Genomic DNA, 115,343 nt, shown 5'->3' with positions numbered 1-115,343 from the left:
TAATATTTACTACGGCAAAAACATTGGTGAACTCAGTCTAGCTCAAGTAGCCATGATTGCAGGCTTACCTAAAGCGCCTTCTGCTTACAACCCAATCACCAATCCTAGCCGGGCGATTGAGCGACGCAACTGGATTCTTAAGCGCATGCACAGCCTGAGCTTCATTAATGATGAAGACTACAATAACGCCAAGAATGAGCCGGTAACGGCAGAGTATCACGGCACACAGATTGAACTGTATGCCCCCTTTGTTGCAGAAATGGTTCGCAATGAGTTATATCAATACTTTGATGAGAGTTTATACACCAACGGATTTCGAGTTTACACCACACTCAATAGCACGATGCAGGCAGCGGCCAATCAAGCTGTCGAAGATGGTTTATTAGCCTATACAGAAAGACATGGTTATTTTGGCGCCGAAAAGACAGCGGCAGCCGATCCATTAACCGATGAAAACATTATCGCAATACTGAATAAAGAACGCACTTTTGGTTCATTACAGCCAGCCATCGTACTGAGCACCGACCAACAACAGGCTGAAGTATTCATCAAAGACCATGGCCACGCCACTCTGACCTGGGATGGCATGCAATGGGCACGGGAATACAAAGGAGCCAACCGTTTAGGACGCAAACCTAAACTCGCCGCAGACATTCTCACCGCAGGCGACCTGATAAGAGTTCGGGCAGCAGCTGAAAACAGCTGGCGCTTATCGCAAATACCCCGAGTAGAAGGTGCGTTTACCGCCCTTTCCCCAAAAGATGGGGCGTTGCGAGCCTTGGTCGGCGGCTTTAATTTCAACCATAATAAATTTAACCGCGCGACTCAGGCGAAGCGCCAGCCAGGCTCTAACATTAAACCGTTCATCTATGCATCAGCATTAGAGCAGGGTTACACCCCCGCTACTTTAATTAATGACGCTCCGGTTGTACTCCATGATGGCGATCTAGAATCAAACTGGAGACCGCAAAACTACAGCAAAAAGTTTTACGGCCCCACCCGCCTAAGGGAAGCGCTATATAAATCAAGAAACCTCGTCTCTATTCGCATACTTAGATCCATTGGCATCGATACCGCCATTGAGTTTTTAACTCGCTTCGGCTTCGATAAAGACCGTTTGCCCAACAATCTTTCACTATCGTTAGGCACCGCCGATGTCACTCCACTGGAACTGGTCACCGGTTACGCGGGCTTGGCTAATCAGGGTTACAAAGTTACCCCCTATTTTATTGATCGAATTGAAGACACCGAAGGTAATATTCTTTATCAGGCACAACCGACAACCGTCTGCGCTGACTGCACCTACATCGCGGATAACTCTGCCGTGCCTGCCGACTTCAGCCTAATTCCTCAAGCGCCAACCACCATCATCAAAAGCACGGAACCTCAAAGCAATATCACCTCCCCTGCAATCGAGCCAGAAGAGACTCAAGAGAGTGAGCAAACCGTCCTAGCATCAACACTCACGGGACAACAGATTACCAACCGGCCCGTTGCCCCACGGGTCATGAAGCCACAAACCGCCTATATGATTTATAACATCATGCAGGACGTGATTACCCGCGGTACCGGACGACGCGCAAGAGTATTACAACGCTCAGACTTAGCCGGTAAAACAGGCACAACCAATGACCAGAAAGACGCTTGGTTCTCAGGCTTCAATAAAGACGTTGTCGCCTCCGCTTGGGTTGGCTTCGACCAACCAACCACACTGGGTCGTAGCGAATTTGGTGGCACTGCCGCATTGCCAATCTGGATCAACTTTATGGAAACAGCATTAGAGGGCGTTCCAGACTTACCTATCCCTAAGCCAAACGGACTAGTGAGCATTAGAATCGACCCCAAAACCAGCCTACGCGCTTACCCGGGACAAGAAAACGCTATTTTCGAGATATTCCCCGTCGCCAGCGTACCCACTGAAACAGCGAGAAACCCGTTACAGCCTAGCGCCGAAGGGACGACTCGGACAGAAGATATATTCTGATACCTTTTCGACACCATATTGCAGACACAAAAAAACCGGCCTCAGCCGGTTTTTTTTTAACCACTACCGCTTAACGATTCAGCAAAGCAGCGACTGTTGTCAGCGGATAATGAGCTGGCAATGGCAGACGCGCAACACCGGAATCAATCGCCGCTTGAGCTACTGCTTCAGATACAACGCCTAACAAACGAGAATCCGTTGGCTTAGGAATAATATACTGAGGGCCAAATTCCAAAGAATCCAGTTCGTAAGCATCGAGAACATCTTGTGGTACAGGTTCTTTAGTCAAACCCGCCAGCGCAAGTACCGCTGCAGCCTTCATCTCTTCATTGATTTCAGAAGCACGAACATCCAGCGCACCACGGAAGATGAATGGGAAACCCAGTACGTTGTTAACTTGGTTAGGATAATCAGAACGACCTGTCGCCATGATCACATCATCACGGACAGAGTGAGCCAGTTCAGGGGTGATTTCTGGATCAGGGTTAGCACAGGCAAAGACAACTGGTGTCGGCGCCATTTTAGCTAACTGCTCACCACTCAACAGATTAGGACCGGACAGGCCGACAAATACATCAGCACCTTCAATGGCGTCATCCAGCGTACGCTTATCTGTTTCAGAGGCAAAAGCCGCTTTTTGTGGTGTCAGGTTTTCACGACCTGAGTGAATCACACCGGTACGGTCGATCATGTAGATGTTTTCGACCTTAGCGCCCATATTCACTAACAACGTCATGCAAGCATTCGCGGCAGCACCGGCACCCAGACAAACAATTTGCGCTTCTTCCAGCGTTTTACCCGCAATTTCGAGGGCATTGATCATACCAGCCGCGGTAACGATAGCCGTACCGTGCTGGTCATCATGGAAAACAGGAATGCTGCAACGTTCAATCAAAGCACGTTCAATTTCGAAACATTCTGGCGCTTTAATATCTTCTAAATTGATACCACCAAAGGTATCAGCAATACGGGCAACAGTATCGATCAGCGCTTGTGGGCTTTCAGAGTCGACTTCAATATCAACAGAATCGATACCCGCAAAGCGTTTAAATAGCAGAGACTTCCCTTCCATAACAGGTTTAGAAGCTAAAGGTCCGAGATCACCAAGACCCAAAATGGCAGTACCGTTGGTAATAACGGCAACAAGATTTCCCTTGGCCGTGTAGCGGTATGCGTTATCAGGGTTTTCTGCAATAGCGCGCACGGGTTCAGCAACACCGGGGCTGTAAGCGAGGGCCAGATCGCGGGCAGACTCAGCAGGAGTAGTCAGTTCTACACTGATCTTACCCGGACGAGGGAACTCGTGATAATCGAGTGCAGCTTGTTTCATATCTTCAGACATGGTCGCGGTTCCAACTTAGTTATAGAAATTAGGACTTGGGATCATATAGAAAAGATCTCAGTCTCTCAACTGACAAAATAGCTCATATCTCTGAAAATTTATCGATATTCAGTGCATTTACTACTACTTTAGCGTGAACAAACAGAAATTACAGAGGCTCTATATAGCCAAATCAGGGGATACAACCAGTTATTCTTTAGATTCGTAAAAATCAGCCTAAATTGATCAGAAACAAAAAAGGCATCCCGAAGGATGCCTTTTTTAATTACAAAGTAGGTCTTACTTCTTAAGACCACGTCCGCCGAAACGCTTGTTAAAGCGATCAACACGACCACCGGTAGTCGCATCTTTCTGCTTACCAGTATAGAAAGGGTGGCACTGGCTGCAAACATCGATGTTAATGTCTTTACCAACCGTTGAACGTGTTTTAACAACGTTACCACAAGAACAGGTAGCGTTAATCTCTACGTATTCTGGATGAATATCTTTTTTCATTGGAACCTCAGTTGTTTTGTATGCCGCCACCTGATCTATTGCCAGGCACCGCATGCAGGCTTCGACTTCAATACGAAGCTAAGCCTTATAGGATTAAGGGCGAGCATTATACATACAGCTTTCTAGCCCAGCAAGCATTTAGATTCAGATAACAAAAGCACCGGTTAACAGCGAAAACAAAAAGACATACACTGTGCCATCCTCCCCTGATACGAGCCGTCCGTGTTATGCCCTATCTGCGATTAGCCATACCTTCACCGCTGCGTCGGCTATTTGACTACTTACCCCCACAAGGCTGTGATCTGGCGACACTGCAGCCCGGTGTTCGAGTCAAGGTTCCGTTTGGCCGCAGAGAAATCACCGGCGTATTGATTGAACTCGCTGAAACAACAGAGGTGCCACTCAACAAACTCAAGCCAGCCATCGCCGTGCTCGATGATGCGCCACCCATGCCTGACACCATATTTAAACTGGCACGCTGGGCCGGCAATTATTATCAACACCCGCTGGGCGATGCCTTGAGTCAGGCACTGCCGGTACTGCTTCGCAAAGGTGAGCCCTGCGAATATACCCATCAACACCTCTGGCGAGCTACCGCCGACGCCGACATTTCACAACTTGGCAAAACCGCCGCACGGCAGCGTGAGTTACTGCTCCTATTAATGGAGCACCCAAATGGCATCAGCGAAGGCGCCATTCGCGCCGAAGGAGGCCAGACCCCCTTATTAAAAAAACTAGTGGATAAAATGCTGGCAGAATCATTTATCCACAAGCCGAACCACACCGAACACAATGATCAGCCGCTGCATGAAGCGCCCTTAACGCTGAACGATGAGCAGCACCACGCGGTCAGCAAGATCACCGCAACCGAAGGTTTTAAAACCTATTTACTGCAGGGTGTGACCGGCTCCGGCAAAACAGAAGTTTACCTCCAAGCAATAGAGCACTACATACGCCAAGGTAAGCAAGCGCTCATTCTCGTCCCGGAGATTGGACTGACACCGCAAACCGTCGCCCGCTTTAAAGCACGCTTTAACCTACCCGTGGTGGTGTTACATTCAAATCTGACCGACAACCAACGGCTGGATGCTTGGCTGCAGGCAAGGGAAGGCGTTGCACGTATTATTATCGGCACCCGCTCGGCTATTTTCACCCCGCTGCGCAACCCTGGGGTCATCTTTATTGACGAAGAACATGACACCTCGTTCAAACAGCAAGAGGGGTTTCGTTACAACGCCCGTGACCTAGCAGTGATGCGCGGCCATCTCGAACAGATACCCGTGGTACTCGGCACCGCAACGCCCGCGATCGAAAGTCTCTACAATGCAAAACAGGGGCGTTATCAGTGGTTAAAACTGAATAAGCGCGCAGGCGATGCCCTACCGCCTAAATTCGAACTGCTGGATATTCGCCAACTCCCCTTACAGGATGGCTTATCCCAGCCACTTATCCAACAGATTAAAGGCCATCTACAACAGGGCACTCAGGTGCTGATCTTCCTGAATCGTCGCGGCTTTGCCCCGACGATGATGTGCCATGACTGCGGCTGGATAGCCGGTTGTCATCGCTGTGATGCGCATATGACGCTACATCGCAAACCCTATCACCTGCACTGCCATCACTGCGACAGTCAACGCCCCGTGCCTAATGTGTGTGATAACTGCGGTAGTCACGACCTCAAACCCGTTGGTGCGGGCACCGAGCGCACCGAAGAGTTACTGCAAGCGCTCTTCCCCGAGTTCCCCGTTATTCGAGTCGACCGAGATACCACTCAGCGCAAAAATGCGATGCAACACATCATGGACCGAGTGCACCAAGGTTTCCCCTGCATTCTGATTGGCACCCAGATGCTGGCCAAAGGCCATCACTTTCCCAAAGTCACCCTCGTCGCCATTCTGAATGCCGATAGTGGGCTCTTTAGTGCCGACTTTAGAGGTATGGAGCGTACCGCACAGCTGATTCTACAGGTGGCAGGCCGCGCCGGACGCGCCGATCACCCCGGCAAAGTGGTGATGCAAACCCACCATGCAGATCATCCAACCATCACCAGTTTAGTCACCGAGGGCTATGAAGCCTTTGCCGAGCAGGAACTTAGCCAACGTATTGGGGCGCACCTTCCCCCTTCTATCTATTGCGCCATGTTCAGGGCGGAAGCTAACCACCCAGGGCAGGCGGAACGTTTTCTCAACAATCTACGCAATCTACTCGCCGAGGATATCCTCCAGCCCCAAGGTATTCAGTGGCTTGGGCCACTCCCCTCGCCAATGGAGAAACGTGCTGGGCAGTTCCGCGCCCAACTGGTCCTACAAAGCCATGATCGCAAGGCACTGCACCAACAACTGCACAATATTATTTGCCAAGTCGATAGTGATCCAGAGGCACGAAAGGTCCGCTGGTCAGTCGATGTCGATCCGGTGGATATGTTTTAGCCACAAATAAACCCGCCGGGGGTTAACAAAAGGCAGCTGAAAAGGGATAATACGCGGTCTTTTTTACAGACAACTGCGCAGTTCGGGCGTAATAAGCCCCGAGTCGGTTTTTAATGCGACCTGTTCACCTGCGCCTTTGCATCTGACTCCAGAATATAACCCGGTATCTTTTGAGCATGAAACAACACATTGCGGACCTGATTAATACTGCCCTGACCTCGCTGATTGAAGACGGCACACTGCCGGCCGACACTCAGCCTCAAATCATGGTGGAAAACACCCGCGACAAGTCTCACGGAGATTTCGCCTCAAATATTGCGCTAACACTGGCCAAAGCGGCCCGCAGTAATCCCCGCGAACTTTCACAAAAGATATGCGCTGCACTGCCTGCTTCTGAGAATGTTGAAAAAACAGAAATTGCCGGCCCAGGCTTTATTAACTTCTTTGTCAGCGACGCCTCCACCGGCAACCTGATCAAAACTATTCTGCAAGAAAATAGCAATTACGGCCGCAACAACGATGGCGCGGGCAAAAAAGTGCAGATCGAATTTGTCTCCGCTAACCCAACCGGCCCACTGCATATCGGTCATGGACGTGGCGCGGCGGTCGGCGACTGCCTGAGCCGTCTGATGGAAGCGACCGGCTGGGATGTTACCCGTGAATTTTATTACAACGATGCCGGTCAGCAGATCAACAATCTGGCACTGTCTGTACAAGCACGCTGCAAAGGCCTGACACCGGAAGACCCGAGCTGGCCTGAAAATGGCTACCGTGGCGACTATATTACCGACTTAGCCAACAGCTTTATGCGTGGTGACACTGTTCAATCAGCCGACCAAAGCTTCACCGGCACGAAAGATGCCGATGATCTCGAAGGCATTCGCCACTTTGCTGTTGCCTACCTACGTCACGAACAGGATCTCGACCTAAAAGCCTTTGGCGTCGATTTCGATGTCTACTTCTTGGAGTCCTCGCTGTATAACGAAGGCAAAGTCGAAGAAACCGTACAAACGCTGATCAAAAACGGCTTTACCTATGAAGAAGGCGGTGCACTTTGGTTGCGCACCACCGACTTTGGCGATGATAAAGATCGTGTGATGCGCAAAACCGATGGTGGTTACACCTACTTTGTACCCGATGTCGCTTACCATATGAACAAATGGCAGCGGGGCTTCGACACCGTGATCAATGAACAGGGTGCCGACCATCACAGCACCATCACCCGCGTCCGCGCCGGATTACAAGCGCTTAATGCGGGCATCCCTAAAGGCTGGCCCGATTATGTCTTGCATCAGATGGCGACCGTTATGCGTGGGGGCGAAGAGGTTAAAATCTCCAAGCGAGCCGGTAGTTATCTGACCTTGCGTGACCTGATCGAAGAGGTCGGCCGCGATGCCACCCGCTTCTTCCTCGCGGCACGTAAATCTGACAGCCATCTGAATTTCGATATCGATCTGGCCCGCTCAGAGTCCGCCGACAATCCGGTTTACTATATTCAGTATGCCCACGCTCGGGTCTGCTCAATCTTCCGTAAACTGGCTGAGAACAAACAGCAGTGGGATGAAGCGACCGGCCTGCAAGCACTGGATCGACTAGAACTGGAATCAGAAAAACGTCTGGCGATTAAGCTCGGCCGTTATCCTGAAGTGGTTAAGCGCGCCGCCGACATCCGCGAACCGCACTTGATCGCCACCTACCTGTATGAACTGGCCAGCGATTTTCATACCTACTACAACTCAGAGAAAACCCTGGTTGAGGATACCGATCTGCGTAACGCACGTTTGACCCTCACCGTGGCGATACGCCATGTGTTGGCCAACGGCCTAGACCTACTCGGCGTTAATGCACCCGATCTGATGTAAGAAGGCAAACCCATGGCGCGCAAAGACTTCGCAAAAAAACGCAACAGTGGTTCGGCAGCTAGCCGAACCACTCGCAGTAGCGCTAAGAGTAAAAGCGCGCCGATCAAAAAGCCGTTCCCCTGGGTGCGGTCGTTTATCAGCCTACTATTCTTAGTCGGGTTTGGTTATACCCTGTGGCAGTTAACTTCGGTCAAACCCGACAGCAGCGCCACGACTACCTCAGCTAAACCCTCAACTCAATCACCGGCACCGTCGACAAAACCGGTCGCTAAAGCCGTAAAACCCAAACCCACTCAGAAAGCTCCCACCAACAGTTCAAGCAGTAGTCAAAACCCTGCGTTACCCGTTGAAGAGCAGTCTGAACGGTTCGGCTTCTATGAGATTCTGCCCGATAGCGAAGTGGATACGGCGAATGTTAAACCGTATAAATCGACACCTAAGAGCGCTAAGTCCAAGCATACCTATGTACTGCAAGCCGGCTCGTTCCAAAGCAGTAAAGATGCCGACCAACTCCGTGCCCGCTTGATTCTTGAAGGCCTACCGAGCGTCCGAACAAAGCGCGTCACCAACAGCAATGGCAGTATTTGGTATCAGGTACTCGCCGGGCCATTCGAGAACCGCTCTATGTTAAGCAAGGCAGAAGACCGGTTGGTGAGAATGAATATTCAGCCGCTCGTCCGACAAATCGACTAAATCCTTTCGTCATCGGTTATTGATAACCTTGAAATAACCGCCTGCGCTCCCATATCTATACTCATTGCAAATTGAGTACACCTATTCGGGAAAACGCACCCATGACCACAATTGTTTCTGTACGTCGCGACGACCAGGTCGTTGTTGGCGGTGACGGCCAAGTATCCCTCGGCAACACCGTAATGAAAGGCACCGCCCGCAAAGTCCGCCGACTAGCAAAGCACGATGTTATCACCGGCTTTGCCGGCAGCACCGCCGACGCCATCACCCTGCTGGACCTCTTTGAACAGCAACTCGAGAAACATCAGGGCAATATTTTCAATGCTGTGGTCAGCCTAGCCCGCGAATGGCGTGGCGATCGGGTATTGCGCAAACTCGAAGCACTGATGTTAGTGGCCAACAAAGATAAAACCTACCTTATCTCAGGCAGTGGCGACATTATCGAACCCGAAGATGGCGTAATCGCGATCGGTTCCGGTGGCAACTACGCCTTAGCGGCCGCCCGCGCTCTCGTCGCTAATACCGAGCTGAACGCTAGAGACATTGTCGAAAAAAGCCTCCAGATCGCTTCAGAGATCTGCGTATTCACCAACGCCAATCTAACGATTGAGCAGCTGCAATCCACCGCAGCCCAAGCCTGAACAGAGAGAACTGACAGATGTCCAATATGACTCCCCGTGAAATTGTTTCCGAACTGGATCGACACATTGTCGGTCAAGCCGATGCTAAACGCTCTGTTGCCATCGCGCTGCGTAACCGCTGGCGCCGAATGCAGCTAGAGCCCGAGCTGCGTGCCGAAGTCTCACCGAAAAACATTCTGATGATCGGCCCTACCGGAGTGGGTAAAACCGAAATCGCTCGGCGTCTGGCCAAGCTCGCCAACGCCCCTTTTATTAAGGTTGAAGCCACTAAGTTTACCGAAGTGGGCTATGTTGGCCGTGATGTCGAAACCATCATCCGCGATCTGATCGACATGGCGATCAAGATGCTGCGTGAGCAGGAGATGGACAAGGTTAAATTCCGCGCCGAAGATTCCGCCGAAGAGCGTATTCTTGACGCCTTGCTGCCACCCGCACGGCCAACCGGTTTCGATGACAAACCGGAACAAAAACCCGATAGTGCCACCCGCCAACTGCTGCGAAAACAGCTACGGGAAGGCAAGCTAGACGACAAAGAGATCGATATAGACCTAAGCCAAGCGCCGGTAGGTGTAGAGATCATGGCCCCTCCAGGCATGGAGGAGATGACCAGCCAGCTGCAAAGCATGTTCTCCAACATGGGCAACAACAAAACCAAGAGCAAACGCATTAAGGTTAAAGACGCTCTGAAGCAGGTAATCGACGAAGAAGCCGCCAAGATGGTTAACGATGACGACCTAAAACAGATGGCGATCGATGCGGTTGAACAGAACGGTATCGTCTTCCTCGACGAGATTGATAAGGTCTGTAAACGGGAAGGTACCGGCGCTGACGTTTCTCGCGAAGGGGTGCAGCGCGACCTGCTACCACTCATCGAGGGCAGCAATGTGACGACTAAATATGGCACCATCAAAACCGACCATATTCTGTTTATCGCCTCCGGTGCTTTCCACCTGTCGAAGCCTTCCGATCTTATACCTGAGCTACAGGGTCGATTGCCCATCCGTGTTGAACTTAAAGCCCTAACACCGGATGATTTCCGCCGCATCCTGACAGAACCTAACGCCTCGCTGACCGAGCAGTATCGCGCACTGCTAGCCACCGAAGGCGTCACCGTCGAATATACACAGGACGGTATCGACCGGATCGCTGAGCTGGCCTATCAGGTGAATGAAAAGACCGAGAATATCGGTGCCCGTCGCCTGCACACCATGATGGAACGGCTCCTGGAGGAGATCTCCTTTACCGCCTCCGATAACGCCGGTACAACCATCAACGTCAACCGTGAGTTTGTCGATCAGTACCTAGCCGAATTGAGTCAGGATGAAGATCTGAGTCACTATATTCTGTAATCCCACCCCAAGGTGACGGAGCCCAGCGCTCCGCCACCGGAGTCTGCTCATGAGTGCACCACTGCCTAAAGACATCAAGTTACACGCAAAATCGAAAACCCTTGAATTGATCTACAGTGATCAAGAACAATTTGAACTAAGCGCCGAATACCTGCGAGTTCACTCTCCCTCTGCCGAAGTGCGTGGCCACGGCATTGGTCAGGAAACCTTGCAAACCGGTAAACAGCTGGTCGGTATAAAGGGGCTGGAAGCCGTCGGCAACTATGCGTTAAAGATCATCTTTGATGATGGTCATGATAGCGGCCTATTCACCTGGGAATACCTCTATGACCTGTGCCAAAATTACGAGACCTATTGGGATCGTTACCTCAAAGCACTCTCCGACGCGGGACAAACGCGGCACGGTAATATGATCGCCAGAGGTTAGACCCTATCATCGTGCCAGAATCAGCTAACGAGCAGGGGCAACGCCCCATTTCGACTAAGCTAAGTCAGTAGATGATGTAAGAGTAAAGACAATTGCCTGCTGCAAAGGTAGAATGCGGCAACGCGAATTATGCAGATTACAGGTTTCCCATGACTGACCAGAAAGATTCTCAGGACAAAACCCACTTCGGCTTCGAACAGGTTAAGGTCGACGAAAAACAGGACAAGGTTGCTGACGTTTTTCACTCTGTCGCCAGCAAATACGACATCATGAACGATCTGATGTCAGGCGGGGTTCACCGAATCTGGAAACGTCTGACAATCGAGCAAAGTGGTGTACGTCGCGGCCATAAAGTATTGGATATTGCCGGCGGCACAGGCGATCTCACGATGCGCTTCTCCCGCTTAGTGGGTGCCGAAGGACAGGTTGTCCTCGCCGACATCAACGATTCCATGTTAAAAGTGGGTCGTGACCGCCTGATGGATCGAGGCATCACCGGTAATGTGGAATTTGTGCAAGCCAACGCGGAAGCACTGCCCTTTCCCGACAACACCTTCGATTGCATCACCATCGCCTTTGGTCTTCGCAATGTGACGTTCAAAGAAAAGGCCTTGGCCTCCATGGCACGGGTGCTGAAGCCCGGCGGTAAAGTGATGGTGTTGGAGTTTTCCAAAACCAATAACCCTCTGCTCACCAAAGCCTATGACCTCTACTCCTTTAGCCTGCTACCCAAAATTGGCAAGCTGATCGCGGGCGACGAAGAAAGTTACCGCTACCTTGCGGAATCTATCCGTATGCACCCCGACCAAGAAACCCTTAAAGGGATGATGGAAGAAGCCGGCTTGAGCCAGTGTAAATACCAAAATATGACCGGTGGCATTGTCGCCCTTCATACCGGCATCAAGCCATAACCGTTATGACTATCGAAACGATCAACGCGACACTGCTCACCGTCGCAGAAGCAGCCATCAACCGGCTGCTACTGCTCAACCCCGAGACCGTTGATCAACTCGGCGAATTGAGTGGTCGCGTGATTGCTATTCGGCTCACCACCCCAGCCATAGCGCTGTCACTGCAGCCGAGTTCCGACGGTATTCAGATCGATATGATTGAACGGGATGAAGCCGATGTAACCCTCAGCGGCAGTGTCTCAGATTTCTTACGCTTGCTGAATGCTGCTGAAAGCAGTGACGCGATGTTTGGAAAAAGCATTCACCTCAGCGGCGATAATGCACTAGCTAACCGCTTCAGCCAAATTCTGATCGATGCTGCATTAGATTGGGAAGGTATATTAGCGCAAATACTGGGTGACCTACCGGCCCACGAATTGACGCGTTATCTGAAATGGAAAGCGGGATTTTATCTCAACACCGGCAGTAGCCTGATGCGTAATGTTGAGGAATATCTAAAAGAAGAGCTACGGTTATTACCCAGCCGCGCCGAAATTAATCATTTTACCGCTGAGACCGACCGTCTGCGCCAGGAAACCGAACGGGCTAACGCACGAATTGAACGACTACGCCACAGACTCAACCGCTAAACCCAAGGATTTAACCGCCAACACCTCGTCAAAACAGCAAAAAAAACCGCCGCCGCAATAGCAGAGACGGGCTTGATCATCATATCGAAAGCGAACTCAGAACGGTTTAACCACCACGAAGATCAAAATGGGTATAAAGATCAGCAGTGGCATCTCATTAAACCATCGGAAATAACGACCGCTATTATCCAGTGTCCCCGCCCGCACCTTTTTCAGGTAAGCAAAACACCAGAAATGGTAGCCAAGTAACAAACCGACAAACAGCAACTTCGCATGTAACCAACCACCCGAAATGCCATAGCCAAGCCAAAGCCACAGGCCGAATCCCAACGTAAACAGCGCCATGATCGACATAAAGCCGAACAACTTACCGGCCATAATGGCTAACCGAGCCACATCCTGCCCCGCTGCACGTCCCTCGACATAGTGCACAAAAATACGCGGCAGATAAAAAATACCCGCCATCCAACTGGTCATTGCCAGTATATGGAACACTTTAACCCACAGCATCAGTATGACTCCTCATATACTCGGCCTTATTTCCGACGTACTTAAGTGATTAATTCAGATCGCCTGAGTTTCAACCCGCAACCGCTCGCCCAACTCAACCACTAACTTATCCCCAGGATTCACTTCGCCAACACCTGCAGGTGTGCCTGTCAGCACCACGTCACCGGGTAACAGAGTAAAGTAATGGCTCATATAGGCGATCAGTGGATATACCTTATTCAGCATATGGCTACTATTACCATCCTGTCGTATTTCGCCATTAACGGTTAAACGAATCTGTTGATCCTGAAGATCCCCCACCGCCGACAACTCAATAAAAGCAGATAGCGGGCATGAACCATCAAACCCTTTAGACTTTTCCCACGGATGCCGCTGTTCTTTCAACTTACTTTGCACATCCCGCAATGTCAGATCGAGCCCCAGCCCCACTCCAGCAACCGCCGCTTCAATCTCATCGTGGGTCGCATTTTTCAACGGCTGACCGATCAGTATGGCCATCTCTGTTTCAAAATGTACCGAACCAAAATCCACTGGCACCGTGAAAGGCTCGGCCATGGACACCACCGCGGTAGAGGGCTTGATAAAGAGCATGGGGGTCGTTGGAATCGGATTATTCAGCTCGGCCGCATGATCGGCGTAGTTCCGCCCAACACAGACCACCTTGCCCACTGGAAGATCGGCATCGGTGCCATCTACATACTGATGTTTATACTGCATAATCACTGCTCCATCCCCTTAGGAAGTCTTTTAATAAATTCGGCACCGCCGTCAAATGAAACCTGATCGAAGCACCGAGAACTCAGTGATTCAATGGGCTTTGATCATACCTCTGGCACTCAATGAGCTCAATGCTAAGGTTAACGAGAAGGTCACCGATAAAACAATTATCGAACCGAGCACCACACCTTCCCAGCCGAGCCACTGCCAGAAGGGATCGAGGTAGAATCCGCCGCTACTGGCTCCGAGATAGTAGAACACCAGATAGAGGGATGAGGCACTGGCGCGGGCGTAGGTTGCTTGGCCGCTGACCCAGCTACTGGCACTCGAATGAGCAAAAAAGAAACCAAAACTGTTGATGAAAAAACCGAGAATAATCAACGGCAAATGACTACTGAGAGTCAATAAGCTTCCCCCCATTAGAATCACAATCCCCACTTTAATACAGTTTAGCTGACCCACCCGCAACGCTACCCGTCCAGACAAGGTTGATCCAACGGTACCGGTCAGGTAGGTCAAAAAGAGCAAGCCGATCCAGATCGGACTCAGATGGTAGGGCGCATCAGATAGCACAAAGGTGATATAGCTATACTGATTAATAAAGATAAAAAAGTTCAGCCCGCCAATGAGATACACCAATAGCAACAGCGGGTTCGTCAGGTGCCCCTTCAGTTGCGAGAGCATGGTTGGCAGATGTAAAGGTTGCGGCGAAAACTGCTTAGAGGCCGGTAGCAGCCACCAAAACAGCAACCAACAGACAACACTCACCACGCCCATGACCAAAAACAGGTCGGCCCAGCCGAGCCACTCTCCGACAAAACCACCGATCAACCGTCCGGAAATGCCGCCGATGGAGTTACCGCTGATATATAAACCGACCGCCAGCAATAAGGCTTTACGTGAATACTCATCCCCCATATAGGCGATGGCAATCGCCGGCAATCCACCAAGGAAAAGGCCTTGTAAGCCCCGCAAGACGACTAACGAGGTAAAACTCTCAGCTTGCGACAACATCAGAGTACAAAGGCAGGCGCCCGCCATACTCAGCAACATCAGTGACCGTCGTCCTAACGCATCCGACAGTGGGCCATAAAACAGCAGCGATAATCCCAAGGTCAACGTCGTGATGGTAAATGACCAGCCAACTTCCAAGGTAGTGAGTGAAAACTCCTGCTGTAACTCAGGCAGAATCGGCTGCGTCACATAGACATTGGCAAAAATCATAAACGAGCCAATACACAAAGCGACCGTGGCCCGCCAAAACTGTTTACTACCCGCTTCAATCATGTGAGTGCTCTCTATTAAAGATGCCTCAGACTAGCAGCAGATTCACAATCACAGAAATATATAAAAATGATAATATTGATAAATTATTGTGATACTTTAACTTTTAATCATAACCGTTGAGGTAACCCTGTGGATATTCGCGCTCTACGTTGCTTCCAAATGGTGGCGCGGGAAGCTAACTTCACCCGTGCAGCCGAAAAACTACTCCTTGCCCAACCCGCCGTAAGCATGTCGATCAAACGACTGGAAGAACAGCTAAGCCTGCAGCTTTTTCACCGCACGGAACGCCGCATTACCCTCACTGACGAAGGCGAACGGCTGTTATTGCATGCCGACAAAATACTCCAAGCGGTGACTGACGCAGAACTCGAAATGCAGGAACTCACGGGGCTATCTAGAGGACAGGTGCGGATAGGTATTCCCAGTATGCTCGGCTCTTATTATCTGCCGGAACTGCTGATGGGTTTTCGCCACAGCTACCCGGATATTCAGCTATCGGTGGTTGAGGGCGGCACCACCCATATCCGCAAACTCATCGAACAGGGGGAGCTAGATATTGGCATCGTAGTCGATGATGGTAAACCGGATGAGCTAGAGAAAACCCACTTACTGCAAGAAGAGATTCTCGTATGCGTCAGCCCCGATCATCCACTCGCCCAACAATCCAGCGTTAGCTATACCCAGTTTCTCAATGAAGAATTGGTGTTGTTCAAAGAGGGGTTTTTCCATCGACAGGTGACTGAACAGTTGGCAAAGCAGTACCGCATCCCCCCAAAAATAGCCTTTGAGACCAACCTGATACCCTTAATCCAGTCGGTCGTTCGCCATGGTTTTGCCATCTCCGCCCTACTCCGTCCCGCCATCGATGATGCCCGCGACTTAGTCGGTCTTCCCTTTGAGCAGCCCATCCTCTTTGACCTAAGCATCGCGTGGCGTCAACAGAGTTATCTATCCAGAGCTAACCAAGCCTTTGTTGATTACCTCCTTAAACATCCAACCACCTCAAATAGATGACAATGTCACTAAAGAAATCTACTATAGCGCTCCCATTTATAGGAGTAATACAATGCTGACCGTGAACGAATACTTTGATGGTGCGGTAAAATCTATCGGCTTTGAAAATACGGAAGGCAAAGTCACTTCCGGTGTGATGGCAGCGGGCGAATATGAATTCGGCACCTCTGAAAACGAACTGATGAAAGTAATCAGTGGTGAACTGCTCGTGAAACTACCTAACAGTGATGAGTGGCAGTCTTTCCCTAGCGGTACAGAGTTCCGCGTCGCTGCGAATCAAACGTTTCAACTGCAGGTAACACAACCGACCGCTTACCTCTGCGTTTATAGCTGAATTTAGCCCGCAATCGGCGAGAAAACATGAGCCCGAGTCACTCTATTTTTCATTAAGTGATTTCGGTTCATGTTTGTTTGCATAAAAATTCACCATACACCCGCCCTCAGCCTCGCCCTTTTGCGATAACACTGTGTTAACATAGCGCCCCTTTCTTTTATCGGCTAATCCGAGGATACCTGCCACACACAGGATCATCCCACTTAAAAAGAGATCCATATCATGAGTCCAAAAACCTCTCTGGAAAAAAGCAAGATCAAGATTCTGCTGCTGGAGGGCGTGCACCAGTCAGCATTGGATACCCTGAATGCGCACGGCTACACCAATATCGAATACCTCACTGGCTCCCTGCCAGAAGAAGAACTGATTGAGCGCGTTAAAGATGTTCACTTTATCGGTATCCGCTCCCGCACCCAGCTGACCGACAAAGTATTTGATGCGGCCAAAAAACTGGTCGCCGTCGGTTGTTTCTGTATCGGTACCAATCAAGTCAACCTCACTGCGGCAACCATGCGCGGCGTGGCGGTGTTTAACGCACCCTTCTCTAATACCCGCTCAGTTGCTGAGCTAGTAATCGCTGAAGCGATCCTGCTGCTGCGCGGTGTTGCTGAGAAGAACGCTAAAGCACACCGAGGCGAATGGCAGAAGTCGGCCAAAAACTCTTATGAGATTCGCGGTAAAAAACTGGGGATCGTTGGTTACGGTAGTATCGGCTCTCAATTGAGCGTGATCGCTGAAGCCATGGGGATGCATGTTTACTTCTACGACATCATCACCAAACTGCCACTGGGTAATGCGACTCAGTTGGGTACGATGAAAGAGCTGTTAGCGACCTGTGATATCGTCACCCTACACGTGCCAGAAACCCCATCAACGAAAGACATGATGGGCGCTGCGCAATTTGCCGAGATGAAGCAGGATTCAATCTTCATCAATGCGGCGCGCGGCACCGTTGTTGTGATCGATGAGCTTTGCAAAGCACTGGCTGAAAAACGCCTGCTTGGTGCCGCTATCGATGTATTCCCCGTTGAGCCACGCTCAAACGATGATGAGTTTATCTCTCCACTGCGCGAATTCGACAATGTGATCCTAACTCCTCACGTGGGCGGATCAACCTTGGAAGCTCAGGAAAACATCGGTTATGAAGTCTCCGAAAAACTGATCAAATACAGTGATAACGGTTCTTCTATTACCTCTGTTAACTTCCCTGAAGTGGCATTGCCAGAGTATCCAAACGTGCACCGTTTACTGCACGTTCATGAAAATATTCCCGGCGTGATGAGCGCGATTAACAACGTATTTTCTGAAAACGATATCAACATTAGCGGCCAGTACCTGCAAACCAACGAAAAAGTGGGTTACGTAGTTATCGATGTTAATGCTGAAACCTCTAAGATTGCTCTCAGCAAACTAAAACAGGTTAAAGGCACTATTCGTTGCCGTCGCCTATTTTGATTGCATAGCTCTCAGAGATATTCATCTAAAAGGCAGCTTCGGCTGCCTTTTTACTGCCCGTCTTCTGGGTTTAACCGCTCCTTAATCAGATTAAACACCTGCAGCCGGATCGGCGGCGTTTCATTGACAAGATGATGCCGCGCCTTCTCTATCAACTTAATCTCCAATCCCGGATAAAGCCGCCCAATCACCCCGAGATTGTGCCGCCACTCGACGGTTTCATCCTCAACCCCCTGAATACACAGCGGCTGAGTGGTCAAGCTGTCGGCCTGTTCTACCTCGTTAATCCACTGCAACATCGCCCCGACCCAGCGAACAGGGACACGCCGATGCTGCAACGGGTCTCCTTGACGCACAAACGCTAGAAACGCCTGATCTCCAGAGCTTAAACCGTAACCACGTGGAACTGTCCGTTTGAAAAGGCGTAACCAACGATACTGTCTAACAATACTTTGCCAACCGCAGGGCCGCACCAGGGGTGCTAACAAAACCTGTGCTTGAATCGGCCAGTCACCGTAACCAAACTTCAACTGCTGTTCCATCACAATAGACGCCCCCGTACTCTGCCCCAACAAGACCCAAGGTCCAGCCAAACGCTCTCGACGACTATTGAGTAACGCCGTCAACTGCTGGGCATAGGTGGTAAAGCTATCGATAAACAGCGGTCGCCCTTGGGACAAGCCATGACCGGGCAGATCATAGATCAGCACATCCCAGCCGATCTCCAACAGGTAGGCGATCAGATGACGATACAAACCGGCATGATCAAAATAACCATGCAGCACCACGACCGTACCGCGACTCTTATCTCGGCAGCAGTAGTGCTGCACAAACAAAGTACAGCCTTCCACCGTTTGCTGGGTAGCAAATAACTTATGACCCGCATGAATAATCGAATTTAATCGGTAGCAGTTGAGATACTCTTCGAGTAACTCGTCACTGTTAACCTCTTCTTGGTTATAGATGGGTAATTTGCTAAGTAAGCATTTGGCATCTAACATCGGCATAATACGTTTCCTTAAACTGAGCCAACGACTCAGCGCATAAAAAGCGCGGCTAACCTATAATCTAGGCCATATTGACAACTTATTCCTTGTGCCAAGACAATTGCCCTATATAGTTAGCTTCATCACCTGAAGGCATGACCTATGCGACTGTTCATTCTGTTTGTTCTACTATTCAGCCTTAAAGGGTTCGCGGAAACGCCGGACTTTAGCACCGAGTTAAACCGTCTTCAGACCCAGTTTCAACAGTATGACAGCGACCCAGACAATCCGCTAAAAAGCGCCTACCAACAGGCGATTCAAGCGCTACAGGATGTTATTGCCCTAGAACAACAAACACAGAACCTGCGCGCCGAAATTGAGGCTCAACCACAACAACTCGAACAGGCTCGCCAACCAACATCCTCCGCTTTAACCCTCCCTGATACGGTGCCCGAGGGTGACCTGCAACTCTTATTAGTCAAAACCAAGGCCCGCCTGATCGACTTGGAAAAAGATCAAGACAGCCTACAGCAGCTCATTCGCGATAGTGACCGCTTACTACTGAGTAAGCGAACCCTGCAGTTAACCTTGCAACAACAGTTGAACAACAGCGTTAAAACCACTGAAACGCCGACCAGTGACCTCCAGCAATTACGGGCACAGATACGCGGCTATCAGCAGAAGGCACTTGAACTCACCCTCGAAGTCACTGAACTAGAGATCCTTGTTTTACCCGGCCGGACAGAACTGGCCCGTCTCAACCTAGCAAAGTTACAAACACAGATTCAACAGTACAATAACTGGATCAACGACGCAGAAAAACGCTTGCAGCAGGAAGACCGCGCTACCGCTGAAAAAAACCTGAGCCAAGTGACCATATCCGATACCGACAACAACCCCATATTGCAGCAAGCGCTCACCCGTAACAATGACACCGCCGACATCATCCGCCAAGGGCTGGAGGAAGCAGAGCAAACCAGCCAACGACGTAAACAGCTAGAACAGCAGCTACAGATAGTCCGCCAAACCTATCAAGCGATCCAATCACAGCTTGAACTCGGCATGGGCTATACCGGTTCAGAGATCCGTAAACATATCCAACAACTGCCCAAACCGCTCAACCCTGAAAACACGAAAACCCGCCTCAAAGAGTTGCAGTTCAGCCAGCTAACCCTCAGTCAGCCGGTACTTCCGCCAGCCGAACTAGAGACGTTATCGCCGACCCAACAAAAAAAACTCCAGCAACTCAACAAAAACCTCGTCGAGCTAGTATCCCAGCAACGCTCACTACAACAGAAACTCATCAGCGAGTTATCACAATTACTGTTGATTCAGGATCAATTCAACGCCCAACTCATCAGTAACCGAGCGCTATTTAATAAGCACCTTCTGTGGTTGCCCAGCACCGACCCTATCTCCCTTGAATGGCCTAGACAAATCATTCAAGGCTTTGCAGCATTGACCGATGAACTGCCCTTCTTACTGCGCCCTCATTTTAGCCAGTTAAGCAGTAAAATAGGTTGGCCCTTAGGCTCGCTGATGATCACGTTACCGCTCGCCCTCTTCTGTCGTCGCTACCTAAACCAGCGCCAGGCTTTGTGGTGTAAGCAGATTGGCAATGTCACTGAAGATCATATTCGCCACACCCTCCGTCCGTTGCTGTATGGCCCCTTGGTGGCACTGCCCATTCCGCTCTTCCTCTACATCCTAGGCCGTCAATTTGGCGAGACAAGTTCGATCAGTAACCCACTCTATATCACTGCCTTTATCAGCTGGCTCTACTTGATCTTCATGCGCTGGATGCAACAACCCTATGGCTTACTACAAGGGCAGTTTGGCCTACCCGAGCACACCACTAGCTCCCTAAGGAAGCGGCTGCGAGTACTGTTCTGGATCAACACGCCACTGATTGCGCTGTTGTTGATACTCGACACCAGCACTCAGGAGGTAATTATTGCGGGCCCTACACGGCTAATCCTACTCGGCGTCGCCCTAAGCTTCGCCCTCTTCTGGATCAGCTTGTGGCGCGCGATCCCCAAAAACAACCCAAACCAATCACAGCTTTGGAGTAACGCCGGCCTTTGGATGGGCTTTATCATCAGCTTTAATATTGCCATGGCCGGCCTCATTTTATGGGGCTATATACTCTCAGCCAGCATTCTGACGGGGCTGGTCTTTCTACTGGTATGTATCGCGATTCTCTCCTATCTGATCTTTAATCTAGGTCGCCGCTGGCTCTTGATAGAAGAACGAAAGCTCTCCTTTAGCCATGCATTAGCTCGCCGAGCCGAGAGTCTCGCTGCTCGAGAAGAACCCACCGATTCACCACCGGTGCAAGAGAACTTCATCGACATTCAAACCATCTCTGATCAGGGTCATATGCTGCTTAAAACAGTGACCGCACTGATCTTTATCACCTTGGCATGGCTTACCCTTGGCTGGACACTTCCCGCGCTCGACATACTGGATTCCGTCACCCTTTGGTCAACCGGCAGCGGTGAGAGTGACGTACTTAGCTTTATTACCCTTAAGCAGATTATTTTTGCCCTTGCTGCGCTCTACATCACCTTCGTTGCAGCCCGTAACCTGCCGGGGCTCTTTGAGTTATTGGTACTGAACTATCTGCCACTGGCGCCCGGTACCGGTTTTGCCATCTCCACTTTGCTGAAATACTCACTGTATATTGTCGGTCTCGTCAGCTTCCTTAACTTTCTCGGCCTCGAGTGGGGCAAGCTGCAGTGGCTCATCGCAGCCATGGGGGTCGGCCTTGGATTTGGCCTACAGGAGATCGTCGCCAACTTTGTTTCCGGTCTGATTATTCTATTTGAAAAACCGATCCGTATTGGCGACACCATCACCATCGGCGGTGTCACCGGTAATGTCAGCCGGATTCATATCCGCGCCACCACCATTACCGATTGGGACCGCAAAGAGGTGATCATCCCCAATAAAACCTTTATCACCGACCAGCTTATCAACTGGTCACTCACCGATCCTATCACCCGTATTATTGTGCCGGTAGGCGTCGCTTATGGCTCCGATACTGGGCTGGTCACCGAATTATTACTGCAAGCCGCCGCCGTCAACAAAAACGTGCTCTCAGAACCCGCCCCACTGGCTTACTTTTTGTCCTTCGGCAATAGCACCCTCGATTTCGAACTGCGGGCTTATATCAGCTCGATGGATAAACGCAATCAAGCAACCCATGATCTGCACCGCACCATTGATCAATTGTTTAAAGAACACGATATTGAGATTGCCTTTCCGCAACTGGATCTTCACCTAAGAAGTAATGACACCGAGCAGGGTAACGATAAAAATAGCGGCAATGTTGCGCCAAAATAAGTTAATATTGATGCTATAACAATGAAAACAAAGAGATCTTTACCATGAGTGACAACCAGAATCGCCGACAACTACATCAATGTCAGATAGCCGTGCGCTGGGGTGACATGGATGCTTACGGCCATGTTAACAACGCACTCTATATGCGTTATTTAGAAGAAGCTCGGGTACAGTTGCTCGCGGCACTGGGAGCCTCCGTCGATGGCAACGGCATCGATCCGGTGGTTATAAATGTGGGCTGCACCTTTCTTCGGCCCATCATCTATCCAGCCACCGTTAACATAAATATTTTTGTCGGTGAGATCGGCCGCAGTAGTTTTATGACCTGGTACGAACTCAGCACCACCGACGAACCCGATCTAATCTGCAGCGAAGGTTATTCCAAAGTCGTGTGGATGGATCACAAAACCGGCCGTTCCGTGCCGCTGCCGGACAGTATCCGAGAAAAAATTTCTTAATCTTTAATCACACAGGTAACCAAATGAATCAAGTTAGCAATCCATCGACCGAAAAAGGCAGTAACGCAAAGATTATCTATATTCTCTATTTAGCCAGCCTCATATTCGGTATCACCGGCTTGGTTGGATTGGTGATGGCCTATGTTTACAAAAACGATGCCCCTGAATGGCTAAAAAGTCATTACCAATGGCAGATCCGTACCTTTTGGATAGGACTACTCTTTGCAATCATCGGCATCATCACGACCTCAATTCTGATTGGTTTCCTGATTCTTATCTTAAATGTAATCTGGTTTATTGTTCGTTGTATCAAAGGCCTGAGCGCACTGGAAAAACAGCAACCGCTGCCGAAACCTAGCAGCTGGCTGTTCTGATAGACCGCCACCGATTTACCCTTTAAAAAAGCTGCCGATGGCGGCTTTTTGCTTATCTAGGGTTACCCTTTTAAGTTCACCCAGCCGCTTTCCCACGATGTGAAATGAATACCCTGCATAAGCTTCATACTTTAGCCGTGCTTTAGGGGACAGGCATGGCAAAGTGCGATATTGTTGCGACGCACAAGCCAAAACACCGAGAGCGCTGAGACCAGCCACCGGATTGCGGCATACAAAAAATCACCTGATCCGGTTGCCTCGCACCGGATGTTGGACGATTACAAATGGGGCAGTACATTATGAGTCAACGGATACAAACAGGCGGCCTGCAGGTTGCTGAAGTTCTCTACAATTTTGTTAACCAGCAGGTTATTCCTGGCACTGGCGTCAACGAAGAGCAGTTCTGGGCAGGACTGGACAGCATTGTCCACGACCTAGCACCTAAAAACCGTGAGCTGCTGGCAAAACGGGATGCCATTCAAGAACAGATTGATAGCTGGCACCGTGAAAACCGCGCTAACGGCTTCGATCTCGAGGCCTATAAAACCTTTCTAAAAGAGATCGACTACCTGCTACCTGAAGGCGACGATTTCTCAGCCACCACCAGCAATGTCGATCCAGAGATGGCTACCATGGCCGGACCACAGCTGGTTGTGCCCGTGATGAACGCCCGTTTCGCCCTGAATGCGGCGAACGCTCGCTGGGGTAGTTTGTACGATGCCCTCTACGGCACCGATGCTATCGCCGACGATGATGGCGCAGAGATCACCGCTAGCTATAACCCCGTTCGCGGCGCAAAGGTTATCGAATTCGCCCGTAACGTGCTGAATGAAGTAGCCCCACTCGTTAATGGCTGCCATAAAGACGCGGTCCGCTATAGCATTGAACATGGCAAACTGGTCGTTACCCTGACAAATGGCACGGAAACCAGCTTGCAAGATGAAGCACAGCTGATCGGTTATAACGGCGAAGCCTCTACACCGAACGCCATCCTGCTAAAACACAACGGCCTGCATCTGGATATTCAAATCGATCGCAGCAGCCAGACCGGCGCCACCGATGCCGCTGGGGTAAGTGATATTATCGTCGAAGCCGCTCTCACCGCGATCATGGACTGTGAAGACTCCGTGGCCGCCGTTGATGCTGAAGATAAAGTCGTCGCTTACAAAAACTGGCTCGGCCTGATGAAAGGCGACCTTACCGAAGCTGTCACCAAGGGCGGAAAAACCTTCACCCGTAGCATGAACCCTGATCGCCAATATACTGGCGTTGATGGCTCTGACGTGCGTCTGAAAGGCCGCAGTCTGATGTTTGTCCGTAATGTTGGCCATCTAATGACGAACAATGCGATTCTCGACAAAGACGGCAACGAGATCCCTGAAGGCATCCTCGACGGCATGCTGACTAGCCTGATCTCAATTCACGATGTTAAGGGCACCGGTCAGTTTAGCAACACCACCACCGGCTCCATCTATATTGTAAAACCGAAGATGCACGGCCCAGAAGAGGTGGCGTTTGCCGATACTCTGTTCGGTCGTATTGAAACCGTTTTAGGCTTGCCCCGCTTCACCATCAAGATGGGCATCATGGACGAAGAACGCCGCACCACGGTTAACTTGAAAGAGTGTATCCGCGCGGCCAAAGACCGTGTGGTCTTTATTAACACCGGCTTCCTCGACCGCACCGGTGACGAGATCCATACCTCAATGGAAGCGGGCCCGATGATCCGCAAAGGCGAAATGAAAGCCGCTGCATGGATCGGCGCTTATGAAGACTGGAACGTCGATAATGGCCTCGCTTGTGGCCTGCAAGGACGTGCGCAGATCGGTAAAGGTATGTGGGCTATCCCTGATCAGATGGCTAACATGCTGACCGCTAAGATCGCGCATCCGCTATCCGGTGCCAATACCGCTTGGGTACCATCACCAACGGCGGCTGCCCTGCACGCATTGCACTACCACAAGGTAGATGTCTTCGCCCGTCAGGAAGAGCTAAAAAGCCGTCCTCGCGCCAGCCTTGATGATATTCTGACCATCCCCGTCGCTAGCGATACTAACTGGTCGACTGAAGAGATTCAGAACGAGTTAGACAACAATGCTCAGGGTATCCTAGGCTATGTAGTGCGCTGGATCGATCAGGGCGTTGGCTGCTCTAAAGTACCGGATATCAACGATGTCGGCCTGATGGAAGACCGTGCAACACTGCGGATCTCCAGCCAGCATATCGCTAACTGGTTACATCACAATATCTGTACCGAAGCGCAGGTCATGGAAACCATGCAGCGCATGGCGGCTGTGGTTGATCGCCAGAACGAAGCCGATCCGCTGTACCAGCCGATGGCACCGAACTTCGATGATAGCATTGCCTTCCAGGCGGCATTAGAACTCGTCATCCAAGGCCGGATTCAGCCAAATGGTTATACCGAGCCCGTTCTGCACCGTCGTCGCCTAGAAGCGAAGGCCAAGCAGAGCGCGTAGGCTCTAGCGCTTCACTGATGAAAAAACCGCGCCCGACGCGGTTTTTTTTCGCGCTCGCAAAGCAGCCCACAGTATCCACCGCTAAAGAGAAAGCTGAGTAATTACCAAGCTTTTCATTGGTCTCAATGGATCTAGCGACTACACTAGACCCATGACATCACAGCCAAACGCACAACCATTAACCGATTTTATCCACCAGCATCCACGCCTGTTTATCTTGACCGGTGCCGGTTGCAGTACCCAATCGGGCATTCCCGACTACCGCGATAGCAATGGTCAGTGGAAACGCCAACCGCCGGTGCAGCATCGGGACTTTCTCACCAGCCACGCGACCCGCCAGCGTTTCTGGGCCCGCAGCCTGATAGGCTGGCCGTTAATGGCCAATGCTCGGCCCAATAGTGTACATAACAGCCTGCAGCAACTGGAACAGAAAGGCTACTGTCCGCAACTGGTCACCCAGAACGTAGACCGGTTACATCAACTGGCTGGCCAGCAACAGGTGATTGACCTTCATGGCCGCTCCGATCAGGTAATCTGTATGGACTGCCAACAACTGCATGATCGCAACCAGATACACCAGCAGATGGCGGCTGAAAATCCAGCGTTTGCTCACTATACCGCCAGTGCCGCACCAGATGGCGATGCCGACTTAGAAGGGGTCGACTTTGGCCGTTTTAAAGTCACCGGCTGCGCTGCCTGTGGCGGCATGCTCAAACCCAATGTGGTATTTTTTGGCGATAATGTCCCTAAAGAACGGGTATTTAGCGCCCTCGATAGCTTAGAAAAAGCTGATGCGTTACTCGTTATCGGCTCTTCCCTGATGGTGTATTCCGGCTTTCGCTTCTGTAAACAAGCCGCGCAACGAAACATCCCTATTGCCGCCATCACCCACGGAAAAACCCGCGCCGATGAACTCCTTAGCTTAAAACTCGATGGTGATATTAGCGCCTTTCTGACGCCAAGCGTGAGCGCGTTAGATCAGCGCCTTTAGCCTCAACTTTACTGCTCATTAAGTGAACAACAGGCTTAACAAAGCAGCGATAGCCGTGCGTATCAGGTATACTGGCGGCCAATTGAATCCTGATTCCGAGTACAACTGTGTCTGATACCGCTTTTTCCTCCCTGAACCTACCTCCTACCATGCTTAGCAACCTTGCTGACCTTGGCTATAACGAGATGACCCCCATTCAGGCCCGCAGCCTGCCGCATGTGCTAGACGGCAAAGATCTAATTGCCAAAGCAAAAACCGGTAGTGGTAAAACCGCCGCCTTCGCCATCGGCTTGCTATTAAATATCAATCAGCGGGATTTCGGCACTCAGGCGCTCGTTATCTGCCCTACGCGGGAACTCAGCACCCAGGTGGCACAGGAGATTCGTCGGCTAGCACGCTTTAAAGACAACCTGAAACTGGTGATTCTCTGTGGTGGCCAATCCGTCGGCCCACAAATAGGCTCACTGGAACATGGCGCACATATTATCGTTGGCACACCCGGCCGAATTCAGGATCTGATCCGCAAAGGTAAGCTCGACCTATCCCGTTGTGGCACCGTGGTGCTCGATGAAGCTGACCGTATGCTCGACATGGGTTTTTATGAGCAGATTGAAGGGGTGATCAACCACACACCTAAGCAGCGTCAAACCCTGCTGTTTTCGGCCACCTATCCCGATGGGATTAAGAAACTCAGCGCCGACCTGCAGCGTGATCCAGTGGAGGTCACCGTCGAAGCGGTGCACAGCACCAGCCAGATCGAGCAATCTTTCTACGCCCTCGAGCAAACTAAGAAACCTGAAGCATTGGCGCGCATTCTCAGCCACTTTAATCCAGAATCGACCGTGATCTTCTGTAACACCAAAGATCAGTGCCGTGAAGTCTCCGAACACCTGCGCGGGCTCGGCTACTTTGCCGCCGCGTTACACGGCGATCTCGACCAACGCGACCGCGATCAGGTATTAGTGCAGTTTTCCAACCGCAGTAACACTATTCTGATCGCCACCGATGTCGCCGCCCGTGGACTGGATATCAGTGATCTATCACTGGTGATCAACTACGACCTCCCCCGTGATCCAGAGATCTACGTTCACCGTATCGGTCGTACTGGCCGCGCCGGCAAAGAGGGTATGGCTATCAGCCTGTTCCGAGATTCTGAACAGTACAAGATGGATATCATCAGCGAATACCTGTCGCAGACGCTCGAGACTAAATCCCTCAGCAGCCTGAAAAAAACCAGCTCTGAAGAGCCCGTTAAACCGGTGATGCGCACACTCTGCATCGCCGGTGGTCGAAAGGATAAGATACGTCCCGGAGACATCCTAGGCGCACTCACCGGTGAAGCCGGTATAGATGGCAGCGCGGTGGGTAAAATCAATATCTACGATTACGCTGCCTATGTCGCCGTCAAGCGTGAAGAAGCCCGTAAAGCCCATAGTCGACTACTCGATGGCAAGATCAAGGGTCGCCGCTTTAAAGTAAGAATGCTGTAAAAACATTTACTCGGATAACAAAGGTATTTTAATATGGCGGTAGCATCGGCGCGGCATATTCTAGTGAAAACCAAAGCCGAAGCTGACAAGCTGAAGCAACAACTGGAAAAAGGGGAGGATTTTGCCCGCTTGGCAAAAAAACACTCTCTGTGTAACTCCGCCAAACGGGGTGGTGATCTGGGTGAATTTCGGCCCGGCACCATGGTAAAAGCGTTCGACAATGTGGTTTTCCGCAAGAAAGTACTGGAAATCCACGGACCGGTGAAAACAAAGTTTGGTTTTCATCTTATACAGACACTCTATCGCAGCTAACCGTTAGCCCGATACAGTCGCCAACTTAAGGAGGTAGTTCCTATGAAACCGGCCAAGAAGCAGAAACAACACCCCAAGTTTGTTGAAGCGATGCAGAAACTCTCTGCCATGAACGAAGAAGAGCGCCTCTCCGAGGAAAACAAAGAACTCTTTGATCAAGCCATCGCCTACGCACCACTGGAAGCCCAGCCGGCGCTGGTGGCGATACAGCGCAAATATGCGGAAGTGCATTAAGAGCTGAAACGTCGCTGCTCGAAAAAGCATAAGATCAAAAAAACAAAAGAGAGCTGCGGGCTCTCTTTTTTTGCTTTGCATATACCGCAGGGTAACGAATTTATTAACTAACAGCGTTACCTATCCGTGATAACAGCCCGTTACGTGGTTTTCCCCTCACGATATTGCAGCAATCGACCTATTCAGATGTTCAACATTAACAGGCGAACGGAGTAAGTGGACGGTTTCCATTAAGCTATTGCAGTAATCTAAAGACATAACCACAGTATCTTCAGAATCTCTGACGGGTAATCACCGTCGTGTCCGCATCATTGGCGAACCTTTACCCCTTTTTACTCTTACGTACATCCCGCACCAGAAAAGATCGCCCCTGCCCCCGCTTCAACTCAAATAGATCGACGGCTTTGAACAGGCTACTCAGGTTTTTGAAGCCATAGTTACGGCAATCGAACGAGGTGCGGTTGGAGATATTCGAACCCACGGGGCCCAAAGGTGCCCACCCATCTTCATCTTCGTTGGCTTCAATCGCCTGACGCAGCAGATTAATGAGCTTGGTGTCCGATTTGATATTTTTCGGTTTGGTACTATTGGCGTTTTCGACGGTTTCTGGCTCGTCAAGAAAGAGGAATTTAGAGCAGGCATTCACAAACGGGGACGGCGCTTTACGTTCGCCAAACCCTAACACCATTTTGCCTTCCGCTAACGCGCGGGTCACCATCGGGGTGAAGTCACAATCAGAGGAGATAAAACACATCACATCGATATCTTTGGTGTACATAACATCCATCGCATCAATGACTAACGCAATATCGGAAGCATTCTTCCCTTTGATTAAGTCATACTGCTGCACCGGCTGAATCGCATATTCATGTAACAGGTCCTCCCAAGATTTCAGGGTGGGCGATTTCCAGTTACCGTAAGCCTTACGGATGGTGACCACACCATACTTAGCCACTTCACTCAGTACATTTTCAAACTTACTCGCGGGGGCATTATCGGCATCTATAAACAGGGCTATCTTTTGCTTTATCTCGGTCATCCTAAATCCACCTGTCACGCAATCAACTTAATATCGCTTTATTATAACGAAACGCAGCACAAGCCTGCAGTAAAGAAAAAGTTATCCCCAGACCCAGATCAAACTCATGACCGCAATAACGACACAAGCCCACCAAAGCGGCGTTAAGCGCTTAAGTCCGTTTTTGGAATGACTCCACACAAGACCACCAAGCCCCAATAGCATCAGGGGTAACGCCACCACGGCCAGTATCATCCAAGCAGTACTCTCCAACGCAATCGAGGAGTAATAGCCGAAGCACATCACCAACGGCAACAGCGCCACAATCACCAGTTTTATTAGCCATTCAGGCAGTTTATTCATCAGAGTTTACTTGATTAAGCACCACCTTCACCCGCTGCTGTAGTGCTGGCACCAACTCTACTTCAAACCAGGGATTCTTACGCAACCAGATATTGTTACGGGGACTCGGGTGAGGCATAGGAAAGATAGCCGTACCCTCGCGCTCGCTATATTCCCGCCAGCGGGAGACCATCTCGGTTACCGATCCTTTTTCTTGCAGATGCCAAGCCTGAGCATATTGGCCGATCACGAGAATCAGCTGCAGATTCGGTAAACGATCGAGCAGTAACTGGCGCCACTGCGGAGCGCACTCTTTACGAGGGGGCAGATCACCGGACTTACCGGTACCCGGATAGCAGAATCCCATTGGGAGAATCGCGATTTGTTGAGCGTCATAGAAGGTATCTCGATCGATGCCCAACCAATCCCGTAGGCGGTCACCACTGGGGTCATTAAAAGGGATGCCGGTTTCATGCACCCGCCGTCCAGGTGCTTGCGCCGCGATCAGTATCCGCGCGGCTCGATCAAACTGAATCACCGGCCTCACACCATCGGGTAGATAGGGGGCACAGATATCACAGGCCTTCACTCGGGCAATCAGCTGCTGATCAGTTTCCACTCTTTTCTCCTATGAATAGGCTCAGGCCTCAATGGCTCATTAAACGACTTAGCCTAATGAGCGCCTTTTTGTTGTACCCGTTTGCGATAATGGCTGGGCGATTCCCCCAGTGCTTTTTGAAACAGCCGCCTTAGCGAGCTAGGGCTGGCATAACCGACCCGCTCAACGACCTGCTCTAGGCTCAAACTGGTCGTTTCTAATAAGAGCTTGGTCTGCTCAAAACGCAGCTGCTGTTGATAATCAGCCACACTGATACCGTTCGCCGCTTTGAAGCGACGCGAAAGGGTACGCACACTGACCCCATGACCACTCGCTAAGGTCTGTAAACAAAGCTTATGGGATACGTCCCGTTGTAGCTGACTCTCAATAGCCAATACCAAGCTATCTTGATGATCGCTGCTTTCCTGCATAAAAATATAGGGGGATGCCGTGCTTTGAGCCGCATCGATCAACATATTTCGGGCGGCGCTCTGCGCTAAATGGCGCCCGACCTGCTGCTCCACCAAAGCCAGCATGGCGCCTAAGTTAGCGGTCATAGAGCCGGACGTATAAGCCCCCTGATCATTCACTAACATGGTATCAGGACAGTGCTCGACCGCCGGATAGCGGCTGCTAAAAGCCTTGCCCAACCACCATGCCGTGGTTGCCCGCTTACCAACCAACCCGCCCGCGTCACCCAACAGAAAAACACCACTGCAGTTTGCCGCTATCGGTATTCCCCGTTGAATATATTGGCTTAACCACTGGGTCTCTTCATCGAGCTGGGCTAGCCGCTTGAGCAATGAACGCACATCGAGATGGTGGATACCGGGGATAACAATCAGATCCGCCTCGGGCATCTGCGCGAATGAAACATCGGCCATGATCCGCATACCATTGGAGCAGCTCACCCAACCGCCATCACGTGAAGCCAACTGACACTCATATAGTGTGTCATCCTCGCCCCGCGTCTGCTTCCAGATAGAGTTAACGACGTTAAACACATCGAAAGGTGAGGTCAGTCCTGTGGCTTGACAGCCATCGAAGGCTAATCCAATAACTTTGTACATAATGACCTGATTTGCTCGTTAATTGGCGAACGAATGTCTTAATTTGATCGATTTTTCAGCGTAACCTAGATCTATCATTGACACCAGACAGAGAGATATAAAAATAATGACTCAACCCATCAGTCGCTACCCGATTACAGCACTACCCGATCTGCCCGCCGATATCCGCGACAGAATTTTGGCCGTACAAGAAAAAGCGGGCTTTATCCCGAATGTCTTTCTGACGCTCACCTACCGGCCCGATGAGTTTCGCGCCTTCTTCGCCTACCATGATGCTGTAATGGCTCGGGAAGGCAGCACCCTTAGTGCGGCAGAGAAAGAGATGATTATCGTCGCCACCAGCGCCCTAAACGGCTGTCAGTATTGTGTAATCGCCCACGGCGCTCTGTTGCGCGTCTATTCAAAAGAACCGTTGTTAGCCGATCAGATCGCGATTAATTACCGCCATGCTCCACTCACCGATAAACAAAAAGCGATGCTCACCTTTGCCATCAAAGTTTCACGGGCACCGGAAACCATAGCAGAAGACGACTATGCCGAATTAAAAACCTACGGTTTTGATGATGACGATATTCTCGACATCACGGGTATTACCGCCTTCTTTGGCCTTTCAAACCGAATCGCCATTGTCACTAACATGCAGGCCAACAACGAATTTTACACCCTTGCCCGCGTCCCCCGCACATAAGCTAGCAAGCTAACCGCTGGCCCTGAGCCTTATCAGGGCCAACCGATCACTCCCTATCAAGCCTTGTCTACCCGTTGTCACCATCTGTTCATCTGTTTTAAAGCTCAGTGTCACCTTTAACCGCCATACTGCCCCCAAACTGATTGCTGGACAGTAAGATGCAGAATATCCACACCATGTTTATCTCCGATGTGCATTTAGGCACCCCCGATTGTCAGGCGAAGTTACTTAGTGAAGCGCTGACGCAACTCGCTCCGAAAAAACTTTATCTGGTCGGCGATATTATCGATCTCGCGGCGATGCGTAAAAAAGCCGTTCTACCTCAGGATCAACAACTGCTTATCGGGCAGCTCTGGCAGATGGCCAGAGAGGGGTGTGACATTATTTATATCCCCGGTAATCACGACGCCCCACTGCGTAAAGTCTGCGGCTTAAGGTTAGGCAAGTTACAGATTCGCCGTAAAGCGATCCACAAAACCCGTGATGGCCGTCGCTTTCTGGTATCCCACGGTGATGAGTTTGACAGTCATGTCCGTATCCATCCACTCATGTTGCTGCTAGGTGATCATAGCCACCAACTGTTGCTCTGGTTAAACCGCAGCTACAACCGCGTACGTCAATGGCTGAAGCTACCTTACCGCTCACTCGCCGCGATGATAAAACAACGTTTTAGTACCGCCCAACGCTATATTCAACACTTTCAGGATGCCGCTTGTACCGAGGCTAAACGGCAATCACTGGATGGCTATATCGGCGGGCATATCCATCAAGCAGGCTTTAACCACCGCAAGGGAGCGCTGTACTGCAACGATGGCGACTGGGTTGAGCACTGTACCGCACTGGTTGAAACCGACAGCGGCAAACTGCAACTGCTGGAATGGCCGACCATGAAGGTAGTGAGCGAGCCCTCTGCGCCACTGTCATATTCCAGCGAACCGGTGATCTGTGCCTGCAAACGTATCCGCCGACGCGCCTTTGTTGAAATCGTTCAGCGAGAGCAGCTCACCACCATCGAGGCCGTTCGAGAGCACACCTCGGTTAATATTAATTGCGGTTGCTGCTATGAAACCGTGCAAGCGGTACTCGATGAACTTAATCAGCCCCATTAGCTTGATTTGAGTCAAGCCATTAGAGCCCCAGCAAAAATACTTCCCGCCTCAAAGAGCAATTCTGATATTATTGCAAATACGATTCACTATCATTTGCATCTATTATGAAATGCTTTATCTATCTCCTGAGCCTCTCCACACTGCTAAGCACCGGCACAATCGCCGCTGACACTGAGCAACCGCTGTTAAATAAAGTTCAGCTGGGCCAGCAACTCTTTTTTGATACCCGTTTATCGGCAAACCGCAGCCAAAGCTGTGCGACCTGCCACGCCCCCCAAGCGGGCTTTGCTGATCCCCGACAGAATGACGCCAATGGTGCGGTATCCTTAGGTGATGATGGACATTCTCTGGGTAACCGAAACGCACCGACCGCAAGCTACGCCATGTTCAGCCCCGATTTTCAGCTTACCGAGGAAGGGGTTTATAAGGGTGGTCAGTTTCATGATGGCCGTGCTAAAAATCTTCAAGCGCAAGCCGGTGGCCCACCCACCAATCCGATTGAGATGGGCATGCCATCAACCGCAGCACTGATGGCCCGATTACAGAAGATCCCCCTCTATCGCAAAAATTTCACGGCACTCTATGGCGCTGATATCTTCGCCCAGCCCGATGCAGCCTACAACGCCATGACCGACAGCATTGCGGCATTTGAACGCACCGAGGAGTTTGCCCCCTTTGATTCGAAATACGATCGTTTTTTACGCGGCGAATATAAACTCACCCCGCAAGAAGACCTTGGCCGCACTCTGTTTTTCTCCCAACAGTTCACTAACTGCAATCAGTGTCACCAGCTAAAAGCGAGTCCTAGGGCCGAAGGCGAAACCTTCAGTAACTATGAATATCACAATATCGGTGTCCCGATTAATCAACAGGCCCGCGCGATCAATGGCGTCAGTCCCGACTTTATCGATCAAGGGTTATTAGACAACCCGGCGGTGTCCGACCCCGCTCAGGCCGGTAAATTTAAAGTGCCGACACTACGCAATGTCGCCGTCACCGGCCCCTATATGCATAACGGTGTGTTTAAAGACCTGCGTACCGTGGTGCTGTTTTACAACAAATACAATAGCCGTAGCCCTGTTCGACAGATCAATCCCGAAACAGAGCAACCTTGGGCCGCCCCTGAAGTTCAGCAAAATATCTCTCTTAAAGAGTTAGAATCCGGCCCAGCACTGGCCGATCAGCGTATCGATGCACTGGTGGCCTTTATGAAAACACTCACCGATAAGAGATATGAAGCCCTACTCGATTGATCTCTACCCCTCATGTTTCAGGCTCAGACCTCTCTGATGACAGGGCATATCCATGCCCTGTCGCTACATAAAGCAGTGCTAACGTTTTGATGGTGTTATCGACCCAACGTTATCTGTTATGGTGTAGCCCAATGATAAGAATAAGAGGGTGCTATGACCGATTACAAACCGATTCAATGCGAGCTGCATGATGGTTTTGAACTAGCCTGTATGCGCAGACTGGTCGATCAGGTGATCTGGCAGGATGAAAACGGTCAGCTACAACGGGATAAGCTGCGCTTTATTAATATCGATATCCGCGACGGTGAAGAGTGTCTGATTGCCGCCGATCATAATGGTAAACAGTTACGCATCCGGCTCGACCGGATTCAATCGAAACCGCCGGGTTGCTAACCTAGGCGGCTACACACCCACAGCGGCTCAAACACTCAATCGTCGGGCTGTTTGCTCCACCAGTGGGATAATACGGTCAGTACCTAACGCTTTATGTGGCCGCGCCGCCGATTGCAATACCACCGCCACCGTTGCCAGTTCCGGTAAGCCTAATTCTGCCGGCAGGCGATACAGATCGGCGGGCACACAACAAGATGCTAAAGTGGTCATCGCTTCGCCCCGCCTAACCAGCTCGATTAACAACGCACAACTACCGCTAATACAGATCACGTCAAAATGACGCCCCTGCTTGCTCAAACCATCCACGGCGGTGCTGTGAAATTTACAATCCGCGTCCACCAACGCTAGCCTAAGCGACTGATCCGGTTTAATAAAATCCGCCGTGGGTGCGACCCAAACGCCCTTATCTTGCAGCAACAGATAACCTTCCTCGGTTTCAGGGCGACGGGTAAGCACCGTCAAATCCAACTCTCCCTTATCAATCAACGCTCTTAGTTGTGCCGATGTACCGGTACGCACCTGTACCTGCAAACCGGGAATCTGTAACTGGATCTCAGACAGCAACTGTGGCAATACACCGGTGACATAATCATCCGGACAACCTAACATCAAAGGACGAGATCCCGTCTCGGATGACATAACCCCTAGCGCTTCATCATGCAGCTTCATAATCCGCCGGGCATAACTCAGCAGCTTTAAGCCATCATCGCTCAGTTGTAGTTCACGGCCATCCTTTAGGAACAGCTTTTTATCCAGTTGCTCCTCCAGGCGTTTCATCTGCATACTCACTGCTGACTGCGTACGAAAAAGCTGGGCTGCAGCCCGAGTGAAGCTGCCACTATCGACCACCGCGATAAAGCTGCGAAGCAGTTCATTGTCTAACATCAAGGGTATTGATACCTGTTATCAGATTTATTCGTTTGAGGGCGCTCACATTAAACGCCAGACTAGCCTCTAAACTAATCGACTTCACAGAGAAAAGGAATCTAGCGATGCAACTGATTATCGGGAATCATAACTATTCAAGCTGGTCACTACGCGCCTGGCTGTTACTCCGTCAATTTGACCTAGGGTTTGATACCCTTCGCATTGCTCTTTTCACACCGGGTTCTGCTAAACAGATTAAAAGCTTCAATCCAGCAGGCAAGGTGCCAATCTTGCTCGATAACGATCTAACAATCTGGGATTCGTTGGCGATCGGTGAATATATCAACGAACAGCACCTGTTCGGCAAAGGCTGGCCCGCCGATGCCCGCCTCAGAGCCCATGCCCGAAGTAGCTGCGCCGAAATGCATAGCGGTTTTATGGCGCTACGCAAGGCCATGCCTATGAACTGCCGCCGCCATGTGGATAACTTTGCCATCTCGGTTGAGGTTCAGCAGGATATCGATCGTATCAATACCTTATGGAGTGAAGCCCTAAGCAGGAGTGGTTCAGAACAGTTTTTATACGGGAATTTTTCCATCGCAGACGCCTGCTATGCACCGGTCGTTTTCCGCCTGACCGGCTATGGCGTTAAGCAGCCCGCGCAACTGCAAGCTTATTGCGACCGCATACTCGCCCTACCCGCCTGCCAAGAGTGGCTGGCGTTGGCACAACAGGAAAGCGAGGTCATTGAGGAAGAAGAGGTTTAGCAACGGCTGTTATAAAAAAACGCTCCGCAGCAACAGCTGGGGAGCGTTTTTCTCGCTAAATACCGTTATTACAAACCGTATTTATCCGCCATATCTTCCAATGAAACCGCCACGATCTTATCCGCATGACCGGCTGTGCCGAATGCTTCATAACGGGCGACACAGATATCGCTCATCGCATCCATGGTCACTTTAAGGAATTTACGGGGATCAAACTCAGATGGGTTCTCAGCCAGGAAGCGACGTACCGCACCGGTAGATGCCAGACGCAGATCGGTATCGATGTTAACCTTACGCACACCGTGCTTAATGCCCTCAACGATCTGTTCAACCGGCACACCGTAAGTTTCTGGGATCTCTCCGCCGAACTCATTGATAATCGCCAGCCACTCCTGCGGTACAGAAGAGGAACCGTGCATCACCAAGTGAGTGCCAGGGATACGATCATGGATCGCTTTAATACGATCGATCGCTAAAATATCACCGGTTGGTGGACGGGTGAACTTGTAAGCCCCGTGGGATGTACCGCAGGCAATCGCCAGTGCATCAACACCTGTTTTCGCAACGAAATCAGCAGCTTCATCAGGATCGGTCAGCATTTGATCGTGGGACAGCGTACCTGTTGCGCCAACACCATCTTCTTCACCGGCCTGACCTGTCTCTAACGACCCGAGGCAACCCAGCTCACCTTCAACAGACACACCACACGCATGCGCCATCTCAACGGTACGACGGGTAACATCGACATTATAGTCGTAGTCCGATGGTGTTTTACCATCCGCCATCAATGAACCGTCCATCATCACTGAGGAGAAACCCATCGCGATAGAACGCTGACAGATCGCTGGTGAGGTACCGTGATCCTGATGCATACAGACCGGGATATGAGGAAACTCAGCAATCGCCGCCAGAATCATATGACGCAGAAAGTTAGAACCCGCGTATTTACGCGCACCAGCAGAGGCCTGAACAATCACCGGCGAGTTGGTCTTGTCAGCGGCTTCCATAATAGCGCGCATCTGTTCAAGATTATTCACGTTAAACGCCGGGATACCGTAACCATGCTCAGCGGCATGATCCAGCAGCTGACGCATACTGATAAGAGCCATATGTTCACCTTTTTAATTAAGCCTGTGCGGCTATTAATTCTATCTTAAGCGGCTCAACAGAGCAGCCACTCGTTTATATATTGCAAATCTTCGCATCCTAGACGCAACGTTTAAAGCGCCATGAATGCGGTGAGTGCGCGACCAACACTGACGCGACCTCGGTTTAATTAGCCCGGGATTCCAGCATCGCCACGGCAGGTAAAACCTTACCTTCAACAAACTCAAGGAAAGCACCACCGCCGGTCGAAATGTAGGACACCTGATCAGCAATCTGATACTTATCCACAGCGGCCAGCGTGTCACCACCACCGGCAATAGAGAAGCCTTTGTTCTCGGCGATCGCCAACGCGAGGGTTTTGGTGCCTTCACCAAACTGATCAAACTCAAACACACCCACAGGGCCATTCCAGATAATGGTACCGGCCTCTTTCAACATGTCAGCCAGATTAGCCGCTGATTGTGGACCGATATCCAAAATCATATCATCTTCACCAACCTCATCGACGAGCTTAATCGTTGCCGTCGCGGTTTCAGCAAACTCAGTAGCCACAACCACATCGACCGGCAGCGGAATATTCACTTTCTCCATCAACGCTTTTGCGGTTGGAATCAGGTCATGTTCACACAAAGACTTACCGACAGGTTTACCGGCTGCTGCGAGGAAGGTATTTGCGATACCGCCACCGACAATCAACTGATCGACTTTATCGGACAGTGACTCGAGTACGGTCAGTTTAGTCGATACTTTAGAGCCACCAACAATCGCCGCCATCGGCCGTGCTGGGTTGCCTAATGCTTTTGCCAGCGCATCGAGTTCGCCAGCTAACAGTGGACCCGCGCAGGCAACCGCAGCAAACTTAGCGACACCGTGGGTTGATGCCTGTGCCCGGTGGGCTGTACCGAACGCATCCATAACATAGATATCGCACAGTGCCGCCATTTTTTTGGACAAGGCTTCATCATCTTTCTTTTCGCCGACATTAAAGCGGACATTTTCCAGCAACACGACATCGCCATCGGCCACATCGAAATCGCCTTCGAGCCACTCTTTGATCAGTGGTACGTCACGCCCTAGCAAGCTGCCTAAATGACGCGCCACCGGCGCCAACGAACTCGCTTCATCGTAAACGCCTTCGGTCGGACGGCCTAGGTGAGACATCAGCATCACCTTAGCACCAGCTTCGAGCGCAAGTTTAATGGTGGGCAACGAAGCACGAATACGGGCATCACTGGTCACCTGACCATCCTTGACTGGCACATTGAGGTCTTCACGGATCAGGACACGCTTGCCCTTGAGATCCACTTCGGTCATTTTCAATACGCTCATATTTATTCCTGCTTCTTAATACTCAAAATTACAACAACAGTCTGTGACAGACTATCGCTTTCAATTACTTAATGTTTAACCAGCCCTGTGCGACATCCAGCATCCGGTTGGCAAAGCCCCACTCGTTATCAAACCAGCACATCAGTTTAATCATCTTGCCACCACTGACGCGGGTCTGGGTGCCATCGACAATGCCGGAACGGGCATCCCGATTGAAATCGATCGATGCATGGGCTTCTTCGGTATATCCCAGCAAGCCGCGCAAGGGACCTTCCGCCGCTATTCGCAGTATCTCATTGACCTGTGCCGCCGAGGTTGACTCACTCACGTTTAAAGAGATATCCAACAACGACACGTTAATCGTCGGCACCCGCACATGTAGCGACTCGAAGCGTCCCGCCAACTCGGGCAATAGGCGATCGATACCGCGATTCAAACCGGTATTCACCGGAATAATCGACTGCATGGCACTACGGGTTAAACGTAGATCGGTTTGGTTGTAGCTATCGATTACCGGCTGATCGTTCATCGCCGAATGAATCGTGGTGGTCACACCGCTGATAATGCCTAACTCTCGGTGCAATAGATTCAGTATCGGCACAATACAGTTAGTCGAACAGGAACCCGCCGCTACGATGGTTTGATCCGCCGCTAACAGCTGCTGATTAAAGCCATAGATAATAGTGGCATCAACATCGGCTTCGGCCGGCTGAGAAAACAGCAACCGTCGCGCGCCACTATCCAGATGTTTCTGGGCGGTTAAACGGTCGCTAAAGGAGCCCGAACATTCGAGCACCAGATCAACGTCCATCTCCTGCCAGGGCATCGATCCGGCTTCCGCCTGATTCAACACCCGAATCGCATCACCGTCGATCAATAGATCACGACCATTATGCGCCACCGGCAGCGGGAAGCGTCCATGTGTCGTGTCATAGCGCGTCAGATAAGTTACCGTCTCAATATCCGATAACTCATTGATCGCCACCACTTGCAGCTGATCACGATAGCCGCACTCATAGATCGCCCGCAGGACGCTCTGCCCAATCCGGCCATAGCCGTTTATTGCAACCCGGAAAGCCATATCACCTCGTTAAACAAAAAAAGCCAACTGAATCAGTTGGCCTTTCGAACCGTCTGCTTTAGAGAACAGACTTCACTTTTTCAACAACATTCTCAACGGTAAAGCCAAACAGTTTAAACAGATCGCTGGCTGGTGCCGACTCACCAAAGGTGGTCATGCCCACAATCGCACCATCGAGGCCGACATATTTATACCAATAATCCGCTTGTGCTGCTTCCACTGCGACCCGTGCTTTCACGGCAGCAGGCAGAACAGATTCACGGTAGGCTGCATCTTGTTTATCAAACAGGTCAGTACATGGCATGGACACCACACGCACCTGCTTACCTTCCGCTTCAAGAGCAGCGGCTGAATCCATCGCCAGACCCACTTCAGAACCGGTCGCGATCAGAATCGCATCGGGCGTGCCTACGGTATCTTTCAAGATGTATCCACCGCGAGCAACATTCGCCAGCTGTTCAGCGTCACGCGCCTGATGTGGCAAGTTTTGGCGGGAGAAGATCATCGCTGTCGGGCCATCGGCACGTTCCAGCGCGGATTTCCAAGCGATAGCAGACTCAACCGCATCCGCGGGACGCCAAGTGCTCATATTCGGTGTATGACGCAGGTTAGCGATCTGTTCAATCGGCTGATGGGTTGGGCCATCTTCACCTAGACCGATAGAGTCATGAGTATACACATGAATAGCGCGGATCTTCATCAACGCAGCCATCCGCAGTGCATTACGGGCATATTCCATAAACACTAAGAAAGTTGCACCGTAAGGGATAAAGCCACCGTGTAGCGCGATACCATTCATGATCGCCGACATACCAAACTCACGCACGCCGTAGAACATGTAGTTGCCAGAAGCATCATCTTTCGTGATCCCCTTGCAACCAGACCACAGTGTCAGGTTAGAGCCCGCCAGATCGGCAGAACCGCCGAGCAGTTCAGGCAACAGAGGGCCATAAGCATTCAATGCATTCTGAGACGCCTTACGTGAAGCGATGGTTTCGCCTTTCGCTTGCAGCTCTTCGATATAGGTATCGGCTTTTTCAGAGAAGTCAGCGGGCAATTCACCGGTATAACGGCGGATCAGCTCGCGCGCTTCAGCAGGGTAGTCTTTGCTGTACTCAGCAAAACGCTCTTCCCAGTCATTTTCCAACACAGCACCGCTTTCGAGACCGTTCCACTGTTCAGCGATATCTTCAGGAATAACAAAAGGCTCATATTCCCAACCGAGCTGTTTACGGGCCAAGGCGATCTCATCATCACCCAGCGGCGCACCGTGGCAATCTTCTTTACCCTGTTTATTCGGCGAACCAAAACCAATGATGGTTTTGCAGCAGATCAGGGTAGGCTGATCTTCGTTGTCCTGTGCCGCTTCAATCGCCGCTTTAATCTGTTCCGCATCGTGACCATCTACATTCGGGATCACATGCCAGCCGTAAGCTTCAAAACGCTTCGGCGTATCATCGGTAAACCAACCTTCGACTTCACCATCGATAGAGATGCCGTTGTCATCGTAGAAGGCAATCAACTTACCTAAGCCTAAAGTACCGGCCAGTGAGCAAGACTCGTGGGAGATACCTTCCATCAAACAACCATCGCCAAGGAAGGCGTAGGTGTGGTGATCGATAATCTCATGACCTTCACGGTTAAACTGCGCCGCCAATGATTTCTCAGCAATCGCAAAACCGACCGCATTGGTAATACCCTGACCCAGTGGGCCAGTGGTGGTTTCAACACCTGGGGCATAACCGTATTCTGGGTGACCGGCGGTTTTTGAATGCAGTTGACGGAAGTTTTTCAGATCATCAATGGACAGATCATAACCGGTCAGGTGCAGTAGGCTATAAATCAACATAGAGCCGTGACCATTCGACAAAACAAAACGGTCGCGGTCTAACCAATGCGGGTTCGCCGGATTGTGTTTTAGGAAATCATTCCATAAGACTTCAGCGATATCCGCCATTCCCATCGGCGCACCAGGGTGACCAGATTTAGCCTTTTGGACAGCATCCATACTGAGGGCACGAATTGCATTGGCAAGTTCTCTACGCGAGGACATTCATTCACTCCAGGGCCGAAGAAGCCCAAGTTGAGATTAAAAAGTGTGTTGATGCTGCATCATCATCTTTAACTGCCAAGTTGATGGGTTGAGCACCGATATAAAAATAGGACGCTATTTTCTCGTAACCGTCCGTCAGCTTCAAACCTATTTCAGAGAAATTTAATGAAAATGAGCCGTTTTCATCTAAAAAAGTAAAAAAATCATCTAAAACAGGAACGCCGGCCATGCAATCATGACCTAACACGATTAAAATAGCGCTCATTCTTGTACTCGGGCTGTCGGTCCGATGCCATACATCATTCTCATAAGCTAGGATTGAAGACGCGTAATGAGCGAATACAGCCTGTTTACCTCGGAATCCGTTTCCGAAGGTCATCCTGACAAGATCGCCGATCAGATCTCTGATGCGGTTCTTGATGCAATTATTGCTGAAGACAAGTACGCCCGTGTGGCCTGTGAAACCATGGTTAAAACCGGTGTCGCGATTGTCTCTGGTGAAATCACGACCTCCGCATGGGTCGATCTAGAAGCGCTCGTCCGTGGCGTTATCTGTGATATCGGTTACACCTCATCCGACGTTGGCTATGACGGCGCGACCTGCGGTGTCCTCAACATCATCGGCAAACAGTCACCTGATATCAATCAGGGTGTCGACCGCGCCAACCTTGAAGATCAAGGAGCCGGTGACCAAGGTTTGATGTTTGGTTATGCCAGCAACGAAACCGATGTGCTGATGCCAGCGCCAATTTGCTACGCTCACCGTCTAGTTGAACGTCAGGCCGAAGCGCGTAAATCAGGCCTATTGCCATGGTTGCGCCCCGATGCCAAGAGCCAGGTAACCTTCCGTTATGAGAACGGCCAACCGGTCGGTATCGATGCGGTTGTGCTGTCCACACAACACAACCCGGAAGTCTCCATGGCGGATCTTCAGGAAGCGGTGATGGAGCTGATCATCAAGCACACCCTGCCCGCTGAATGGATCGACAAGAGCACTAAGTTCCATATCAACCCAACCGGCAACTTCGTTATCGGTGGGCCGGTTGGCGACTGTGGTCTGACAGGTCGTAAGATTATCGTAGACACCTACGGCGGCATGGCCCGCCACGGTGGCGGCGCATTCTCCGGCAAAGACCCATCAAAAGTTGACCGTTCAGCAGCCTACGCGGGCCGTTATGTAGCGAAAAATATCGTTGCCGCAGGTTTGGCTGACAAGTGTGAGATTCAAGTGTCTTACGCCATCGGCGTAGCAGAGCCTACTTCAGTATCGATCAACACCTTCGGTACCGGTAAGATTTCTGACGCGAAAATCATCGAACTGGTGAATAACCACTTCGATCTGCGGCCACATGCGATCACTCGCATGTTGGATCTACTGCACCCGATGTACCGTCCAACGGCTGCTTACGGTCACTTTGGCCATAATCCTTATGAGATGACTTCCGGTAACGAAACCTTTACCGCTTACTCTTGGGAAAAAACCGATAAAGCCGACGAACTGCGTGCCGCTGCAGGCATCTAAGTCTCATTGGCATTGCGTTAGCGAGTCTTAAGTCAGCCTCAGCTAACCACAAATTAGGGCAGAGCATTCACTCTGCCCTTTTTTATACCCTCACAGTATCGCTCCACCCTCCCTGTCTCAAAACCACAAGCACCAAGATCCCGCTAACTGATCTCTTTTTACCGTGGCATAATAGCGCCTCAACCCGCAGATCTGATTGATAGACACCATGAGAATTCCACGTTTTTATGAGCCTCAAGCCATTATCGAAGGCCAACCACTCAGCCTTAGCGACAGCGTTGTGCAGCATGTCAGTCGCGCGCTACGTATGCGGCCCGGTGATACCCTCATACTGTTTAACGGTGATGGCTGCGAATATACCGCCGAGCTTACCGAGGTGGCTAAACGCAGCGCTTCGGTACAGATTACTCAGACGGTGAAACCTCAGCGTGTTTCCCCCTTAACAATCACCCTCGGGCAATCGATCTCCCGCGGCGAGCGCATGGACTATGCGGTACAAAAAGCCACCGAACTCGGCATGAACCGGATGGTGCCGCTGTTCACCGAGCGCTGCGAAGTGCGCTTAAATAACGACCGTCAAGATAAACGCCGCCAACACTGGCAACAGGTGGCGGTTAGCGCTTGCGAACAGAGTCTCCGTTGCGACCTACCCGAGATCGGCGAGCCACAATCCCTCAACGACTGGCTGGATAACGTCGAAGCCGACCTTAAACTGGTGCTCCATCACCATACCGAACAACCGCTGGGCGACTTCGCCAAACCCGACTCCATCGCCCTATTGATCGGCCCGGAAGGCGGCTTAAGCGAAGCAGAAGTGGAACTCGCACTGGCAAAAGGGTTCAAACCGGTAGCCTTTGGCCCCCGGGTGTTCCGCACTGAAACCGCGCCTGTTGCGGCGTTATCCGTACTGCAATATCTCTGGGGCGACCTAGGATAAACACAGATAACAGTAATACTGGTGATGACTGAATCAGGCGGGTAGAATCCCTCTACACGCAACACCGCTAATTGATAGATCAACTTTACAGATAAACAAGGCGCATCAATGACAGTTAAAATCGGCATTGTGATGGATCCCATCGAGACCATCAGCTTCAAAAAAGACAGCTCTCTCGCCATGCTTTGGGCCGCCCAAAGCAAAGGTTGGGAGATCTGGTATATGGAGCAGAAAGATCTTTACCTGCGTGATGGCAAGGTATTGGCGAAGATGGCACCGATGACCGTCGATATGAACCCTGAGAAATGGTTCGATCGTGGTGAATATCAGGTGCAGGAAGTTAGCACCCTCGATGCCGTTCTGATGCGCAAAGACCCTCCTTTCGATAACGAGTTTATCTATTCGACTCACCTACTCGAAATGGCGGCCATGCAGGGCAACACCCTGATGGTCAACCGGCCACAAGCACTACGGGATTATAACGAGAAGATCTTTGCCACCCACTTCCCCCAATGCTGCCCACCGGTACTGGTCACCCGTCGTGATGACCTACTGCGCGAATTCCACGCTGAATTTAAAGATGTCATCTTCAAACCCCTCGACGGCATGGGCGGCACCTCTATTTTCCGCATTCAAGAAGAGGGCGTTAACCTCGGTGTGATCATCGAAACCCTCACTAAATTCGGCACCGAAACCATCATGGCGCAACAATATCTGCCACAGATCGTCGACGGTGATAAACGTATTCTGATGATCGATGGCGAGCCTGTACCTTACGGCCTGTCACGGATTCCCACCAATGGCGAAACCCGTGGCAACCTTGCCGCCGGTGGTCGCGGCGAAGGCCGTCCACTGACTGAACGGGAGCTATGGATCGCGGCACAGGTTGGCCCTACCCTGAAAGCACAGGGGATTCTGTTTGCCGGTTTAGATGTGATCGGTGACTACCTCACCGAAGTGAACGTCACCAGTCCAACCTGTATCCGCGAACTGGATAATCAATTTGGTTTGGATATTGGTATGCAACTGATGGATGTCATCGAAGAGAAACTTAATCAGCGGCCCGCATAACCATGATTAACCGCCTCACAGGAGTGTCAAATGAGTAAAGCCGTCGCCGCTGTATCCGCAGCAGATCGCCTCGGCTTCACCCTGTTTTTGGCCGTGGCGGTGCATGCCGCCGCTATTCTTGGCATTGGCTTTGCTATCACGCCCAAGACACCTCCGGCGCAGACGCTGGAAATCACCCTTGCCCAGTTTAAGAGTGAAAAACCACCCGAAGAGGCGGACTTTATCGCCCAAGCGGATCAGCAGGGTAGCGGCCAACTAGAAGAGAAAGCCCTGCCCACCACCCGCGAACAGGCCGATTTTCAGCACCAAGACATTCAGGAAACGGCAGCCCTTCAGCCGACGCCGACAGTGAAGCCAGCGCCACAACCGATCCCACCGAAACCGCCGGCACCGGTAGATATCGCTGAGAACGTTAAAAAGACCACCAACAACGCACCGGCACAACAGGTGGTTGTTACCCAGGCGAAGAAAGAGAAAAAACGTACCGCCGTTGAGAAGAAACAGCGTCCATCGGCGCCGCCACCTCCGCCACCCGGCAACTCTCAATCCCTGCTCTCCCGCAGTCTTGAGATCGCAAGCCTTGAAGCCCAGCTCGATTTTCAACGCCAAGAGTATGCCAAACGGCCACGGGTCAAACGCCTGACCTCTGCGGCAACTAAAAGTCACAATGATGCGGTCTATCTGGCCAATTGGCGGCGGAAGATTGAATCGGTGGGCAACCTGAATTACCCGAAAGAAGCACAACAAAACCAGCTATACGGCAGCCTACGGATGATGGTGATCATATTGCCTGACGGTCATGTAAAGGATATTCGCATCCTGCACTCCTCCGGTAATAAGGTACTCGATGATGCCGCCGTTAGAATTGTGCAATTGGCATCACCTTTTCAAAGCTTTCCGATTGAGATGCGCAAGGATACCGATGAACTGGAAATTATCCGCACCTGGAAATTTGAGAAATCGGCACGGGTATACTAAACCTTATGGAACTGAGCGACAGAGAAACAACGCTTGAACCATCCCGTTTCCATACGACTCAAGGGCAGGATTCACGATGACAGCAGAGGCCTCTTCACTCTACCTGCCCGGCAGTCTCCAGGGCCACTTTCTCTTTTCCATGCCTCACATGGATGACCCTCGCTTTGCCCAGAGCCTCATCTATATCTGTGAACATAATGAATCCGGTGCCATGGGTATAGTGATCAACCGCCCGACAGAGATGCACCTGAACGAACTGTTGCAGCTACTTGAGCTTCCCGACCGGGAGGATCACGCCGCCATAGAGGTTTATGCCGGCGGCCCGGTACAGAATGACCGAGGCTTTATTCTTCACAGCCCCCTCGCCAAGTGGGATTCGAGTTATGTCATCAACGATCAACTAACCCTGACCACCTCAACGGATATTCTGCGCGCGATCAGCGAAAACCACGGGCCAGAGGACTTTCTGGTGGCGTTAGGCTATGCCGGCTGGGGCGCGGGACAACTCGAACAGGAACTGTCTGATAATGTTTGGTTAAGTTGCCCGGCTAATTTAGATATAATGTTCCGCACTCCGGCCGAGGAACGACTTCAGGCGGCAGCGGCGACGATGGGGATTGATCTTAATCTATTAACATCGCAAAGCGGCCATGCCTAATCAGCGCCCTCGCCACTAACCCACTCAAAGAAGCGTATGATCACACTCTCAGGTCCAGTTATAGGCTTTGATTTCGGCACCACTCGGATCGGCATTGCCGCCGGCCAAGCAATCACCGGCACGGCCTCTCCGTTACCGCCGATCAGTGCCCGCGACGGCATCCCCGACTGGCAGGTGATTGAAACACTCATCGCTGAGTGGCAGCCCGCTGCTATTGTCGTTGGCATCCCGCTGAATATGGATGGCAGTATCAGCGACATGTCGCGTCGGGCTCGAAAATTTGCCAACCGTCTCAAAGAACGTTGCCAGCGCCCCTGCTATCTGATTGATGAACGGCTCACCACCCGTGAAGCCAAACAGATCAGTCTATCTCGGGGCGGCAGCAGTAATTTTAAAGAAAATTCCGTTGACGGCATTGCCGCTCAACTGATTCTGGAAAGCTGGTTTGAATCAGACCAACTGATATCCAGTGAAACCCGACTGGAGGACCTTTATGGTATCGGGCGTAATTAAAGTCGATCACCTGTTAGCTAAAATGGCGACCGAACTGACCACTCTTATCAAGGCACGACAGCTTGATGACCCCATGATGATCGGCATCCGCACCGGCGGCGTTTGGCTCGCGGAACATCTGCATCAGCAGCTCAATATCGCCAGCCCACTGGGCACCCTAGATATCTCATTCTATCGTGATGATTTTACTCAGGTGGGCTTAAACCCTAAAGTGCAGCCCTCGGCACTACCGAGCGCCACGGAAGACCGACACATTATCCTTGTCGATGATGTCATCATGAGCGGCCGCACCATTCGTGCTGCCATGAATGAGCTGTTTGATTATGGCCGCCCCGCGTCCATTACACTGGTCACGCTGCTCGACCTCAATCGACGTGAACTCCCCATTCAGGCGGATGTTATCGGCGACACACTGCTGCTGGCCGATGATGAACAGGTCAAACTCACTGGGCCGGCGCCATTGGCACTGGAAATCCGTAAGAAAGCTAACTTATAACCCATCGCCGGAATCTGCCATGTTCGTACAACAAGATCCCAACCTGATCCAACTCAACAGTGCCGGTCAGCTAAAACACTTTCTGACCACCGAAGGGCTGAGCCGGGAGATGCTAACCGAGATCCTCGATACCGCCGACTCCTTTGTGGATATGAACGCTCAACAGGTTAAAAAAGTCCCCTTACTGCGGGGTAAAACCCTGGTTAACCTGTTCTTTGAAGCCAGCACCCGCACCGCCAGCACCTTTGAACTGGCGGCGAAACGGCTATCGGCCGATGTGTTGAACCTGAATATCAAAACCTCATCGACCTCCAAGGGTGAAACCCTTAAAGACACCCTGATGACCATGGAAGCGATGCACTCCGATATGTTTGTCGTGCGGCATTCAGAGAGTGGCGCGGCTCACTATATCGCCAGTAATGTGACCCCCCATGTGGCGGTGATCAATGCCGGTGATGGTCGTCATGCCCATCCGACACAGGCCATGCTCGATATGCTGACCATCCGTCAGCACAAAGGCGCCTTTGAACCACTAAGTGTGGCCATTGTCGGCGATATTCTCCACTCACGGGTCGCCCGCTCTCAGATCCATGCACTGCGCACCTTAGGGGTCTCCGACATTCGCGTCATTGCACCCACCACCCTATTGCCAAGACATATCGAAGCCCTCGGGGTGACGGTCTTTACCGATATGAAACAGGGACTGAAAGATGTCGATGTGGTGATGATGCTACGGCTACAGAAAGAGCGCATGCAGAGCGCGCTACTGCCGAGTGAATCAGAATTCTACAACCTCTATGGCCTCACCGAAGAGAAATTAAAACTCACCCATCCGGATTCTATCGTCATGCATCCTGGGCCGATCAACCGCGGCGTAGAGATCGAAACCTCGGTGGCCGATGGCCCTAAGTCGATGATTCTTAAACAGGTGACCAATGGTATTGCCGTCCGCATGGCGGTTATGTCGATGGCGATGGGCGGACAGATGACCGAACATCAGGCCCGACGGGAGAGCGAATAAAGTTATGAGCATCAATATTGCAATCACAAACGGCCGTGTCATCGACCCTGCCAATAATCTGGATCAGATCACCGATCTGTTTATCCGCGACGGCAAGGTCGCCGCTCTCGGCCAAGCCCCAGAGGGTTTTATCGCCGACCAGCAGATCGATGCCAGCAATCTCGTGGTTAGTCCTGGGCTAATCGATCTCTGCGCTAATCTACGTGAACCCGGTTATAGCCGCAAAGGCACGATCGCTAGTGAAACCGCTGCGGCCGCCGCGGGCGGGATTACCACGCTGTGCATGCCGCCCCTGACGAAGCCCATCGCGGATAACACCGCCGTGATCGACCTCATTGAAGATCTCGCCAAACAAGCAGGCAATGCCCGCGTATTGCCGATAGGCGCCCTCACTCAGGAACTGAAAGGCGAGCAACTTAGCCCGATGTATGGCCTCAGTAAGTCCGGCTGTATCGGCTTTACTAACGCCCGCCAGCCAATCCGTAGTTCGCTGACGCTAGTACGCTGCTTAGAATACGCCGCCACCCACGATCTGCTGGTGATGTTCCAACCTATGGATACCGACCTAGCCGCCGGTGGTTCCATGCATGACGACATCACCTGTACTCGGCTCGGCCTGAGCGGCATTCCGGAAAGTGCAGAAACGGTCGAAGTCGCCCGCTGCCTGCTGCTAGTGGAACAAACCGGTGTAAAAGCACACTTTGGTCAACTGTCCTGCGAACGTTCCGTCCAGATGGTCATCGATGCTCGCGAGAGAGGCCTGCGAGTCACCGCCGATATCGCTATTCAAAACCTGTTACTGACCGATGAAAACGTCAATGGTTTTGATCCTAGTTTCCATCTGATTCCACCACTGCGTAGCCAGCTCGACCGTGCTGGTTTACGCCACGCGTTGGTGACCGACGGCTTCCACGCGATCTGTTCAGACCACCAGCCCCACGAACTAGCCGCTAAACAAGCCCCCTTTGCCGCGACCGAACCCGGCATGATCGGGCTTGAGACGCTGCTGTCGCTATCCTTGATGCTAGTACAGCAAGAGCTTATCTCATTGCCACAAATGCTGGCTAAGCTAACCTCAGGCCCCGCCAGCGTGCTGGATCTTGATCTCGGCACGCTAACCCCGGGCAGCACTGCCGATATCTGCATCTTCGATCCGCAGCAAGAGTGGATGCTGACCGATGAAAACCGCCGTTCGGCGGGTGCCAATACACCCTTTATGAATTTTCCATTAAAGGGTGTCGTGCGCTATACACTACTGGATGGCAACATCGTTTTTCAGCAGTAGCCTTCGCTTAAACCTAAAGCCTTAAACCTAAAGTAACGGTACGGCTAGAAACAAAAAACTCCGCCAGCGCGGAGTTTATCGAGGCGATCACAGTGTGATCGCCTTTTTTTGATCATCACATCCCTCAGCCAAAGATACCTTTCAGGCTGAAGAAGATCACGATAGAGAGTAACGCACCGGCGGGCAGGGTCACTATCCAAGAGATAAAGATAGTACCGACCACTTGCAGGTTAAGCGCCGAAAGCCCCCGCGCCATACCCACACCCAATACCGCACCGACTAACGTATGGGTAGTCGAGATAGGCAATCCGGTACCCGACGCAAAGACCACGGTTGAAGCCGCCGCCAGTGTCGCTGCGAAACCACGACTCGGAGTCAGCTCGGTAATATTATTACCCACGGTGGCGATCACCTTATGTCCATACATCACCAGACCGGCCACAATACCACTACCACCGAGTAACAAAATCCACACCGGCATGGATGATTCCTGCGCCACTTCGCCTGCCGAAGCCACCACACCGACCACTGCCGCCAGCGGACCAACCGCATTAGCAACATCATTCGAGCCATGGGCAAAGGCCATCGCACAGGCGGTGAACATCATCAACACACCAAAGACTTTCTCCACACTGGTGAAGTGGTAATCAACGTTCTCTTCCGCCTTCACGTGGATATTACGCAGCATCAGCACGCCTAAGCCTAAGGTGATTAAACCGACGCCAACAGAGATCAACGCACTCATACCAAAACCTGGGTTCAAGCCAATGTGCTTAAGTCCCTTGGTAAAGGTCACCATCGAGATCATAAAGCCGACCACAAAGATGTACATGGGCACATATTTTTTGGCGTTTTGAAAAGGGTTTTGGGTATCGAGGATGAGCTTTTGGACACTGCGGAAGAGGAAGAAGGCGATAATACCGGCGGTGAGTGGGGAGACCACCCAACTGGCAACAATTTTACCCACCTTGCCCCAGTGAACCGCATCAACCGAGATACCCACCGCGGCAAAGCCAACGATCGCCCCAACGATTGAGTGCGTGGTTGAGACAGGCCAGCCCATAGCGGTGGCAATCAGTAGCCAGATACCCGCGGCCAGCAACGCCGAGAGCATGCCATACACCAACAGTTCCGGCGAACCGGATAAGATACCCGGATCGATGATCCCTTTACGAATGGTCGCGGTGACCGCGCCACCGGCTAAATAAGCACCGGCAAACTCGAAGATAATCGCGATAATAATCGCTTGTTTTAGGGTTAATGCTTTTGAACCAACAGAGGTTCCCATCGCATTAGCCACATCGTTAGCGCCCACACCCCAGGCCATAAAGAATCCAAACACACATGCCATGATGACAAGGATATTGCCATAGTCTGCAATGATGCTCATGATAACTACCTAATTTTAAAGATTCAGAGAAAGTTTGTTCGCAACAGTTACTTAGCTAGCAACAACTGCAGGCGGCTGCCTACCTGTTGTGCTTTATCGGCAAGATCACCGATCCAAGTAATAATCTGATACAGGAACATGGCGTCGATCGGATGCAGGTCTTTCTCTACATCAAACAAGGAAGAGCGCACTTCGCGTTCCATCTCATCGGCATCGTGTTCCATATCATCAAGATCGTGGATCATTTTTTCGACGACATCGACTTCATGACCACGGAAACCCGCAGTAATCAGTTCATCAAGCTCATTCAGCGCGATCAGCGCCTGTCCTGACGTCTTGAGAGATGAGCGAATATACTCAGCAATGACAGGTTGTATTTGAGCGGGGACTGACATTTTACGACCCAACATGAGGCCAGCAATATCTTTTGCTCGGTTGGCGATCTTATCCTGCATACGTAGCAGTTCTAACAGATCGGTTCGGGGAACGGGAAGAAATAAACTATTAGGAAGATTCATACGAATCTCTTTTTTCATTGCGTCTGCTTCACCTTCAAGTACCGCAATGCTGTGCTGAACTTCAGCCGCTTTATCCCAGTCTTCAGCCATCACCGCATCGAAAAACGGGATCAACTGAATTGCACAGGAATGAGCCTTAGCAATATGTTCTTGCATGGGCTGAAATGGAGATCGTGCAAACATCTGCATAATCGGGTTATTAGTCACCATAAAATCACCGGCGTTAGTGCAAATTTTGCGCGAGTATACGTGGGCTTTACGTCTATTTGTAGTCAAAATGAAACATTAGTGTAATCATATTGACTAGAAGCCAAAACGCCACCCCAGCCTTCTCGCTGCGAATTATATATAACTCTCTGTTTTACCTGTTTTTTATCATACACCATTATGATGATTAATTTTTTATGACCGGCTCCTCTAATTAAATCTGTCGAGACAAAAAATGCTTTTTGTTAAGCTAAAAGAATCAATCGGCCACCGAACAGAGTACCTCGATTATGCTCAGCCAGTTAATTCACACCCTTCCCGCAGCTATCCAACCCAGTGCCATACGCAATCTCGATAAAGTATCCGAGGCGCTAAGCCATTGCCCCGAGCAAAGCGACGCGGTTTATAACGACCTGATCCGAGTATTGGTCGGTAGCGATTATGTTGCGGATCAACTGGCACGCTCACCCATGTTATTGGCCGAACTACAACAACATAACGATCTCTACCGCGCTTATCCGACCGGTGAATATCAACAACAGCTATCGCGGCTATTAATAAGCGTAGACAACGAAGAGCAACTCCACCACCAGCTAAGACAGTTTAGGCAGCGAGAGATGGTCCGCATCATCTGGCGGGACCTCACCCGCGCCGTTGACATGCGAGCCACCACCGCCGATCTATCGGCATTAGCCGATGCCTGCATCGATGAAGCGCTGAAATGGCTCTATAACGATTGCTGCAACAAGTGGGGCACACCACACTCCTCACCCGCCGAAGGCCTACCGGCACAACCTCAGCAACTGGTTGTGGTAGGCATGGGCAAGCTCGGCGCACACGAGCTTAACCTGTCATCGGATATCGATCTTATTTTTACCTATCCGGAAAAAGGCATGACCGAAGGTGGCCGCCGCGTACTGGCTAATCAGGATTTCTTTAGCCGTTTAGGCCAGAAGCTAATTCAAGCACTGGATAACATCACCGCCGATGGTTTTGTCTTTCGCACCGATATGCGCCTACGCCCCTACGGTGCTAGCGGCCCACTAGTCTGCAGTTTTCCGGCGATGGAAGATTACTATCAAACACAGGGGCGGGATTGGGAACGCTACGCCATGATCAAAGCCCGCGTGGTCGCCGGTGACCAACAAGCGGGAGCCGAGCTGTTAGAGATGCTACGGCCCTTTGTCTACCGTAAGTATATCGACTTTAGCGCCTTTGATTCTCTCCGCTCGATGAAGGAGATGATCAACAAAGAGGTGCGCCGCAAAGGCCTGCAAGGTAACGTCAAACTCGGGGCCGGCGGAATTCGTGAGGTAGAGTTTATTGCCCAAGCCTTCCAACTGATTCGTGGCGGCCGTGATCCACGCTTACAGCAGCGGGAGTTACTGAATATCTTACCGCTCCTACCCGAAACCGTGGGCATGCCCGCAACCGCGATCAGCGAGCTAACCGGCGCCTACACCTTCTTACGCAACGCCGAACATGTGATTCAGGCGGTTGCTGACCGGCAAACACAGGAACTCCCCACCGATGCGACCGGCCAAGCCCGCATGGCCTACAGCATGGGTTTTGATGATTGGGAGAGTTTTATGGCGGAACTGGTCCACCAGCGAGGCCGAGTTACCGAGCACTTTGCCGATGTTATTGCGCCCGCAGACGAGAATCCGCAGCAGGACGATCACAACAGTGACTGGCTACTGCTGTGGAACAGTGAATTTGAAACCGAAGAGGGCGAAGCCTTTTTTGCCCAACATGGATTAGATAATCCCCAACAGGCGTGGCAAGCCTTTAATCACCTGAAATCTAGCCGCTCGGTTCAAGTGATGCAGGCGGTCGGGCATGAGCGGTTACTGGCGGTACTCCCCAAACTGATGACGGAAATATCCGCGGTGGAAAACGCCAGCGACACCCTCGAACGGGTGCTGTTGCTCATTCAAGCCATCATCCGCCGCTCATCTTATCTGGTGTTATTAGCGGAAAACCCCGATGCGATGAAACAACTAGTGCGGCTCTGTTCTGCCAGCGCTTGGTTTAGTGAGACCCTCACAAAACAACCGGTGCTACTCGATGAGCTGATTGATCAACGCAGCCTCTATTCGCCCCCCTCCAAAGAGACTCTGCAATCGGATCTACGCCAACAACTGCTGCGCATCCCAGAAGAGGATGAAGAGCAGTTGATGGACACCCTGAGATACTTTAAGAGCGCCCATGTCCTCAGTGTCGCCGCCTCGGATATTACCGGCGCCCTGCCACTGATGAAAGTCAGTGATTACCTCACTTGGCTGGCGGAAGTAATTCTCGAAGTGGTACTGGATATCGCTTGGCGGCAACTGTCCGATAAGTATGGCGTGCCGATGCGTGCGCCGGGCATCCCTTGTGACCCTGATTTTATCATCGTCGGTTACGGCAAAATGGGCGGTATCGAGCTGTCCTATGGCTCCGACCTAGACCTCGTGTTTATTCACGATGCCGATACCAGCTTATATACTGAGGGCAAAAAGTCGATCGCCAACGCCGTCTTCTTTACCCGCTTAGGGCAAAAAATCATTCATATCCTGAATACCTTTACCACCGGCGGCTATCTCTACGAGGTCGATATGCGCCTGCGCCCTTCGGGTAAATCGGGCTTATTGGTCAGCTCACTTAAAGCCTTTTCTGAATATCAGCAAAAAGAGGCTTGGACCTGGGAACATCAGGCACTGGTGCGTGCGCGGGTGATTGCTGGATCGACTAAATTGAAGCATCAGTTTGAACAGGTGCGTAGGACGATACTAAGCCAACCGCGGGACCTAACGACGCTCTCGACTGAAGTAATCAACATGCGGGAGAAAATGCGCGATCATCTCGGCACATCCGAACAGGAGAGTGATGCGTTGTTCAATCTAAAACAGGATCGCGGTGGCATTGTCGATATCGAGTTTATAGTGCAATACAGCGCCTTAGCCTACGCCCACCAATACCCCGATTTAATCGACTATACCGATAATATCCGCATATTGGATGCCATGGAAAGAAACGCTGTCATCTCTACAGAGGATGCACAGACACTCAGAGAAGCCTATAAAGACTATCGTTCAGTGGGACACCGACAGGTGCTGCAGGGACGCACCAACACGGTTAGCGCCAATGAACTAGAGGAGTACCGCCAAGAGGTTATACGCATCTGGAAATCTCAGTTAAATGCTTAAGGCTCCGCGCTAGCGAGTGACATCCCAAAGGCTAACCAACAGCCCTAACGAAAAACCCCGCCAATGCGATAAACATTGGCGGGGTTTAAACTATAAGCTTGATACGACTATAGCGTCTCGCTACATCCCTTTAACATCGACAACACCATCATTCTGCAAGAAATCCGTATCATCCTGTAGGTAGAAGCCTGAATCCTCGGTGCCGCCGTCAAGTTCGGGGTTCGTCGCCGCATTTAACTTAATCATCAAACGCAGATCATTCGGTGAATCCGCATGCGCCAGTGCCACATCGTAACTGATGGTGCCATCTTTATACTCTTGAAAGAGTGCCTGATCGAAGGTCTGCATACCGAGGTTAGTCGATTTACTCATCACCTCTTTCATCTCATGCACCTCACCTTTACGGATAAGATCCTGCATCAGTGGCGTATTAATCATCACTTCAACCACCGCCCGACGCCCCTTACCATCTTTGGTTGGCAGCAACTGCTGCGCCACAATCGCCTTGAGGTTCAGGGAAAGGTCCATCCAAATCTGTGAGTGATGTGCCGGCGGGAAAAAGCTGATAATGCGGTCTAACGCTTGGTTGGCATTGTTTGCGTGCAGTGTCGCCATACACAGGTGGCCGGTCTCGGCAAAGGTTAACCCGTAACCCATGGTATCCGAACTCCGAATCTCACCCATCAAAATAACATCGGGCGCCTGACGCAGGGTATTCTTGAGCGCAATTTCAAATGACTCGGTATCCAGCCCGACTTCCCGCTGGGTAATCACGCTTTGCTTATGTTCGTGAACATACTCAATAGGGTCTTCAATGGTGATGATATGACCCGCGCTATTCGCATTGCGATAATCGATCATCGAAGCTAAAGAAGTTGATTTACCGGTACTCGTACCACCAACAAAGAGTATCAACCCCCGCTTAGTCATGGCGAGATCTTTTAAAACCGACGGTAGGTTAAGCTCTTCCATGGACGGAATATAGGTATTGATGCGCCGCAACACCATACCGGGAGAGTTACGCTGAAAGAAAGCACTAACCCGAAAACGGCCGATCCCGTGAGCACTGATCGCAAAATTACACTCATGGGTGCCTTCAAATTCGGCTAATTGCTTGTCATTCATTGTGCTAAAGGTCAGTTCACGTGCCTGAACCGGCTTCAGTGATTCCTTCGTTAACGCCTTAATAGTGCCGTCAACCTTAATACTAGGACGGGCGCCAGCGGTAATAAACAGATCCGAGGCTCCCCGGTCCGCCATCACCTTCAATAGTTGGGTAATATCCACAAACACCGCTCCGTATTAGAAATTCGTAGGATTCAGGGCTTTACTACGTGCAGCTTCACGGGTAATTACACCTTTTTTCACTAGGTCCGCCAGTGACTGATCCAAGGTCACCATACCAAAACCGGCACCGGTCTGAATCGCCGAATACATCTGCGCTACCTTATCTTCACGAATCAGGTTACGTATCGCCGGGGTGCCCACCATAATCTCATGGGCCGCCACTCGGCCACCTTTCGGCTTTTTCAGCAGTGTCTGGGAGATAACACCTTCAAGGGATTCCGACAGCATCGAACGCACCATCGATTTCTCAGCCGCAGGAAACACATCGATAATACGGTCAATCGTTTTAGCCGCAGAGGTGGTGTGCAGGGTACCAAATACCAAGTGGCCGGTTTCCGCCGCGGTTAACGCCAGACGAATTGTTTCGAGATCTCGCATCTCACCCACGAGGATAATATCCGGGTCTTCACGTAACGCTGAACGCAGTGCCTCATCAAACCCAAGTGTATCTCGGTGAACTTCTCGCTGGTTCACTAGGCACTTCTTGCTCTGATGGACAAATTCGATCGGGTCTTCAATGGTCAAAATATGTTCATTGCGGGTATCGTTGATGTAATCCACCATCGCCGCCAAGGTCGTACTTTTACCCGAACCGGTCGGGCCGGTCACCAGCACCAAACCCCGAGGATTTTCCGCTAGATTGCGAAACACTTGCCCCATACCCAGGTCGTCCATGGTCAAGACACGACTAGGGATGGTCCGAAACACGGCGGCCGCACCACGGTTTTGGTTAAATGCGTTCACACGAAAGCGGGCCAAGCCCGGCACTTCGAATGAAAAGTCGGTCTCAAACCGCTCTTCATAATCCTTACGCTGCCGATCGTTCATGATGTCGTAAATCAGCGTATGAACCTGTTTATGTTCAAGAGAAGGCAGCTTAATCCTGCGGACCTCACCATCAACCCGGATAACCGGAGGCATTCCCGCGGTGATATGGAGGTCGGATGCTCCCTGCTGAACGGTAAAAGATAAAAGTTCTGTAATATCCATGGCTTCTCAGGTGTTTAGGGAGCCGCCCAGCAGCTCCGTTGATTATCTGTAAGCGTCACAGCCTTAATGAAACAGGCTTAACAAATCGCGCATGACTCTTCCCATCATAAAAGCAGTCACCCTGCTTATAAAGGCCTTAACCCTTATTTGGATCAGCTTTTGGGATGATTTACCGCAAAACGGAGAAAAACCACCCTAACTTCAAACGAACAGCCCTCAACCCAACGGCAAATATTCACGGGTTAATTCGGGTTCTCTGATATGATATAGCCCTAACCCTAACGGGTTGCAGCGTATAATATAAGTATTGTATATCCGTTTTATCAGAATCATTCATCATAGCCAATCGCTAGTTATTACAATATGACACAGATAACAGATCGTCTCGACCAGCTTCGTACACAAATTGCCGCTGCCGCAGAACAAGCACAACGACCTTCACACAGCATAAAACTGCTAGCCGTGAGTAAAACACGACCGGCCGATGAGCTACGCCAAGCCTGGTCCGACGGACAGCGGGATTTCGGCGAAAACTATCTACAGGAAGCCCTAGATAAGATCGATGCGCTCCGTGATTTAGATATCTGCTGGCACTTTATTGGACCGATACAGTCGAACAAAACGCGGCCCATCGCTGAAAATTTTAGCTGGGTACACAGTGTTGACCGTTTCAAGGTCGCTCAGCGGCTCAATGATCAACGCCCTGCCGGCACGCCCCCTTTAAATATCTGTCTTCAGGTCAACATTAGTGAAGAGGCTAGCAAATCAGGGGTTCTGCCTAGCGAGCTCGTTGCATTAGCGACTCAAGTCGCCACCTTGGAGAATATCCATTTACGTGGGCTGATGGCGATTCCGGCCAGCAGTGATGACCCTGAGCGCCAGCGAGCGCCATTTGCCCAGATGCGTGAATTACTAACAAGGCTACAACAGTTGTTGCCTAACGCGCCCCTCGATACACTCTCAATGGGAATGTCGAGTGACATGGAAGCGGCGATTTTGGAAGGTGCAACGATGGTACGCATCGGTACGGCGCTGTTTGGCCCTCGGGATTACAGCCACTAGGCCATAAAACCTAAAAAGTTAACTTTACAGATAATTTAAAGATCAGGAATTTAATGTGAGCACACAACCAACACTGGCATTTATCGGCGCAGGCAATATGGCTCGGGCGATCATGGGCGGACTGATCAGTAACGGCTATCCCGCCGCTAATATCTGGGCCACCGGCACCCAACTAGACAAAATGGCTGACCTTAAACAGCAAGGCCTGCATACCACCACCGATAACAACGCCGCCGTCGCCGCAGCGGATATCGTTATCCTTGCGGTGAAACCTCAGATATTAAAAACCGTGGCTCAATCGATGGCCGCTGTGGTACAACAGCATCAGCCTCTGATCGTATCCGTTGCTGCGGGTATCCTTTGCCACAGCCTAGAGCAATGGCTCGGCGGAAATATTGCACTGGTACGCTGTATGCCAAACACCCCTTCACTGGTACAACAAGGGGCTAGTGGTCTTTATGCTAATCCACAGGTTTCAGCGACTCAGCGCCAACAGACTGAACAAGTAATGCAAGCCACGGGGTTAGCCCTATGGGTCGATAAGGAACCACTACTGGATGCGGTCACAGCGGTATCCGGCAGTGGCCCGGCTTATTATTTTTTAATCATGGAATCGATGATCGCCGCTGGCGAAAAACTGGGACTGAGCCGAGAAGCCGCCCAACAACTGACGATTCAGACCGCCCTTGGTGCCGCCGACATGGCACGCCAGAGCGATGTTGAGCCCGCCGAGTTGCGCCGCCGCGTCTGTTCGCCGAACGGTACTACCGAACAAGCGATTAAGACCTTCATCGCTCAAGGGCTGCCAGAGATCATCGATAATGGCATGCAGGCCTGCAGCAATAGAGCACAAGCGATGGCTGAAGAACTGGGTAAATAACCAGATGATATAAAAAGCCTTTCTTCGGTTCATAGTCACCTAGAAAGGCTCTATACTCTGAGCAGTATTGCAGACAAGAATTTAACTCAAACAGATACTTTCCACAGGAACAGAGACAATGGGATCGGATCCTCTCAGTTCAATCATTCAGCTGTTCGGCCAGCTATATGCGTTTATTGTAGTGTTACGCTTTTTACTACAGGTCGCCAAAGCCGATTATTACAACCCGATTTGCCAGGCAGTTGTTAAGATTACAGCGGTGCCATTAGCACCCTTGCATCGCATCTTGCCACGCCCAGCTAACATCGACATGTCTCCGCTGATTCTGGCGTTTGTTATCAACATTGCCACCTGGGCCGCTATCCTGCTGTTTAAGGGGCAGAGTATTGGCGAGAACTTCACCGCCATGTTGGTACTGTCGGGCGTTGGCGTACTAGACACCATTTTAACCATCTATTTTTATGCGGTTATCGGCTCCGTGATTATCAGCTGGGTCGCGCCAGGCAGCTACCATCCTGGCCCGCAACTGATTACCCAACTGACTGAACCTGTGTTTGGCCTGGCACGCAGAGTGATTCCCTCGCTTGGCGGCCTAGATCTATCACCCATTTTGATCTTTTTCGTGATCCAGATCGCCCGCTCACAGCTCAGTAGTCTGACCCATTTTCTGCTCTGAGATCGATCATGGCAGACTTTTATACTTGGCAGGATGACAGCCTGATTCTTCGCTGTCACCTGCAACCCAAGGCCAGCAGCGATGCTATTGTGGGCCTGCACGACGATAGTGTTAAAATTCGGATCACGGCACCGCCAATAGAAGGCAAAGCCAATGCGCATCTGATAAAATTTCTCGCTAAGCAGTTTGGCGTGGCCAAAAGTTCAGTCACCATCCTCAAGGGTGAGTTGGGCCGGCAGAAGCGGGTGAAGATTGAACATCCGAAAAAAATTCCTGAACAATTAACGATTGAGCACAATTGAAGTGATACCAAGATCTCTGCATAACGACCGCTCCGCAGGCTATCTGATTCTAGATAACAAAGCACTGCTGTACGAAATGTGAAGCTCGACTCGGTCTGTCAGCACACTTTTTTCGAGTTATTTGCGCTAAGAGAACACTATGCCTCAATCATATCCTCAAGATTCTGTCGGTATCGTTACACCGCAGACTATCCGTTTTGATCAACCCCTATCGTTAGCCTGTGGTCGACAGCTCGACCACTATGAACTGATCATCGAAACCTACGGCACCCTCAATGCCGATGCTTCTAATGCGATTTTGGTTTGTCATGCACTATCCGGTAACCAACACTTAGCCGGTTATAACAGTGCCGATGAAACCAAGCCCGGCTGGTGGGATTCCGCCATCGGGCCTGGCAAGCCGATCGATACCAATACCTTCTTTGTTATCGGCCTGAATAATCTAGGCGGCTGCCATGGTTCGACCGGCCCACAAAGCATCAATCCGGACACCGGCAAACCCTTCGGCCCCGACTTCCCTATTATGACCGTCTCGGATTGGGTTGAGAGTCAGGCTCGGTTAGCCGATCATTTCGGTATTCAGCAGTGGGCTGCCGTAGTTGGTGGCAGCCTCGGCGGCATGCAGGCGCTCCAATGGGCGATCGACTATCCACAGCGATTACGCCACGCTCTGATCATCGCCTCTGCACCAAAACTCAGCGCCCAAAACATCGCCTTTAATGAGGTGGCGCGACAGGCGATCACCCGTGATCCGGATTTTAATAACGGCCATTTTTACGAAAGCGGCAAGGTTCCGAAAACCGGCCTAATGTTGGCGCGGATGCTCGGACACATTACCTATCTATCCGATGATGGTATGCGGGATAAATTCGGCCGTGAACTCCGAGAAGGCAAGCTCAGTTACGATTTCAATCCACAGTTTGAGGTGGAATCCTACCTGCACTATCAGGGTGAACGTTTCTCCACCGCCTTCGATGCAAACACCTATCTGCTGATGACCAAGGCGCTGGATTATTTCGACCCGGCCGCCGACTATGGCGATAACCTAGCCGAAGCCGTCCATAACGCCCAATGTAAATTTATGCTGATCGCCTTTACCTCAGACTGGCGTTTCGCACCGGAACGATCCCGTGAAATTGTCGATGCGCTGGTGGCGGCCGAACGACAGGTCAGCTATGCCGAGGTCGATTCAGACCATGGACATGATGCCTTCCTGATCCCAACCCCACGTTATATGGATATTTACGCCGCCTATATGAAACAAGTGGCCAATGATATTCCCAGCACCGCTAAGGAGAACCACTAATGCGCGCTGATCTCGAGATTATTCAGGAATGGGTCAAACCCGGCAGTAAAGTGCTCGACCTCGGTTGCGGCGATGGTGAACTGTTAGCCTTTTTGCGTCAGCAGAAGCAAACCTCCGGTTACGGGGTCGAGGTGGATCACGACAATATCACCGCCTGTCTCGAAAAAGGGGTCAATGTTATCGAGATCAATATCGATGACGGCCTTGCCAGCATCGATGATCACAGTTTCGATACCGTGATTATGACCCAAGCACTACAGGTCATGACCCGTCCGGATCAGATTGTCGATGAGATGCTCAGAATCGGTAAAGAGTGCATCGTCACCTTTCCCAATTTTGGTCACTGGCGCGCCCGTGGATACCTAGCCTTTCGTGGAAAGATGCCGGTATCAAAGTTCCTGCCCTATACTTGGTACAACACACCCAATATTCATTTCTGTACCTTTAAAGATTTTGAACAACTGTGCGTCGAACGAAATGTTCACATTCTTGACCGCACCGTTGTGGATAACCAACATAAACATCACTGGTCGATCCGCTTATGGCCTAACATGCTAGGCGAAGTGGCCATCTACCGGATCACCCGCTAGGGAGAAAGACAATGCAAGCACTCAGCGTAACCCACGGATTTTTTAGCAAACTATCAGCGACATTGGTGATGGTGGCGGCCCTATTAAGCGCCACGGTCAGCGCCACCGCCAGTGCCGAGCAGATGGTCACCCAGGGTGACTATATGATTCATTACAACGCCTTTAATAGTAGCTTTATTCAACCCGACGTTGCGGCCTCATATGGCCTACAACGGGGCAAGACCAAAGGCATGTTGAATATTTCGGTACTGCAAAAACAGGCGGATGGCAGCACCAAGCCTGTGTCTGCACTTATCTCCGGGGATGTGACTAACCTGATTGCACAAAAGCAAACCCTCACCTTTAAGCCTATTAAAGAAACCGGCGCGCTCTACTATATCGGTGAATTTGGTTTTACCGACGATCAGGTACTGCGATTTGATCTTCAGGTGCAGCCCGATCCCAATATGCCGGCCTATACGATTAAGTTCGAACAACGCTTCTATATCGATTAACCCCTTTAAACGTCCTAAAAAGAAGGCTTCTTAATGTCTCGTCAAATCGTTCTTGCCAGTGGCAATCAGGGTAAACTGAAAGAGTTTAATATGGTGTTGGCTGATTTGGGGGTGGAAGTGCTGCCGCAATCGCAGTTCAATGTGCCGGATGCAGACGAAACCGGCCTTAGCTTTGTTGAGAATGCAATTATCAAAGCCCGCCACGCCTGTCAGCTCACCGGACTACCGGCATTGGCAGACGATTCAGGCTTAGAAGTGGACGCTCTCAACGGTGCGCCGGGGATCTACTCGGCCCGTTTTGCCGGCCCCGATGCAACCGATGCCGACAACAACCAAAAACTGCTCGACATGCTGGCGGGTACGTCACCGGAAGAGCGTAGCGCTCGGTTCCGTTGTCTCTTAGTCTTTATGCGCCATGCCGCCGATCCTACGCCACTGATCTGCCAAGGCAGCTGGGAAGGTAAGATTCTACCGCTCCCTCAGGGCGATCACGGCTTTGGTTATGACCCGCTCTTTCTCGTCCCAGGGTTGGATATTGCGTCCGCTCAGCTACCCGCCGAGCAAAAAAATAAGATTAGTCACCGGGGTCAAGCCGTACAGCAACTGCTCAAAATGATTCCGGCCTACCTCTAAGATGCTCAGCCTGCCACCGCTATCGCTCTATATCCATATTCCTTGGTGCGTGCGTAAGTGCCCCTATTGCGACTTTAACTCCCATGCGGTGACCGGTGAGATTCCGCAACAGCGCTATATCGATGCACTGCTGCGGGATTTAGAACAGGAACTGCCCGGTGTACAAGGGCGCGAGATCGAGACGATTTTCATCGGCGGTGGCACCCCCAGCCTGTTTGATGCCGCGGGGATTCAACAGATACTCACCGGCATTACCGATCGCACACCGCTATCAGCCAACGCTGAAATCACCATGGAAGCGAACCCCGGCACTTTCGAGCAGGAGCGTTTCGCCGGCTTTCGTGCCGCCGGGGTCAACCGTTTATCCATCGGCGTGCAGAGTTTCGATAGCGCGCGATTACAACAGCTTGGGCGGATACATAACGGCCAAGACGCCATCCATGCGGCCAGTAAGGCGCGGGAGATAGGCTTTGATAATTTCAACCTCGACCTGATGCATGGATTGCCAGAGCAAACACCCCAAGCGGCACTGGCCGATCTACAGCAAGCCATCGATCTACAACCAACCCATCTCTCTTGGTATCAGTTGACCATCGAGCCCAATACCGAATTTTTCAGCAAGCCCCCTAACCTGCCCGAAGATGAAGCTCTCTGGGCGATACAGGAACAGGGCCAAGCACTGCTGCAGCAACACGGCTACCATCAATACGAGATCTCCGCTTACAGCCAACCGGGCCGTCAATCACGCCATAACCTTAACTATTGGCAATTTGGTGACTACCTCGGCATTGGCGCGGGGGCGCACGGCAAAGTAAGCTGGCCGGCACAAAACCGCATCAGCCGACGTTGGAAACAACGCCAACCTAAAGCCTATATGAATGCGCTCAACCCCATATCGGGCGAGCAGGATATCAGTCTGCAGGAACGCCCCTTCGAGTTTATGATGAACGCCCTGCGACTCACGGAGGGTGTCGAGGCAAAATTATTCAGTCAGTACACCGGCTTAGCCCTGACGAGTATCGAGCCACTACTGCAACAGGCACGCGATCAAGGCCTATTACTGAAGGACGTTAACCGGCTGGCCCCTTCACCCCAAGGGCGACTCTTCCTGAACGACCTGCTCACCTTATTTCTCGACGAATAGCCTCTTTTTAAGGGGCTCCCTGCAACCCTTTGATCACAAGAATCGGGTAGCCTTCCACGAAAAAATCATCGACACTAGGCCTTCAACTTCATATTTGTGGTGCGAGTGCAGTACCTCCAAGCGTAAAAACCAAGGCCGTCATCGATATCAGAGGCCCCAATGGATAAGCCCCATGCCGGTTAACAGCCTTTCCAACGCCGCGTATTAGCCGCGCTGACCGTTATTTTGCTTGTGCCGGTATTCGGTGTACTTTGGGGTCATCTGTTTTTAGATCAACAGATCGGTTGGCATACCGGCGCACTGATCCTGTTAACGGTTGCAGCATTGATAATCTACTGCAATCCGCTAATACTCCTATGTAAGAGGCGAACCATTGATGGCTGATAACCCAGCGCAAACCTATGAAACCATTGCTGCGGCGATTCGTTATATTCGCCAACATGCCAAACATCAGCCAGAATTGGCTGAGGTGGCCGCGGCTACAGGCCTCAGCGAACACCACCTACAACGGGTATTCAATGCTTGGGCGGGTATATCGCCGAAACGCTTTCTACAATACCTGACGAAAGAACATGCACTGCAATCGCTGAAACACTCGGCGAATAGCCTCACGGCAGCACATGACGCGGGATTATCCGGAGGAAGCCGGCTACACGACCTGATGATCAGTTGCACCGCCATGACTCCGGGCGAAATTAAAGCAGGGGGAGCGGGCGTAGAGCTCTATTATGGCGTTGCCGCTTCACCCTTTGGCTTAGCCTTAGTTGGTTGGACCCATCGGGGCCTATGCTATCTGGCGTTTCTGGATAATGACTCGATCGAGCGGCACGCGGAGCTGTTTAGCCAGTGGCCACAGGCGATCACCATCGCCGATGATGACGGTGCGACAGAACTCTTAGAGAGGGTATTCCCAGCCACCCCTAAACCGGGCAAGCTGCATCTACTACTGCGGGGCACAAACTTTCAGATAAAAGTGTGGGAGGCTCTGTTAAACACTCAATCGGGGCAGTTTTACTCATACTCACAAGTCGCCGCGGCGACCGGCTCGGCAAAAGCCCAGCGAGCGGTGGGTAGCGCTGTCGGCGCGAATAACATCGGTTATATCATCCCCTGCCATCGCGTGATCCGAGAAAGCGGTGACAGTGGTCACTATCGTTGGGGGGCGGAAAGAAAGCAGGCGATCCATAGCTGGGAATATGCGCAAACGAATAACTCAACTAATGGGCCGATCACCTAAGCGTCAGCCTGAGTACACAGCTATTAGCACGCAGCTTTTCACTCTATACCGGCCTGATGACCTTTATAAGCCGTCATCAGATCTAGGCTAATGGCCATCTGAATCAATTCCGATAGTGACTGAGCGGCCATCTTGTTCATCAGATTTGCACGATGCCCTTCAACGGTTTTGCGGCTAATCCCCAATGCGTCAGCAATATCCTGATTCGCCAGCCCTTGGGCGACCTGTTGAAAAACCTGACGTTCCCGTTTGGTGAGCCCCGCATAGCGCTGTTCCACCGCCAGCCGTTGCTGCAGTCTCTCCCGCTGGGCCAAATCCTGTGCCAACGCCTGCTGCACATGATCAAGCAACAGTTGATCATTAAACGGCTTCTCGATAAAGGTGCGGGCTCCTTGGGTCATCGCCGTTACCGCCATATCCACACTGCCATGGCCAGAGATCATAATCAGCGGGATATCGACATGATATTTAGACAGTTTTTGCTGCGCGCTGATACCGCTTAAGCCCGGCATCCGCACATCCATTAAAATACAACCACTGCTGCCCGGCACAAAATTATCCAAAAACGCTTGGGCATGATCGAACGTAACAACATGAAGGCCGACCGATTCAAGCAGCCACTGCAAGGATTCACGCACATCCCTATCATCATCTACAACGTATACTGTTTGTTCAGCCATGACACTCTTATCATCTGTTGATTACTGAGTTTCCAATTCTACTCTGTCGTCACCTTAGACGGCAGTGGGCAACATGAAACTAAACTTCGCGCCACCCGAGACGCGGTTTTCCGCCAGCAATTGACCGCCATGCCGCTCAATCAAAGTACGACTGATGGCCAGCCCCATGCCCAACCCCTTAGGCTTAGTGGTGAAAAACTGTTCAAACAACCGCTCAGAATCACTCGGCAAACCGGGGCCTTGATCCAGCACCGAGATAATCACCTGCCCGCTTTTATCCATTGAAGCCTCCAACCACACCTTCAGTGGCGTTTGATCCTCTTCACGATGGCAGGCTTCTATCCCGTTCAGCAACAAATTCAGGAGTATCTGTTCGAGCTGAATCCGGTCGGCGTAGACTTCTGCGATATTGTCCGGCAAACGGTTTTCTATCACCACATTATGCCGTTTAGCCGCACTGACACAAAAACCGATCAGATCGTTCACCAGCGTATTGAGGGATAACAGCTCGCGTTTCGGCTGACTTTTGCGGGTAAAATCCATCATCCGGCGGACAATCTCGCCGGCTCTTAATGCTGTATCACCAATCCGCGCCAATGGCTGGTCGATATCATTCAACGCCGCATCACGATCCGTTGCTAAACGCCGCTGAATACCCCGTACGTAATTGACCACCGCCGTCAACGGTTGATTGATCTCATGGGCTAGGCCCGTTGCCATCTCCCCCATGGTAATCAACCGCGCCGCATGGTCGATCTCCTGCTGGTATTGCAGCTGTTTCGCTTCGGCCTGCTTGATAGCGGTCATATCTCGGGCAACGGTCGAAAAGTACTCCAACTGGTTATCCAGCGTACGATGCGCTAACACTTCCAACATCACCGGAATAACCCGTTGATTCAGGCGATCACACATCTCAGCTTCGCCATGCCAACTGCCTCGCTCATAGGCTTCAGGCAGGGCTTGCTGCTGTAATAGGGCGTAACTGTCGGCCGTAAACAAACGATTCAGCAGGAGTGGCTCATGACCGCTCACATCCAACCCCAGCGCTTTTCTCGCCGCTTCATTGAGTTGGCTAACACGGTGGTCCGGTGTCACAAAGGCCACCAGGTCACTGCTATGCTCCAACACACTCGCGAGCCGCCGATTAGCCTGCTCTGCGTTGATACGCTGGCTCACATCCCGCGACACAACCAGAATCTCTTTCAACTCATCGGTCACTGGATCTCGAATCGAGCGGCTTGTACTCTCCAGCCAGGTATAATGGCCATCTTTACAGCGAAACCGGTAAGTATGGGTATATAAACCCCGCTCATAACTCACACTCGGCGAGCGCCGTTTAAAATCTTCGACATCGTCGGGATGGTACAACTCATAAGCTGACATACCGACAATCTCATCAACACGATAGCCCAGCAGATGCGTCACCGCCGGTGAGGCATCAATAAAGCGCCAATCGTCTGGGGCATGTCGAGAGATCATGTCGGTAGACTGTTCAGCCATCTCAGCTAACAGTCTATTACGCTCAACGTCAGCAGGCTGCATTAACGCAAAAACTTCATGCTGAAGTCTTTGAATTCAGGCACATCCGAACGTCTCATCCATTCGAAACCGACCATCTCCCGCGTGACTATCTTAACGCCTTCATCACGCATCCGCGCAATCGCATATTCCGTATCCACAGGGTTACGGGCAGAGATGGCATCAGCCACCACATACACGGTTTTGCCTTGTTCCCGCAGACGCAAAGCACTCTGCATCACGCAGGCATGGGCTTCCATCCCACAGAGAACGAAGGTTTCGCAATCCATCGCTTCGAGCCGTGCGTTACACTCCGGCGAATCCACACAGGAGAAAAAGGTCTTGCCGATAAAATCCTCAGCAGGCAGCAGTGTTTTCAATTCCTCGGCTGTTGGACCCACACCCTGTGGATATTGTTCGGTCCCCAGCATCGGCACCCCGACCAACTTCGCTAACTCCATCAGCCAACGACAGTTTTTTACCAACGCTTCACTCTCATGCACACCGGGCAATAATCTTGCCTGCACATCTATAACCAATAGCGCGCACTTCTCTTTGTTAATCAACATCATCTATTTCCTATTCAGACCGGCCGACGATCGACCATATTAGTAGCAACACCTTCAGCAACCACCTTACCTTTCACGGTACAGACCGTTTCCATCACCACGCGACGACGGGCCTCATTGATCTCTATCACCTTGGCCGTTGCTGTCACTGTATCACCAATATGGACCGGTGCTTTAAAGGTGAGTTGCTGATCAACATAGATAGCCCCCGGCCCTGGCATACGAGTGCCCAATACGGCGGAGATCAATGCAGCACTAAACATACCATGGACGATTCGCTGACCAAACATCGTCTGGGCGGCGTACTCCGCATTAATATGCACGGGATTATCATCTCCTGATACCCCCGCAAACAACACCACATCGGCCTCGGTTACCGTTTTTGCATAACTGGCGGTCTGCCCAACCTGTAGATCTTCAAGATAGAAACCGTGTAAATCATCCATTTGTACGTCCTCAAGCATTGTTATTTTTGGCCCATATCATTGGGCTATCGGATAAGCTAGCAGCAGACATTAATGGTTTTTACTTATAAAACCAAGTAAAAACCCTTGGTTTTATTATTCAATCCTGCTAATTTGGCTCGAAATATAAAGGCATCCACCAAATGCTGAGGAGTAATAACAATGACTCAGACCCATATCTCTAAGGAAACACCGACGCTATTGGGGCGCACCATCGGCCACCTGCGACGCATCTGGCGTACCCCGGCTGACAATGCGATGGCGGATGAACTACAGCTAAGCCCAGCGCTAGATTCCGGCGACTCTGAACAACTGATTCAGTGGATGGATGGCTGCCTGATACAGGAGCGTAATGAGGTTACCGCCCGCAACCGTGCAGTGATTCTGGGACGCAGCTATCTAAGACTCAATGAGCAGGGCCGCTGCCGCTTTCTCCTACTGCTGGCGGAACACTATGGTCTGGATAATGAGCGGGTCGAACGCTGTTTTCAGCAGTGGCAAAGTGCCCCCGCCGAACAACGTGCCAACACTATCCAACAATTAAGAGATGCCCTCGATCCTCCGAGATTACGCCTGCTAACCCAGTTTAACGGCTTGCCGGAAGGGGTTAAATTTCTGGTGGATATGCGCGCCGAACTGCTCACGCTGAAAAAAACTTATCCACAACTGGCAGAGCTGGAAGCCGATCTAAAACGTTTGCTCATCGGCTGGTTTGATATCGGCCTGCTGCAACTGGAAGAGATCAACTGGCAATCCAGCGCGGAACGCTTAGAAAAACTGATCGCTTACGAGGCGGTACACGAGATTCAAAGCTGGGATGATCTGAAAAACCGGCTCGACTCCGACCGTCGCTGTTTTGCTTTTTTTCACCCCAATATGCCCAACGAACCGCTAATTTTTGTCGAAGTCGCGTTGGTGCAAGGGCTGGCCGATAATATTCAGACCTTACTCGATGAAGATGCACCGCTGCAGGATATACAGCAAGCCGATACCGCGATTTTCTACTCCATTTCGAATGCCCAACAGGGGCTAGCCGGCATCAGTTTTGGTAACTTCCTGATCAAACGTGTCGTCGCCAGATTGCAGCAGGAATACCCTCATCTGACCCAGTTCTCGACCCTGTCACCGATACCCGGCTTTTGTCGCTGGCTGGAGCAGCAGGAGAGCACTGAACTGGAACAATTACCCGGCGGTAAGCAGTGGCTACAACTGAGCAGCGATATCGAGCTAACCGCACATGAACCACCCGAGGAGGCCCGCGAACCCCTATTAAGCCTTGCCTGCCACTACCTGAGTCAGGTGAAAAAAAGAGGTCACTTCAGTGCCGATCCCGTCACCCACTTCCACCTGAGTAACGGTGCCCAGATAGCCCAATTAAATTGGTTAGCGGATACCTCAACCAAAGGCTTAAAACAGTCGGGCGGCATCATGGTGAATTACCTATATCAACTACCCCATATTGAGTCCCGTAGTCAGGGCTATAACCAACAGGGGGATGTCTCGTTAGCGCCGAGTCTAAAACCGTTACTGAAGCGCTAACGATACCCTTTTATTGGCCTAACCATTCGAGCTCATCATTCCATCTAATCATTGAATAAAAACAATATTCACAGGAGAACAACATGTCACAACGTATAGCAGTCGTCACCGGTGCCAGCGGCGGTTTAGGTGAAGCCATGTGCAAAGCGATGTCCGATCAGGGTCATAAAGTGGTGGGAAGTTATCTGCCCGGCACCGATAGTGAGGCCCAACTCTGGCAGCAAGCGATGCAAACAAAAGGTTATGACATTAGCATCTACCCTCTCAATGTTGCTGATTACGATAGCTGCTGCAGCTTTATTGCAACGGTAGAAAAAGAGGTGGGGCCGATCGATATTCTGGTGAACAACGCGGGCATCACCCGTGATGCACCGTTAAAACGTATGCAGCCTCAGCAGTGGCAAGATGTGTTACGCACAAACCTAGATTCGATGTATAACATGTGTCAGCCCGTCTTCGATGCCATGTGCAGTCGCGGCTTTGGTCGTATCGTCAATATCTCATCTCTGAATGGTGAACAGGGTCAGTTTGGTCAGGCAAATTACTCGGCAGCCAAGGCCGGCATCTATGGTTTTACCAAGGCGATTGCCAAAGAGGGTGCTCGCAAGGGTGTTACGGTTAATGCGGTCTCCCCAGGCTTTATCGACACGCCAATGGTTAGCCAGATACCTGATAATGTCTTGGAATCGATTGTTGCGGGCATTCCAGTGGGTCGACTCGGGCAGCCGGAAGAGATTTCCAGAGCCGTCGCGTTCCTCACCGCCGAAGATGCTGGTTATATCACCGGCACGAACCTATCGGTCAATGGCGGCGAATATATGAGTTAAGCATCCCTTTCTGTTAAGGGCTTCCGCCGCAGAGCCAGGCTGTTACAATTCAATGATGAACGCTACTGATCATCTAACACTGGATCTGCGCAGTTATAGCGCTGAAACAAACCGCCACCAGCATGACTACCATCAGTTAGTGCTGCCGGTGGCCGGTTTACTGGAGATGACGGTCGGGCAACGTTCAGGCAGGGTCTCTTCACAACATGCCGCCGTTATTCCCGCAGGGGAAGCCCATGGTTTTGCCGGCTCCGCCGATAACTGCTTTGTGGTCGCCGATATTCCCGATGCATTGGCACCAGAGTTGGAACGTCTACCCGCCTTTATCCAGCTCTCTCCCGCATTGATGCAATATGTCTGCTTTCTGCACCAACAACTGCAACAACAGCACTCCAGCAGTAGCCAACGTCAGATGCTGCTACTGCTGATCCAACTATTACATGAACAACAAGACGAGCCCCGCCACCTTGATCGGCGCATTACTACCGCCCGCGGTTATCTCGAACAGCACTTTTGTGAGAGGGTCAGTCGGCAACAACTCGCTGCTATCGCCAATCTCAGCACCCGCCAATTAAGCGAACTATTCCGACAACAGCTGGGCATGACACCACAGCAATACCAGATTGAAAAGCGAATGCAGTACGCATGGCAACTGCTAGAGCAGCAACATCTCAGTGTTCAACAGGTTGCCGATGCTTGCGGCTATAGCAGTCTGGCCGCCTTCAGTGATCGATTTCGTAAGCACTTTGATATCTCACCCAGCTATTTTCGCCACTCCGGCAAATAATACCGCCAACTAAAGAAAGCACCCGCCGCATGACATTGATATGCTCATGCCATCCATTTTTGAGTGTTCCGTTATGCACAGTAAAACCATACGCGCCACCCTCATCGGCTCCATCTCTATTTTCCTTTGGGGTACCCTCGCGCTGTTAACCCGTCTGACCGAAGGGCGAATCCCTCCTTTTCAGCTCATGGCGATGACCTTTACACTGGCGTTTCTACTGATGGCCGTTAACTGGTGGCGTCAAGGCCACTCCGGATTACGGCATCTTCGACAACCGGTTCTAGCCTGGGTGTTGGGTGTGGGAGGTTATTTTGGCTACCACTTCTGTTACTTCCTCGCCATGACCAAAGCACCGGCGGTGAGTGTTAGCTTGCTGGCCTATATGTGGCCACTGCTGATCGTCCTGTTTGCGGGGTTACTGCCGGGGGAAAGCCTGCTGAAGCGTCACCTATTCGGTGCCATCATTGCGTTATTTGGTTGTTGGTTACTGATCGGGCAGGGGGCCGACGGGTTTAATCAGCAATATCTCAGCGGCTATCTGCTCGCACTCAGCTGCGCCCTTATCTGGTCGGGTTATTCGGTGCTCAGCAGACTGGTGAAGCAGGTCTCCACCGATGCGGTGGGTTGGTTTTGTGCCGCGACCGCCCTTCTGGCACTAATCTGTCACAGCTTATGGGAAACCACCGTTTGGCCCGCCTCGACCATCGAATGGATCGGCGTCATCGGCTTAGGTATTGGCCCGGTAGGCATCGCCTTTTTTACGTGGGACTACGGCATTAAACATGGCAATCTGCAGCTACTGGGCGTGTTGGCCTATTCGGCGCCGTTGATCTCTGCCCTACTCTTAGTACTGGCTGGACTAGCACCCGCCGATCTCACCCTACTGCTCGCTTGCTTGGCGATAGTGATCGGTTCGTTGATCGCCGGTTATCGCCGCACTCACCGGTCATCTTAAGCGAATCAGTGGGCCTGAATGGGTTTCTCCGGTGTGCCTGCGCTATCGACCGGCTTCGCCTGAATCCATTCAGCCGCCACCATCACCTGCTGTAGCATATGCTCGAATGAGTAACGCTGACCCGGTGGTAAACTGAGAGTAAACCCCTCGCCTTCAGCAGGTAGCATCACGATCAACACCAATTTATTCACGGTTTTAATATCGATACGTTGCACCAAAATGCCCACTTCGCCTAGCGGGTAATCATTGGCGCTCGATTGGTAGGGTGTCGAAAAGTCGGCCTGCTGCACGGCGCCATGTTTTTCAATATCACCTAAGCTTTGCCGTTGTTCCGGCTGTAGGTGACTGGCACTATTTTCGGTGGGAAAGTCATGTTCATTAAACAGCTTGGCAATCCGTAACGCCAAACGACGGGTCCACCAAGCGCGAAACTCTTTGCCATTCTCACTGGCCCGAATAAGAATCCGATCTTCAACAGAGTTGTAGCTCAGGTTTATCTGATTCTGAGGTGCGATGCTTGATCTATCCAGTTCGCTCATATCCGGTCCTATAAGGTTGCTCGGTGATGAGAAGCCGCCGCAATCTGAGCCACACGCTCAGGAATTTCACTCAGGCAGGTGACGGTTTGATCGGCGGGCGCAACCTCTGGCCAAACACCCTGCTTCAGATTCACCCAAATTGCCCACAGTCCTACATTTTTAGCGCCGACAATATCATGGTGTGGATTATCCCCAATGTGGATAACTTGCTCTGGCCGTAACTGCTGCTGATGCAACATCTGTTCAAACATCAACGGATGAGGCTTTTCTTTGCCTACCCCATCGGCATTCAAGGCAAAATCAAAGACATCACCAAGGCCCACGCGATTTACATCGGCGTTACCATTACTTAGCGCACCGATCACATAGCCCTCAGCTTTTAACTGTTCAAGCATACTGCGTGCATGTTCAAACAATTCCACCTGATTACGCGCGGCGATAAACACCTCAAATGCCTGATGAGACAGGGCTACCGCTTGCTCGGCGCTATAACCAGCGTCTAATAAACCGATCTCAAGCTGTTTTAACCGTATTAAGGTGACACTATGACCAATATCAGGAAAAGCTTCTAACGCTCGGTTTTTCAGCTGATCGAAATCGCTCAACTGATAGCAGTTAACAAACAGTTCCGCGTGTTCAGCAAGCCATTGATACAGTGTTTTATTGGCTTCCACGATAACCGGATCAACCGCCCATAGGGTGTCATCTAGATCGAAGGTGATACATTTAATCATCGTCTTGTTCTGCCTTCTTATGCGTCTGTTTATGCGCCCGTGGGTGGGCTTTATCGTACACATCCATGAGATGTCTGAAATCAAGATGGGTATAGATTTGCGTTGTGGAGATATCCGCGTGTCCGAGTAACTCCTGCACGGCGCGCAGATCACCACTGGACTCCAGCATATGACTAGCAAATGAGTGCCGTAAGCGGTGCGGATAAACCTTGCCCTGAGTATGTTGCATCTTAGCGCGCCGGTCGATACGTAGTTGTACGCTGCGGGTGCTAATACGGGTACCCCGTTTGCTCACGAATAGCGCCATCTCTTCGGGCCGCGCCATGCTATCGCGCAAATCAAGCCATCGATCCAGCGCCTGCATCGCTTTGCCGCCAATCGGTAACAACCGCTCTTTAGCACCTTTGCCCAACACACGTAGGCTAGCATCCTGCCAATCAATACTATGTAGATCTAAACTAACCAGTTCTGATAAGCGCAGCCCAGACGAGTAGATCAGCTCTAACATCGCCTGATCACGACTTTCCAGTGGATCGTTTTGATCCGCATCACTATCGAGCAGCTGACTCAGTTGATCGACATCCAATGTCTGCGGTAAGCGCCGTGGGCTTTTTGGCGCCTGAATACCCAGTGCAGGGTTTTGTTGTACCAAGCCTTCCCGATGAAGGTATTTATAGAAACTGCGAATGGCTGAGAGCAGCCGCTGAATACTTTTACCGCCTAAGCCTTCACGGTGAACCCAAGCGACAAAATTACGAATATGTTTAGGTTCGATCCGTGCCCAATCTACCTTGCCATCGGGGAACATCGTGCTGTGCTGTAGATAATCCAGCAGCCGAGCGAGATCACGCTGATAATTACTAAGAGTATGGCGAGAATACTGCCGCTCGCTGCTCAGATAGGTATAAAACCCATCTAAGGCAGCGTTACCTGAACTCATCGATCAGGCCTGACGATCCTGTAGCAACGGGGAGACTACACGGCTCAGTGCCTGTCCAATATAATCTAAAAACAGGGTGCCTTGGTTGCTTTGGAAATAGCTGGCATCATAACTGCCGATCGCCAGTATCCCCAAGGTTTCGCCCTTCACCAGCGGCACCGCAGCGGCCGATTTCACTCGGAAAGCTTGATCACGAAAGAGAAACTGGTTTTGTAACTCGGTCAAATTACCACAGCGCGTCTGTGACTGATCCACCAGCGTATCGATCGCCGCAGCCTCTGTACGGGGCATCAATCGCAGATTATTTTGCGCTTCCGACTGATCGCTAAACAACACCAGCGCGGTCGTATCACTGTTGAAATCCTGACAGAGGCTCTCATCGATCGCTACCGCCACGTCGTCGAGGGTTGCCGCATCCATCAACGCCAAGATCATATTCTTGGTTTTAGTGAACTGAATATCGTTTTCCCGGGCCACACCGAGCATATCGCCGAGGTAATCGTGTAATTCGCGATTTTTCTCCCGCAACAGGCTGGTTTGACGTTCGACCAATGAGACGGTATTACCACGCTGATGCGGCACATAGAGCTTTTCTAGCAGGTATTCGTTACCGCTAAAAAAGTCGGGATGTCGTGTTAAATAGTCTGCCACCTGCTCGGCGCTGATATCAGCCGCATTAGCCGTGGCTGAGGTCGCTTGATCGAGGTTTTCCTCGACAGAAGTAGAGTCGCTCATATGAAAATCTGTCCTTCATATACAGTAGTTGCGGGGCCAGTCATGAGTAGCGGTTCACCCTCCCCTGCCCACTCAATCTGAAGTGTGCCACCGGGTAGGTGGACAGTCACTTTATCATCTAACAAGCCGCGCAAGCGACCGGCGACGACCGCCGCACAAGCCCCAGTGCCACAGGCTTTGGTTTCACCGGCGCCCCGCTCATAAACCCGCAAACGGATCTCAGCGCCACTAATCACTTCCATAAAGCCGATATTCGCCTTCGCAGGAAACGCAGCAGCCGATTCTAAGATAGGCCCCCAGGATTCGACCGGTGCTTTATCCACCGCATCGACCACCAGCACCCCATGGGGATTACCCATCGAGACAGCACTGATCTGCACGGTCTGACCATCAACCTCGATCGGATAAGTCACCGCCTGCTGATCCGCTGCAAACGGAATAGCCTCGGGCTCTAGTACCGGCACTCCCATATCGACAACCACCTGCTTATCGTCGGTGATGGTCAGGTAGATCGGTCCTTTTTGGGTTTCCACCGCCACGGTTGCTTTCGCCGTCAGGCGCTTATCACGCACAAACTTAGCAAAACAGCGGGCGCCGTTACCGCAGTGTTCCACCTCACTGCCATCGGCATTGAAGATACGATAACGAAAATCCATATCGGGATCGGTGGGCGGCTCGACAAGCAGCAGCTGATCGAAGCCCACGCCGAAGTTACGATCGGCCAAACGGCTCACAATCGCTGAGTTAACCTTGACCTTTTGTGTCACGGTATCGAGCACCAGAAAGTCATTGCCCAGGCCATGCATTTTTGTAAATCTAACTAGCATATTCATCTCGTCAGGCGCACTGTTCGGACAGTGTTTTGCCTTATCTGTCGGGCTTATCAACTGAGCTTATCCGTTACCGGAGGTCAGCGTATCAGCCCGGTAAAACCGCTTCACCACGCAGTTGATCAACGATCGTTTCACGCTTACGAATAAGGTGGATCTGATTGTCATCGACCATCACTTCCGCGGCCCGGTTACGGGTATTGTAATTAGAACTCATGCCAAAACCATAAGCACCGGCAGAACACACCGCCAGCAGATCACCCGGAGCGATATTCAACGCGCGATCTTTACCCAGAAAATCACCGGATTCGCAGACCGGTCCAACCAGATCAAAACGACGGGCTTCGCCTTCCTGACGCACATCCACCGGAATAATATCCATATAAGCACTATAAAGCGCTGGGCGGATAAGATCATTCATGGCTGCATCGATGATGGCAAAGTTTTTATGCTCGGTGCATTTCAAAAACTCAACCTTGGTAATCATGATGCCCGCATTCGCGGCAATCGAACGGCCCGGCTCAAAGATCAGTTTCAGCGGCCGATCGCCCAACTTATCGATCACTGCGGCAATATATTCCTGCGGTGTTGGCGGCACTTCATCGGTATAACAAACACCCAAGCCACCACCCAAATCGAGGTGCTTAATGCTAATGCCTTGTTCGGCAAGGCCATCGATCAGCAGCAGTAAACGATCTAGCGCATCAAGAAACGGGGCTATCTCGGTCAACTGAGAACCGATATGGCAGTCCACACCCTGCACATCAAGATGACTGAGACTATGGGCATAGGCATAGATCCGTGCGGCGTCGTCGATTGCCACACCAAATTTATTATCCTTCAGACCAGTAGAGATATACGGGTGCGTACCGGCATCCACATCGGGGTTCACCCGCAACGAGATTGCCGCCACTTTATCCAGCGCACTAGCGACACTGTTCAGCCGATCTAGCTCCGCTTCTGACTCAATATTAAAGCAGTGAATACCCAGTTCGAGGGCGCGACGCATCTCATCTTCACGCTTAGCCACCCCAGAAAAGACCACTTTAGAGGGGTCGCCACCCGCTTTAATCACCCGCTCTAACTCACCCAACGAGACAATATCAAAGCCCGCGCCCAGTCGTGCCAGCACATTCAAGACGCCTATATTTGAGTTCGCCTTGACCGCATAGCAAACCAACGCATCACGCCCTTCAAGCGCTTGGGCATAATCCAGATAGGCACGTTCTAGTGCATCACGGGAATAGATGTAGGTAGGTGTCCCATACTGTTCGGCAATGCGACTTACCAGGACTTCTTCGGCACAGAGGTGGCCATTCAGGTATTGAAAATTATCCATTGTCTTCTATCTGCATTCAATTGGGTTACTGCTCAGCAGGGCTGAGTCTATCGCATCAACCACACACCGCTATCACGGTACACTGGCTAACATTCATGTGGTTACTGCTGCGTCGGCGTTGGCGCTTGATCGGGTAGATAAAGATCACCTTTCTGACCACAACCTGCAATTAACAGGGCACTGAAAAAAATGGCTATCCAACAGGCTTTCACGGCGTTTATTCCTGATATTAAGTTAATCGCTCGATTATACAGGGCTGTTGCCATGATGAGTACCTGAACGAACTGCTATATACTCTCTCTCAATGATAATTTTCGCCAAAGAGTACAACACTATGACGAACATGAACGAATCTGAATTTAGCCAAAAAGTTGATGATACCCTCGAACAGATTGAAGAGGTTTTAGATACCGCGGAAACCGATATCGATTTTATGAACAACGGCGGCGTGCTCACGGTAGTCTGTGAAAACAAAACCCAGGTGATCTTTACCCGTCAAACACCGGTAAAACAGTTATGGTTAGCCGCTAAGAGTGGTGGTTTTCACTTCGATTTTAATGGCGAAACCTGGGCCCGCGACAGCGATGGTGCATTGCTCAAAGATGTGCTGACGGCTATTTTGTCAGAACAAGCTGGCGAACAGTTCAGCTTCGACTTGTAAGGAGATCAGCTATGTCCTTTGATAGTGCGCTGCAACGTCATATGCAAACCTTTAACCGCATGCCGGAGATTAAAGCCGATGTGCAAACCCTAGCTGACCAGATCGCAGCGACCTTTACTGCCGGTGGTAAGTTGTTGTTTATGGGCAACGGCGGCAGTGCGGCGGATAGCCAACACCTAGCCGCAGAGTTTGTCGTCCGCTATAAAGCTGAACGCCGAGCGTTACCGGCTATCGCCCTTACCGTCGACACCTCGATTCTGACGGCACATTCCAATGACTATAGCTTCGATTCGGTATTTACCCGACAAATAGAGGCACTTTGTCGGCCGCAGGATCTCGTGATTGGACTATCCACCTCGGGTAACAGCGCCAATGTGGTCAACGCCATTGAAGCGGCACAAAAGATCGGCGCGACCTGCTGGGCTTGGACCGGAGAAGCGGGCGGCAAACTAAACGCCATAGCCGATCACCTTATCAAAGCTCCCTGCAGCGAGACCGCTAGAGTTCAGGAAGTACATATTTTTGTCGGCCACTGGCTCTGTGAAGAGATGGATCGGCTCTTCGCCGCTGAGTAGTCTTAAGCGATACCCGCCTGTTGTTTAACCAAGGCGAGCTGTTGCGCCAGCGCTCCTCGATTAGCGGTCATATAGTTTCGACCTCTAATCCCCATCGCCCGGGCATGCTCCGGGTGATCTAAAAGCTCAGCAACCACCTGCTGTAACTCAGCAGGATCGCTAACCACTTGCAGGGCTAGCGCCTGCTCCATGGTCTCGACTATCTGGTGGAAGTTATGCACATAAGGCCCCATCAAGACAGGTTTGCCTAACACCGCGGGTTCAAGCGGATTATGCCCTCCACGCTCAACCAAGCTGCCACCGACAAAAACAATATCAGCGGCACTATAGAGGGTCATCAACTCACCCATCGTATCGCCTAAATAAACGTCGCAATCCGCTGCAGGTAAAGGTGCCTCGCTGCGTCGATAGGTTCTAAAGCCGGCGTTAACGCTCTGCTCGAAAACCGTTGTAAAACGTTCCGGATGGCGGGGCACCAGTATCAGCAGCAGATCATGATAACGCGATTGCAGATTAGCGAAGACCTCAAGCAGTTGAGCCTCCTCATCGTCATGGGTGCTCGCGCCGATCATCACCGGACGTTCGGCTCCCCATGCCCTCCGCAGCTTAGCGGCATCACTCGCGACACCTTCCGGTGTTTCAATATCAAATTTGATACTTCCGGTGACCTGCAACTTATCCACAGCGAAACCCAGCGCCGTAAAACGATCACCATCCGCCTGATGCTGTACGGCAATGGCTGTCACCTCTTGCAACATCGGCCCAGTCAGCCACTTAAAACGTTGATACCCCCGCGCCGAGCGAGCCGATAAGCGAGCATTGGTCACTAGCACAGGCACATCCCGCTGGGCACAACTGTGGATAAGATTGGGCCAGAGCTCCGTTTCGACAATTACGCAGCTACGAGGTCGAATGCGCCGATGAAAACGACTTAGGGCACAAGGAAGATCATAGGGACAGTATGCATGACCGACACGCTCACCAAAGTGACTTTGCACCCGCGCACTCCCCGTCGGGGTCATACTGGTGATAAAGACCGGTATCTGCGGATGTTCCGCCAGCAGCTTTTCCACTAATGGAATAATCGCCATGGTTTCACCAAAAGAGACCGCATGAATCCAGATAGGACGCGCGCCGGTTAAACGGGGGACAAAACCAAACCGTTCTCGCCAGCGCAAGCGATATTCAGGACTCTGCCGCCCGCGCCGCCAAAGTTTTAGCAATATCAGCGGAGTCAGACAGTAAAATAACAACGAATAGAAAAATCGGGCCATGGAGATAAGCACATTCCAGACATAAAAAATCAGTTTACCATTATCAGCCTGTGATACCGAAGGTATAATGATCGCTGTTAACCGGCGGAATACTTCATGCAAACGATAAAGACAGATCTGGTGATTCTCGGCGGCGGTATCGCTGGTCTATGGCTACTCAACCGCGCTCAACAACAGGGATTTGATGCACTCTTATTAGAAACCGGAGACCTTGGCGGCGTTCAGTCGGTACGCTCCCAAGGCATCATCCATGGCGGCACAAAATATGCGCTCAATGGTGTACTGACCCAAGCCGCCAGTAGCATTGCCGATATGCCATCCCGCTGGCGCGCCTGCCTTGAAGGGCAGGGAGAACTAGACCTCAGTGGTGCACGAATACTCTCAGAAGCGCACTACATGTGGTCGAAAGCATCCCTCGGCGCGAAAATGACCAGCTTTTTCGCCAGCAAAGCCCTAAAGGGTCGAGTGGAAAGCGTCACCGCCAAACAACGCCCCGAAGTATTCAACCATCCACAGTTTCGCGGCAATCTTTATAAATTGAACGAGATCGTACTGGACGTACCATCGGTGATCGAAGCACTGGCGCAGCCGCTACTGCCGCGTATCATCAAAGTCAGCGCCGCTGAGATGCAACTATGTACCGATCAAAATAATATCGAAGCGATACAGTTACCTCAATTACGTATTGAAGCACAACGTTATATCACTGCCGCCGGCGAAGGCACCGAAGCACTGCTGCAACAGTTGAATGTGACTCAACCGCAAATGCAGCGTCGGCCGTTACACATGGTGATGGTTCGTCATGCAAGCCCCTTACCGACCTTTGCTCACTGTATCAGCAGCGGTAGTAAGCCAGTGGTCACTATCACCACACACCCCACCAAAAATGGAGAGCATGTCTGGTATCTGGGCGGAGATTTAGCCGAGGCTGGGGTTAATTTATCCACAGAACAGCAGATTCAAAAAGCGCAAACCATGATCGCCGAACTGCTCCCTTGGATCGAGCTTAAGAATCCCCGCTGGGAGAGTTTCCATATTAATCGAGCAGAGCCAAAACAGTCCTCACTCACCCGTCCAGATTCCGCCTTCGCACAAGCCCAAGGAAACTGCATTATTAGTTGGCCTACGAAATTGGCGCTGGCCCCCGACTTGGCTGATCAAATTCTAGCCATGCTTAAAATACAAGAGATTACTCCCCGTTATCATGCGGATGAGGGCATTACCGGCCAATTAGCGCGGCCCAATATCGCACAACCGGTTTGGGAGACACTCTTTTGTTAAACTTGAGACAGATTGCCGGTACCGACCTTCAGGTGAGCCCCATCGGCCTTGGCACGGTAAAAATAGGACGGGATAAAGGGGTCAAATATCCAGACCATTTCATGATTCCGGATGATCAGCAGGTCCTCCATTTACTCGCCCTGAGCCAAGAACTGGGTATCAACCTATTGGACACGGCTCCCGCCTATGGCCACAGCGAAGAGCGCTTAGGCAGATTACTAAAAGGCCAGCGTAATCAATGGCTAATCTGCAGTAAAGTCGGCGAGGAGTTTGATCCCCAAACAGGGTTGTCACACTTTAATTTTACGCCCGAACATATCCGTTTCAGTGTGGAACGCAGCCTGAGACGGCTCAATACCGATGTGATTGACATCCTACTGGTACATTCCGATGGTAATGATCTGAAACGGATTCATCATGACGGCGTGCTGCAACAACTGGCACAACTCAAAACGGAAGGTAAAATTCGTGCGGGGGGTATGTCGACTAAAACCATCGAGGGGGGAATCGAAACGCTAAAACAGTCGGATATTGCGATGGTCACCTACAACCTAAACGAGCAGCAAGAGTCGCCGGTCATCGACTATGCGCTAGCCCAGCAAAAAGGGATCTTTATCAAGAAAGCCCTAGCCTCGGGCCATATTACACAGGCGTTAACAACCGACCCTGTGCGCGCTAGTTTTGATTTAGTGCTAGGTCATCCGGGGGTCAGTAGTGCGATTATTGGCACAATCAACCCCGACCATTTACGGTCGAATGTCCACGCTGCGGCCGATTGTCTCACCCGCAGCGATTCTTAAGCTATCATGATAGCCGGCACTTGAATGATAAGCTTAGCTGCTCTGAATCTTCTCTACGATCGCCGTAGTTGAGCAGTTATCAAGGAAAGATAGCACCTTCACCTCACCGCCGTAGCTACGCACAAACTCGCCGCCAACCACACCATCGATACCATAGTCGCCGCCCTTCACCAGAATTTCTGGGCGGACCTGCTCCAATAAACGCTCCGGCGTGTCCTCAGCAAAGCTGACCACCCAATCCACGGCTTCAAGCCCCGCTAATACCGCCTTACGACGTTCGACGGGGTTGATCGGTCGCCCCTCGCCTTTCAAGCGGCGCACGGATTCATCATCATTAATCGCTAATACAAGACGATCGCCCTGCGCCCTAGCCTGTTCAAGGTAGCCCACATGGCCTGCGTGCAAAATATCAAAACAACCGTTGGTAAATACAATTTTTTCACCGGCCGCACGGGCATCTTCCAACGCCATAAGCAACTGCTCATCACTCACAACTCCCCGTTCCGACCCCTGCGCCTGATTCACCGCCCTACGTAGCTCCGGCCCACTGATAGCTGCGGTGCCCAATTTGCCTACCACGATACCAGCGGCAATATTAGCGAGCCCCGTGGCGACTTCAAGGCTTTCGCCGGCGGCCAGCGCCGTCGCCAATGTGGAGATAACCGTGTCTCCAGCCCCCGTCACATCAAATACTTCTCGGGCATGGGTGGGAAAGTGAACTTCTTTCTGACCCGGTTTTATCAAAGTCATACCCTGTTCGCTACGGGTCACCAATATAGCCTCAAGCTCAAGTTGCTGCACCAACAACTGAGCTTTTTCCACTAATGCCTGCTCCGATTGGCAGGCACCCACCACCGCTTCAAATTCACCCATATTCGGCGTTAACAATGTCGCGCCACGGTAACGTTCAAACTCCGTTCCCTTGGGATCGACCAGCACCGGCACACCGACCTTGCGTGCCGCATGAATAAGACGTTGAGGGTCACTCAGGGTGCCTTTATCGTAATCCGATAACACCAGCACACCAACGTTTCCGAGTAACGCCTCGACTTGTTGTTGTACTAGCGCCCCATGATCCGCACTAAAGCGCTCTTCGAAATCCAAGCGAATCAATTGTTGATGGCGACTCAGAACCCGCAGCTTAGTGATCGTCGGTTCTTGCTGACTATGGCAGAACTGACAATTCACCCGTGCAGATTCCAGCTGTTGCTGCAACGCTTGCCCCGCTTCATCCTCACCCACAATCCCCACCAATGAGACACCGCCGCCCAGCGCGGTGATATTCAACGCCACATTGGCCGCGCCACCGGGTCGATCCTCCCGCTGATCGACCTTCACCACAGGCACCGGCGCTTCCGGAGAGATCCGTGACGTTGGGCCATGCCAGTAGCGATCCAACATCAGATCACCTACCACCAACACCTGCGCTGTATTTAATTGAGGCATTACCAATTTCATTTTGAGGGCTCCTGCTCGGAAGGCGATACTGAATCATGATCAACGGCGACTTCGGAAAACTGAAGTCGATGAAGGTTGGCATAAATACCATTGTGTTGTAATAGCTGAGCATGTGAGCCTTGCTCAACGATTCGACCAGCTTCCATCACCAAAATGCGATCCGCCTTCTCTATGGTCGATAACCGGTGAGCAATTACCAAGGTGGTCCGCCCCTGCATGACATTATCCAAAGCATCCTGGATATGTCGTTCAGACTCGGTATCCAGTGCCGAGGTTGCTTCATCCAGAATCAAAATCGGCGCATCTTTAAGAATCGCCCGAGCGATCGCAATTCGCTGCCGCTGTCCGCCAGAGAGCAGTGCCCCGTTTTCACCAACCAGAGTATCTAGGCCGTCTGGCAAGTGTTGTACAAACTCAGCCACATGAGCCGCTTCGGCTGCCGCCTCAATCGCCTCTCGGGGACAGTTCGCCATGCTGCCATAAGCGATATTCTCGGCAATAGTGCCATTAAAAAGAATCACCTGCTGATTCACCAAGGCGATTTGACGTCTCAGACTGGTCAATTTATAGGTTTGTATATTTTCCCCATCCAGTAAAATCTCGCCTTCGGTAACGTCATAAAAACGCGGCAACATCCCCGCAAGAGTCGACTTACCACTGCCTGACTTGCCCACTAAAGCGATCGTCTCGCCCGGCTGAATATTCAGATTAATATTATCAAGCACCTTGTTGCCATCAACCTCGTAGGAAAAGCCCACGTTTTTGATCTCCAACGCACCCTTAACCGTCTCAGGATCATGCAAGCCAGTATCTTTTTCTGGGGGCGTATCCACAACCTCGAAGACACTTTCAGAAGCAGCTAACCCCTGCTGGACCATACTGCTAATCTCAGTTAATGAGCGCACCGGTTTAGCCATCAACGCTGCCGCTGAGATAAACGCAATAAACTGCCCAGTCGTCATCTCTTTGATCAGCTCAGGGTCCATCGCCAGGAAGGTCATCAGTGCGATCACACCTGCCACCATCATCTGCACCAAAGGTGTGGTCACTGACTGAGTCACGACCATTTTCATGACCTGCCGACGATTCTGCTGACTGACTTTAGTAAAACGATCAATTTCGAGATCGGTGGCACCAAAAATACGCACGACCTGATAACCTTTAATCGCCTCCGAAGCCGAAGCAGTAATATTCCCCACACTCTTCTGCACATGACGACTAATGCCGCGCATACGGCGGGCAGCGAAACCCACGACCACCCCAACCACAGGCCCGACTACCAAGAACAGTAAGGTTAATTGCCAGTTAAGGTAAAGCATATAGCCAAACAAACCGAGCACCGTAAGCCCTTCACGGATCGCTACTTTCAACGCATTCGTTGCCGCTCCAGTCACCTGCTCAACGTTATAGGTTAGCTTAGCCAGCAACTCACCACTCGAATGTTTATGAAAGTAGCTGCTAGGCAACAGCAATAAATGCTTGAATAGATCGGTTCTTAAATCATGCACCACAAACCGCGCCACATAGGACAGGCCGTAGTTACCCAAAAAGGTACCTAGCCCCCGAATAAAGAAAATCCCCAGCACCGCTAACGCCAACATGCCGCGATTATCCAATTGCCCTGAACCGACGGTATCGACAAAGGCCTCAAGCCACTTTGCTGCAGCCGTTTGAGACCCTGCATATATCGCAAAGCCGACCACACTGACCAGAAAGGCCGGCCAATACTTTTTCACATATTTCAGCAGGCGCAAATAAACCTGTACGCTGTTATCTTTTTTCACAAATAAAAAAGCTCTTTTCGATTCACTATCCACTCGAACAACTAAAGCGATCAAGCCCACACAAATACAGTAGATCTGACTTGATGCTAGTGTTCCTTGAGCACGAATATTATAATTGTTGGATTTTACAGTATCTGGATTAATTGTGGGCAACAAAGAAGCACGCTGGACAGATTTTATTGCACCCAAATATTGGCCAATCTGGCTTGGTATCGGGTTACTACGCCTGATTTCTGCGCTTCCCTATCGCTGGGGATTAGCGATCGGTAAGTACCTAGGTCGAACGCTCTACCGTTTGATGAAACAACGCCGACACATTACGACGGTTAATATTCAGCTCTGTTTTCCAGAACTATCCCCACAAGAGCAGCAACAGCGGGTAAAGGAGGTCTTTGAAAACAATGCGATAGGGCTGATCGAAACCGGCTGGGCGTACTGGAAAGACGAAAACTTTTTTCGCCAACGCACAGAGTTTGTTAATTTTGATCTGTTAGATCAGCAACTCGAAAAAGGCAATGGGGTAATCTTGCTCGGCTGGCACTACTCCTGTTTAGATCTCGCTGGCCTGCTATTTTCATTACATGGCACCCCATGTAGCACACTATATAGAAAACATGACAATCCGATGCTGGACTGGTTTTTTGTTAGTGGTCGGCAGCGATTTGGCTTCCCAGTGGAACGAAAAAAAACCCGCCAGGTACTTCGCGCCCTGCGCAACAATCACTGTATCTGGTATGCCCCTGATCAGGATTTGGGCCGTAAAGGAGCGGTTTTTGTACCTTTTTTTGGGCATCCCGCCGCTACCACAATAGCCACAACGAAAATGCACGCTTTAAATAACTCACCGCTGATCAGATTTGATTGTAGGCGGAAGTCTGATAACTCAGGCTACATTGTAGAGTGCCATAACGTTGAAGGTTTCCCCTCTGGATCAGAAGAACAGGATGCGATTCTCGTCAACCAATCCATCGAAGAGGGTATTCGTAAAGCTCCAGCACAGTATATGTGGGTTCATAAAAGGTTTAAGACAGCACCTGTTCGCGGAGATAATATTTATAAAAAACAGTTATAATTAATGGACACTCCTTCATCAGCAGATATCAATTTAATTTCGCGCAGAACATCCACATCCCAAAATAAATTATTAGGAGCCATTGAAAAGTATGAAATATAACCATCAACACGCCTATTTAATTATGGCTCATCAGCACCAAGATTTATTGATAAAATTACTACTATCACTTGACGATCCAAGAAATGACATCTATATCCACATAGACACAAAATCTGACATTAATACTGAAATTATCACAAAAAAAATAAAACATTCAAAATGTTATTTTATTGACAGAACCTCTGTAAACTGGGGAGGGGCATCACAAATAAAAACTGAACTATCTCTACTTGAACAAGCAACAACCAAAAAAAACTATGTTTATTATCACTTAATTTCAGGCGTATGTATCCCCATAAAAACTCAAGAAAAAATACACGAATTTTTCATGAAAAAAAATGGATTACAGTTCGTAAGCTTTGACCCTGTCGCCAATGAAAATAAATTATTTATAGATAGAGTAAAATACTACCATTTCTTCCAAGATCTTTTTGGTCGCACAAACAATAGACTAATAAAAAAATTAAAAAAACTTAGCCTTTCGATTCAGAAAACACTAAAAATCGACCGAACAAAAAACCATAATGAAATATATTCAAAAGGCGATTCATGGTTCAGCATAACAAACTCATTTGCCTGCCACTTAGTTGCTAATAAAGAAAAAATACTCAGGTCTTATCGATTCACATACTGCGCGGACGAGATATTTCTTCATACAGAACTAATAAAAAACTTGGATAAATTTAAAATTGCTGAAAAAAATTACAGATTGATAGACTGGAAAAGAGGCGGGCCTTATACATTCAAAATCGAAGACCTTTCTCTTATATGCGACTCTGATTCATTATTCGCCAGAAAATTCAACCCTGATATTGACAACGAAATAATAGAGTCCTTATTTAATATAAATTAGTGCTATCGCGAATTCAACTCCGAAGTGCGACACAACTATGCAACCTGAAGCAGCTCTCGAAAGACTGCTTCTGGCTGCCTAAACCCAAGGCACTTTCTTGGTCTTGAATTCAATCGCTTCTCTGCTCGTCGTACATCTTCATCGCTCACCAGGTGTAGATCGATACCTTAGGGGATGTACTGTCGCAATAACCCATTGAAGTTTTCATTCAACCCTCGCTCCCACGATGAGTAAGGGTGTGCGAAGTAAAAATCTATATTGAGCGCATCTGCTATTGCTTTATGCTCGACAAATTCCGAACCATTGTCGGCTGTAATTGTTCGCACCGATGCGGCATACGGCTTCAGCATATCGGTCACTGCATCTCGCACATCAGTTGCTCGCTTAGCCGCTACCTTTCGTACTAGGTACATGCGACTTTTACGTTCTGCCAGCGTGACGAGTGCCCCAGTGCCTTGCTTACACAGAACAGTAGACTTCCCAATCGCCAAAGCGTTCTCTATTTCGACGACCTCAGGTCGCTCGTCTATCGAACGAGGATCGGGTATCACACAACGCTTTGTATTTACGCCTCGTCGATAACGTTTATGTCCTTGCCGTAACGCTTTGTAAAGCGTTCCGCGAGCGATATAACGGTAGATCCACTCATGACTGACCGGCATATCAATTAAATGCCCGACACCGCTAATCTGCTCTGGACTCCAGTGAAGTGACAAACCAAGTTCAACATACTCAACCGTTAATGCCGGTATTTTGTATTTAGTTGCCAAAGCCCTACGCTCTTGAGCTTTCTGCTGAGCCGGTTCAGGACGGTAACCATCCTTTGATCCGTTTAGGTCTAGTTCTCGATAAACGGTTGAGCGATGTACATTAATTGTTTTAGCAATGAAAGCAGGCCGATAACCCTGCGCAAGAAGAATCGATATCCGGTATCGCTTCCCTTCGATCAACTGTTGATATGTCATAGTGATACACTTTATCTTTGGCGAGAAGAGGCGTACCACGGTCAGCAGTTGACCACCTCTCCACCTTTAGCAAAAAGTGTCGCACTTATTATATGAATCCCCATCCCTGTATGCCTTTTCGGTATGAACTGCATTCGCACTATTTCTAATCTTTAGCTCCGAGTTCAAGCTTTCAATTTAGCCCATTTACCCAAGATATAATTTTTTAATCGATATTTAATCGCAATATCCATATGCCTAAATAAAGATGATGATCGTAAATCATCATAAGCAACGTAGCCTAGTTTACCTACATTCAGCTTATACATTTCATATAAGACATATGCACATGAGGAGAGAAGATGCTCCTCAACGAACTTTCCCGTCGTGCCATTTTCCTCAAGTAGCTGACTAACAACAGACGTAAATTCTTTAAATTCAGCAAGCCCTTTAAAGCGATAATCGACACCAAAAAGCTCTTTTATATCGAAACCATTATCAAGGAAGCTTTTTTGAATAAGCATAATTTTATACCGATACATCTCCTCACGCTTTTTAGTTAAGCTACCCCCATGCTTTCGATAATAAAGCAGAACCTCATCCACATTAGAGATTTTAGTAACCTGACTCATTCGATACCAAAGATCCCAATCTTCACATACTTTAAATGATTCATTAAAAAATAGATTATGCTCCTTCAAAATATCTACTCGCATCATTGCGGAGGGGCAGCAGATAACACTTTGGAATAATAAAGCGGCAGCGATGTAGTAGGAGTCAACAGGTAACTTTTTCATACTTCGCTTACCCGTCTCTAGTTCATCTTCAAATGTTACAAAATGAGAACTCACTAAACCGAACTCAGGATGGGACTCTAAAAAACAAACCTGAATCAACAACCGATTAATGGCACTCACATCATCGCTGTCCATAAATGCAACATATTTTCCCTTAGCTGCTTTAATCCCTCTATTTCTTGATGCAGCAACGCCAACATTATAATCATTAGTAATTATTTTAATTTTATTTGACTCATAATTATTAACAATACGCAAGCTATTATCGCTAGAAGCATCGTCAACAATGATAATCTCAAAATTATCATAAGTCTGATTCAGTATCGATTCTACCGCTTCAGCAATATACGTTGCACCGTTATAAACAGGAATTATAACTGATACTAGAGGATAACTTACCATATTCATTACCTAAACCTGAATCCAATCACGAGGAATCATCATTTCACTTAAATATTGCTTTTGTTCATCGGCATACCATTTCTTGGGTGCCAAGATACGTTTATCTACATGCGTGTTGAGCCATGCGCCCCACCAACTAAAAGAGCTATTCGCAATTATATTATGGTCACATTGACTCATCAAAAATATATCTTCGCCAGAAAACCGTTCTTCTTCTGCATCAACATAAAAAGCATTATCAATAATAATATTTTCTTTAACCCAATCAATATCATCAGAAAAATATAATATGAGACATTGTCAAATTTACTATTAACTAAGCCCACCGACTGTTGATAATAATCCAAAGAACATATACCGTGAGTTTTAAGTGCTTCAGCGTTAGTAACATAATCGCCTCGACGAATATGAATAGACACACTAACTTCAGATTTATTTATACTATCAAGTGTATTTTTTGTGTAATCTGAAAGAGGTTCCTGTAACACCAGAGACTCTAACAACTCGCCTCTGATTTTTCGAAAGCATCTCTCACTCTGAAAATAACCAACCAAATAATGATTATCCTCAGGAGACAGCATTTTCTCATCAAATGCCGAGTTCGCCTCTTTAGCAACAGGGCGGCTTTTCTTGCCTTGCAACTGTCGTATCAGCTTTTTACCAAAGCCAATATGAGTCATTGCAGCCACTTCGTCCGAAGAGGCATTATCAACTAACTTATTATAATGATTAAGGCTATAGCCACCATGCAACGTATAGGTATCAAACGCTGATATATCCAGCTTTACATCGTAGCCTTTTTCAACTAAAGACAACGCATAAGCATACTGAAAGAGTTGGTTACCAAGACCTCCAATCAAACGAACAATAACCATATTAACCCCATCAAAAAATCAGAAGAACAATAACAAATTCGATCAACACTTTGTACTGTCAACACAGGCTGCATCTAGCAGCCTTTCTACAATATTTTTATTTAATAATAATTAACGACTACTACTGCCCATTACCATCTGTAACTCCTTCCATACATAATCCCCCGGTAAACTGCCGTAACAAGGGGGCACACCATTTTCAGGACGAGGACAAACCTTCTTTCTGCAGGGTGAACACTCATAATCAGCTTGCAAATTTGTCACATTTTTTCCCTGCGCACCGGTCAGTGCAACACTGGTACTTCCGAAGATAGACACCGTTGGTATTTCCATTGCCGCTGCAACATGCATTAAACCGGTATCAACACCCACCGCTCCAAGACTTCTTGCAATAATACCGCATAGTTCCCATAACGGCATTTTGGGCAACACTTCGCCCCAGTTGGCCTGACTAACGACTCGATCGGCACGACATTTTTCTTCGTCGTTAGCCCAAGGTAACAAGACTCCCTGACCTTTATCTCTCGCTAGCTCAAGAAGACGAATCCATTCGCTCTCAGGCCAATGCTTTGATTGCCAAGTGGTTCCATGTAAGAAAACATACTGTCCCTGCCATTGTTCAGGGCATGGAGCTAGCTTCTCAGGGTCGATGCCAAAATCAGCAGGACCAGAAAGCTCATACCCCAAAGTCTTAGCAAAAAGCAGGCGGACTTTATCAACCGCATTATCAACCGACTGAGTTGCTATACCCTGCTTATAAAACATTCTTGTTTCTGAATCGGTAGCGCTATTTTTATCGGGCCCATAAACCGGAGCGCCGGATAACCAGGCTACTCGTGCAGATTTAATTCGCCCCTGAGCATCGATAACAAGATCATAATGCTGCTGCCTCAATGACTTATAAAATAGCCACTGCTCTTTTAGCGTTGCAAAGGCCAAGCGTCGCTTCTTCCAACGCAAGCGACCATGAGGGACAACCCTCACACCGGGATGTAGCCGGGCAATATCAACAAAAGGCTCCTCACAAAGCCAATCAATCTGTAAACCTTCCATATTCGCTAGTGCATCGCTAACCGCAGGCATGGTATGCAGTAGATCCCCTAAAGAGGACATTTTTACCACGAGTATTTTCTTTATCATCATATAACTTCTATGTAGCAAGACCATGAAAGAACAATTTGCACTAGCTACCCGTTCTCTGATTTATTGTTTAAAGCAATTTTAATCTACTGTTCGGCAATTATCTTTTCAAGCTCAGCTAAACGCACATGACGTCTTTTCAACAATTCTTCTTTACTAACTTTTAAACCTAAAAACTTCTTGAGTTTATTTTTAAAACCACCCATTTCATTGCGGCAGTATATTTCCCTACTCGCCTGAAGGTGCTCTATAATGGGCTTCTCGACATCGTCATATTGCCGATCAAAGATATAAGTATATGCAGAAGAGAGCCGATAGATATCAAGTTTATCACCAACTTCATCAATAGCTTTCTGTAAATTTTCTTGGTCATGTAAGTGAGGATTATCGATCAAAAGCTGCATCCAATACTTAATAAATAATTTCACTTTCTCATTATAAGAAAAGTAAATAGTGCCCGCTAAAACATGTTCAGACCCATCTTTACAAGGTATAAAGTTAACTGCCATATCACAACCTATATTATCAAAAAAAGGCTCAATATTTTCATGAACAAAAGCATCAGCATCTAAATACAAAACTGGGCTTTTATGTTTTTCTAAACTATTTAATATATTTTGTGGTTTTGCATCATTTACTGCTTTCCAGTCATTCGGAGGAACAGCCTTGTAATCATATTTCAACCCTACTCGATCTAAGGATTTGGCCAGCAAGTTATAGGCTCCCCTATACACAGAATCTGTTGTATAAACACCAATAATAATCATATTATGTACTCTTAATATTTCTCACAATCAAAAATCAAACTAATAAATAGTATTGATCCCCATCAAACTTCCTATTATTCAAACTACACTTTACTACCACCCACAGACTAAAGAAGTTCAACACCAAGATCATGAAACAGTTGCTCAAACTTTTTATTCTCTGTGCCATTACGATAGGAGACAGTCTTAATCTCCGGCCTCAGCCACCGGGTTAACAATAGCGTGGAGGACACATCACCAATCACTGTCACGTCACTATTCAACAAAGGCAGTATCGCTTCATAGCTAATCGATGACGGTAAAAGCTGTATACCTAAAGGTTGTAGATTAAGCGCATCTTCACCGCTATTCCGAGGGTGATATTTAACGGCTATGCTACCTTCTAGGCCATTAATAAGCGTTAAAACTTTATCTCTATAACCTGTATTTTTTTCAAATAGCGACTCATGAGGTAGCGTGATCAGCACATCCAGTCCATGAATCTGCTCTTTAGTAACACCATTCACCTGCAGCATCATTTGAGATAGCTGCTGTAGTGCATCCGATTGAAAGCTGTCGGCAGAGAGGCAATGCTTCACTTTGCCGTGAAGCCGGCTATCTATCAGCTCGGGAAAAGCCACATGGATCTCTTTTATCCACGCGGAAGCCCCTACCGTCACGGGATTTTTCCACCAAAAGCCATAAAACAACTTTTTCAGAAGGTTATCGACCACCACATCACCTAGGCCGCTTGAGGCTTCACGACCAACGTAGGTAAAGGTGCCCTCATCCATATAATGCCCTGTCACAGTTTGAGCCTGTGAACTAGCAATATGCATCGCGTACTGAAACTCTATCCGGCGATCATTACCAACAAATAGATGACCTGGGGACAAACGCTCAATCAAATCTTTAAGGTCACTAAAAAGACGACGCCTTTTTTTAAGCTTACTCAGCCCTCCTTTTAACCGACCAAAAAACAGATGCTGCTCGGCAAAAGGAGACAGCGCCCACTGCTGAACTAACTCAACAATCTGTGGGGTAGCACCTTCTGGCTGGTCAATAAAGACTAACACCGCTTTTTCATCTGAACGTTCGCCCGCAATCGCGGTCGCGGTAAACAGATGTAACAGAGTCGAAACGAAATATACAGAGCAGGACACTGATTAATCCTCTGTAGACAAACATTGAGAGGTTAGAGTATGCCACACAACCTCAGGTGTTAAGTTGGCAAACACTACGGGGTCAACCGATCTACCACTAGGTTCTTGCTTAGAGGCTTCAAGGCAGATCTGATCCTTACCGTAACCGCCCACCAAACCTGGGTCAGTCGGACCAAACAGGATCACATTGGGCCGATCAAGAGCCGCGGCCATGTGAGATAAACCCGTATCGACAGAAACACAGGCGGCGGCACCCGCGAGCACTTTGGTCACCTGAGCGAGGTTCAGCTTAGGTAATACCTCAACTCTGTCATGCCCCGCAGCCAGCCGTTCAGCTCGAGCCTTCTCTTCGGGGTTACCCCAAGGCAGCTTAATCGTCCAACCGGCGGAGATCGCTTTGACGATCAGCTCGCGCCAATACACTTCCGGCCAGTGCTTATCGAAACGAGTGGTGCTATGCAAAAATACCAGATAATCCGACACAGCGTTCTGGTCAGCCATAAAGTGCTGACGAATCGCAAAATCACCCCGTCCTTCAATTTCATAGCCTAGCGCTTGGGCAAATAGCTGCCGAGTACGTTCGACCGCATGCTGTTGCTTATCAACATGAAAACAACGCTGATAGAAATGCGCTGCCAGCGGCTCTCTCGCAGAACTCTTATCATAACCACAGCGCACCCCATGACTATAGCGAGTGACCAGTGCGGCGCTTTTTAATAACCCTTGCGCATCAATAACTAAATCATAATGCGTTTCGGCCAGTGCAGCGCGGTAACGTCGCCACTCCCCCTTGGAAAAGGTTTGCCAAAGGTTTTTTCGCCAGCGACGAATAGCCACCGGAATAACGCGATCGACGGCAGAATGCCAGCTTGGAATCTCCGCAAAGGCTTCTTCCACCACCCAGTCAAAACGGATTTCCGGAATCGCCTTAACGGCATCGGTCAATGCGGGCAGCGTATGGATAACATCCCCCATGGATGAGGTTTTCACAATCAGAACTTTCACGGGGATTCCTACCGGCCAAATAAAGGTATAAAGAAGGCTGCAGTATAGCATTTATGACTAATACGTCACCCTGCAGCGCTTTTGCTTTACCTCTATAAAAGCGACAAATCTTTTATTTTTATCGACACATCGGCAATTTTATCGCATTTCACTGACTTTATTACCCCATAGCCGATTCCCTTTTTCGCGTTTGCTGATTACAATCGTTAGCCTGAAAATTCTCTGAATCACGCTGCGTGCAACAGACCATCAACTCAGATCAATCAACTTTTTATATGTTCGAGGTAACCAATGGCAGCTTTTGGAACTGTGTTTATACCGGAAATGGCAATCTCCTGGTTTGACGGTAATAGCTGGAGCCCGGCGGAGATCGTCAGCAGTGAAAGCATACAACTGCATCCCGGAGCCCATGTACTGCACTATTCCAGCACCTGCTTTGAGGGCCTCAAGGCATTTCGCCATGAAGATGGATCGGTCAATATCTTCCGCATGGATCGTAATATTGAGCGTTTCTCACAGAGTAGCGAACTGCTGGCACTGCCAGAAATAGACAAAGACGCCACCGGCAAGATGATCATCGATATTGTCAGCCGCTTCAAAGACGATGTGCCAGAGCCTCCAGGTTCGATGTATATCCGTCCGACCCACTTCGGTACCGAGCCTGCCATAGGTAAAGCGGCATCGCCTTCAGTAACCTCGTGCCAGTATATTCTACTCTCACCGGTTGGCGATTACTTTGCCGGCGGTGATACCACGTTGCGTCTGTTGTTAGAAGAAGACGGTGCCCGCTGCGCGGCGCACATGGGCATGATTAAAAGTGGCGGCAACTATGCCAGCGCCCTGCGCCCGATCATGAAAGCTAAAGAAGAGTTCAATGCTGATCAGGTACTGTTCTGCCCCAATGGTGATGTACAGGAAACCGGCGCGGCTAACTTCTTGCTAATCGATGGTAACGAAGTCATTACTAAAGCGTTGGATGAAAGCTTTTTGCACGGTGTCACCCGCGACTCTATTCTGACCCTTGCTCGAGATCTCGGCATGGATGTTCAAGAGCGCCAACTGACTATTGATGAACTGCTCGAACGGGCCGCTAAACCCGGTTGTGAAGCAGCACTGTCCGGCACCGCCGCAGTACTGACACCCGTTGGCACACTGATTCATAATGGCAAAGACTATCCAGTTGGCAACGGCGGTATAGGAGCAACCACCCTAAAATTGCGCCAAGCCCTGAACGACATTCAGTGGGGTAAAGCTGAAGATAAGCATGGCTGGCTAACACGAATCTAATTCTTGCCAATCGATGAGGCGCAACCTAGTTGCAGCAAACCTCTCGATAACCTCGGTTACTTAAAGCCGTACAGCTCGACCTACCTACAAACCCCGCTACTTGCGGGGTTTTGTTTTTAAAAGCCCTCCGATATGCCGCCTTTTATATTTCCCTTAAAAACTGCACAATAACCGCATAAACCAATAATAAACGGACATAGCCATGCGCCCTGCCACGCCTGAGTTACTCACCATGCTGACGGAACTGATCGCCACCCCGTCGGTAAGTTGCACCGCGGCGCATTGGGATCAAAGCAACCTCAAAGTCATTGAAAAACTTGATCAATGGCTATCCGGCTTAGGCTTTAAAACCGACATCATGCCCATCCCCGGACACCCGGAGAAGGCAAACCTCATCGCCACACTCGGCAGTGGCCCTGGCGGATTAGTATTAGCGGGCCATACGGATACCGTGCCTTTTAATGCGGAGCGATGGAGTAGCGATCCCTTTAAACTCACCGAGAAAAATAATCGTTTTTACGGGCTTGGCACCTGCGATATGAAAGGCTTCTTCCCTATCGCCATCGAAGCGGCACGAAAATTTGTCGATAAAACGCTGCAACAACCCCTGATCATTCTCGCAACCGCCGATGAAGAAAGCTCCATGAACGGCGCCCGCGCACTGGCGGAAGCGGGTCGCCCCAAAGCACGCTATGCTGTGATTGGCGAGCCCACCAGCTTAAGACCTATCTATATGCACAAAGGCATTATGATGGAGCAGATAAAAATCACAGGGACGGCGGGCCACTCCTCAGACCCCGCCCTAGGGGCTAACGCAATCGACGCGATGCATTCGGTTTTAGGTCAATTGATCAGTTTTCGGCAGGAACTACAGCGGGATTATCAAAACAGCGATTTTAAAGTTTCCGTTCCCACCCTCAATCTCGGCTGTATTCATGGCGGTGATAATCCCAACCGGATCTGTGGCGCCTGCGAGCTTGAGTTTGATCTGCGCCCACTACCGGGCATGTCCGCCGACCTATTACGGGAAGCCATCAGCCAGCGCCTGCAGCCTCTGGAGAACCAGTTTGGTGTTTCCATTTCGACCGCCCCACTCTTCCCTGAGATTCGCCCATTTAGCAACGATAAACATTCAGAACTGGTCACCGCCGCCGAGGCACTAACGGGCTATCAGGCAGAGGCGGTGGCTTTCGGCACAGAAGCGCCGTTCTTACAGGATTTAGGCATGGATACTATCGTTATGGGGCCAGGCTCAATCGATCAGGCCCACCAGCCCGATGAATATTTGGCTTTTGATCAGATTAAGCCTACAGTAGCGGTACTGGAACAACTGATTGCAAGGTACTGTTTTTAATCGTGAATAATGATAGCAGCCAATACGTAAACTGGTTTCGTCACAGCTCGCCGTATATTAATGCTCACCGGGGGAAAACTTTCGTTCTGATGTTAGGAGGGGAGGCGCTCGCCGATCCAAACTTTGCCAACATCATCCACGATATCGCCCTACTCAACAGCCTCGGGGTTAAGCTGGTACTGATTCACGGTTCACGGCCGCAGATCGAAGCGCGACTGGAAAAGCAGAACATTGTCGATCGGGTACACCATCACCTACGTGTGACGGATACCGCCACGCTACGCTGTGTTATCGAATCAGCCGCTAGCCTACGAATCGAAATAGAAGCGAAGCTCTCTATGGGTCTTGCGAACTCCCCGATGCATGGCGCTAAGATTCGCGTCTGTAGTGGCAATTTTGTCACCGCTCGCCCCTTTGGGGTGTATAACGGTGTCGATCTTTGCCATACCGGTGAAGTGCGTCGCATCGACCAAGAGGCGATCCAACAGCAGCTGAGCATGAATAATATCGTGCTGTTATCTCACTTAGGCTACTCACCCACCGGTGAGATCTTTAACCTAGCAGTGGAAGATGTTGCCACTCAGGTGGCCATCAGTCTGGATGCTGATAAATTAATCATGTTTGGTGAAAAAAGTGGCGTGCGTGACAGCAATGACACCCTGCGCTCAGAACTACTAGCCGACACCGCAGAGCGGTTAGTAAATCAGTATATGACCAAGCATAGCGCGCCGGATCAGGTGCCCTCGGAGCTTTGTCGCCACCTCCAGGCGGCCGTCAAGGCATCCCGTCATGGTGTGGCCCGTAGCCACTTGATTAGCTACCGTGAAGATGGCGCTCTCGTCTCGGAACTGTTTAGCCGCAACGGCATCGGTACCATGGTGATCGAGCAATCCTACGAACAGGTCAGGCCCGCTACGATTGAAGATGTGGGCGGTATTCTAGAGCTTATCCGTCCAATGGAGGAAGCAGGCATCCTAGTCCGCCGTTCTCGGGAGCTACTAGAAGCAGAGATCAATCAATTTACGGTGGTCGCGCTCGATGGCGCAATCGTTGGCTGTGCCGCCCTTTACCCTTTCCCTGATGAACAGATTGGTGAACTCGCTTGTGTCGCCATTTCACCGGAATATCGGGGTGGTGAGCGGGGTGAATCCCTATTACAGGCGATCGAAGCCGCTGCTAGGGCGCAACAACTTAACCGGCTATTCGTATTAACAACACGCACAGCCCATTGGTTTATCGAACGTGGATTTGTCCCGACTGAGATCAGCAGCCTGCCTAATCGCAAGCAAGAGATGTATAACTTTCAGCGCAATTCTAAGGCCTTCGCCAAGCCGCTGCTATAGACTCGCTATTAGTTCAGCGGCATTCTAATCGAAAATAAAGCACCGCCGAGTGGCGACTCAGCAATCACCAGCTCGCCATCGTAGCTACTGAGAATATCAACAGCGACCGATAAGCCAATACCCTGACCTGGAGCCGAAGTATCCGCTCGCTCACCCCGTTTCAGAATCGTCTGACGCAACTCAGGAGAGATCCCTTCACCATCGTCAGCAATATCAATCTGCAACATCCCGCCGCCATTACTAAAGCTTACCGTGACTTGATGGCGACCATACTTAAAAGCATTCTCTAGGATATTCCCCAACAACTCCATCAGGTCCCGCTCATCCGCCGGTAACTGATAATCACCGGCTAACTGCAACGTCACCTGAATATCTTTATCACGATAAACCTTACTCAACGCCGCCGTCATTCGCTCAATCAGTGGCGCTACCGGTGTTTTTTTAGCTAGGACGCGCCCCTGACTTTTGACCGCGCGAGAAAGTTGATACTGAACAATCTGATCCATCCGGCCTGCCTGATCGGTCACCAACTTTTGATACTCATCAAAGCTTAACTTCTCCTGCCGCGCCCCCTGAATAACCGCTAGAGGTGTCTTCAAACTATGGGCCAGATCGCCCAAAGTATTGCGATAACGTTCACGCTGTAATCGTTCATTACTGATCAGCAGATTAAGGTTATCGGTGACGGCCTGTACTTCGCTAGGGTATTCACCGGTGAGCTTGTCACTCTGCCCCAACTCAATCCGTTTAAGATCCCCAGCCAACTGCGTCAGCGGCTTAAGGCCCCAACGAATCAACGCCGTTTCTACCAGCAAAAAGAGAAAAATAGCACCGCTCAACCATCCCCATAAACGGGTATTAAAGGCGTGCTGTTCGGTTTTAACCTCACTATCGGATTCCAAGACCGTAAACACATAGTTATGTTCTCGTCCGGCAATCTCCCATAGCAGGGCAAACTGATAAACAAACATCCCCTCCTGTGGCATGCGGGAAAACCGTGACTCACCTGTTTTCAAGCCTTCAACATCGAGTTGATCAAGCAGGGCATCGGTCAACAGTTTGGCGGATTCGGAATACCACACCAACATATCATTGCCATCATTCAGAAAACCATATAACCCAGATTCTACCTGACCATAACGAGGCTCCTGCAGTTCGTCAGGAATCATAATCCGGTCACCCTTGAGTTCAGCCGCTCCCAGAATCAGATAGACCTGCAGCTTCAACCGCTCCTCTTCGGCGGCCTCCAAACTATGGTGAAACGCCTGCTGCAAGGCAAAGCCGGTGAGCCCAAAGAACACGGGCAGTAACAACAGGGACGCTAGTAAGAGACGCGCGCGGAGGGCCTTAGGCATCATGCGTTATTAACAACTCCGGCGGGTAGATCGAAACGATACCCCAACCCGCGCACCGTCGCGATGGGTTGTAGTGACTGTTCAGGATCAAGCTTTTGGCGTAACCGACGAATAAACACCTCTAGCACGTTACTATCTCGGTCAAAATCCTGATGATACAGATGTTCCGTCAATTCACTCTTAGAGATCACTTTACCGGCATTCAACATCAGGTATTCAAGGGTACGGTATTCATAACTTGTGAGCTTAACCGACGTTTCATTGAGGTAAACATTACGGCCACTGCTATCAAGCTTTAACGGGCCGAACTCCAGCATCGGCTTGGCATGCCCAGCGGCTCGACGTAGTAGTGCATTCAAGCGGGCCATCAACTCTTCAATATGAAACGGCTTAACCAGATAGTCATCCGCACCCGCCTCAAGACCCTCAACTTTATCTTGCCAATCACCTCGGGCAGTTAAAATAAGCACAGGGAAATTAACATCATTTTTACGCCAACCGCGAATCACTTCTACCCCAGACAGTTTGGGTAAACCGATATCAACAACCGCAAGGTCATAGGGGAACTCATTGCCAAGATAAAGGCCCTCTTCGCCGTCTTCAGCTTCCTCAACTGCATAACCACTCTCTTGCAGTGCGGTTACCAGCTGTCGCCGCAGATCCGTATCGTCTTCAATAACCAGTATCTTCATCTCTCACTCCCTTCCCATTGATGGTGAAACCTTACGGGGATATCACCTGACCGCTACCGGCATCAATCAATACCGTTTTAACACGCCCTTTGTTAATCAGACGAATATGGTGGACTAACCGGCCACCACGTTTTTGTGTTTCCGCCTTAACCACTTTGCCGCCATAGTTATGTTTCGCTATCTTGGCTGCCTGCGGTAACGATACCGAATTGGCAGCAAGCATCATTGATACAAAACTGTATTCAGGCCTTACCTCAGTCACGCCTGCCACTGCTGTCGTTGCCGTGACTGTCATCAGCAAACCAAGAAGTGTATATGAGAACGCTCTGAGCATGATTATCATCCTTTACTGATAACTATTTAAGAAACGGGGGTCACATCAACCCGCACGGGTATCTGCTTGCCTGGGTGATGATCCATCCTGGTATGATAAGTACGACCATTATAGCGATAAGTTACATTATAACCGGTGACTCTTTCATAATATTCCACATCATGCTGCACGCTACACCGCGTTTCAGTACGATAGCCAACATTATTAGGACGCTGTCGATTATGAGTAACATCGTTACCGATAGAAGCACCTAACACAGCCCCGACCACGGCACCGACTTTTTTATTGTCTTGCCCATGGCCTAAGCCATTACCGATGGCTCCGCCAATAATACCGCCAAGTATCGGCCCCGTGTAGGATTTTTGCTGATGGCGAGGGGTTTCATAACGCACCTCTTCCTCCCAGCACTCTCGTCGAGGGGTACGACGTTCAGATTGCACCACGATAGGCTCTACCTGAACGACCTTTGCATACTCTCGATGATGCCGGCTTTCTTTATAACGGGAGTCGGCTTCCGCTACTGAAGAAAAAAGTCCTAAGGCCATCAAGCTACATACGATTATCTTTTTCATGGTTATTCTCCTTCTCTATTACTAGAGTCTGGAGTCTATTGTCGTCTCGCAGGACTGAACGAATCCTGAACTAAGCACTTTCGAATCTGGCTTTACCTAACTTCACGCTTAACTAATATCCCGTCCCTGCTGACGAGCACCCAAGTGATACTAAACAATACGGGCCAGACGACCAGAAAATATGGACGAAAAAAACCGACGGCTAGCGTCGGTTTTCTTACAGCACGTTATTCACGTGCAATATATAACCATTATTTAGTGTTACATTTCTTACAGCTACTGATACCTATGATGCGATACAGCGGGCACCAGCCAAACAGTGCAATAGCGATCAGAGGTACGCCGATCCATCCCCATGGGGTTTGAGGACCAACAAATACCAACGCAATCAGGATTAAACCGACGACGATACGCACCACTTTATCTATAGATCCGATATTCTTTTCCATCTTTCTATCCTCAGATTATTCAGGGTTAGATAAAGTATGGTCCTACTCCGAAATAAAGTCTGTGACAAAGTCACAGATAGACTTTATAACGCTGTTTTAGTGATCTTTAGCAGCATTTCTCACCGCACCTTTGTTGAGAAACAGCACCTGATTGCGACTCAAGGCGACCCACTCTTTCTGCTCAAACATCTTTAACTGACGGCTCACCACTTCTCGGGCGGTCCCCAGCTCATCCGCGATCTCCTGATGAGAGCGTAGCAGCACCGAACCGGGCCCAACATGTTCTATCAGATAGCGAGCAAGTCGTGTTTCAATCCGCTCGAATGCGATCTCCTGCACCAGCGTGATCAATTTAGCCAACCGTTCACCGTAGGAATCGAAGATAAATTGACGCAATCCGGCGGATTCGGTCATCGCCCGCTGAAACTCAGACAGCGGTAGTAAAAACGCTGTCACTTCCGTTTCTGTCACACCCTCGGCAGGGTACTCCTCCCCCCCTAATAGACAGGAGGTGGTGAGGACACAGGTACCTTGGTTTTCGATGCGGTACAGAATTAACTCCCGACCATTAGCATTACGGCCAAGCACCTTCACTACGCCTGAAATAACAATGATAAAGTGACTACAGACATTGCCCTGATGGAATACAACTTGATCCGCCGGTAGCTCGACCCGCTTCGCCCGACTCAGGATAGCAAGGCCGACCTCATCCAACGCCTCCAGTTGCGGAAATTGCTGTGTGAGTTGATTGATATTACTCATGGCCAGCCGGTTTATCCACAGCCTGACGTCGTGCGCGCACCGCCAAAATGACATAACGAATGTTGTAACTAAAGCCAATCACCAGCGCGATAGGCATGGTCACTAGAAACACACTACCCAGGGCGGGAGACGCCAATAATTGGCCCAACCAGAGGCATAACACACTCACAATCGCGACAGGAATACCGGTTAGCATCATCCGCTTAAGCCAACGATCAGAACGCACCTTTTTTTTATCTATTTCCATGACTCTCTCCACTGTTCTGAATTCGTTAAGAATACGATGTTATCCACCGAAACAATAGCCCAACGCATAAGACCATCGAATAGCAAACCCAGAGAACAAAAGACTCGGTTTCTTCTGCTGCTGATTTAACCGCAGGGGAGAGCACCTAAACATTATTATCAACAGATGCACTTATTCGTGGATTGTTAGATATTCCCGCTGAGAGTTTTGCTATAATCGGCGGTCTTATAGATATACCCACTTCAACCGCAGAGGATCTGTGCATGCCACAATATCGCTCCAAGACCTCCACCGCAGGTCGTAATATGGCCGGTGCCCGCGCACTTTGGCGCGCCACGGGGATGAAGGATGACGATTTTCAAAAGCCCATTATCGCTATCGCCAATTCATTTACCCAGTTTGTACCGGGCCACGTTCACCTAAAAGACATGGGTCAACTGGTCGCCCGTGAAATCGAAAAGGCGGGTGGTGTCGCTAAAGAATTCAATACCATCGCGATCGATGACGGTATCGCCATGGGTCATGATGGCATGCTCTACTCTCTGCCCTCGCGAGACATTATTGCGGATTCTGTCGAATATATGGTTAATGCCCACTGTGCCGATGCACTCGTGTGTATTTCCAACTGCGACAAAATCACACCGGGGATGCTAATGGCCGCTATGCGCCTCAACATCCCTGTAATTTTTGTCTCTGGCGGACCGATGGAAGCAGGTAAAACCAAGCTTTCTGAGAATAAGCTAGACCTGGTTGATGCCATGGTACTCGCGGTTGACCCGAACACCTCTGATGAGATGATCGATGCGGTTGAACGCTCCGCCTGCCCAACCTGCGGCTCATGTTCCGGCATGTTCACCGCTAACTCGATGAACTGCCTGGCTGAAGCACTCGGTCTAGCATTACCGGGTAATGGCACCGTGGTTGCAACCCACGCCGACCGAGAACAACTGTTCCTAGAAGCCGGTCGTAGCATCGTTAAGATGGCGAAACGTTATTACGAGCAAGATGATGATTCATTGCTGCCCCGCTCCATGGGCTTTAAAGCATTTGAAAATGCCATGACCCTCGATATTGCCATGGGTGGATCAACTAACACGATTCTGCACCTGTTAGCGATTGCCCAAGAAGCCGAAATCGACTTCACCATGGCCGATATTGACCGACTGTCACGCACCGTGCCTCAGCTGTGTAAGGTTGCACCGAACACACCGAAGTACCACGTTGAAGACGTACACCGTGCGGGCGGCATCATGGCGATTCTCGGTGAATTGGATCGTGCAGGAAAGCTGCACTCCGACACACCAACCGTCCATGCGCCCACCATGAAAGACGCTCTCGATAAGTGGGATATTATGCGTAATCCATCGCCTGAAGTGATGGAGTTCTATAAAGCAGGCCCCGCTGGTATTCCAACACAGGTCGCGTTTAGCCAAGCTACCCGCTGGCCAACACTGGATGGTGACCGTGAGAACGGCTGTATTCGTTCTATCGAGAATGCTTACTCCCTCGAAGGTGGCTTAGCGGTACTGCATGGCAACATCGCAGTCGATGGCTGCGTGGTCAAATCTGCCGGCGTCGATGAGTCGATTCTAGTATTTGAAGGCCCAGCCCATATCACCGAATCTCAGGATGAAGCTGTTGCCAATATCCTCGATGACAAAGTGAAAGCTGGCGATGTGGTAATCGTACGTTACGAAGGCCCTAAAGGCGGACCGGGCATGCAAGAGATGCTCTACCCGACCTCTTACATCAAGTCTAAAGGCTTGGGCAAAGAGTGCGCACTGCTGACCGATGGTCGATTCTCTGGCGGTACATCCGGCCTATCCATTGGCCACGTATCACCTGAAGCAGCCGCTGGCGGTGCAATTGGCTTGGTACGCAACGGTGATCGTATCCGTATCGATATTCCCAACCGCACCATCGACGTATTGCTCTCCGATGAAGAACTGGCACAACGTCGCGCTGAACAGGACGCCTTAGGCTGGAAACCGGTCGAAGCACGCCCTCGTAAAGTATCTGCGGCCCTAAAAGCCTACGCATTGTTGGCAACCTCTGCCGATAAGGGCGCGGTACGCGATCTCAGCAAACTAGACTAATCATTCACGATTATATCTGGTCAAAAAAAGCAGCCCTTCAATGGCTGCTTTTTTATAACCTTCGTTTACGACTTAACGCCTCTTTTAACCACTGTAAACCTGCCAGATAAGCCGCAAGGCTAACACCGTGACCAATATACGAAAAATCAACTGAAACCGCTCGGCGGGCACCTTTTTCAATAGATGCAGACCGATCCAAGTCCCCGCAAAACCGGCGACGATCATCAATATAATCAGAGGTAACCAATCGCTAAACGAAAAACCTATCAAGCCGAACACAAACATCTTTAATAGATGCTGCACGGTCATACAGGCTGCAAAGGTCGCCACTACGCGATACTTTTCATACCCCAAGCGATGCACAAAGGCGGCTACTAAAGGCCCTGTTGCACCGACAAACATCGTTAGTAATGTTGTTCCGGCGCCAGCCAATACCAAACCCGAGGGCGGTATCTCCTGCTTACCCAGCTTAGGCCCCCAGACCAGAAATAGAATAAACCCTGCCACGCAGAGCTGAATCACTTCAACCGGTAGTTGAACAACCACAAAATACGCAACCACCGCACCGATGACAGCCCCTAGCAAAAACAGTCGCAGCAATGGCCAGTCGATATGTTCACGGGTCAGGAAAGCACGATTACCATTCGACCCTACCTGAACCAAACCATGCACTGGGATTAACACCGCCGCGGGTACAACCGTCGCCATCACCGCGAGCAATAACACCCCACCACCAATACCCATCGCAGCGGTCATCATCGATGTCAGCATGCTCGTCATAATCAGTAATAGCGCTGTATCAACGCCCATAAGCTCTGGCAACCCGTTCACAATGATTCCTTTAACCTATAACAAAGCAGACAATAACAAACACATCGCAGCAAGGTGCCGCTAGCCACCAAAACCAAAAACGCACGGTCGTACCGTGCGTTGCGCATTAACTAATGATCTGACCGGAGGTCGACTAAGGCTCCTGCAACGACGCTAATACCTGATCAGCCCACTGTAAACTGTGACGGTAAGCCACTTCATAAAACGGCTTATCAAGGAGGTTACGCATCTGATCCCACTCGCCCCGTTCGTAGTGCTGTACTTCCGTGAGGATCTCACCTTTCTGATTAATATGGGACATGATCGCATCCTTAATTGAATCATTTAACGGAATCTGATCCAGCAGCACCTTCATTTCAGTATCCATCATGGCATCCAATTGCGACAGCAAACCAACCATAAAGAAGTTAATCGTCTGTGGATAACTCAGCATCTCTGCCAGCAGTTCACACATTCGTCCACGAATCAGCATTACCCGCGTAAGCTCCACCGGCTTATCCGATTGCCCACTGAGTAAAAACAGCGTTGCCCACTTCTTCACCTGATCCATACCGATCAAGGAGATCGCATGGGAGATCGATTCAATCTGCTTCGGCGTACTAAAGGCGGCAGAATTCACCAGCCTTAGGATTTTATAGGTCAGTGCGGGATCATTAATAACAATCTGTTCGACCGAATCAGCGGTAGCTGCAGGGTTATTCAGCTCTGATAATAGCTCTAGGATAAGGATCTTTGAACTACCAAAACTTTTCCCTTTAATAGACACGGGACGGCAGAGAAAATACCCCTGAAACAGATGAAAACCAGCACCGATCGCTCGTCTAAAGTCTTCTTGGCTCTCAACTTTGTCAGCCAATAGATGTACACGATACGGTTTACAAAAAGAGACTAACTGTTTTAGCTCGGCATCATCGTGACGTTGAAGGTCGATCTTGACCACATACATCAGATCTAACAAAGGAGTCTGTGCTTTATCGCCGGTATAGTGCGTCAGGGCAAATTTATAACCCTGCTCTTTACGAGCCCGTAAAACAGCTAATAACTCTTTAGAAATACCATCTTCGCGCAGCAACTCGAAGACAACGCTATCGTGAGGAAGGTTCGGCAGCATGTCCGACAACAGCATACTCTGCGTCAACTTAACGAACAGAGGTAACCGTTTAGTTTTACCACCGCTCGAAGCGACCGCATAGTTATTGAGAATAACGGAAGCGGTGGCTTGCTCATCCGAAAACTCTAATGGCATCGTGCCGTTATCAGACCGATACAACAGACTGTAAGCCTGCACATCCTGACTTTTATTGAAAATAGGCTGACGCGCTAACAGAACGGAACCGTCAGCTAATACATCTTCATCTAACGCAATACTCACAACTTATCCCCTGCTCAGATCTTCATCCAGTATAACCTAACCTTGCCTTCGGTAAGAGATACCGGAGAAAAAAACTATCCTCTGTTTATAGCATGTTAAACGTTAGAGAGTATGCCATTGATCTCCCAGTTTAAGCATCAAAAACGTGATTAACGGCCAATACTTAACAGCAAAGCCATCGGTTTCAAACACTCCTGTGATTATGGCCTGTTCCAATGCTGAGGAGCGAACCCAGATGAAACAGATCGTTCGGCGACAAAAAGCGTGCCGACCACCTTGCTGCCCTCCCCTAAATTTATAACCAGACGATTTAACTTTATGGCCACGTCAGATACAATGCAAAAACATTTGTTTGAATACAGGGAGGTTATTCGTCAATGGAAAAACTCAATCTTTGCAGTGACTGCTTTGTCCTATTGCAAACCGGACGCACATCCGCACATCAACACCTCGTCGAAAGAAATCATATTTACAACGACACACTCTTTGAATGCAACAACTGCCAGAACGTGCTCCGTTTAACCCATGTACCCCACCAGTGGAACGTTGTCGACAAGGAAGACCTCGAAGCAGGCAGTGCACAATCTGCCTAAGCCGCTACCCACGAGTGGCAACAACTAAGCGCGATATTTAAGACACTTGTAACCATCTATCTACGATTGCGTACAACCTCAAGCCCCTGGTGCTCGACTCACCATCGCAAAACAAAATCCGAACATTTCTTTGCCTAGGGGGCTCTGTTAAACTTAGCCCCAACCTAACACCGGCCGATTGCCGGACATATAATCCATCAGTCCGGAATAAAGAATGTCTCCTGTACCTTCCGATTCATCATCGCCACTGATTGCCCACCCCTTCCGGTGGTTTCTAGCGCTGCTAATCCTGTTATTTTTCTATCGCGAATGGATCGTTATCAGTTCACCGATAACCCTATTCTATGATGAAGCCTATTATCTCAGCTGGGCCCAAACACCTGATTGGGGCTACTATTCCAAACCACCGATGGTCGGTTGGCTCATCGCACTCACCACGGCGATTTTTGGCAATGCGGAGTGGGCCGTCAAACTAGCATCACCACTGCTCTACAGCGGTGCCGCTATCATTATCTACCGAACCGCCGAACACCTTGCTAACAGCCGAGCAGCGCTTATTAGCGGGGCAATCTTCCTGTTGATGCCGTTGATTGGGTTTAACAGCCTCTTTATCACCACCGACGCACCACTTATCTTTTTTTGGTGCCTATGCTTTTATGCTTTTATACAGGCAAAAGAGACCAATAGCGGCTATTGGTGGCTGTTAGCCGGTGTCGCTGGCGGCCTAGGCCTGCTCTCTAAATATACCTTTATCATCTTGCCCAGCACTTTTCTGCTATATGCTGTCCTCAGTCCCATCGGACGACAGTTATTACTCAACCCTCGATTTTGGTTCACCTGCCTGTTAGCGCTCAGCTTTCTCTTACCCAACCTGTACTGGAATTATCAACACGACTTCATCAGCTTTCAGCATACCGCCGAGATCTCTCATCAGAATAGCAGCTCTTTGAGCTTCAGCCGCTTAGTGGAGTTTTGGCTAGGACAGCTACTGGTTTTCGGCCCCGTCTTCCTCATCTATATGATCGTCAGAGGCCTAAGTCGCAAGCCCCGTAGCGAAACCGAAAAACTGCTTTGGAGCCTGTTTTGGCCCACCTTTGTGGTGCTCTCGGTACAAGCGTTTATGGCGCGGGCTAACGTCAACTGGGCTGGGCCTGCCTATATTGGCGCGACACTACTGACCGGCTATTACCTCAGCCAAGTCAAAGGCTACCGCTTATTGCTGACGGGGTTACTGGTTAATTTGTTATTCTCCGTATCCTTCTATCATTACGCGGCCGTCACCGACGCCCTAGGCATCGAACGAAAAGAGGGAACGGACCCTTATAAACGATTGCTTGGCTGGCCCCAGTTTGTGCATCAGTTTCAGCCTTGGTTTGACCAATATCCAGATTACAAACTGGCGAGTGATTCCCGTAAAATGCTGGCCTATTTTGGCTATTACATCAGTCCACAGGATTTTAAAGGGGTCGCGCTGAGCGAAAATGCTCATATTGAGGATCACTATGAACTTCAATACCCGTTATCAAAGAGTACAGCTAAGAAATTCCTATTTGTCAGTGAGCACGATATGGAGGCAAAACTGCACCGTTATTTCAGTGATGTAACCCTGCTGACCGAACAGAGCTATCCTCTTTATAGCAACTTTACCCGTACCGCACGACTATACAAAGTCAGTGACTTCAAAGGCATCCCAGGACAACAAGATCATGAGTAATACCTCGTTATTCACACGGCTGAAAGGTTTCCGCGCACTCATCCTCTTTCTGATCTGTGTGGCGGTCTTTATGTGTTTTCCTCAGATCGATCTATTTGTGGCAGGTCTTTTCTACGATGCGCCAAGCCAAAGCTTTATCTATAAGAACCAACTACTGATTCAATTCTTTTATCGACTGTTTGCCTACATTCAGATCCCCGTGCTACTGGGGCTTATCGTCGCGGGATTGCTGATCAAATTTAAAAAGCTAAACTTCAAACACTATAAAAAGTGGACTATCACCTTTTTATTGATCGCCCTTATTTTAGGCCCCGGCTTGCTGGTCAACACGGTCTTAAAAAATAACTCAATCGGTCGAGCACGTCCGGCACAGGTCGATAATTTTGGTGGTCATCAAACATTCACCCCCGCTTTTGTCTATTCCGGTGCATGCAGTAAAAACTGCTCATTTGTCAGCGGCCACGCCGCGATGGGATTCTACTTTATGATTCTCGGCTGGCTATTCACATCACGGCGAGCGTTCTGGGGCGGGTGTTTGGTGGGGGTTGTGCTGGGCTTTACCCGTATTGTCCAAGGAGGCCACTTCCTCAGTGACGTCATCTTTGCCTTCTGGGCGGTTTACTTCACTATTTGGGGGCTAGCCGTGCTATTTGGCTTTAAACACCCTCTCGATGATAAATCCAGTTAAGAGCATAAAGGTTTGATCAGGTGTAGGATATCAAACGCCATTGGCGGCCAACTGGTTACGGCCAAGATCCTTTGCCTGATATAGAGCCTGATCCGCCCGCTTCAGTACATCATGGATCGTTTCGTCATCCTGATGAATAAGACTGATGCCGGCGGTAATACCCACACCCAATCCTTCGATATTCAAACTGCCGACCAAGTGACTCACTTCCGTACGAAACCGTTCGTAAAACAAGGTCGCCTGTCTTGCTCCGGTGTAGGGCATCAAAGCAACAAACTCATCGCCGCCGAGGCGGATAAGCCAATCGGTGCGCCGTAGGTGTTGCCGACATAACGTTGCCATCGCGACCAACACCTCGTCACCTTTCTCATGCCCAAAGGTATCATTCACCCGTTTAAACCGATCGATATCCCACATCAAAACAGTGACGACCTCACCGTAGCGTTTAGTTCGGTCGAGGTACTCCGTCAACAATTGATTCAACTGCCGACGATTAGGTAGTTGGGTTAACGGGTCGGTCATACTCAACTCACGCAACTGTTCCTGCAGTCGATGGTTAGCCGTACGATTAGTCGCAACCCAAAGCACAGCGTCTTCATCGTTCACCTGAAAGCTCAACGCACTCACTCGCCCTTCAAACCAAAGGGTCTCAGCCGGCCCATCAACGTCCTCCAACCCCATAATATCGCGATTAGACAGCTCATATTCAACCACATGCATCTTTCGACGATTCAGTACAGCTGCGATCTCTTTAAGAAACCAGTTCGCTTTTGCGGGGACTAACACATCGCTGATACGCTTACCGATCAGATCTCGGCCATCATGATAATAACGTGTATCCCGACCACCAAAGATCGCCGCATAAACGCCACTTCGGGTCATCACAAAGGCGGGATCGGGTAACTGATCTAGCAGTTCTTTTAGGTGAAGTCTCTCAAGCGCTTTCATTATCTGCTCTCTGATAAAACATCTTCACATAAAGCATAGATCTTAACTGCCAGCATAACGAGGCCGAGTATCACCGAGAGCGAACCTAATAGGTAAAACAGATCAAATGTTGCCTTAGAGCAACCAAAAGGAGATTACCTGAAGCGTTTTAACTGTCCGGTATCGACGGACGGAGTCCATCAAACGGCCTACAATTAATCCGCTTCGGTATTGAGGCGCTCTACGCTAACTCGTTGTTCAATGGGGATAACAGCAGGGCCATACTGGTTAAAGATCGCCACATCGGCTGCATCTCGGCCATAGCCAAGGGTGACATAGCCGCCTTTGCGGTAAGTGTCGAATAGATCATATTGAGTGGCATCGAAGGTATACCAGCGACCACCGACATAAGCCTCAAACCAAGCATGTAGATCCATGGGTTGTAGATTATGTAGATAACCGACCACCATCCGCGCGGGAATACACAGGCTACGACAAAGCGCGATACCCAGATGTGCGAAATCGCGGCAAACCCCTGAAGGTTGTTGATTAACCTCTTGAGCAGACAGTAACAGATCACTCACACCCGGCTCATAACGAAACGTATTCCGTAACCAAGCTTCAATGGCGGCCACCTGGTCATAGCCGGGTAAGCAATCCTCCGTTATCTGATTTGCCATGTGGCCAAATCGGTCGGATTCACAGTAGCGGCTGGGTAGGAGAAAGCCGAGGACTTCACCCGGTAGCATCTGCACCTCAACAAAGGGCGCTCCCGGTGCTCGATCGAGAATATCGGCAATCATGACCCGTGATGAGGTATGAATCGAAAAATGCCCCTCAGGAGCAACGAGGCGTTGGCACAGGTTGCCGTAGTTATCGGTAAACTCAAATACCGGCACACTCGGATCAATTTTATACTCTTCGCGGGCAACCCATTGCAGCGCGCCACTACGAGGACGCAACATCAATACGAAGGGTGTTGGCACCGAGATATCAAAGACAAGATCACAGCTCGTTTGTAACCACATATGTTCATCCTTGCGGTTGTATTAGCGAAACCTTCATTGATTGATCACACCTCAGAAACTCGCGTTTCGAGGTGCGATAATTCACTCTTTTTCCGAAGCAGGCAGCCGACTAACATCGACGGACACACTTAATTTCTGACCTTTACCGCCATCAAAGAAGACCCCTTTCAACGGCGATACGTCACCGTAATCGCGCCCCCAAGCCGTAGTAATGTGATGCTCAGCGGGCATATTATTGTTGGTCGGGTCAAACTCAAACCAGCCTTCTCCGGGTGAAAAAACCGCAAACCAAGCATGGGAGGCATCACTACCTACCAATTTCTCCTGCCCTGGTGGTGGCAGAGTTTCCAGGTAACCACTGACATATCGTGCAGGAAAGCCTAATGACCGCAGGCAGCCGATCGCTAAATGAGCAAAGTCCTGACACACACCACGCTTATTACGTAACACCTCATCGAGAGGCGTTGCGATGCTGGTCGACTCAGGATCATAGGTAAAATCCGTATAGATCCGATCTGTCAGTTCCCGCACGGCGGATAGTAAGGGTCGATTACTGCCAAAAGAGGGGCGTGCATATTCTCGTAGAGAAACCGCCGCTTTAATCATCGGCGAGTTCAACACAAACTCGCGCGCCTCTAACACAGGCAATTCACGACTCTGCTGCAGCGCCACCAATGCCTGACCACAGGTATTACCAATATCCAGATCTAGCTCACATTCATGGCCATATTTACTATCATGAACATGAATATCGCTCACAACGTCAATTTTCAGTTCTTTATGAGGCTGCTCTAAGGAAAAGAAGTAAGCCTTATTGCCAAAGTAATCGATCCGTTGCTGGCCTAGCGTATGTGCAGGATAGATCTCTATTTTGCTATCCGTACAGCTTTGATAGTCGGTATTACGGGGTAGCAGGTAAGCTCTGTTATAGCACAGCGTTACCGGCTTCTCATATTCATAGTGGGTGATATGTCGAATACGGTAGTTCATAGCTCTTCATCCCAATCGGTACGTACCAACTGTTGATGCACCTTGATCTGATCAAAGTATTTTGTACTAATTTGATTCGAGGTTTCATGTAGTAGATGCTGCAAGCGAGACAATAACTGATCAAGCTCTACACGGGTACCGGCATCTTCATCTTCGACCACCAGCTCTTCCAACTGACACAGCTGAATCGCCGAAGAGGCCTCCAACATATACCTGTCTTCATCCGCCAACCCTGAACCATTAGTTGCCGAAGGCAGCTCGGCCAGATGTTTACGTAATTGATCAACCTGATAGAACACTGAACGGGGGTTACTACTATCCGACAACAACAGCTGCAACCCTTGAGCCATATCACTGCCGGAACGGTCTCGGCGGCGGAAGGTGATCAGCACCTCAGAACTCAACAACACCGATTCCAATACCTGCTGTTGCTGATACTTAGGTAGCACAGGCAC

Annotated in this window: 114 protein-coding genes and 2 pseudogenes (2 of these 116 cut by a window edge); 61 read left to right on the top strand and 55 right to left on the bottom strand. The window is 50.2% G+C overall.

Features of this window, described 5'->3' with window-relative positions; all coding sequences use genetic code 11:
* On the top strand, nt 1–1,984 hold the 3' portion of the coding sequence (locus tag EH243_RS03280; RefSeq protein ID WP_126157209.1) for a penicillin-binding protein 1A. It extends 551 nt beyond the left edge of the window; only the last 1,984 of its 2,535 coding nucleotides appear in the window; the start codon falls outside the window, past its left edge; it ends in the stop codon at nt 1,982–1,984.
* Nucleotides 1,985–2,054: 70 nt separating this feature from the next.
* Here the strand turns inward: EH243_RS03280 and EH243_RS03275 are convergent, their stop codons facing one another.
* Nucleotides 2,055–3,326: a malic enzyme-like NAD(P)-binding protein gene (locus tag EH243_RS03275; protein ID WP_126157208.1), complete on the bottom strand. Its 1,272-nt coding sequence runs from the start codon at nt 3,324–3,326 to the stop codon at nt 2,055–2,057.
* A gap of 279 nt (nt 3,327–3,605) precedes the next feature.
* Nucleotides 3,606–3,821, bottom strand: coding sequence for a 50S ribosomal protein L31 (gene rpmE / locus EH243_RS03270; protein WP_126157207.1), 216 nt, complete (start codon nt 3,819–3,821; stop codon nt 3,606–3,608).
* A gap of 227 nt (nt 3,822–4,048) precedes the next feature.
* Here rpmE and EH243_RS03265 point away from each other — a divergent pair, with 227 nt between their 5' ends.
* The 8 genes from EH243_RS03265 to EH243_RS03230 all read left to right on the top strand — a co-directional run bounded on the left by EH243_RS03265 (nt 4,049) and on the right by EH243_RS03230 (nt 12,762).
* A complete protein-coding gene (locus EH243_RS03265) occupies nt 4,049–6,250 on the top strand; it encodes a primosomal protein N' (protein WP_126157206.1) in 2,202 nt (733 codons plus the stop codon).
* A gap of 176 nt (nt 6,251–6,426) precedes the next feature.
* On the top strand, nt 6,427–8,112 hold the full coding sequence (gene argS, locus EH243_RS03260) for an arginine--tRNA ligase (RefSeq protein ID WP_126157205.1): 1,686 nt from the start codon (nt 6,427–6,429) through the stop codon (nt 8,110–8,112).
* 12 nt (nt 8,113–8,124) lie between these two features.
* A complete protein-coding gene (locus tag EH243_RS03255) occupies nt 8,125–8,805 on the top strand; it encodes an SPOR domain-containing protein (protein ID WP_126157204.1) in 681 nt (226 codons plus the stop codon).
* Between the two features lie 101 nt (nt 8,806–8,906).
* Nucleotides 8,907–9,446, top strand: a complete 540-nt coding sequence (gene hslV / locus EH243_RS03250) for an ATP-dependent protease subunit HslV (protein ID WP_126157203.1) — start codon at nt 8,907–8,909, stop codon at nt 9,444–9,446.
* A gap of 17 nt (nt 9,447–9,463) precedes the next feature.
* On the top strand, nt 9,464–10,795 hold the full coding sequence (gene hslU, locus EH243_RS03245; RefSeq protein WP_126157202.1) for an ATP-dependent protease ATPase subunit HslU: 1,332 nt from the start codon (nt 9,464–9,466) through the stop codon (nt 10,793–10,795).
* 49 nt (nt 10,796–10,844) lie between these two features.
* On the top strand, nt 10,845–11,222 hold the full coding sequence (locus EH243_RS03240) for a gamma-butyrobetaine hydroxylase family protein (RefSeq protein WP_126157201.1): 378 nt from the start codon (nt 10,845–10,847) through the stop codon (nt 11,220–11,222).
* Between the two features lie 149 nt (nt 11,223–11,371).
* A complete protein-coding gene (gene ubiE / locus EH243_RS03235; protein ID WP_126157200.1) occupies nt 11,372–12,133 on the top strand; it encodes a bifunctional demethylmenaquinone methyltransferase/2-methoxy-6-polyprenyl-1,4-benzoquinol methylase UbiE in 762 nt (253 codons plus the stop codon).
* Nucleotides 12,134–12,138: 5 nt separating this feature from the next.
* Nucleotides 12,139–12,762 (top strand): ubiquinone biosynthesis accessory factor UbiJ, encoded by a 624-nt coding sequence (locus EH243_RS03230; RefSeq protein WP_126157199.1) that lies wholly within the window; start codon nt 12,139–12,141, stop codon nt 12,760–12,762.
* A gap of 96 nt (nt 12,763–12,858) precedes the next feature.
* Here EH243_RS03230 and EH243_RS03225 read toward each other — a convergent pair whose 3' ends face one another.
* From EH243_RS03225 to EH243_RS03215, 3 genes are all read right to left on the bottom strand, one after another.
* Complete coding sequence (locus tag EH243_RS03225) at nt 12,859–13,272, bottom strand: CopD family protein (protein WP_126157198.1); 414 nt, start codon at nt 13,270–13,272, stop codon at nt 12,859–12,861.
* Between the two features lie 54 nt (nt 13,273–13,326).
* The gene (locus EH243_RS03220) at nt 13,327–13,989 is read right to left on the bottom strand and encodes a fumarylacetoacetate hydrolase family protein (protein WP_126157197.1); all 663 of its coding nucleotides are present in this window, start codon (nt 13,987–13,989) and stop codon (nt 13,327–13,329) included.
* 90 nt (nt 13,990–14,079) lie between these two features.
* Nucleotides 14,080–15,276, bottom strand: coding sequence for an MFS transporter (locus EH243_RS03215; RefSeq protein WP_126157196.1), 1,197 nt, complete (start codon nt 15,274–15,276; stop codon nt 14,080–14,082).
* Nucleotides 15,277–15,405: 129 nt separating this feature from the next.
* On the opposite strand from EH243_RS03215, the gene EH243_RS03210 reads away from it, so the two are divergent.
* From EH243_RS03210 to serA, 3 genes are all read left to right on the top strand, one after another.
* On the top strand, nt 15,406–16,290 hold the full coding sequence (locus EH243_RS03210) for a LysR family transcriptional regulator (RefSeq protein ID WP_126157195.1): 885 nt from the start codon (nt 15,406–15,408) through the stop codon (nt 16,288–16,290).
* A gap of 52 nt (nt 16,291–16,342) precedes the next feature.
* Nucleotides 16,343–16,624: a pyrimidine/purine nucleoside phosphorylase gene (gene ppnP, locus EH243_RS03205; RefSeq protein WP_126157194.1), complete on the top strand. Its 282-nt coding sequence runs from the start codon at nt 16,343–16,345 to the stop codon at nt 16,622–16,624.
* Nucleotides 16,625–16,846: 222 nt separating this feature from the next.
* On the top strand, nt 16,847–18,079 hold the full coding sequence (gene serA / locus EH243_RS03200; protein WP_126157193.1) for a phosphoglycerate dehydrogenase: 1,233 nt from the start codon (nt 16,847–16,849) through the stop codon (nt 18,077–18,079).
* 50 nt (nt 18,080–18,129) lie between these two features.
* Here serA and EH243_RS03195 read toward each other — a convergent pair whose 3' ends face one another.
* Complete coding sequence (locus tag EH243_RS03195) at nt 18,130–19,086, bottom strand: alpha/beta hydrolase (protein WP_126157192.1); 957 nt, start codon at nt 19,084–19,086, stop codon at nt 18,130–18,132.
* A gap of 141 nt (nt 19,087–19,227) precedes the next feature.
* Between EH243_RS03195 and EH243_RS03190 the strand changes: the two genes are divergently transcribed.
* The 8 genes from EH243_RS03190 to EH243_RS03155 all read left to right on the top strand — a co-directional run bounded on the left by EH243_RS03190 (nt 19,228) and on the right by EH243_RS03155 (nt 28,746).
* The gene (locus EH243_RS03190) at nt 19,228–22,410 is read left to right on the top strand and encodes a mechanosensitive ion channel domain-containing protein (protein ID WP_126157191.1); all 3,183 of its coding nucleotides are present in this window, start codon (nt 19,228–19,230) and stop codon (nt 22,408–22,410) included.
* 44 nt (nt 22,411–22,454) lie between these two features.
* A complete protein-coding gene (locus EH243_RS03185) occupies nt 22,455–22,868 on the top strand; it encodes an acyl-CoA thioesterase (protein ID WP_126157190.1) in 414 nt (137 codons plus the stop codon).
* 23 nt (nt 22,869–22,891) lie between these two features.
* The gene (locus EH243_RS03180; RefSeq protein ID WP_126157189.1) at nt 22,892–23,242 is read left to right on the top strand and encodes a DUF4870 family protein; all 351 of its coding nucleotides are present in this window, start codon (nt 22,892–22,894) and stop codon (nt 23,240–23,242) included.
* Nucleotides 23,243–23,541: 299 nt separating this feature from the next.
* Nucleotides 23,542–25,719, top strand: coding sequence for a malate synthase G (locus tag EH243_RS03175; protein ID WP_126157188.1), 2,178 nt, complete (start codon nt 23,542–23,544; stop codon nt 25,717–25,719).
* 151 nt (nt 25,720–25,870) lie between these two features.
* On the top strand, nt 25,871–26,710 hold the full coding sequence (locus tag EH243_RS03170) for an NAD-dependent protein deacetylase (protein ID WP_126157187.1): 840 nt from the start codon (nt 25,871–25,873) through the stop codon (nt 26,708–26,710).
* A 107-nt stretch (nt 26,711–26,817) separates the two neighbouring features.
* Nucleotides 26,818–28,200, top strand: coding sequence for an ATP-dependent RNA helicase DbpA (gene dbpA, locus EH243_RS03165; RefSeq protein WP_126157186.1), 1,383 nt, complete (start codon nt 26,818–26,820; stop codon nt 28,198–28,200).
* Between the two features lie 33 nt (nt 28,201–28,233).
* Nucleotides 28,234–28,512: a peptidylprolyl isomerase gene (locus tag EH243_RS03160; protein WP_126157185.1), complete on the top strand. Its 279-nt coding sequence runs from the start codon at nt 28,234–28,236 to the stop codon at nt 28,510–28,512.
* A 42-nt stretch (nt 28,513–28,554) separates the two neighbouring features.
* Entirely contained in the window at nt 28,555–28,746 is a 192-nt protein-coding gene (locus EH243_RS03155) for a hypothetical protein (protein WP_126157184.1), read from the top strand.
* A 140-nt stretch (nt 28,747–28,886) separates the two neighbouring features.
* On the opposite strand, the pseudogene EH243_RS18640 reads toward EH243_RS03155, so the two are convergent.
* The 5 genes and pseudogenes from EH243_RS18640 to EH243_RS03130 form a co-directional block, all read right to left on the bottom strand.
* Nucleotides 28,887–29,059, bottom strand: a pseudogene (locus EH243_RS18640) (type II toxin-antitoxin system Phd/YefM family antitoxin); the annotation flags it as partial.
* 9 nt (nt 29,060–29,068) lie between these two features.
* Complete coding sequence (locus EH243_RS03145; RefSeq protein WP_126157183.1) at nt 29,069–29,785, bottom strand: NYN domain-containing protein; 717 nt, start codon at nt 29,783–29,785, stop codon at nt 29,069–29,071.
* A gap of 81 nt (nt 29,786–29,866) precedes the next feature.
* Nucleotides 29,867–30,127, bottom strand: a complete 261-nt coding sequence (locus EH243_RS03140; RefSeq protein WP_126157182.1) for a hypothetical protein — start codon at nt 30,125–30,127, stop codon at nt 29,867–29,869.
* Nucleotides 30,120–30,725: a uracil-DNA glycosylase family protein gene (locus EH243_RS03135; protein ID WP_126157181.1), complete on the bottom strand. Its 606-nt coding sequence runs from the start codon at nt 30,723–30,725 to the stop codon at nt 30,120–30,122. Before EH243_RS03135 ends, EH243_RS03140 begins: the two co-directional genes overlap by 8 nt.
* 53 nt (nt 30,726–30,778) lie before the next feature.
* A complete protein-coding gene (locus EH243_RS03130) occupies nt 30,779–31,774 on the bottom strand; it encodes a GlxA family transcriptional regulator (RefSeq protein WP_126157180.1) in 996 nt (331 codons plus the stop codon).
* Nucleotides 31,775–31,880: 106 nt separating this feature from the next.
* Here EH243_RS03130 and EH243_RS03125 point away from each other — a divergent pair, with 106 nt between their 5' ends.
* From EH243_RS03125 to EH243_RS03110, 4 genes are all read left to right on the top strand, one after another.
* Nucleotides 31,881–32,462: a peroxidase-related enzyme gene (locus EH243_RS03125; RefSeq protein WP_126157179.1), complete on the top strand. Its 582-nt coding sequence runs from the start codon at nt 31,881–31,883 to the stop codon at nt 32,460–32,462.
* 158 nt (nt 32,463–32,620) lie between these two features.
* Nucleotides 32,621–33,571 (top strand): metallophosphoesterase, encoded by a 951-nt coding sequence (locus EH243_RS03120; RefSeq protein ID WP_126157178.1) that lies wholly within the window; start codon nt 32,621–32,623, stop codon nt 33,569–33,571.
* A gap of 104 nt (nt 33,572–33,675) precedes the next feature.
* Nucleotides 33,676–34,824, top strand: a complete 1,149-nt coding sequence (locus EH243_RS03115; protein ID WP_126157177.1) for a cytochrome-c peroxidase — start codon at nt 33,676–33,678, stop codon at nt 34,822–34,824.
* Between the two features lie 153 nt (nt 34,825–34,977).
* Nucleotides 34,978–35,217: a Rho-binding antiterminator gene (locus EH243_RS03110; protein WP_126157176.1), complete on the top strand. Its 240-nt coding sequence runs from the start codon at nt 34,978–34,980 to the stop codon at nt 35,215–35,217.
* Nucleotides 35,218–35,244: 27 nt separating this feature from the next.
* Here the strand turns inward: EH243_RS03110 and EH243_RS03105 are convergent, their stop codons facing one another.
* Nucleotides 35,245–36,102: a LysR family transcriptional regulator gene (locus tag EH243_RS03105; protein WP_126157175.1), complete on the bottom strand. Its 858-nt coding sequence runs from the start codon at nt 36,100–36,102 to the stop codon at nt 35,245–35,247.
* 107 nt (nt 36,103–36,209) lie between these two features.
* On the opposite strand from EH243_RS03105, the gene EH243_RS03100 reads away from it, so the two are divergent.
* Complete coding sequence (locus EH243_RS03100) at nt 36,210–36,851, top strand: glutathione S-transferase family protein (protein WP_126157174.1); 642 nt, start codon at nt 36,210–36,212, stop codon at nt 36,849–36,851.
* Nucleotides 36,852–36,919: 68 nt separating this feature from the next.
* Here EH243_RS03100 and fba read toward each other — a convergent pair whose 3' ends face one another.
* The 5 genes from fba to EH243_RS03075 form a co-directional block, all read right to left on the bottom strand.
* Complete coding sequence (gene fba, locus EH243_RS03095) at nt 36,920–37,960, bottom strand: class II fructose-bisphosphate aldolase (RefSeq protein WP_126157173.1); 1,041 nt, start codon at nt 37,958–37,960, stop codon at nt 36,920–36,922.
* 163 nt (nt 37,961–38,123) lie between these two features.
* The gene (locus tag EH243_RS03090) at nt 38,124–39,287 is read right to left on the bottom strand and encodes a phosphoglycerate kinase (protein ID WP_126157172.1); all 1,164 of its coding nucleotides are present in this window, start codon (nt 39,285–39,287) and stop codon (nt 38,124–38,126) included.
* Nucleotides 39,288–39,351: 64 nt separating this feature from the next.
* On the bottom strand, nt 39,352–40,368 hold the full coding sequence (locus EH243_RS03085; protein WP_126157171.1) for a type I glyceraldehyde-3-phosphate dehydrogenase: 1,017 nt from the start codon (nt 40,366–40,368) through the stop codon (nt 39,352–39,354).
* 58 nt (nt 40,369–40,426) lie between these two features.
* Nucleotides 40,427–42,421 carry a transketolase gene (gene tkt, locus EH243_RS03080; RefSeq protein WP_126157170.1) on the bottom strand — a complete coding sequence of 665 codons (1,995 nt, stop codon included), beginning with the start codon at nt 42,419–42,421 and terminating at the stop codon, nt 40,427–40,429.
* Between the two features lie 4 nt (nt 42,422–42,425).
* Nucleotides 42,426–42,686: a hypothetical protein gene (locus EH243_RS03075; protein ID WP_126157169.1), complete on the bottom strand. Its 261-nt coding sequence runs from the start codon at nt 42,684–42,686 to the stop codon at nt 42,426–42,428.
* A 66-nt stretch (nt 42,687–42,752) separates the two neighbouring features.
* On the opposite strand from EH243_RS03075, the gene metK reads away from it, so the two are divergent.
* From metK to EH243_RS03030, 9 genes are all read left to right on the top strand, one after another.
* Entirely contained in the window at nt 42,753–43,943 is a 1,191-nt protein-coding gene (metK, locus tag EH243_RS03070; protein WP_126157168.1) for a methionine adenosyltransferase, read from the top strand.
* A 208-nt stretch (nt 43,944–44,151) separates the two neighbouring features.
* On the top strand, nt 44,152–44,880 hold the full coding sequence (locus tag EH243_RS03065) for a 16S rRNA (uracil(1498)-N(3))-methyltransferase (protein ID WP_126157167.1): 729 nt from the start codon (nt 44,152–44,154) through the stop codon (nt 44,878–44,880).
* A 108-nt stretch (nt 44,881–44,988) separates the two neighbouring features.
* Nucleotides 44,989–45,951, top strand: coding sequence for a glutathione synthase (gshB, locus tag EH243_RS03060; RefSeq protein WP_126157166.1), 963 nt, complete (start codon nt 44,989–44,991; stop codon nt 45,949–45,951).
* A gap of 30 nt (nt 45,952–45,981) precedes the next feature.
* A complete protein-coding gene (locus tag EH243_RS03055; protein ID WP_126157165.1) occupies nt 45,982–46,929 on the top strand; it encodes an energy transducer TonB in 948 nt (315 codons plus the stop codon).
* A gap of 76 nt (nt 46,930–47,005) precedes the next feature.
* Complete coding sequence (locus EH243_RS03050; protein ID WP_126157164.1) at nt 47,006–47,587, top strand: YqgE/AlgH family protein; 582 nt, start codon at nt 47,006–47,008, stop codon at nt 47,585–47,587.
* Nucleotides 47,588–47,623: 36 nt separating this feature from the next.
* A complete protein-coding gene (gene ruvX / locus EH243_RS03045) occupies nt 47,624–48,100 on the top strand; it encodes a Holliday junction resolvase RuvX (protein ID WP_126157163.1) in 477 nt (158 codons plus the stop codon).
* Entirely contained in the window at nt 48,081–48,596 is a 516-nt protein-coding gene (pyrR, locus tag EH243_RS03040) for a bifunctional pyr operon transcriptional regulator/uracil phosphoribosyltransferase PyrR (RefSeq protein ID WP_126157162.1), read from the top strand. Before ruvX ends, pyrR begins: the two co-directional genes overlap by 20 nt.
* A gap of 19 nt (nt 48,597–48,615) precedes the next feature.
* Nucleotides 48,616–49,617, top strand: coding sequence for an aspartate carbamoyltransferase catalytic subunit (locus EH243_RS03035; RefSeq protein ID WP_126157161.1), 1,002 nt, complete (start codon nt 48,616–48,618; stop codon nt 49,615–49,617).
* Nucleotides 49,618–49,621: 4 nt separating this feature from the next.
* The gene (locus tag EH243_RS03030; protein ID WP_126157160.1) at nt 49,622–50,902 is read left to right on the top strand and encodes a dihydroorotase; all 1,281 of its coding nucleotides are present in this window, start codon (nt 49,622–49,624) and stop codon (nt 50,900–50,902) included.
* Nucleotides 50,903–51,026: 124 nt separating this feature from the next.
* Here EH243_RS03030 and EH243_RS03025 read toward each other — a convergent pair whose 3' ends face one another.
* The gene (locus tag EH243_RS03025) at nt 51,027–52,292 is read right to left on the bottom strand and encodes an inorganic phosphate transporter (protein WP_126157159.1); all 1,266 of its coding nucleotides are present in this window, start codon (nt 52,290–52,292) and stop codon (nt 51,027–51,029) included.
* Between the two features lie 47 nt (nt 52,293–52,339).
* On the bottom strand, nt 52,340–53,020 hold the full coding sequence (locus EH243_RS03020) for a TIGR00153 family protein (RefSeq protein WP_206441491.1): 681 nt from the start codon (nt 53,018–53,020) through the stop codon (nt 52,340–52,342).
* A 287-nt stretch (nt 53,021–53,307) separates the two neighbouring features.
* Between EH243_RS03020 and glnE the strand changes: the two genes are divergently transcribed.
* On the top strand, nt 53,308–56,205 hold the full coding sequence (gene glnE, locus EH243_RS03015) for a bifunctional [glutamate--ammonia ligase]-adenylyl-L-tyrosine phosphorylase/[glutamate--ammonia-ligase] adenylyltransferase (protein ID WP_126157158.1): 2,898 nt from the start codon (nt 53,308–53,310) through the stop codon (nt 56,203–56,205).
* 120 nt (nt 56,206–56,325) lie between these two features.
* On the opposite strand, the gene EH243_RS03010 is transcribed toward glnE, so the two are convergent.
* Entirely contained in the window at nt 56,326–57,492 is a 1,167-nt protein-coding gene (locus EH243_RS03010) for a PilT/PilU family type 4a pilus ATPase (protein ID WP_126157157.1), read from the bottom strand.
* Between the two features lie 15 nt (nt 57,493–57,507).
* Nucleotides 57,508–58,542: a type IV pilus twitching motility protein PilT gene (locus tag EH243_RS03005; RefSeq protein WP_126157156.1), complete on the bottom strand. Its 1,035-nt coding sequence runs from the start codon at nt 58,540–58,542 to the stop codon at nt 57,508–57,510.
* 363 nt (nt 58,543–58,905) lie between these two features.
* Between EH243_RS03005 and EH243_RS03000 the strand changes: the two genes are divergently transcribed.
* From EH243_RS03000 to EH243_RS02950, 10 genes are all read left to right on the top strand, one after another.
* Nucleotides 58,906–59,604: a YggS family pyridoxal phosphate-dependent enzyme gene (locus EH243_RS03000; protein WP_126157155.1), complete on the top strand. Its 699-nt coding sequence runs from the start codon at nt 58,906–58,908 to the stop codon at nt 59,602–59,604.
* Nucleotides 59,605–59,659: 55 nt separating this feature from the next.
* A complete protein-coding gene (proC, locus tag EH243_RS02995) occupies nt 59,660–60,484 on the top strand; it encodes a pyrroline-5-carboxylate reductase (RefSeq protein ID WP_126157154.1) in 825 nt (274 codons plus the stop codon).
* A 118-nt stretch (nt 60,485–60,602) separates the two neighbouring features.
* On the top strand, nt 60,603–61,160 hold the full coding sequence (locus EH243_RS02990; RefSeq protein ID WP_126157153.1) for a YggT family protein: 558 nt from the start codon (nt 60,603–60,605) through the stop codon (nt 61,158–61,160).
* A gap of 8 nt (nt 61,161–61,168) precedes the next feature.
* A complete protein-coding gene (locus EH243_RS02985) occupies nt 61,169–61,462 on the top strand; it encodes a DUF167 domain-containing protein (RefSeq protein ID WP_126157152.1) in 294 nt (97 codons plus the stop codon).
* Nucleotides 61,463–61,601: 139 nt separating this feature from the next.
* Nucleotides 61,602–62,768 carry a homoserine O-succinyltransferase MetX gene (gene metX, locus EH243_RS02980; RefSeq protein ID WP_126157151.1) on the top strand — a complete coding sequence of 389 codons (1,167 nt, stop codon included), beginning with the start codon at nt 61,602–61,604 and terminating at the stop codon, nt 62,766–62,768.
* Entirely contained in the window at nt 62,768–63,358 is a 591-nt protein-coding gene (metW, locus tag EH243_RS02975; RefSeq protein WP_126157150.1) for a methionine biosynthesis protein MetW, read from the top strand. Before metX ends, metW begins: the two co-directional genes overlap by 1 nt.
* A gap of 11 nt (nt 63,359–63,369) precedes the next feature.
* Nucleotides 63,370–63,852 carry a DUF4426 domain-containing protein gene (locus tag EH243_RS02970; RefSeq protein WP_126157149.1) on the top strand — a complete coding sequence of 161 codons (483 nt, stop codon included), beginning with the start codon at nt 63,370–63,372 and terminating at the stop codon, nt 63,850–63,852.
* 33 nt (nt 63,853–63,885) lie between these two features.
* The gene (gene rdgB, locus EH243_RS02965; RefSeq protein ID WP_126157148.1) at nt 63,886–64,485 is read left to right on the top strand and encodes an RdgB/HAM1 family non-canonical purine NTP pyrophosphatase; all 600 of its coding nucleotides are present in this window, start codon (nt 63,886–63,888) and stop codon (nt 64,483–64,485) included.
* Between the two features lies 1 nt (nt 64,486).
* The gene (hemW, locus tag EH243_RS02960; RefSeq protein WP_126157147.1) at nt 64,487–65,629 is read left to right on the top strand and encodes a radical SAM family heme chaperone HemW; all 1,143 of its coding nucleotides are present in this window, start codon (nt 64,487–64,489) and stop codon (nt 65,627–65,629) included.
* 376 nt (nt 65,630–66,005) lie between these two features.
* On the top strand, nt 66,006–66,866 hold the full coding sequence (locus EH243_RS02950) for a methylated-DNA--[protein]-cysteine S-methyltransferase (RefSeq protein WP_126157146.1): 861 nt from the start codon (nt 66,006–66,008) through the stop codon (nt 66,864–66,866).
* A gap of 38 nt (nt 66,867–66,904) precedes the next feature.
* On the opposite strand, the gene EH243_RS02945 is transcribed toward EH243_RS02950, so the two are convergent.
* Genes EH243_RS02945 through EH243_RS02930 form a run of 4 tightly spaced genes read right to left on the bottom strand, consistent with a single transcriptional unit; the run spans nt 66,905 to nt 70,079 of the window.
* Nucleotides 66,905–67,546: a response regulator transcription factor gene (locus EH243_RS02945; RefSeq protein ID WP_126157145.1), complete on the bottom strand. Its 642-nt coding sequence runs from the start codon at nt 67,544–67,546 to the stop codon at nt 66,905–66,907.
* Between the two features lie 54 nt (nt 67,547–67,600).
* Nucleotides 67,601–69,088 carry a PAS domain S-box protein gene (locus EH243_RS02940; RefSeq protein WP_126157144.1) on the bottom strand — a complete coding sequence of 496 codons (1,488 nt, stop codon included), beginning with the start codon at nt 69,086–69,088 and terminating at the stop codon, nt 67,601–67,603.
* Nucleotides 69,088–69,633 (bottom strand): hydrolase, encoded by a 546-nt coding sequence (locus EH243_RS02935; protein ID WP_126157143.1) that lies wholly within the window; start codon nt 69,631–69,633, stop codon nt 69,088–69,090. The genes EH243_RS02940 and EH243_RS02935 overlap by 1 nt, the downstream gene beginning before the upstream one ends.
* A gap of 14 nt (nt 69,634–69,647) precedes the next feature.
* Nucleotides 69,648–70,079, bottom strand: coding sequence for a MaoC family dehydratase (locus EH243_RS02930; protein WP_126157142.1), 432 nt, complete (start codon nt 70,077–70,079; stop codon nt 69,648–69,650).
* A gap of 180 nt (nt 70,080–70,259) precedes the next feature.
* On the opposite strand from EH243_RS02930, the gene EH243_RS02925 reads away from it, so the two are divergent.
* The 4 genes from EH243_RS02925 (at nt 70,260) to yddG (ending at nt 74,205) form a co-directional block, all read left to right on the top strand.
* On the top strand, nt 70,260–71,636 hold the full coding sequence (locus tag EH243_RS02925; protein WP_126157141.1) for a malonyl-CoA decarboxylase: 1,377 nt from the start codon (nt 70,260–70,262) through the stop codon (nt 71,634–71,636).
* 83 nt (nt 71,637–71,719) lie between these two features.
* Entirely contained in the window at nt 71,720–72,463 is a 744-nt protein-coding gene (phbB, locus tag EH243_RS02920; RefSeq protein WP_126157140.1) for an acetoacetyl-CoA reductase, read from the top strand.
* 52 nt (nt 72,464–72,515) lie between these two features.
* Complete coding sequence (locus EH243_RS02915) at nt 72,516–73,250, top strand: AraC family transcriptional regulator (protein ID WP_126157139.1); 735 nt, start codon at nt 72,516–72,518, stop codon at nt 73,248–73,250.
* Nucleotides 73,251–73,323: 73 nt separating this feature from the next.
* A complete protein-coding gene (yddG, locus tag EH243_RS02910; RefSeq protein ID WP_126157138.1) occupies nt 73,324–74,205 on the top strand; it encodes an aromatic amino acid exporter YddG in 882 nt (293 codons plus the stop codon).
* A 5-nt stretch (nt 74,206–74,210) separates the two neighbouring features.
* On the opposite strand, the gene EH243_RS02905 is transcribed toward yddG, so the two are convergent.
* The 7 genes from EH243_RS02905 to lptM form a co-directional block, all read right to left on the bottom strand.
* On the bottom strand, nt 74,211–74,744 hold the full coding sequence (locus EH243_RS02905; protein ID WP_126157137.1) for a hypothetical protein: 534 nt from the start codon (nt 74,742–74,744) through the stop codon (nt 74,211–74,213).
* 8 nt (nt 74,745–74,752) lie between these two features.
* The gene (locus tag EH243_RS02900) at nt 74,753–75,478 is read right to left on the bottom strand and encodes an HAD family hydrolase (protein WP_126157136.1); all 726 of its coding nucleotides are present in this window, start codon (nt 75,476–75,478) and stop codon (nt 74,753–74,755) included.
* Complete coding sequence (gene xerC, locus EH243_RS02895) at nt 75,471–76,418, bottom strand: tyrosine recombinase XerC (protein ID WP_126157135.1); 948 nt, start codon at nt 76,416–76,418, stop codon at nt 75,471–75,473. The genes EH243_RS02900 and xerC overlap by 8 nt, the downstream gene beginning before the upstream one ends.
* Before the next feature lie 3 nt (nt 76,419–76,421).
* Nucleotides 76,422–77,153, bottom strand: coding sequence for a DUF484 family protein (locus EH243_RS02890; RefSeq protein ID WP_126157134.1), 732 nt, complete (start codon nt 77,151–77,153; stop codon nt 76,422–76,424).
* A complete protein-coding gene (gene dapF, locus EH243_RS02885) occupies nt 77,150–77,980 on the bottom strand; it encodes a diaminopimelate epimerase (protein ID WP_126157133.1) in 831 nt (276 codons plus the stop codon). Before dapF ends, EH243_RS02890 begins: the two co-directional genes overlap by 4 nt.
* Nucleotides 77,981–78,071: 91 nt before the next feature.
* Nucleotides 78,072–79,322 (bottom strand): diaminopimelate decarboxylase, encoded by a 1,251-nt coding sequence (lysA, locus tag EH243_RS02880; RefSeq protein ID WP_126157132.1) that lies wholly within the window; start codon nt 79,320–79,322, stop codon nt 78,072–78,074.
* Between the two features lie 101 nt (nt 79,323–79,423).
* A complete protein-coding gene (lptM, locus tag EH243_RS02875) occupies nt 79,424–79,534 on the bottom strand; it encodes an LPS translocon maturation chaperone LptM (protein ID WP_206441502.1) in 111 nt (36 codons plus the stop codon).
* Nucleotides 79,535–79,656: 122 nt separating this feature from the next.
* Here lptM and cyaY point away from each other — a divergent pair, with 122 nt between their 5' ends.
* Nucleotides 79,657–79,983 (top strand): iron donor protein CyaY, encoded by a 327-nt coding sequence (gene cyaY / locus EH243_RS02870; RefSeq protein ID WP_241234977.1) that lies wholly within the window; start codon nt 79,657–79,659, stop codon nt 79,981–79,983.
* An 11-nt stretch (nt 79,984–79,994) separates the two neighbouring features.
* Entirely contained in the window at nt 79,995–80,558 is a 564-nt protein-coding gene (locus tag EH243_RS02865) for a D-sedoheptulose-7-phosphate isomerase (protein WP_126157130.1), read from the top strand.
* Between the two features lie 2 nt (nt 80,559–80,560).
* Here EH243_RS02865 and waaA read toward each other — a convergent pair whose 3' ends face one another.
* Nucleotides 80,561–81,832: a lipid IV(A) 3-deoxy-D-manno-octulosonic acid transferase gene (gene waaA / locus EH243_RS02860; RefSeq protein WP_126157129.1), complete on the bottom strand. Its 1,272-nt coding sequence runs from the start codon at nt 81,830–81,832 to the stop codon at nt 80,561–80,563.
* Nucleotides 81,833–81,928: 96 nt separating this feature from the next.
* Here waaA and EH243_RS02855 point away from each other — a divergent pair, with 96 nt between their 5' ends.
* A complete protein-coding gene (locus tag EH243_RS02855) occupies nt 81,929–83,113 on the top strand; it encodes an FAD-dependent oxidoreductase (RefSeq protein ID WP_126157128.1) in 1,185 nt (394 codons plus the stop codon).
* Nucleotides 83,107–83,913 (top strand): aldo/keto reductase, encoded by an 807-nt coding sequence (locus EH243_RS02850; protein WP_206441489.1) that lies wholly within the window; start codon nt 83,107–83,109, stop codon nt 83,911–83,913. Before EH243_RS02855 ends, EH243_RS02850 begins: the two co-directional genes overlap by 7 nt.
* Before the next feature lie 33 nt (nt 83,914–83,946).
* Here EH243_RS02850 and hldE read toward each other — a convergent pair whose 3' ends face one another.
* Nucleotides 83,947–85,371, bottom strand: coding sequence for a bifunctional D-glycero-beta-D-manno-heptose-7-phosphate kinase/D-glycero-beta-D-manno-heptose 1-phosphate adenylyltransferase HldE (hldE, locus tag EH243_RS02845; protein ID WP_126157126.1), 1,425 nt, complete (start codon nt 85,369–85,371; stop codon nt 83,947–83,949).
* Entirely contained in the window at nt 85,368–87,155 is a 1,788-nt protein-coding gene (gene msbA, locus EH243_RS02840) for a lipid A export permease/ATP-binding protein MsbA (RefSeq protein WP_126157125.1), read from the bottom strand. The genes hldE and msbA overlap by 4 nt, the downstream gene beginning before the upstream one ends.
* Nucleotides 87,156–87,300: 145 nt before the next feature.
* On the opposite strand from msbA, the gene lpxL reads away from it, so the two are divergent.
* Complete coding sequence (lpxL, locus tag EH243_RS02835) at nt 87,301–88,227, top strand: LpxL/LpxP family Kdo(2)-lipid IV(A) lauroyl/palmitoleoyl acyltransferase (protein ID WP_206441487.1); 927 nt, start codon at nt 87,301–87,303, stop codon at nt 88,225–88,227.
* Nucleotides 88,228–88,318: 91 nt separating this feature from the next.
* Entirely contained in the window at nt 88,319–89,182 is an 864-nt protein-coding gene (locus EH243_RS02830) for a beta-1,6-N-acetylglucosaminyltransferase (RefSeq protein WP_126157124.1), read from the top strand.
* 167 nt (nt 89,183–89,349) lie between these two features.
* Here EH243_RS02830 and EH243_RS02825 read toward each other — a convergent pair whose 3' ends face one another.
* The 7 genes and pseudogenes from EH243_RS02825 to rfaC form a co-directional block, all read right to left on the bottom strand.
* Nucleotides 89,350–90,147 (bottom strand): IS30 family transposase, encoded by a 798-nt coding sequence (locus EH243_RS02825; protein ID WP_420897529.1) that lies wholly within the window; start codon nt 90,145–90,147, stop codon nt 89,350–89,352.
* Nucleotides 90,148–90,311: 164 nt separating this feature from the next.
* Nucleotides 90,312–91,331, bottom strand: coding sequence for a glycosyltransferase family 2 protein (locus tag EH243_RS02820; protein ID WP_126157123.1), 1,020 nt, complete (start codon nt 91,329–91,331; stop codon nt 90,312–90,314).
* Between the two features lie 3 nt (nt 91,332–91,334).
* Nucleotides 91,335–91,906, bottom strand: a pseudogene (locus EH243_RS18860) (alpha-1,2-fucosyltransferase).
* Between the two features lie 405 nt (nt 91,907–92,311).
* Nucleotides 92,312–93,343 carry a lipopolysaccharide heptosyltransferase I gene (gene waaC / locus EH243_RS02805; protein ID WP_164549036.1) on the bottom strand — a complete coding sequence of 344 codons (1,032 nt, stop codon included), beginning with the start codon at nt 93,341–93,343 and terminating at the stop codon, nt 92,312–92,314.
* 83 nt (nt 93,344–93,426) lie between these two features.
* Entirely contained in the window at nt 93,427–94,107 is a 681-nt protein-coding gene (locus EH243_RS02800) for a hypothetical protein (protein WP_126157120.1), read from the bottom strand.
* A 107-nt stretch (nt 94,108–94,214) separates the two neighbouring features.
* A complete protein-coding gene (locus EH243_RS02795; RefSeq protein ID WP_126157119.1) occupies nt 94,215–95,249 on the bottom strand; it encodes a polysialyltransferase family glycosyltransferase in 1,035 nt (344 codons plus the stop codon).
* 3 nt (nt 95,250–95,252) lie between these two features.
* Nucleotides 95,253–96,254: a lipopolysaccharide heptosyltransferase RfaC gene (rfaC, locus tag EH243_RS02790; protein ID WP_126157118.1), complete on the bottom strand. Its 1,002-nt coding sequence runs from the start codon at nt 96,252–96,254 to the stop codon at nt 95,253–95,255.
* Between the two features lie 291 nt (nt 96,255–96,545).
* Here rfaC and EH243_RS02785 point away from each other — a divergent pair, with 291 nt between their 5' ends.
* The 3 genes from EH243_RS02785 to argA all read left to right on the top strand — a co-directional run bounded on the left by EH243_RS02785 (nt 96,546) and on the right by argA (nt 100,238).
* Nucleotides 96,546–97,541, top strand: a complete 996-nt coding sequence (locus EH243_RS02785; protein ID WP_126157117.1) for a branched-chain amino acid aminotransferase — start codon at nt 96,546–96,548, stop codon at nt 97,539–97,541.
* Between the two features lie 202 nt (nt 97,542–97,743).
* Nucleotides 97,744–98,895 (top strand): acetylornithine deacetylase, encoded by a 1,152-nt coding sequence (gene argE, locus EH243_RS02780; protein WP_126157116.1) that lies wholly within the window; start codon nt 97,744–97,746, stop codon nt 98,893–98,895.
* Between the two features lie 2 nt (nt 98,896–98,897).
* Nucleotides 98,898–100,238 carry an amino-acid N-acetyltransferase gene (gene argA / locus EH243_RS02775; RefSeq protein WP_126157115.1) on the top strand — a complete coding sequence of 447 codons (1,341 nt, stop codon included), beginning with the start codon at nt 98,898–98,900 and terminating at the stop codon, nt 100,236–100,238.
* Nucleotides 100,239–100,246: 8 nt separating this feature from the next.
* Here argA and EH243_RS02770 read toward each other — a convergent pair whose 3' ends face one another.
* The 7 genes from EH243_RS02770 to EH243_RS02740 all read right to left on the bottom strand — a co-directional run bounded on the left by EH243_RS02770 (nt 100,247) and on the right by EH243_RS02740 (nt 104,649).
* On the bottom strand, nt 100,247–101,596 hold the full coding sequence (locus EH243_RS02770; protein WP_126157114.1) for an ATP-binding protein: 1,350 nt from the start codon (nt 101,594–101,596) through the stop codon (nt 100,247–100,249).
* Entirely contained in the window at nt 101,593–102,285 is a 693-nt protein-coding gene (locus EH243_RS02765) for a response regulator transcription factor (RefSeq protein ID WP_126157113.1), read from the bottom strand. Before EH243_RS02765 ends, EH243_RS02770 begins: the two co-directional genes overlap by 4 nt.
* A 31-nt stretch (nt 102,286–102,316) precedes the next feature.
* Nucleotides 102,317–102,619 carry a PepSY domain-containing protein gene (locus EH243_RS02760; RefSeq protein ID WP_164549035.1) on the bottom strand — a complete coding sequence of 101 codons (303 nt, stop codon included), beginning with the start codon at nt 102,617–102,619 and terminating at the stop codon, nt 102,317–102,319.
* A 26-nt stretch (nt 102,620–102,645) separates the two neighbouring features.
* A complete protein-coding gene (locus EH243_RS02755) occupies nt 102,646–103,191 on the bottom strand; it encodes a glycine zipper 2TM domain-containing protein (RefSeq protein ID WP_126157111.1) in 546 nt (181 codons plus the stop codon).
* A gap of 251 nt (nt 103,192–103,442) precedes the next feature.
* On the bottom strand, nt 103,443–103,640 hold the full coding sequence (locus EH243_RS02750; protein WP_126157110.1) for a YgaP family membrane protein: 198 nt from the start codon (nt 103,638–103,640) through the stop codon (nt 103,443–103,445).
* A gap of 96 nt (nt 103,641–103,736) precedes the next feature.
* The gene (locus EH243_RS02745; protein ID WP_126157109.1) at nt 103,737–104,402 is read right to left on the bottom strand and encodes a Crp/Fnr family transcriptional regulator; all 666 of its coding nucleotides are present in this window, start codon (nt 104,400–104,402) and stop codon (nt 103,737–103,739) included.
* Nucleotides 104,395–104,649: a hypothetical protein gene (locus EH243_RS02740; RefSeq protein WP_126157108.1), complete on the bottom strand. Its 255-nt coding sequence runs from the start codon at nt 104,647–104,649 to the stop codon at nt 104,395–104,397. The genes EH243_RS02745 and EH243_RS02740 overlap by 8 nt, the downstream gene beginning before the upstream one ends.
* A 263-nt stretch (nt 104,650–104,912) precedes the next feature.
* Between EH243_RS02740 and ilvD the strand changes: the two genes are divergently transcribed.
* Entirely contained in the window at nt 104,913–106,745 is a 1,833-nt protein-coding gene (gene ilvD / locus EH243_RS02735) for a dihydroxy-acid dehydratase (protein WP_126157107.1), read from the top strand.
* Nucleotides 106,746–106,829: 84 nt separating this feature from the next.
* Here ilvD and EH243_RS02730 read toward each other — a convergent pair whose 3' ends face one another.
* Nucleotides 106,830–107,576, bottom strand: coding sequence for a sulfite exporter TauE/SafE family protein (locus EH243_RS02730; RefSeq protein ID WP_241234976.1), 747 nt, complete (start codon nt 107,574–107,576; stop codon nt 106,830–106,832).
* A gap of 133 nt (nt 107,577–107,709) precedes the next feature.
* A complete protein-coding gene (locus EH243_RS02725) occupies nt 107,710–108,948 on the bottom strand; it encodes an EAL and HDOD domain-containing protein (protein ID WP_126157106.1) in 1,239 nt (412 codons plus the stop codon).
* A gap of 807 nt (nt 108,949–109,755) precedes the next feature.
* Here EH243_RS02725 and EH243_RS02720 point away from each other — a divergent pair.
* Together EH243_RS02720 and EH243_RS02715 are read left to right on the top strand one after the other, a co-directional pair.
* Nucleotides 109,756–111,255 carry a glycosyltransferase family 39 protein gene (locus EH243_RS02720; protein WP_126157105.1) on the top strand — a complete coding sequence of 500 codons (1,500 nt, stop codon included), beginning with the start codon at nt 109,756–109,758 and terminating at the stop codon, nt 111,253–111,255.
* Nucleotides 111,248–111,943, top strand: coding sequence for a phosphatase PAP2 family protein (locus EH243_RS02715; RefSeq protein WP_126157104.1), 696 nt, complete (start codon nt 111,248–111,250; stop codon nt 111,941–111,943). The genes EH243_RS02720 and EH243_RS02715 overlap by 8 nt, the downstream gene beginning before the upstream one ends.
* Nucleotides 111,944–111,973: 30 nt before the next feature.
* Here the strand turns inward: EH243_RS02715 and EH243_RS02710 are convergent, their stop codons facing one another.
* The 4 genes from EH243_RS02710 to EH243_RS02695 form a co-directional block, all read right to left on the bottom strand.
* Entirely contained in the window at nt 111,974–112,891 is a 918-nt protein-coding gene (locus EH243_RS02710; RefSeq protein WP_126157103.1) for a GGDEF domain-containing protein, read from the bottom strand.
* A 194-nt stretch (nt 112,892–113,085) separates the two neighbouring features.
* Nucleotides 113,086–113,898: a transglutaminase family protein gene (locus EH243_RS02705; protein WP_126157102.1), complete on the bottom strand. Its 813-nt coding sequence runs from the start codon at nt 113,896–113,898 to the stop codon at nt 113,086–113,088.
* A gap of 81 nt (nt 113,899–113,979) precedes the next feature.
* Entirely contained in the window at nt 113,980–114,888 is a 909-nt protein-coding gene (locus EH243_RS02700; RefSeq protein ID WP_126157101.1) for a transglutaminase family protein, read from the bottom strand.
* Nucleotides 114,885–115,343, bottom strand: partial view of a circularly permuted type 2 ATP-grasp protein gene (locus EH243_RS02695; RefSeq protein ID WP_126157100.1) — the final stretch only. The gene runs 2,094 nt beyond the window's last position; 459 of the gene's 2,553 nt are visible here — the last part of the coding sequence; its start codon lies beyond the right edge, outside the window; the stop codon is at nt 114,885–114,887. Before EH243_RS02695 ends, EH243_RS02700 begins: the two co-directional genes overlap by 4 nt.

Origin of the sequence: Amphritea opalescens, assembly GCF_003957515.1 — a bacterium.
In the GTDB taxonomy this organism is placed as follows: domain Bacteria; phylum Pseudomonadota; class Gammaproteobacteria; order Pseudomonadales; family Balneatricaceae; genus Amphritea; species Amphritea opalescens.
The sequence above is the reverse complement of the archived record's forward strand: the minus strand, read 5'-3'. Positions and strand labels throughout refer to the sequence as shown.

What these genes read in the sequence shown, in the direction of transcription:
- EH243_RS03275 (WP_126157208.1), bottom strand. Translation starts at nt 3,326, where the DNA reads ATGTCTGAAGATATGAAACAAGCTGCACTCGATTATCACGAGTTCCCT.
- rpmE (WP_126157207.1), bottom strand. Translation starts at nt 3,821, where the DNA reads ATGAAAAAAGATATTCATCCAGAATACGTAGAGATTAACGCTACCTGT.
- EH243_RS03265 (WP_126157206.1), top strand. Translation starts at nt 4,049, where the DNA reads ATGCCCTATCTGCGATTAGCCATACCTTCACCGCTGCGTCGGCTATTT.
- argS (WP_126157205.1), top strand. Translation starts at nt 6,427, where the DNA reads ATGAAACAACACATTGCGGACCTGATTAATACTGCCCTGACCTCGCTG.
- EH243_RS03255 (WP_126157204.1), top strand. Translation starts at nt 8,125, where the DNA reads ATGGCGCGCAAAGACTTCGCAAAAAAACGCAACAGTGGTTCGGCAGCT.
- hslV (WP_126157203.1), top strand. Translation starts at nt 8,907, where the DNA reads ATGACCACAATTGTTTCTGTACGTCGCGACGACCAGGTCGTTGTTGGC.
- hslU (WP_126157202.1), top strand. Translation starts at nt 9,464, where the DNA reads ATGTCCAATATGACTCCCCGTGAAATTGTTTCCGAACTGGATCGACAC.
- EH243_RS03240 (WP_126157201.1), top strand. Translation starts at nt 10,845, where the DNA reads ATGAGTGCACCACTGCCTAAAGACATCAAGTTACACGCAAAATCGAAA.
- ubiE (WP_126157200.1), top strand. Translation starts at nt 11,372, where the DNA reads ATGACTGACCAGAAAGATTCTCAGGACAAAACCCACTTCGGCTTCGAA.
- EH243_RS03230 (WP_126157199.1), top strand. Translation starts at nt 12,139, where the DNA reads ATGACTATCGAAACGATCAACGCGACACTGCTCACCGTCGCAGAAGCA.
- EH243_RS03225 (WP_126157198.1), bottom strand. Translation starts at nt 13,272, where the DNA reads ATGCTGTGGGTTAAAGTGTTCCATATACTGGCAATGACCAGTTGGATG.
- EH243_RS03220 (WP_126157197.1), bottom strand. Translation starts at nt 13,989, where the DNA reads ATGCAGTATAAACATCAGTATGTAGATGGCACCGATGCCGATCTTCCA.
- EH243_RS03215 (WP_126157196.1), bottom strand. Translation starts at nt 15,276, where the DNA reads ATGATTGAAGCGGGTAGTAAACAGTTTTGGCGGGCCACGGTCGCTTTG.
- ppnP (WP_126157194.1), top strand. Translation starts at nt 16,343, where the DNA reads ATGCTGACCGTGAACGAATACTTTGATGGTGCGGTAAAATCTATCGGC.
- serA (WP_126157193.1), top strand. Translation starts at nt 16,847, where the DNA reads ATGAGTCCAAAAACCTCTCTGGAAAAAAGCAAGATCAAGATTCTGCTG.
- EH243_RS03195 (WP_126157192.1), bottom strand. Translation starts at nt 19,086, where the DNA reads ATGCCGATGTTAGATGCCAAATGCTTACTTAGCAAATTACCCATCTAT.
- EH243_RS03190 (WP_126157191.1), top strand. Translation starts at nt 19,228, where the DNA reads ATGCGACTGTTCATTCTGTTTGTTCTACTATTCAGCCTTAAAGGGTTC.
- EH243_RS03185 (WP_126157190.1), top strand. Translation starts at nt 22,455, where the DNA reads ATGAGTGACAACCAGAATCGCCGACAACTACATCAATGTCAGATAGCC.
- EH243_RS03180 (WP_126157189.1), top strand. Translation starts at nt 22,892, where the DNA reads ATGAATCAAGTTAGCAATCCATCGACCGAAAAAGGCAGTAACGCAAAG.
- EH243_RS03175 (WP_126157188.1), top strand. Translation starts at nt 23,542, where the DNA reads ATGAGTCAACGGATACAAACAGGCGGCCTGCAGGTTGCTGAAGTTCTC.
- EH243_RS03170 (WP_126157187.1), top strand. Translation starts at nt 25,871, where the DNA reads ATGACATCACAGCCAAACGCACAACCATTAACCGATTTTATCCACCAG.
- EH243_RS03160 (WP_126157185.1), top strand. Translation starts at nt 28,234, where the DNA reads ATGGCGGTAGCATCGGCGCGGCATATTCTAGTGAAAACCAAAGCCGAA.
- EH243_RS03155 (WP_126157184.1), top strand. Translation starts at nt 28,555, where the DNA reads ATGAAACCGGCCAAGAAGCAGAAACAACACCCCAAGTTTGTTGAAGCG.
- EH243_RS03145 (WP_126157183.1), bottom strand. Translation starts at nt 29,785, where the DNA reads ATGACCGAGATAAAGCAAAAGATAGCCCTGTTTATAGATGCCGATAAT.
- EH243_RS03140 (WP_126157182.1), bottom strand. Translation starts at nt 30,127, where the DNA reads ATGAATAAACTGCCTGAATGGCTAATAAAACTGGTGATTGTGGCGCTG.
- EH243_RS03130 (WP_126157180.1), bottom strand. Translation starts at nt 31,774, where the DNA reads ATGTACAAAGTTATTGGATTAGCCTTCGATGGCTGTCAAGCCACAGGA.
- EH243_RS03125 (WP_126157179.1), top strand. Translation starts at nt 31,881, where the DNA reads ATGACTCAACCCATCAGTCGCTACCCGATTACAGCACTACCCGATCTG.
- EH243_RS03120 (WP_126157178.1), top strand. Translation starts at nt 32,621, where the DNA reads ATGCAGAATATCCACACCATGTTTATCTCCGATGTGCATTTAGGCACC.
- EH243_RS03115 (WP_126157177.1), top strand. Translation starts at nt 33,676, where the DNA reads ATGAAATGCTTTATCTATCTCCTGAGCCTCTCCACACTGCTAAGCACC.
- EH243_RS03110 (WP_126157176.1), top strand. Translation starts at nt 34,978, where the DNA reads ATGACCGATTACAAACCGATTCAATGCGAGCTGCATGATGGTTTTGAA.
- EH243_RS03105 (WP_126157175.1), bottom strand. Translation starts at nt 36,102, where the DNA reads ATGTTAGACAATGAACTGCTTCGCAGCTTTATCGCGGTGGTCGATAGT.
- EH243_RS03100 (WP_126157174.1), top strand. Translation starts at nt 36,210, where the DNA reads ATGCAACTGATTATCGGGAATCATAACTATTCAAGCTGGTCACTACGC.
- fba (WP_126157173.1), bottom strand. Translation starts at nt 37,960, where the DNA reads ATGGCTCTTATCAGTATGCGTCAGCTGCTGGATCATGCCGCTGAGCAT.
- EH243_RS03090 (WP_126157172.1), bottom strand. Translation starts at nt 39,287, where the DNA reads ATGAGCGTATTGAAAATGACCGAAGTGGATCTCAAGGGCAAGCGTGTC.
- EH243_RS03085 (WP_126157171.1), bottom strand. Translation starts at nt 40,368, where the DNA reads ATGGCTTTCCGGGTTGCAATAAACGGCTATGGCCGGATTGGGCAGAGC.
- tkt (WP_126157170.1), bottom strand. Translation starts at nt 42,421, where the DNA reads ATGTCCTCGCGTAGAGAACTTGCCAATGCAATTCGTGCCCTCAGTATG.
- EH243_RS03075 (WP_126157169.1), bottom strand. Translation starts at nt 42,686, where the DNA reads ATGAGCGCTATTTTAATCGTGTTAGGTCATGATTGCATGGCCGGCGTT.
- metK (WP_126157168.1), top strand. Translation starts at nt 42,753, where the DNA reads ATGAGCGAATACAGCCTGTTTACCTCGGAATCCGTTTCCGAAGGTCAT.
- EH243_RS03065 (WP_126157167.1), top strand. Translation starts at nt 44,152, where the DNA reads ATGAGAATTCCACGTTTTTATGAGCCTCAAGCCATTATCGAAGGCCAA.
- gshB (WP_126157166.1), top strand. Translation starts at nt 44,989, where the DNA reads ATGACAGTTAAAATCGGCATTGTGATGGATCCCATCGAGACCATCAGC.
- EH243_RS03055 (WP_126157165.1), top strand. Translation starts at nt 45,982, where the DNA reads ATGAGTAAAGCCGTCGCCGCTGTATCCGCAGCAGATCGCCTCGGCTTC.
- EH243_RS03050 (WP_126157164.1), top strand. Translation starts at nt 47,006, where the DNA reads ATGACAGCAGAGGCCTCTTCACTCTACCTGCCCGGCAGTCTCCAGGGC.
- ruvX (WP_126157163.1), top strand. Translation starts at nt 47,624, where the DNA reads ATGATCACACTCTCAGGTCCAGTTATAGGCTTTGATTTCGGCACCACT.
- pyrR (WP_126157162.1), top strand. Translation starts at nt 48,081, where the DNA reads ATGGTATCGGGCGTAATTAAAGTCGATCACCTGTTAGCTAAAATGGCG.
- EH243_RS03035 (WP_126157161.1), top strand. Translation starts at nt 48,616, where the DNA reads ATGTTCGTACAACAAGATCCCAACCTGATCCAACTCAACAGTGCCGGT.
- EH243_RS03030 (WP_126157160.1), top strand. Translation starts at nt 49,622, where the DNA reads ATGAGCATCAATATTGCAATCACAAACGGCCGTGTCATCGACCCTGCC.
- EH243_RS03025 (WP_126157159.1), bottom strand. Translation starts at nt 52,292, where the DNA reads ATGAGCATCATTGCAGACTATGGCAATATCCTTGTCATCATGGCATGT.
- EH243_RS03020 (WP_206441491.1), bottom strand. Translation starts at nt 53,020, where the DNA reads ATGGTGACTAATAACCCGATTATGCAGATGTTTGCACGATCTCCATTT.
- glnE (WP_126157158.1), top strand. Translation starts at nt 53,308, where the DNA reads ATGCTCAGCCAGTTAATTCACACCCTTCCCGCAGCTATCCAACCCAGT.
- EH243_RS03005 (WP_126157156.1), bottom strand. Translation starts at nt 58,542, where the DNA reads ATGGATATTACAGAACTTTTATCTTTTACCGTTCAGCAGGGAGCATCC.
- EH243_RS03000 (WP_126157155.1), top strand. Translation starts at nt 58,906, where the DNA reads ATGACACAGATAACAGATCGTCTCGACCAGCTTCGTACACAAATTGCC.
- EH243_RS02990 (WP_126157153.1), top strand. Translation starts at nt 60,603, where the DNA reads ATGGGATCGGATCCTCTCAGTTCAATCATTCAGCTGTTCGGCCAGCTA.
- EH243_RS02985 (WP_126157152.1), top strand. Translation starts at nt 61,169, where the DNA reads ATGGCAGACTTTTATACTTGGCAGGATGACAGCCTGATTCTTCGCTGT.
- metX (WP_126157151.1), top strand. Translation starts at nt 61,602, where the DNA reads ATGCCTCAATCATATCCTCAAGATTCTGTCGGTATCGTTACACCGCAG.
- metW (WP_126157150.1), top strand. Translation starts at nt 62,768, where the DNA reads ATGCGCGCTGATCTCGAGATTATTCAGGAATGGGTCAAACCCGGCAGT.
- EH243_RS02970 (WP_126157149.1), top strand. Translation starts at nt 63,370, where the DNA reads ATGCAAGCACTCAGCGTAACCCACGGATTTTTTAGCAAACTATCAGCG.
- rdgB (WP_126157148.1), top strand. Translation starts at nt 63,886, where the DNA reads ATGTCTCGTCAAATCGTTCTTGCCAGTGGCAATCAGGGTAAACTGAAA.
- hemW (WP_126157147.1), top strand. Translation starts at nt 64,487, where the DNA reads ATGCTCAGCCTGCCACCGCTATCGCTCTATATCCATATTCCTTGGTGC.
- EH243_RS02950 (WP_126157146.1), top strand. Translation starts at nt 66,006, where the DNA reads ATGGCTGATAACCCAGCGCAAACCTATGAAACCATTGCTGCGGCGATT.
- EH243_RS02945 (WP_126157145.1), bottom strand. Translation starts at nt 67,546, where the DNA reads ATGGCTGAACAAACAGTATACGTTGTAGATGATGATAGGGATGTGCGT.
- EH243_RS02940 (WP_126157144.1), bottom strand. Translation starts at nt 69,088, where the DNA reads ATGCAGCCTGCTGACGTTGAGCGTAATAGACTGTTAGCTGAGATGGCT.
- EH243_RS02935 (WP_126157143.1), bottom strand. Translation starts at nt 69,633, where the DNA reads ATGTTGATTAACAAAGAGAAGTGCGCGCTATTGGTTATAGATGTGCAG.
- EH243_RS02930 (WP_126157142.1), bottom strand. Translation starts at nt 70,079, where the DNA reads ATGGATGATTTACACGGTTTCTATCTTGAAGATCTACAGGTTGGGCAG.
- EH243_RS02925 (WP_126157141.1), top strand. Translation starts at nt 70,260, where the DNA reads ATGACTCAGACCCATATCTCTAAGGAAACACCGACGCTATTGGGGCGC.
- phbB (WP_126157140.1), top strand. Translation starts at nt 71,720, where the DNA reads ATGTCACAACGTATAGCAGTCGTCACCGGTGCCAGCGGCGGTTTAGGT.
- EH243_RS02915 (WP_126157139.1), top strand. Translation starts at nt 72,516, where the DNA reads ATGATGAACGCTACTGATCATCTAACACTGGATCTGCGCAGTTATAGC.
- yddG (WP_126157138.1), top strand. Translation starts at nt 73,324, where the DNA reads ATGCACAGTAAAACCATACGCGCCACCCTCATCGGCTCCATCTCTATT.
- EH243_RS02905 (WP_126157137.1), bottom strand. Translation starts at nt 74,744, where the DNA reads ATGAGCGAACTGGATAGATCAAGCATCGCACCTCAGAATCAGATAAAC.
- EH243_RS02900 (WP_126157136.1), bottom strand. Translation starts at nt 75,478, where the DNA reads ATGATTAAATGTATCACCTTCGATCTAGATGACACCCTATGGGCGGTT.
- xerC (WP_126157135.1), bottom strand. Translation starts at nt 76,418, where the DNA reads ATGAGTTCAGGTAACGCTGCCTTAGATGGGTTTTATACCTATCTGAGC.
- EH243_RS02890 (WP_126157134.1), bottom strand. Translation starts at nt 77,153, where the DNA reads ATGAGCGACTCTACTTCTGTCGAGGAAAACCTCGATCAAGCGACCTCA.
- dapF (WP_126157133.1), bottom strand. Translation starts at nt 77,980, where the DNA reads ATGCTAGTTAGATTTACAAAAATGCATGGCCTGGGCAATGACTTTCTG.
- lysA (WP_126157132.1), bottom strand. Translation starts at nt 79,322, where the DNA reads ATGGATAATTTTCAATACCTGAATGGCCACCTCTGTGCCGAAGAAGTC.
- cyaY (WP_241234977.1), top strand. Translation starts at nt 79,657, where the DNA reads ATGACGAACATGAACGAATCTGAATTTAGCCAAAAAGTTGATGATACC.
- EH243_RS02865 (WP_126157130.1), top strand. Translation starts at nt 79,995, where the DNA reads ATGTCCTTTGATAGTGCGCTGCAACGTCATATGCAAACCTTTAACCGC.
- waaA (WP_126157129.1), bottom strand. Translation starts at nt 81,832, where the DNA reads ATGGCCCGATTTTTCTATTCGTTGTTATTTTACTGTCTGACTCCGCTG.
- EH243_RS02855 (WP_126157128.1), top strand. Translation starts at nt 81,929, where the DNA reads ATGCAAACGATAAAGACAGATCTGGTGATTCTCGGCGGCGGTATCGCT.
- hldE (WP_126157126.1), bottom strand. Translation starts at nt 85,371, where the DNA reads ATGAAATTGGTAATGCCTCAATTAAATACAGCGCAGGTGTTGGTGGTA.
- EH243_RS02830 (WP_126157124.1), top strand. Translation starts at nt 88,319, where the DNA reads ATGAAATATAACCATCAACACGCCTATTTAATTATGGCTCATCAGCAC.
- EH243_RS02825 (WP_420897529.1), bottom strand. Translation starts at nt 90,147, where the DNA reads ATGACATATCAACAGTTGATCGAAGGGAAGCGATACCGGATATCGATT.
- EH243_RS02820 (WP_126157123.1), bottom strand. Translation starts at nt 91,331, where the DNA reads ATGAATATGGTAAGTTATCCTCTAGTATCAGTTATAATTCCTGTTTAT.
- waaC (WP_164549036.1), bottom strand. Translation starts at nt 93,343, where the DNA reads ATGATGATAAAGAAAATACTCGTGGTAAAAATGTCCTCTTTAGGGGAT.
- EH243_RS02800 (WP_126157120.1), bottom strand. Translation starts at nt 94,107, where the DNA reads ATGATTATTATTGGTGTTTATACAACAGATTCTGTGTATAGGGGAGCC.
- EH243_RS02785 (WP_126157117.1), top strand. Translation starts at nt 96,546, where the DNA reads ATGGCAGCTTTTGGAACTGTGTTTATACCGGAAATGGCAATCTCCTGG.
- argE (WP_126157116.1), top strand. Translation starts at nt 97,744, where the DNA reads ATGCGCCCTGCCACGCCTGAGTTACTCACCATGCTGACGGAACTGATC.
- EH243_RS02770 (WP_126157114.1), bottom strand. Translation starts at nt 101,596, where the DNA reads ATGATGCCTAAGGCCCTCCGCGCGCGTCTCTTACTAGCGTCCCTGTTG.
- EH243_RS02765 (WP_126157113.1), bottom strand. Translation starts at nt 102,285, where the DNA reads ATGAAGATACTGGTTATTGAAGACGATACGGATCTGCGGCGACAGCTG.
- EH243_RS02760 (WP_164549035.1), bottom strand. Translation starts at nt 102,619, where the DNA reads ATGCTCAGAGCGTTCTCATATACACTTCTTGGTTTGCTGATGACAGTC.
- EH243_RS02755 (WP_126157111.1), bottom strand. Translation starts at nt 103,191, where the DNA reads ATGAAAAAGATAATCGTATGTAGCTTGATGGCCTTAGGACTTTTTTCT.
- EH243_RS02750 (WP_126157110.1), bottom strand. Translation starts at nt 103,640, where the DNA reads ATGGAAAAGAATATCGGATCTATAGATAAAGTGGTGCGTATCGTCGTC.
- EH243_RS02745 (WP_126157109.1), bottom strand. Translation starts at nt 104,402, where the DNA reads ATGAGTAATATCAATCAACTCACACAGCAATTTCCGCAACTGGAGGCG.
- EH243_RS02740 (WP_126157108.1), bottom strand. Translation starts at nt 104,649, where the DNA reads ATGGAAATAGATAAAAAAAAGGTGCGTTCTGATCGTTGGCTTAAGCGG.
- ilvD (WP_126157107.1), top strand. Translation starts at nt 104,913, where the DNA reads ATGCCACAATATCGCTCCAAGACCTCCACCGCAGGTCGTAATATGGCC.
- EH243_RS02720 (WP_126157105.1), top strand. Translation starts at nt 109,756, where the DNA reads ATGTCTCCTGTACCTTCCGATTCATCATCGCCACTGATTGCCCACCCC.
- EH243_RS02715 (WP_126157104.1), top strand. Translation starts at nt 111,248, where the DNA reads ATGAGTAATACCTCGTTATTCACACGGCTGAAAGGTTTCCGCGCACTC.
- EH243_RS02710 (WP_126157103.1), bottom strand. Translation starts at nt 112,891, where the DNA reads ATGAAAGCGCTTGAGAGACTTCACCTAAAAGAACTGCTAGATCAGTTA.
- EH243_RS02705 (WP_126157102.1), bottom strand. Translation starts at nt 113,898, where the DNA reads ATGTGGTTACAAACGAGCTGTGATCTTGTCTTTGATATCTCGGTGCCA.
- EH243_RS02700 (WP_126157101.1), bottom strand. Translation starts at nt 114,888, where the DNA reads ATGAACTACCGTATTCGACATATCACCCACTATGAATATGAGAAGCCG.